This is a genomic window from Gemmobacter denitrificans (assembly GCF_036964905.1).
In the GTDB taxonomy this organism is placed as follows: Bacteria; Pseudomonadota; Alphaproteobacteria; order Rhodobacterales; family Rhodobacteraceae; genus Gemmobacter; species Gemmobacter denitrificans.
Genome location: NZ_JBALHR010000003.1, coordinates 286,157 through 397,525, shown reverse-complemented (window position 1 = coordinate 397,525; position 111,369 = coordinate 286,157). Strand labels below are relative to the sequence as shown.

Below are 111,369 nucleotides of genomic sequence, written 5' to 3'. Positions count from 1 at the left end.
GGTCATTGACCGGGCGGCCATTTCCGTCAGATGGATGCCAACGCTGGTCGATCCGGTAAAGGCCACCACGCGAATGCGGTCCTGCGGGATAAGGTAGCTGGAAATCTCGGCGGGGTGACCAAAGACAAGGTTCAGGACGCCATCAGGCAGACCGGCATCCTGAAAGGCCCGGGCAATATGGATCGCCCCTGCCGGGGTTTCCTCGGCTGCCTTCAGGATGATCGAACAGCCCGAAGCCAGCGCCCCCGCCACCTTGCGCGCGGGCTGACTGAGCGGGAAGTTCCACGGCGCAAAGCCCGCCACAATCCCCGCCGGCTCGCGGATCACGCTGTAGCGGATGCCCGGTGCCGAAGGCACGACATGGCCATAAAGCCGCTGCGCCTCGCCTGCATCCCATTCGAAGAATTCCGCGCCGCGCACGATTTCCATCCGCGACTGGACCAGCGGCTTGCCGTTTTCCATGGTGATCGACGGCGCGATCTGTTCCGCCCGTTCGCGCAGCAGGCTTGCCGCCTTCAGGATGATCTGCGCGCGAACCCGGGGCGCGGTGCGCCGCCAGATGCGAAAGCCCTGATCGGCCGCCTCCAGCGCATCTTCAAGATCGGTCTGACGTGCGACCGGCAGCCGGCCGATTTCCTCTTCGGTGGCGGGGTTCAAGACCGGCAGCGTATCTGCCGCCTTGCGCCAGCGCCCGCCGATGAACAGGTTGAGATCAGGATAGGTCATGCAAGGCCCTTCAGCTTTTCGCCCCGGATGCCGCCATGATCCCGTTAATTTGATTGAATACAATTGAACTCTATGCCTTCAGATATTCCATATGAGAATATCTGGAAACACAACATAGGGTTCGGAAGGTCCGTGGCCACCGTGCATATCAGCGACGACAAACGGGATTGGACGAAGAGGCCAGCCGGTCGCAAGACGCGCGATCAGATCCCCGGCGCAGGGGTGGCGTTGAACCAGTCGATGATCTGCTGGCGTTCCTCGGGTTCCATATAGCTCAGGTTGCCGGGGGGCATCGCATGGGTGATCCCGGCCTGAACATAGATGCGCCGTGCCTCATGCGCGATCTGGTCCGGGGTCTCCAGCATGACGCCCTTGGGGGGCCAGTGCAGCCCTTCCCAACTGGGTTCAGCGGCATGGCACATGGAACAGCGGCCCTGAACGATGCCAGTCACCGCATCAAACCCCGGGGCCGCAGCATAGTGCAGCGCGGCGGGGCCAAGGGCGGCCTGCTCTTGCGGCATCTCGTGCCGGATCGAGGACAGCCAGGCAATGACCAGCATCAGGATCACGGTCACGGCCCATGTCCAGTGCGGGTTGCCCTTGCGGGCATGCTGGGTGTTGAACCAATGCCGGATCGTTACCCCCATCAGAAACACGAGGCTGGCAATGGCCCAGTTATAGGGCGTGGCGAAAGCCAGCGGATAATGGTTGGACAGCATCAGGAAGATGACCGGCAGCGTCAGGTAATTGTTATGCGTGCTGCGCTGTTTGGCGATCTTGCCATATTTCGGGTCGGGCTTGCGGCCTGCCTTGAGATCGGCCACCACGATGCGCTGGTTCGGCATGATGATGAAGAACACATTGGCCGACATGATGGTGGCGGTGAAGGCCCCCAGATGCAGCAGTGCCGCCCGCCCCGAAAAGACCGAGGTGTAGAACAGGCTCATCCCCACCAGCACCACGAACAGCGCCAGCATCACCGCCGTCTGGTTGGCATTCACAAAGACCTTGCAGATGGTGTTATAGGCAATCCATCCAAAGGCGAGCGAGGCAAGCGACAGCCCGATGGCCTGCCAGGGCAGCAGTTCACGCACATTCGGATCGATCAGATAGAACTCGGCGCCCAGATAATAGACCACGACCAGCAGGCAGAAGCCCGAAACCCAGGTCATGTAGCTTTCCCATTTGAACCAGACCAGATGGTCGGGCATCGCCGCCGGGGCCACCAGATATTTCTGGATGTGGTAGAACCCGCCGCCATGCACCTGCCATTCCTCGCCATCGGCACCGGAGGCCAGATTGCGGTCGCGGTGCAGGCCAAGGTCCAGCGCAATGAAATAGAAGCTTGATCCGATCCATGCGATGGCGGTGATCACATGGGTCCAGCGAATGGCGAATTCCAGCCATTCCCCGATCACGGCGAATTCATACATGCGGCGCCCCTTCCTGCTTTGGGCCAAGCCTATACGCGGCCCCGCCTTTCTGTTAATTCAGCAAATGCCGGATCACTTTCAATTGCGAACGGAAAATCGCGGCGGTGGGGGCGCGGCGGACCATGTCCTATGTCAACAACATCAAGATGTTCGTGCGTGTCTATGAATTGGGCAGCATGAGCGCGGCGGCGCGCGATCAACGCACCTCGCCCGCAGTGGCATCGGCCCGAATCTCGGAACTGGAAAAGCATCTGGGGCTGCGGCTGTTCAACCGCACCACGCGCAGCCTGCAGCCCACCGAAAACGGGCGCATCTTCTATGAAGGCGCGCGCAAGGTGCTGGAGGCCATCGACGAGGCCGAGGCGGCGGTGGTGAATGCCACCCAGAACCCGCGCGGCACCATCTTTGTGGCGGCACCGCTGGGCATCGGGCGGCGCTTCATCGCGCCGCATGTGCCTGCCTTCAAGGCACTGTATCCGCAGATCGACCTGCGGTTGCGGCTGTCGGATCGCCATGTCGATGTCACTGCCGAGGGGCTTGATCTGGCTTTCCATCTGGGTCTGCTGGAGGACAGCACGCTGAAGGTCCGGCTGATTGCCGATTGCCCACGCGTCCTGTGTGCCGCGCCCGCCTATATCGCCCGCCGCGGCAATCCGGCGGATGGCGCGGCCCTGGTGGCCGACCGGCATGACTGTCTGAACCTGCGCTTTCCCGGGGCCAAGGAATTTCAGTGGACGTTGCGCACCCCCGACGGCCCGCGCCGGTTTGAAATCAGCGGCCCCTTCGAAAGCGATGATGGCGATGTGCTGACAAGCTGGGCGCTGGAGGGCCATGGTATCGTGATGAAGCCGATCTTCGAAGTGGCCGAATATCTGCGCGATGGCCGGCTGGTGCCCGTGGCGCAGGCCACCCCGCCGCTGGCCACGCAACTGTCCTGTCTCAGCCAGCACCGCCGATTGCGCGATCCGAAGATCCGGCTTTTCGTTGATTTCATCGTGTTGCGCATCAAATCGGAACTGTCGGCGCGGCTTGAGGGGTTAGCCCTTCATCCGGCCTGACGGCTGAAGAACGCGCGGAGGGCAGGATGACGATTGCACCGGAAACCATCTGCGTGGTGGCCAATCCCGGATCGGGGCGCAACAGCCGCGATGCGGCGGCCATCGGGCAGGCCATGCGCGCATTCGGGCCCGCTGCCACCCTGCGGCGTTGGCGCAAGGGCGAAGATCTGGATGAATTCGTGCAGCGCGCCGTGGCGGACGGCTTTTCCACCATTGTTGCCGCAGGGGGCGATGGCACTGTGATGGGCGTGGCCCATGCACTGTTGCACAGCCCCGCCAATCTGGCCGTGCTGCCGCTGGGCACCTTCAACTATTTCGCCCGCGGGCTTGGCCTGCCGCAAGACCCCGAGGGGGCAGCGCGGGCCATTCTGGCCGGGCATCCGCGCAAGGTTTCAGTCGGGTCGGTGAACGGGCAGCTGTTTCTGAACAATGCCTCAGTCGGTCTGTATCCGACGATCCTGCAGGCGCGCGAAGATGTCTATGCCCGCTGGGGCCGGTCGCGGCTGCTTGCGCATTGGTCGGTGCTGCGCACTCTGATCCGGTTCCAGCGCCCCAGCCGTCTGGTTCTGACAGCCGATGGCCTGCGGCAAGAGTTGAAAACCCCGCTGATCTTCGTGGCCCGATCCGCCTATCAGCTGGAACGCTTCGGACTGCAGGGGGCCAAGGCGATCAGCGACGACCAGTTTGCCGTCTTTGTCGCGCGCGGCGGCACGCGCTGGCACCTGTTGAAACTGGCGCTGCGGCTGGCGCTGCGCCGGGTGCAAGCCGGGCAGGATGTCGATGTGATCACGACACGCGATCTGGTGCTGGAAACCGCCAAGCGCCGCCCCAAGGTGGCCTTTGATGGCGAAAAGCGCCGGATGCTGGCACCGCTGACCTTCACCATCCATGACGATGCGCTCAACATCATCGTGCCGGATGAGGCCGACAAGGTCGAGGCATGAGCGTGGCAGGCCGGACCCGGCTGGTCCATCTTTCCGATCTGCATTTCGGCGCAACCGATCCGGCGATGCATGCGCCTTTGGCGGCGGCAGTTCGGGATCTTTCGCCCGATCTGATCGTGGTGTCGGGCGATCTGACCCAACGCGCACGCGCCGTGCAATTTGCGCAGGCCCGAGTCTTTTTGCACAGTCTGGGCGCACCGGTTCTGGCGGTACCGGGCAATCATGACATGCCGCTGCACCGGCCATTGACCCGGCTGCTTTGCCCCTTCCGCGCCTGGGATCGCGGTTGGTCACCTGAACGCGAGCCGGCCTGGCAGAATGATCGGGTTATCGTGGTCGGGATGAATACCGCCGATCCCTTCGCCTGGCGGCGCGGCGTGATCCGGCGGGGGCAATTGAATCGGCTGGGCACACGGCTGGCATCTGCTGGCAACCGTATCAAGGTGGTGGTGATGCATCACCCGCTGGAACACCTGCCGGGCGAAGATCAGCCCCTGATGCGCGGTGCCTCACAGGCCTTGGCGACACTGCCGGGTTTGGGGGCGCAGGTGGTGCTGTCGGGGCATCTGCATGTCAGCCATATCGCGCCCTTCGCCACGGCACCGGGGCTATTGTCACTGCAGGCAGGCACCGCCCTGTCGCATCGGCGGCGGTCGGAGGCCAATGCCTTCAACGTGCTTGATCTGGTGCCGGGCGGGATAACCGCGCAAATCTGGCGCGCGGATGCAAAGGGGCACTTTGGCCCCGCCGCACCCGGGCAGGATTTCGCCCTTGGCTGAGCTTGGTCTGCCCGCGCCCTTTGCTGCCGATCTGGTGCTGCCCGATGCGCCAACCGGGCTGCTGGTAATCGCCTTTTCCTCGATCGGCCACGACCCCAGCCGCATGCCTGCACCGGAGTTTCGCCGCATGGCCATCGGCACGGATCGTGCGGCGCTGTTCTTCCGCGACCAAAGCCGCAGCTGGGCCAGCCATCCCGGTTGGGCCGGGGCATTGCGGCAAGCGGTGGCGGCGGTGCCACAACCGATCAGGCGGATTGTCACGCTGGGCGTTTCGATGGGGGCGGTCAGCGCGCTGCGCGCGGCCGAGGTGCTGCCGGTAGATGCGGTGCTTGCGTTTGGCCCGCAGCATGACCTTCGGAACGAAGCCCGCTGGTCAGACTGGACTGCGGACCAGACGATCCCGCCCTGCCCGCTGCCCGCAGGCCCCTGGATCACGCTGTGCCATGGCATGCAGGATGACGCCGCGCAGGCCATGGCCTTTCCGATGCAAGAACAGGTCGATCACCTGCTGTTTCCCAAGCTCGGCCATTCGACACTGGCTCCGCATCTCAAGACGCATGGGTTGCAGGGCATGGTGGATGCACTGTGCCGGGGGGATCGCCGCCGCCTGCTGGCCATCGCGCAGGCCGCAGGCGGCCAACGCCGTCAGCTTCCGCGATAGGTGGAATAGGCAAAGGGGCTGATCAGCAGCGGCACATGGTAATGCTGCCCGGCATCCGGCACACCGAAGCGGATCGGGATTTCGTCCAGAAACAGCACCTCGCCCGCGCCCTGCCCGGTGGCCCGCAGATAATCCCCCGCACAGAACACCAGTTCATACTGGCCCTCTTTCAGCGCCTCGCCTGCCAGCATGGGCGCATCGGTGCGGCCATCGGCATTGGTGACCGTTTCCGCGATCTTGCGATGGCTTTGCCCGCTGATGCGGTAAAGCATGATCTTCACCCCTGCCGCAGGCTTGCCGCGCGCGGTATCCAGCACATGGGTTGTCAGCCGTCCGCCTGCCATGACCGTTTTCTCCTTGCTGCCATCCGGTGCATCCTGCCCCGAAATCGCCCGGCCTGCGACCGCACAGATGCAGGATAGGTCTTTTCGGGATTATTTGAAAAAACTTTCGTCACGCTCCGCCTAATCTGCCGGTCAAAGAGGTGCTTCATGAACCGTTATCCCCGCGATTTCCGAGGCCATGGGCCGAACCCGCCTGATGCCGCATGGCCGGGCGGGGCGAAGATCGCTGTCTCCATCGTGCTGAACTATGAGGAAGGCGGCGAAAACAACCTGCTGCATGGCGATGCGCAATCGGAGGCATTTCTGTCCGACATCGCAGGGGCCGCGCCTTGGCCGGGCATGCGGCATTGGAACATGGAGTCGATCTACGACTATGGCGCGCGGGCGGGCTTTTGGCGGTTGCATCGGCTGTTCTCGGAAAAGGCGATCCCCGTCACGGTCTATGGCGTGACCTCGGCCTTGGCGCGTAACCCCGAGCAGGTGGCTGCGATGAAGGCGGCGGGATGGGAAATCGCCAGCCATGGCCTGAAATGGGTTGATCACCGCGACATGGACCCGGAGGAGGAGGCGCGGCAAATCGCCGAAAGCTTCCGCCTGCATGAGGAGGTGGTGGGGGAGCCGCCGCGCGGCTGGTACACCGGGCGGTGCAGCATGAACACGGTCCGACTGACGGCAGAGACCCGGCGGCTGGCCTGGATTTCAGACACTTACGACGACGATCTGCCCTATTGGCGCGAGGTGGGCGACCATGACCAGTTGGTCATTCCCTATACGCTGGAAGCCAATGACATGCGCTTTGCCACGGCGCCGGGCTATATCACGGGCGAACAGTTCTATCACTATCTGAAGGACAGTTTTGACGTGCTCTATGCCGAGGGGCAGGCGGGGCGGGCCAAGATGTTTTCCATCGGGTTGCACAACCGCCTGATCGGGCGGCCGGGCAAGGTGGCGGGGCTGATGCGGTTTCTGGACTATGCCCAGGCGCATGAGGGCGTGTGGTTCCCGCGCCGGATCGACATTGCCGAGCATTGGGCCAAAACCCACCCACATCAACGCATTGATCGCCCCTCGCAGATGGCGCGCGACCGTTTCGTGGCCCGTTTTGGCGGCATCTTTGAACACTCTGCATGGATTGCGGAGCGTGCCTTTGATCTGGAGCTTGGCCCCGCGCATGACAGCGCGGCGGGCCTGCACAATGCGCTGTGCCGGATGTTCCGCAGCGCGAGTGAGGCCGAGCGGCTGGCCGTGTTGCGCGCGCACCCGGATCTGGCGGGGAAACTCGCGCAGGCCAAGCGGCTGACCGCCGAAAGCACCGCCGAACAGGCCAGCGCCGCGCTGGATGCGCTGACCGATGCCGAACGCGCGACCTTCGAGCGGCTGAATGCCGAATACGTTGCCAAACATGGCTTCCCCTTCATCATCGCCGTGCGCGACAATACCAAAGACAGCATCCTGTCGGCCTTCCAGACCCGCATCGGCCATGACAGCGCCACCGAATTTGCGACCGCCTGCCGTCAGGTGGAACGGATCGCCGAACTTCGCTTGAAGGACATTCTGCCATGACTGGCTATTTCGCGCCGCAAGGCGGCCTGCCGCCCCAAACCGCCCTGATGACGCAGCGCGCGGTCTTCACCGAGGCCTATGCCTTCATCCCCAAGGGCTGCTTTTCCGATATCGTCACCAGTTACTTGCCGGGATGGGACAAGACCCGGCTTTGGCTGATTGCCCGCCCGATGACCGGTTTTTCCGAGACCTTCAGCCAATATGTGATGGAAGTGGCGCCGGGGGGCGGGTCAGACAGCCCTGACCCGGAAGTGGGGGCCGAGCATTGGCTGTTCTTCACCGGCGGCGTGGCCACGGTGACCATCGGCGGTGTGGCGCATGATCTGGATGCGGGCGGTTATGCCTATATCCCGGCGGGCACGCCGTGGAGCCTGCGCGCCGAAGGGCAGGGGCCTGCGCGCTTCCATTGGCTGCGCAAGCTTTACGAACCCGCGCCGGGCGTATCGAGCCCTGAGCCGATCATCACTTCCGATCAGGCGACCCCGGTGCGCTGGATGCCCGATACGGGTGAACGTTGGGGCACCACCCGTTTCGTGGAGCCGGAGGATGTCCGCCATGATGCCCATGTGAATATCGTCACCTTCAAACCCGGCGGGGTGATCCCCTTCGAGGAAACCCATGTCATGGAGCATGGGCTTTACGTGCTTGAGGGCAAGGCAGTCTACAAGCTCAATCAGGATTGGGTCGAGGTCGAGGCAGGCGATTTCATGTGGCTGCGCGCCTATTGTCCGCAGGCCTGCTACGCCGCCGGGCCGGGGCCGTTCCGCTATCTGCTGTACAAGGATGTGAACCGCCACGCCAAGCTGCGCGGGCCGGGGGCCTTTGGCCGATGAGCGTGATCGCCCCCGAACCCCTGACAGCCGAGGCCTTTGCGCCCTTCGGGGATGTGCTGGAAGCGACGGGCGAGTTTCGCCTGATCAATGCAGGCTTTTGCCAGCGCCATCATGACCGCGCGCGGCTGGATTTCGGGCCGGAGGGGCGGGCGGGGATTTCAATCTTCAAGGCCATTCCCCGCGCGCTGCCCTATGAGTTTGACCTTGTGGAGCGCCACCCGGAGGGCAGCCAGGCCTTCGTGCCAATGAGCGCTGACCCCTTCCTGATCATCGTCGCACCGGATGAGGGCGACCGGCCCGGTCGCCCCCGTGCCTTCCTGTCCGATGGCACGCAAGCCATCAATTTCCATCGCGGCACCTGGCATGGTGTGCTGACGCCGCTGCACGCGCCGGGCCTGTTCGCGGTCATCGACCGCATCGGTCCCACCCCCAATCTGGAAGAGCATCGCTACCCCGAGCCCTTCACGATCCCCCCGGCCTAAGGCCCGGCGGTTCTAACCGGACCGCGACCCTCGGGGGAGGCACGGAGACGGCGCGAAAAAGCAAATCCCCCGCAGGAAAGGGAACGCATGACCACCTCCCCGGTGCACCCGGTAGATGAAATTCTACCGCCTCAGAAACTCTTTACCCTCGGTTTGCAGCATGTGCTGGTGATGTATGCCGGCGCCGTTGCAGTGCCGCTGATCATCGGGCGGGCGCTGAAGCTTGATCCGGCGGATGTGGCCTTCCTCATCTCGGCGGACCTCTTCGTCTGCGGCATTGCCACGCTGATTCAATCACTTGGTGCGACGCAATGGTTTGGCATCAAGCTGCCGGTGATGATGGGGGTGACTTTCGCCGCCGTCGGGCCGATGGTCGCCATGGCCAATGCCCAAGGCGGTGCCGAAGGCGCGCGGGCGATCTTTGGCGCCATCATCGCGGCTGGCGTGATTTCCATGCTGATCGCGCCCTTGATGTCGAAACTGCTGCGGTTCTTTCCGCCGGTTGTCACCGGCACCATCATTCTGGTGATCGGGGTCAGCCTGATGCGGATCGGCATCAACTGGATCTTCGGCAATCCCGTCGGCCCCACCGCCCCGATGATCGTCGATCCGGCTCATGCCGAATGGCTGAAGACCGCAACCGAGGGCGCCGTGGCCGCAGGCTTGCCGCCCGCACCCGAGAAACTCGCTGTCGCGGCGAGCCTGAAAAACCCCGCCTATGCGCCTTTGGGCAATGTCGCCGTCTCGGCCATCGTGCTGGTGTCGATCCTGCTGATTGCGCGCTTTGCCAAAGGCTTCATCGCGAATATCTCGGTGCTGATGGGCATCGTGATCGGCTGCATCGTCGCGATTTCCATCGGCGCGATGAATTTCGACAAGGTGGGCAAGGCCGGATACTTCGCGCTCATCACCCCGTTCCATTTCGGCATGCCGAGTTTCGATCTGGTGATGATCGTGACCATGACTTTGGTCATGATCGTGGTGATGATCGAATCCACCGGCATGTTTCTGGCGCTTGGTGACATGACCGGGAAAGCGGTGGATCAACCCGCCCTTTCGGCGGGCTTGCGCACCGATGGGCTGGGCACGCTGATCGGCGGCATCTTCAACACCTTCCCCTATACGTCCTTCAGCCAGAACGTGGGCTTGGTCGGCGTGACCGGGATCAAGAGCCGTTTCGTCTGCGTGGCAGGCGGGGTAATCCTGATCGTGCTGGGGCTGATCCCCAAGATGGGGGCCTTGGTTGAATCGGTCCCGACCATGGTTCTGGGCGGGGCAGGGCTGGTGATGTTCGGCATGGTGGCTGCAACGGGCATCCGCATTCTGGCGGGCGTCAATTTCACCAGCAATCGCAACAACCTGTTCATCGTGGCGGTCAGCCTAGGCTTCGGGATGATCCCGTTGATCGCGCCGAATTTCAAGCAATGGATGTGGCATGACCTGCATCCGTTGATTGAAAGCGGCATCCTTCTCGCCTCGATTTCTGCCGTGTTGCTCAACGCCTTTTTCAATGGGGCATCTGGCAGCATCGACGATGCGAAGGCTGCAGCCAGCAAGGCTGATCACTGAACACGACACGCTCAGTCGCCCCCGGCCTTGCCGCCGGGGGCGTTTTCATGTTCGGGTAGGCCCATGACCGATGATCCGCTTGGCGAGCTGCTCAGCCACCCCGCCCCCGCCCTGACCGAGGCTGAAAGCCTGAACCTGCTGCACCGCCACTGGGGGTTTGGCGGCGATCTGCTGCGGCTCACCTCGGAACGTGATCTGAACTGGCGCGTCACCGCGCCTGCCGGGCGCTTTGTGCTGAAATTCCCCAATCAGGCCGAAGATCCCGCGATCACCGATTTTCAGACCCGCGCGCTTTTGCATATCGCCGCCCGCGCCCCCGATCTGCCGGTGCCGCGCGTGGTGCCCAGCCTTGATGGGCTGTCCGAGGTCGTGCTGCCCTCGGGCGGGCGGATGCGGCTGCTCAGTTGGGTGGAGGGCAAGCCGCTGCACGAAGCCCTGCCCAGCCCGGTGCTGTGGCAGAGCCTTGGCGCCATGTCAGCCCGGCTGACCCAAGCCTTGGAAGGCTATGAGCACCCGGCAGCCGATCATGTGCTGCAATGGGATGTGAAACAGGCCGCGGGCCTGCGCCCGCTTTTGCCCGATGTAACCGACCCGGAGCTGCGGGCGCGCTGTGCAGGGTGGCTCGATTGGTTTGATGCCAACCGCGCGCGGCTAGATGGCGTGCCGTGGCAGGTGGTTCATGCCGATCTGAACCCCTATAACGTGCTGGTTTCGCCCGATGATCCGGCGCAGGTCAGCGGTGTGCTGGATTTCGGGGATATGGTGCGCACGCCGCGCATTTGCGATCTGGCGGTCGCGGCGGCCTATCATGTGCGCCCCGGCATCGGCGCGGGGCCAGAGGTGCTGGCGGCCATGCGCGCAGGCTGGGAAAGCGTGATGCCCCTGCTGGCGGAGGAGGCCGCGCTGCTGCCCGGCCTCACTGCGCTGCGCATGGTCACCACCATGGCGATTGCGAGCCACCGCGCCGCCCGCTGGCCCGATAACGCCCCCTATATCCTGCGCAATCTGCCCTCGGCCCGGGCGGGTTTGTTGTCTTTCCCATCGCCTCACGAGGTCTGAGCCATGCGCCGCGACACCATGCCCAATGCCTTCCGCCCCGGCGCGGTTGAGCTGCCGCCCGATCAGGCCGCGCTGGTTGCCCGCCGTCAGGCAGCCCTCGGCCCAGCCTATCGCCTGTTCTATGAACGCCCCCTGCATCTGATGCGCGGGGAGGGCGTCTGGCTTTATGATGCCGAGGGCAAGGCCTATTTGGATACCTATAACAACGTGGCGTCCTGCGGCCATTGCCACCCCAAGATCGTGGCCGCCATGGCCGATCAGGCGGCGGTGTTTGCCAGCCATACGCGATACCTGCATGATGGCGTGCTGCGTCTGGCAGAACGGCTGCTTGCTACGCTGCCAAGTGAAATCGGCCATATGATGTTCACCTGCACGGGGTCAGAGGCGAACGACCTCGCCATCCGCATTGCCCGAGCGGCAACGGGCGGCAACGGCATCATCGTGACCGAAAACGCCTATCACGGCGTGACGGCGGCGGTGGCCGAGTTTTCGCCCTCGCTGGGGCCGGGCGTGCCCTTGGGGCCGCATGTGCGGGTGGTCCCCGCGCCGATGGGCCGCGATTTCGGGGCCGATGTGCAGGCGGCGATTGATGACCTCAAGCGCCACGGCATCCAGCCTGCGGTGCTGATCGCGGATACGGTGTTTTCCTCGGATGGGGTGATCGTCGATCCCACCGTGCTGGCCCCTGCCGTTGTGGCAATTCGTGCCGCAGGTGGGCTGTTCATCGCCGATGAGGTGCAGCCCGGTTTTGGCCGCTTGGGCCATGGCATGTGGGGCTTTACCCGCCATGGCGTGGTGCCGGATATGGTCAGCATGGGCAAGCCGATGGGCAATGGCTATCCCCTCGCGGGCCTCGCCCTGCGCCCTGAGGTGATCGCGCGGTTCGGGGCCGAGGCGCGCTATTTCAACACCTTTGGCGGCAATGCGGTGGCAGCGGCGGTGGGCAATGCGGTCCTGGACGTGATCGAGGGTGAAGGCCTGATCGAAAATGCTGCCCGCGTGGGCGCGACCTTTGCAGCGGGCCTGCGCGATCTGGCCAGCCGCCATGCAGCCTTGGGCGAATTGCGGGCCGAGGGGCTGTTTCTGGGGCAAGATATCGTGACTGAAGGCGCCCCAGATGCCGCGCGGGCGGGCCGCATAGTGAATGGGCTGCGCGAGGATGGGGTGCTGATTTCCGCCACCGGACCCAAGGGCCATGTGCTGAAAATCCGCCCACCCCTGACCTTCAGCGCCGAGAATACCGCGATATTCCTGGAAAGGCTGGACCGCGTTCTGGGTAGGATCACCGGCTGACCCCTGCCCGCGCAAAGTGCAGGGCCACGCGCACATGGTCTGCACCGACCTGCAGGGCAAGCCCGACCCCCATCGCCCGGGCCAAAGTGTCAACAATCGACAGGCCTAGGCCAAGGCCGGGCGAGCCCATGCCAGGGACAAAGCGGGCCTCCGGCAGAACCGGGGCCTGCGCGGGATTTTCCACGATCAGCTTCGCATCGGGGGTCAGGCGCAGCTGCACCGTGCCCGTGCCATGCACCAGAGCATTTTCAATCAGATTCCGCAGCAGGATCGCCAGCGCATCTGGATCGGCCGCCACCAGCAGGGTTTCCAGATCGCTGTCATCCAGCCGGATCGGGTGCCGGGCCATGGGGCGCAGGTCATCGCAGACCAGACGCAGCACGCGCAGCAGATCGCAGGGGCCGCGACCAAACCCCAGCCCCGCCTCCAGTCGTGACAGTTGCAGCAGACGGTCAACCCGCCGCGTCAGCCCGTCCAGCAATGCGATTGCGGCGATGGCATCGGGATCGGCAGAGAGCGCAAGCCGGTTGCGTATTCCCGCCAGCGGCGTGCGCAATTCATGCGCGGCATTGGCGATGAAGTCGCGCTCCGCCTGCCTGAGCGCTTCGATCCGGGCCAGATACTGGTTGAAGGACAGCGCGAGCGGGCGCAGTTCACGCGGCAGATCCCCCGCATCGACGGGCGACAGATCATCCGGCCCGCGCCCCGAAACCGCCCCGGCCAATCGGGCCACCGGCGCTGTGGCCCGCGCCACGGTCCGCCGCACGCCCCACAGCAGCAGGGCCGCCAGCGGCAACACCAGAACCAGAAAGGCCGAAGCGGCCTCCAGCATTTCTTCGCGCCGCCATGTGGTCGCATGGGCTGCTTCGATCACCACGCCTTCGGCACTGCGCCGCAAGACACGCCAGCCCGGCACATCGTGAAACCCGTCACGGGACAGGGCTGGCCAGGGAGAGGTATCCTTGGGCGCGTCAATCGGAGTATCGGCGGCGACGCCGGGCGCAAGGATACGCAGCACCCTTTCACCATCCCCTGCGGCCACACCCAGCATCCGCGGGATGTCAGCGCCGCCTCCTGCCCGGCCAGTGGTATCAAGGAACAGGACCGTGGTTTCCACCAGCGCCGACAATTCCTCGTCGAACATCTCGTTCATCTCATGGTCCAGCACCAGCGCTGACACGGCAATGGTGGCCATCCAACCGCCGATCACCAGCCCCAGAACCCGGGTTGTCAACCGTCGCCGCAGCGACCATGGACGCAGATCGGTTGTCATGGCAGAATGTATCCCAATCCACGCCGCGTTTCGATGATGCCCGGCCCCAGTTTGCCGCGCAGGCGCGACACATAGACCTCGACCGCGTTGCCTTCGATGATCGTGTCGAAACTGCCCAGAACCTCTTCCAGCACCGATTTGGGCAAGACACGGCCCCGCGCGCCCAGCAGCGCGTCAAACACGGCCCATTCGCGGGCGGTCAGCCGGATTTCGGCACCATCGCGCCAGATGCGGGCCGCCGCACGATCCACCTCGAAGGGGCCAAGCTGCAAACGGGTAGCCGGCAATCCCTGACCGCGCCGCGCATGCGCGCGGATGCGGGCCGACAGTTCGCCCAGATCGAAGGGCTTCACCACATAATCATCGGCCCCCGCATCCAGCCCGGCAATACGGTCGCTGATCTGGTCGCGCGCCGTGGCGATCAGCATCGGCGTTCGATCGCCTGACCGGCGGCGCGCTTTCAGCAGTTCCAGCCCGGAACGGTCTGGCAGACCCAGATCAAGGATCACGCAGGCATATTCTGCCATGGCCAGCGCCTCTTCCGCCGTGGCGGCGTCGGCGGCATGATCGACCGCATGACCTTCGGCCCGCAGGAACCGCAGGACGGTCCGGGCAAGATCTTCGGTATCTTCCACAAGCAGCAGGCGCATGGCCCGTTGTAGCGGGCAGCGGCGGCAGTGGCGAGAGGTGTGTGATTGGGCAGGCTGTAAGGCTGCTGCAAGGCTGGGCTGCGATCAGCCGGGGCAAGCCTGAACCACGTATTGCCCTGAAAGCCCCCATGACGCCCGAAAACCTGCCCCTTGCTGCCCCTTCTTCGCTGCCGGTCTCGCACGGCTGGTTCACGCATCGCCCCACAATCGGGCAGACAAGCCTGAACCTGATTGTCACCGCCTATATCCTTGCACTGCTGAATTCCGGGTTTTGGCGCAGGGCTGTAGAGATTTTCGGCGAAAGCCCTGCGCAACTGGCGCTGTTCGCACTGGCGATTGCCGCACTGACCATGCTGACGCTGGAATTCTTTGGGCCGGCCCGGTTGCAAAGGCCCATGGCGGCAGTGATGATCATGATGGCGGCTGCGGCGCATTACCATGAACGCGCGCTTGGCATTCTGGTGGACCGCGAGATGGTGCGCAATGTGCTGGAGACAACCTTTACAGAATCGCGCCATCTGCTGACGGCGGGTGCGATGCGGGCCATCGTGCTGACCGGGGTGCTGCCCGCTGCGCTGTTGTTCTGGCCACGTCTGCGGCAGCCCAGCGGCTGGCACCAGCTCTGGCGCTGGCCCCTCGGTGTCGGGTTGGCCTTCGCGGTGCTGGTCGGCAGTCTCTTTGCAGATTTCAAGACCTATTCGGCTGTGCTGCGCGAAAGGGGCGACCTGATGGCCTCGTACCAGCCGGGGGCCACGATCGGGGCATTGGCCCGCTATGCCAAGCAACAATGGAAATCAGGGGATGGGGTGGTGCGGCCCATCGGGACGGACGCGCGGCCCGGCCCCTGGCTGGCCGGAGCGGACAAGCCGGTGTTGCTGGTGCTGTTTGCAGGGGAAACGGCACGGGCGCAGAATTTCGGGCTCAATCCCGGGGCGCGGCAAACCACGCCGGAACTGGCCGCGCGCGATGTCATCAACTTTCCCGATGTATCGTCTTGCGGCACATCGACCGCCGTTTCGTTGCCTTGCATGTTTTCGCCGCTGACACAGGCCGAATATGACCGCGACGATTTTCTGGCGCAGGAAAACCTGCTGGATGTTCTGGTGCGCAGCGGGTTTGACGTGCGCTGGATCGACAATAACACCGGCGATCAGACCATTGCGCGGCGTATCGGTTGGGATCGGGTGGATGCCACATTGGCGCCTGCGGCTTGCGCCGGGGAATGCACCGACGAAATCTTCCTGCCAGTGATTGAACAGACCCTGGCCAGCATCACCCGGAATACCGTTCTGGTGCTGCACATGATCGGCAATCATGGCCCGGCCTATCATCTGCGCTATCCGCCGGAACGCGCGCGGTTCGAACCCGCCTGCGACAGTGCCGAATTTTCGCGCTGCACCACGGAAGCCATCGCAAACGCCTATGACAATGCGCTGCTGGAAACCGATTTCGTTCTGGCCCGCACCATCGACATGCTGGCCGACAGCGACCGGGCACTGACTGCCATGCTGTACCTGTCGGATCATGGGGAATCGCTGGGCGAAAACGGGTTGTATCTGCACGCAGCCCCGATGTTCATGGCCCCCGAAACCCAGACCAAAGTGCCGATGGTAATGTGGCTGGACCCGGAATTTCGGCAAGACATGGGCTTGGATGACGATTGCCTGCGCACAGCCACCACTCGCCCCGCCAGCCATGACAACCTGTTTCACACGGTTCTGGGGCTGCTGGACGTGGCGACTTCGGCCCGCCTGCCTGCGTTGGATCTGGCAGGGGGGTGCCGAAGCACCTCCCCCCGCAGCTAGGCTGCGATCTGGCCGGTGATTGCGTCCAGCTTCTTGGCGCAAAGGAAATCATTCGCGGTGATCCCCCCGGCTTCGTGGCTGGTGAAGGTCACCGTGCACCAGCCCCACCCAAAGGCCAGATCGGGGTGATGGCCCTGCGCCTCTCCCAGCCAGCCCGCCAGATTGGCCATCTGCATCGCCTTGGCAAAATTCCTGAAGCCAAAGCGGCGGGTCAGCGCCGCCCCGTCCAGCCGCCAGTCCGGGTGCAATTCGCCCATCCGGGCTGCGGCGGCCTCGGCAGTCATGGCGCCACCAAAACCGGCACAGGGTTCACAGATCTCGGTCATGGCGCACCTCAGGCAGCAGGTTGTTCAGAGGAATGTTTGGGCACAAAGCGTGGCGCGAACAGCCCCTTGGCACGGGCCGTGGCAATATCGACCATCAGGTCGCGTTCGGCAGCCCGAAACAGATCATCGTAATCTTCCAGCACGAAATAGACCGGCTGGTGAATGTCGATCCGGTAAGGGGTGCGCAGAATGTCGATCACGTCAAATGGGCGGCGTTCAGGTTCGGGGCTTTCGGTTGACCAGATCAATTCGGTCGGGGAGGACGCCAGCCCGGAACCAAGTGCCTTGATCTCCCCTTGCTCTTGCGCCAGGCCGAATTCGACAGAGAACCAGTAAAGCCGGATCAGCCAGGCGTAATCTTCCTTTTGCGCCCGCAGCCCTGCCTGCCCGATAGCCTGCGAGAAATCGGCAAAGCGCGGATCGGTCAGCAAGGGGGTGTGGCCAAAGATTTCGTGAAAGATGTCAGGCTCTTCGATATAGTCGAAATCCTGCCGCGACCGGATGAACGAAGCCGCTGGAAAGCAACGATCAGCCAGCATGGCGAAGAACCGGCCAAAGCCGATCAGGGCCGGAACCGGCTCCACCCGCCAGCCTGTCAGGTCACGCAAGCGGGCAGAAATCTCCGCGCATTGCGGCACCCGGGTTGCAGGCATCTGCAACAGATCCAGCCCGCGCAACCAGGGCTGTGCCATCCGCCGGGCCACATTCGGCCTTTGCCTGGCAAAAAGATCAGCCCAGATGGCATCTTCGTCAGCCGAATAGGCAATTTGGCCCTGCGCATCGGGGATTTTCGCGACATAGGCAGTGGATTTTGGCATGGCGGTTCCTCCCTGTTCAGGAACCAGTTTGGCGCATCTGGCAGAAATATCTTTTCTCATTGCAAAGGAATGCGCATGAATGTGAAACGTCTTACCCAAAGTTGACCAAAAGGCGAAATTTCATGCCTCCACTCGATCTGGATGACTTTGACCGCCGCATCCTGCGCTTGCTGCAGCAGGATGCTACCTTGTCCACGCAGGATCTGGCGCAGGCGGTGGGCCTGTCGCCCTCGCCTTGCTGGCGGCGGGTGCGGCGGATGCAGGAGGCCGGGCTTATTTCCGGTCAGGTGGCGCTGGTCAATCGTGCGGCGCTTGGCCTGTCGGCACTGGCCTATATCCATGTGACCCTGATCGACCATACCGAGGCATCAATCGCGCGGTTCAACGATTTCGTGCAGCGCCATCCGCAGATCGTGGAATGTGCCACCATCACCGGCGCAGATGACTATATGCTGAAGGTCGTGGCCGAAGGCCCCGAGGCGCTGGAACATTTCCTGATGCGCGAAATGCTGGCGCTTGGTCTGGTGCGGTCATCCACCACGCATTTTGCGCTGCGCCAGGTCAAACTGACCACGGCCCTGCCGGTGTGAACCCGGCATAGATTGCATTTCAGGGCGGGTCGGCTTATTTCGGGGCGACCATCACAAGGGGCAAGCCCGCATGAACTGGATCTCGAACTACGTCCGGCCGAAAATCAATTCGCTCTTCTCGCGCCGGGAAGTGCCCGAAAACCTGTGGACGAAGTGCCCCGAATGCGGAACCATGCTGTTCCACCGCGAGCTGGCCGACAATCTGAATGTCTGCACCCATTGTGATCACCATATGGCGATCACGCCGCGCGACCGGTTCAAGGCGCTGTTCGATGGCGGCGTGTTTGTCGAGGTGAAGGTGCCAGAACCTGTCGCCGATCCGCTGCATTTCCGCGACCAGAAGAAATACCCGGAACGGATGAAGGCCGCGCAGAAGGCCACGGGCGAACGGGATGCCATGCTGGTGGCCGAAGGCGAGGTGCTGCGCACCCCGATCATCGCCGTCGGGCAGGATTTCGCCTTCATGGGCGGGTCTATGGGCATGTATGTGGGCAATGCCATCGTGGCCGGGGCCGAAAGGGCCGTAAAGCTGAAACGCCCGTTGGTACTGTTTTCGGCAGCCGGGGGCGCTCGGATGCAAGAGGGCATCCTGTCGCTGATGCAGATGCCCCGGTCCACCGTGGCAATCCAGATGCTGAAAGAGGCAGGCCTGCCCTATGTCGTGGTGCTGACCCATCCCACCACCGGTGGCGTGACCGCCAGCTATGCCATGCTGGGGGATGTGCAGATTGCCGAACCCAATGCGCTGATCTGCTTTGCGGGCCCGCGGGTGATCGAACAGACCATCCGCGAAAAGCTGCCCGAAGGGTTCCAGCGCGCCGAATATCTGCTTGATCACGGCATGCTGGACCGTGTGACCCATCGCAAGAACCTGCGCGATGAACTGGTCACCATCCTGCGCATGCTGACGCATCAGAGCCCCGCTGTGCATGGCGATCTGCCGCAACCGGCCGAGGTCGCAAAGTAAGGTCGGCCCCCGCGCCGAACCTGTCGTAACCGAAAGGGCCGCGCCACCGGGTGCGGCCCTATGCCTGTGAAAGCCCCCGCCAAGGACAACGCCCGATGACCGCCCTGCCCGATCACAGCCGCTCTGACGCCATTCTTGCCCGGATGATGGAATTTCATCCCAAGATCATCGACCTGACGCTGGACCGGGTGCATCGGCTGCTGGCAGCACTTGGTCACCCGGAGCGCAGCCTGCCCCCGGTGATCCATATTGCCGGAACCAATGGCAAGGGTTCGACCCAGGCCATGATCCGCGCCGGGCTTGAGGCGATGGGAAAGCGTGTCCACGCCTATACTTCGCCGCATCTGGCCTGGTTTCATGAACGCATCCGGCTGGCGGGCGACCTGATCAGCGAAGAGGCCCTGACCGCCCTGCTTGATGAATGTGTGGCTGCCAATGGTGGCGAAGAGATCACCTTCTTTGAAATTACCACCTGTGCCGCGCTGCTGGCCTTTGCCCGGACCCCTGCCGATTACACTCTGCTGGAGGTGGGCCTGGGCGGGCGGCTGGATGCCACCAATGTGGTGGATCGTCCGGCGCTGACCATCATCACCCCGGTTTCCATCGACCATCAACAATATCTGGGGGAAACCCTGCCCGAAATCGCGGGCGAAAAGGCAGGGATCATCAAGCGCATGGTCCCCTGCATCATCGGTCCGCAGGCGGCCGAGGGTCTTGCGGTGATCGAGGCGCGTGCCGAACGGCTGGGTGCGCCGGTGCTGGCCTTCGGACAACAGTGGCAGGTTTGGGAAGAACGAGGTCGGCTGATCTATCAGGATGAAAACGGCCTGCTGGATCTTCCGCTGCCCAATCTGCCCGGGCCACATCAGATCCAGAATGCGGGTGCCGCGCTGGCCGCCTTGCGCCATCTGGGTGCGGATGAAGAGACCTGCGAGGCAGCCGTGACCCGCGCCTATTGGCCGGCGAGGATGCAGCGCCTGACCCAAGGCCCGCTGGTCGAAACCGCTGGCCTGGCGGAGCTTTGGCTTGACGGGGGGCACAACCCGGCAGGCGGCGAAGCCTTGGCCGCCACGCTTGCCCGCATGGCCCCGCGTCCGACCCATGCGATCTGCGGCATGCTGAATACCAAGGATGTCAGCGGCTATATGCGGCCTCTGGCCGGGCATCTGGCCAGCCTGCATGCCATTTCGATCCCCGGCGAAAAGAACACCCTTCCTGCAGAGATCACCGCCGAAGCCGCCGCCAGCGTTGGCATTCCCGCCCATATCGCGCCATCGGTCGCCGAAGCAGTGCGCAGCATTGTCGCAGACCAGCCGCACGCCCGCATCCTGATCTGCGGTTCGCTGTATCTGGCGGGCAGTATCTTGCGGGAAAACGGCTAGGACTGGGTCCGCCACAGCCCAGCCTGGCGGCCCCGAAAGTTTCGATGGCGAGTTGTGGCCACGGATTCTCTGCCCCTTCCCGCCTGATCGCATGCGTTTCGCGCAAATACGAAAGTGCTGCGCATTGTCGAAATCTCGATTCCGGTAAGGGTTCGAAAACCTGTGACTGCTAGTCAGACATGGAACGTCTTCATGTCTGCTGCAGAAAGGAACGCCAGATGCCGCGCAGATCAACGTCACTGCGAATCAAGCTGGCACTATCGGCGGCGGCGTTGACCGCCATCGCCATCGTCACAGTGGTTTACTTTGGTATTACCATGATGACGCGCGCCTCGATTGAAGAGGCCGAAGAAAAAGCGCAGGCCCTGATGGGCGAATATGTCGCGATGATCACGCAAGATATGAACCGCGTGACCGAAACCGTCCGCATTGGCAGCGCCTCGGTCGAGGCTGTGTTGGCCAGCGGTCAGCCGAATCGCGACATGCTGGGCAGAATGGTCACCGAAATGCTGAAAACCCGGCCGGATCTGGTCGGAATGACGTTGGCCTTTGAACCCAATTCGCTGGGCGATGAAGCCCTGTCCATCGGCCATCCCTATTCAGACGTAACGGGGCGCTTTGTACCCTATTTCTACTATGGGCCTGACAAGAAGATTAAGGTCGAACTGCTCGACATGCGACCCGAGGCAGGCACGGAATCCTGGTATGACATGCCGCTGCGCGAAGACCGGATGCTGATCACGCCGCCCTACATATATCCTGTCAATGGTGTGGATGTGCTGATGACCACCATCAGTGGTGTCGTGCATCGCAACAAACGCGCCATCGGCATCATGACCTCTGACATCGCCTTGTCGGAACTGTCACAAAGGGTGGGCCAGCTTCGTCCCTTTGGCGAAGGCTATGTTCAGCTTGTCAGTTCTGACGGCCAGTGGATTGCAAATTCCGACCCCGGGCTGCTCGGCAAACCCGTCTCCGCCGAAGACAAGGCTTGGTTGACCCAGCCTGGCCTGCACTATGCAACGATCAATGGCGAAGAGTTCATGGTTCTTGTCGGAACCGCTGAATTCATCGGCGTATCGGAAACATGGCCAGTACTGATGAAGGTACCTAGCGCCACGGTCATGGCTCATGTCACGGAAACCAAGAATCAGGCCATCATGGCTGGTGGGGCCATGTTGCTGGTAACGCTGGTGGTGGTCTGGCTGGGGGCTCAGGTCATTTCGCGCCCCATCGAAGGCATGACTTCGGCAATGAAGCGTTTGGCGAATGGGCAACTCGATACATCCATTCCGCATGCAGGGCGGCGAGATGAGATTGGGGCTATGGCCTCTGCCATGGAAGTTTTCCGCAATAGCGCCGTCGAGGCCAAAAGACTGGAACAAGAAGCCACGGCAATACGTCTGGATCGCGAGGCTGCGGCGAAAGCCGAAGCGGAACGGCAGGCCCGCGTGGTGCGGGAAATCAGCACAGGCCTTGACCGCTTGGCGTCCGGCGACATGACCTATCAGATCGAAAGCCCGCCTCATGATCCTTTCCCGGAAGGGTATGATTCTCTCCGTCTTGCCTTCAATACGGTTGTCACCCGGCTTGCACAGACCATGACGAGAATTTCCGAAGTCGTGCAGCAGGTCAGGGCAGGGGCTGATGAAATCAACATGGCCGCTGGCGAGCTTTCGGGCAGGGCAGAAACCCAGGCTGCAACGCTTGAACAATCGGCAGCTGCACTGAACCAGATGAATGAAAGCCTGCGCGACACGGCGGAACGGGCGCGCGCGGTGGAAGCTGTCAGCGGCCAGAATCGCGAGATCGCATTGGCCAGTGCCACCGTGGTGAACAATGCCGTTGCCGCCATGCGGGGAATCGAGCGTTCGTCCGATCAGATTTCGCGTATTATCGGTGTTATCGATGATATCGCCTTCCAGACCAACCTTCTGGCGCTGAATGCCGGTGTCGAAGCAGCCCGCGCCGGGGATGCAGGCCATGGCTTTGCAGTGGTTGCCTCCGAAGTTCGCAACCTTGCGCAGCGTGCAGCGGAATCCGCACGCGAGGTAAGAGGGCTTATTCAGGAAAGCTCGGCTCAGGTCAAAACCGGATCTGAACTGGTTGGCAAAACCGGCGACAGCCTTGACGTGATCGTCAAGAAAGCCGCTGAAGTGTCCGAACAGATTGCGGCAATCGCCGTGGCCGCAAGGGACCAATCGGTCAGTCTGAACGAAATCAATGTGGGTGTGCGCCAACTGGATCAGGTCACGCAACAGAACGCCGCCATGGCGGAAGAGGCGACCGCCGCCTCGGTGGCATTGCGCCAGCAGGCAGGTGTTCTTGCGGGTGAAATCGGCGCCTTCCAGATGTCAGAACGCGCCTCTGTAACCCAGATGCCGCTTCCTGCCTTCTCTAGCAAACGTGCGAACCCACCGCGCGCACGGATGCAGGCCAAGGACACAGCGACCGCGAGGCAGTACGAAGAGTTCTAGACGGCTGGCCACCCGAAGAGATGGTGAACCACCCCAAATTTCTTGCAGCCTCTGACGGATCGGCAACGTAACGTGAACCAGAAGCCAATCCCTTGGTCTGCGGCATCCGCCCAAACGCCTGCTCAGGTACTGGCATCCGACCGAAGGATTGGTGTCTCGCGCAGGCAGGTGAAGCTGATTTCATGATTGAAGCCCGCCTGTTCACAACAGGCTTGTTGGAAGCCTTCTTTGCGACCCCTTACAGAGGCCCATCGTGGCACATCATGGCCTTCCAGAAAGACTGCCATATCACGATGAATGGGCGGGCGGCTTGTGTTGAAATTGCCAATGACGTCGTTTAGCTCTGCGACATGACCCTATGGCGCCCCGCTTCCAGAATTCGTATCAAGGCTCTTGGCCTGCATTGGCGGGGCAACCGCCTTCTGGCAGCAGAGGTGACGGATGATTCAGGTCATGTGAAAGGTGTGCGCCCGCTTGGTGGTTCTGTGGAGTTCGGCGAAACAGCCGAAACAGCCCTGATCCGCGAATTCCAAGAGGAGCTCGGCATCACTGTCCGGCCTGTCGGACCACCGTTCTTCATGGAAAACCTTTTCTTCCATGAGGGCATGCCGGGACACGAGATTCTGGTGATCTTCGACATCGACGTCCCAGCCGATACCCCAATCCCTGACGGGCGGCTGCGCCTTGCTGAATCAGACGGAAGCATCTTTTTCGCCGATTGGTTTGATCTTGATGCGCTTGATGTACCAGGCGGACTGCCGCTGTTTCCGACCGGCTTGAAAGCCCGGCTGCGTCCAAGGTGATTTTCCATGCGGTTCTGGCACTTGTCCCCTGGGGGTGACGCCGCCGCAGACCCATGCTAGGAAAGGCCCCTGCCCGGACCAGCCCGCCCTGATCCGGTCGAACTTTGCCCGGCCCGTGCGGAGCCCTGCCATGACGAAGAATAGTGAAACCGGCCTGATGCAACGCTGCCGCGATCTGGGTCTGCGCCTGACTGGTCCGCGTCGGGTGATCCTGCAGGTCCTGGCTGCCGCAGATGACCACCCCGATGTCGAGGAACTGCATCGCCGCGTTGTCGCGATCGAGCCGCGCATCAATCTGGCCACCGTCTATCGCACGATGAACACGCTGGCCGAACATGGTCTGATCGAACGGCTCAGCTTCGCCGATGGCCGCGCACGCTATGAAGCAGCCCCGCAAACACACCATGATCATTTCATCAACATCGAAACCGGCGCGGTGATCGAATTCCGCTCGGACGAGATCGAACGGCTGCAGCAGAAGATCGCCCGCGACTTCGGCTTTGATATCGTCAGCCATCGGCTGGATATCTACGTCCGGCCCCGCCGCTGATCAGGCCCCGGACGGGGGATGCACGCGACCCTGTTCATGGGTGCCGAAATAGGTGCCGTAATTGCCCATCCGCGATTCCTCGGCCAGACGCTGCAACATGGATCGCAACGCAGGGTCAGTGACATCGGCCATATCCTGCGGCGAAAGATCGACAAAAGCCCCCTTGGCCGGGCGACCAGCCCGTGCCGGGCAGCGCAGGGCGATATGCTGGGTGCCAAGGCGCGCATCCTCATACACCGCATAAACCGAACCGGGCTCGGCCTCGACCCCCAGTTCGGCAAACAGCCGGATCAGCTTCGCCTGCACCCCATCGCGACCCACCCGCGCCATCGGCACCGAAAGCCCGCCTCGCCCGTCATCAACCAGCAACACAGCATCCCCCACCTGAACAATGGCCGAGACCACGACATCCGGCCCGGCTGGCATCTGGCTCGCAATGGCGGCCGGGGTTACATAGGCCCCCCGATAGTACCCTAGGCCGGGATGGGCGCTGGATTCGAATGCGGCGATCCGGCCCAGCAGGATGGTGTGATCCCCTGCCGGGATCACCTGTTCCATCTGGCAATCGAACCATGCGCAGACCCCTGCAATCAGGGGCGATCCCGTTGGCCCTTGCCGCCAATAGACGTCGGCAAACCGATCCTCTGCCGCGCGGGCGAAAGTTGCCGAAATCTCTTTTTGTGCTTCGGCCAGAATGTTCACCGCAAATGCAGGGGCCGCGCAGAACTGCGCCAGATTGGCCGAACGGTTGGCAATCGACACCAGCAAAAGCGGCGGGTCGAGCGAGACAGAAGAAAAGGAATTTGCAGTAAAGCCCAGCGGCTTACCCTGAACATCCAGCGTGGTGACGACGGTAACCCCCGTCATGAAGCAGCCAAAGGCATCGCGCAATGCGCGCGGATCAAGGATTTGGGTCATGCCGGGGTCTCCTCGGATGCCAGCCAGCGCTGCAAATGTGTGGTCACCGCCTCGGGGGCAGTGAGGTTGACCATATGGCGATGCCCGGGGATCACCACAGCACGTCCATCGGGTGCCATGTCCGCCATGGCGCGGGTCATTTCCGGCGTGGAATTTGCATCGCCATCCCCCGTCAGCACCAGCAATGGACAGCGCAGCGTGCCAAACCTGTCGGCATAGACCGCATCGCCTTCCGCAAAAGCACGATAAGCGGCGGCATAACCCACCGGCGAGACGTCACGAAGCCATGCAGCCACCTGATCGCGCAAGGCCGCCTGTCCTGCATCGAACCAGCGTGCCAGCGTGGCTTCGATCCCGCCCGCCCCTGCTGCAATCTCGGCAGCACGGGCGATCACGGCGGCACGGGCCGCCTCGCTGCGCCGAAAAACTCCATTCAGCAGGGCGACACGGCGAACAAGATCGGGCCATTCCACCGCCAAACCTGCCGCGATCAGCGCCCCCATCGAATGCCCGGCCACCGCAACCGGGCCAAGATCCAGGGCGGCGATCACCTGCGCAGCCCAAGCTACATAATCCGGCAGCCGTGGATCACCCGGCAACAGACTGCTGCCACCATGGCCCGGCATATCCACCGCGATCACGCGATGTCGGGCCGACAGCGCCGCCATCTGCGGCCCCCAGGCTTCGGCCCGCAGGCCAACCCCATGGATCAGCAGCAGGGGCGGGCCTGCCCCGGCCTCCAGCACCCGCGCGGACGCGCCATCAGACAGCGGCAGGATTCGTGACATCATGGCCCAGATCCTTCAGATCCTGATAGCGGTCGCCAATGCGGTGATGCGGGCGCCCTGCTGTCGCGGCCCCCAGTGCCACCACAATCTCATCTGCCCCGGGTGCATCGGGGATCGAGAAATGCACGGTCTGATAATGCGACCGGCGCCCCTCATCATGTTTGTCCATCAGGGGGATCATGACCGGCGTATTGGCGGGGCCGCGCACATTGGTGAAGGCGAGATAGGTCTTTGCCCCCAAGGCCTGCCGGTAATGATTGCCAAAGCGCAGGGTGTGGATCAGCGCATTGGCATGTTCCAACTCGCCATTCAGACCCACCACCGCGGCTTTCCCATAGGCTTCGACAGAGTCGGGTCCGCCTGCGGCTTCCAGGATCATCGCAGTCAGCAGGGCGCCAATCTCGGGCGCGACCGCATGAATTTCGGGCTTCAGGTCTTCGACAAAGCCCCGCCCGGCCCAAGGGTTCTGCAACACCACGGCAGCAGAGATCAGCTTCAGTGGTTTCGGCGCCGCGCGCCCGCCTTCGATCAACGTCGTTTCGACAGTGAGATAGGTCTTGCGAATCTGTGCCGCCATCTGCGCCTCCTGTGTGCTTTCCGTATGGTGGTATACCATCTTATGATATGTCAATATTGACTTGATTTGCCGACCGGCGCCACCTATCCTGTCTGGATGAAACCGACAGACGATATCGACCTGCGCATTGCCCATACCCCCACCACCTTGCGCGGGCTGGCGGTGGACAGGCTGCGGCAAGCAATCATCACCGGGCGGTTTTCCGGCGGCGACAGGCTGGTGGAACGCACGCTCTGCGATCAGCTGGGTGTGTCGCGCTCTGTCGTGCGCGAGGCGATCCGCTATCTGGAGGCCGAGGGGCTGGTGGAATTGCAGGGCCGCAGCGGCCCGATCGTGGCCCGGCTGGATTGGGATCAGGCACGGCAGGTCTATGACATTCGCCGTTTGCTGGAATCCGATGCCGCTGCTGCCTGCGCCCGCCTGGCGGATGCCCCGGTCAAGGCCAGACTGCAGGCGGCGCTGTCACGGCTGGAAGCTGCCTTTGCCGAAGCGGTGCCGGGCACGGTTTATGACGCGACAACAGCATTCTACCAGGTGATTTTCGAAACAGCCGGACATCATGTTGCCTGGGACATCGTGCAGCGCCTGAACAGCCGCATCTCGCGGTTGCGCGCCCTGACGCTGGCCAGCACCGACCGGCGGATTTCTGGCCCCGCGCATATGGCGCGGATATGCAGCGCGATCTGCGCCAATGATCCTGATGCCGCCGCTCACGCAGTCCGCGACCACCTGACCGAAGCTGCGACCATCGCCAAGACCCAACTGGCCGCCAAGCCCTGACTCCCCCGTCGCCAACTTGCCCGGCGGCCCCTTGATGGCCAGTCCGGCCATGGTGAACAGAGTGTCGCATTTGGACATTGCGGCATGTCGCAAATGGGGCAGCATGACGGTGTTCATGGTGCCGCCATCTGGCGGAGAATTGGGAAGCCGGTGCAAGACCGGCGCTGCCCCCGCAACGGTGACGGGAGAGCACGGCGAAGGCCACTGGGGAACCGGTCCCCGGGAAGGCGCCGGGCATGGTCGCAAGGCCGCTCCCTCAGCCCGGAAACCAGCCAGGAACGCCTGTCAAACCGCGATGAAATGCGGGGTTGCGGGTGGGGCCGGATATGGCCTCCACCTCGGGGGCCCGGTTTTGTCGCACCCATGAAACCGGACCCGTGCGGGGAGGCGCGGGCCAAGCGAGGTCGGACATGCCGAGCCAATCAGAAATCCTGGCGCAGATCAGTGCGCGCCGGAAAGACTATTCCCTGTCGCGTGAGCTGTATTGCCATGACGATGTGTTGCAGGCCGATCTGGACCATATCTGGTATCGTGAATGGTTGTTTGCAATTCCGGCCTGCGCCCTGCCCAAGCCCGGCAATTTCGTCACGCTTCAGGTGGGGGCCTATCCGGTCGTCATCACACGGGGCAACGACGGCATGATCCGCGCCTTCCACAACGTCTGCCGCCATCGTGGCCAACGGCTTTGCGCAAAGGACAGCGGGTCGTCACCCAAGCTGGTCTGCCCCTATCATCAATGGACCTATGATCTGGACGGCAAGCTGCTTTACGCCCGCGACATGCAGGACAGCTTTGATCCGGCACAGCACGGGCTTAAAAAGGTTCATTGCGTCGATCTGGCCGGGATGGTGTTCATCTGCCTTGCCGATGTGCCCCCGGCCATTGCCGATCTGGCCAAGACGGCCATGGCCTATCTGGCCCCAGCGGGCCTGAAATCCGCCAGGGTGGCGCTGCGATCCACCATCGTGGAAAAGGGCAACTGGAAACTGGTGATCGAAAACAACCGCGAATGTTATCACTGCGGTGGCTCGCATCCGTCGCTGTGCCGCACCTATTCCGACAATCCGCGCATGACGGCCATGGAAGGCCCCGATGCCGCCAGCCCGGAAATTCTGGCCCATTGGGCGCGCTGCGAAGCGGCGGGCCTGCCCTCGCGCTTTGTCAACCATCCCAGGATGCAATGGCGGCTGGCGCGCATCCCGCTGCTGAACAATGCCGAAAGCTATACCCTGTCTGGCAAGGCAGCGGTGAAGGGCAAACGCATGGGCCAGATGCCCTTCAACGATGCGGGCAGTTTGCTGTTCTTCCACTATCCAAACACCTGGAACCACTTCCTTGCCGATCATGCCATCGTCTTCCGCGTGCTGCCGATCAGCGCCACGGAAACCGAAGTGACAACCTTCTGGCTGGTGCCCGAAGACGCGCAGGACGGCGTGGATTACGATCTGGCCGATCTGACCACCGTCTGGATGAACACCAATGACGAAGACCGGCAGGTGGTCGAGGAAAACCAGAAGGGCATCCTGTCCCCCGCCTATGAACCCGGCCCCTATTCGACCATCCAGGAAGAAGGGGTGATCCAGTTCGTCGATTGGTATTGCGACACCATGTCCGAACGGCTGGCCCCCAAGCCCGCCTTGGCGGCGGAGTAAGACAGATGGGCAAGTTTCGCGCCAACTGGTCTCTGGAGCCGTGGCAGGACCGCGAGATGCTGGAATGTGCCATGGTCGTGCCGGAAAATGATGATACCGCCAGCTTCACCTTCCGCGCGCCTTCGGGCGCATGGTTCGACTATCAGCCGGGGCAGTTTGTCACGCTTGATCTGCCGGTGCCCGGCGGCAATGTGCAGCGCACCTATACGATCAGTTCCAGCCCTTCGCGGCCCTTGTCGATCACGGTAACGGTCAAGGCGCAGTCGGGCAGCATCGGCACACGCTGGATGCTGGATCATCTGAAGCCGGGGATGAAGATCAAGGCCTATGGCCCGAATGGCATCTTCAGCTTTCACCGCCATCCGGCACGGAAATACCTGTTCATCTCGGCCGGTTCCGGCATCACTCCGATGATGTCGATGACCACATGGGCCTGGGATTCAGGCGAAATGCCCGACATCGTGTTTGTTCATGCCGCGCGCCGCCCGTCCGAGATCATCTTCCGCGAAAGGCTGGAGCAATTCGCCAATCGCGTGCCCGGATTGCAGCTGCGCTTTACCGTGGAAGAGGCCGATCCCTTCCGCGTCTGGCCCGGCTACAAGGGGCGGCTGAACCAGATCATGCTGGGCCTGATGGCGCCGGATTATCTGGACCGCGAAGTGTTCTGCTGCGGGCCGGAACCCTTCATGCAGGCGGTGCGCGACATGCTGAACGCGCTTGGCTTCGACATGGCACATTACCATCAGGAAAGCTTTGGCCTTGCCGTGGCGACCGAAGCGGAAAAGCCGGTCCTGGCCGATGTGGTGCCATCCGAGGCCGGGGCCTCGATCACCTTTGCCGCCTCGGGCGTCACCAGCCCCTGCGCCGAAACCGACACCGTGCTGTCAGTGGCGAAACGGTCCGGCCTGAACATCCCCTCGGGCTGCACCTTTGGTCTTTGCGGCACCTGCAAGGTGAAGAAAACCTCAGGCGAGGTGCATATGGTGCATAACGGCGGCATTTCCGACGAAGACGTGGCAGCGGGCTATATCCTTGCCTGCTGTTCGCATCCCATGGGCGCTGTCAGCGTCGAGGTGTGATGCCCACAATCCGGGGCCCGCAAACCGCAAGGTCGGGCCCCGGCATTCACCAACATGGATGGCTTAGGGCTACCCTGCGACTTTGGTCGGATGGATGCCGGGCGACGGCGGCACTAGGCTTTGGCCATGATCCAGCGCCTTGCCCGATTGCTATGCCCTGCCCTGACCACGGGATTTGCCACGGCCTTGGCCGCGCTTGTCACCCTGACCGCCCCGGCAGGGGCCGCGCCGCTGACGCAGGACGAAATCGCGCCGATGATCGTGCCGCCCTATGCCCTGGGCCAACCGGTGAACGATCAGGGCGTCTGGCAGCTTTTGAATTCTGGCGGGGCCGAGGCCGGTTACGTCTTTGAAACCGAACCGCTGGCCCCCCTGCCTGGGTTTTCAGGGGCACCGATCAACATGCTGGTCATGCTGGATCTGGAAGGCCGCTTCATCGATGTGCGGCTGATGTCGCATAACGAGCCGATCTTTGTGTCTGGTCTGGGCGAGGCGCCGTTTCACAAGTTCATGGAACAGTATCAGGGCCTGTCGATCAACACGCCCATGGTGGTGGGGGTGCCCTACGGCGAAACCGGCGGATCAGAGATCACCTACCTGGATGGGGTGACCAAGGCGACCGCTTCGGTCCGCATCGCACATGAAAGCATCCTGGCCGCAACGCTCACAGTCGCGCGCGAAAAGATGAAGGGGTTGCATTCGGCCCCGCCCGCCCGGCCCGATCCGGCCCATGATGAGCCGCTGGATTGGCAGGCTCTGGTCGATCAGGGCATCGCCCGCAATCTGCGGCTGACCAATGCGCAGGTTGATGCGGCCTTTGCAGGCACCGTCTGGGCCGATGACGACCCAGAGGCGGCAGCCGATCCCGACGGCATCTATCTGGATCTCTGGTTGGTGGATATTGGCCCGCCTGCGATTGCCCGCGCTGTGCTGACGGGCGAAAGCTTGCGTGACCTTGATCGGTTCCTGGCTGTATCACCGCAGGATGAACCGCTTCTGGTCATCGATGCCGGGCGGCATGGTCTGGTCAGCGCGGCCTTCGTGCGCAATACCGCGCCCGATCTGCTGGGGGCGGAACAGGACGGGCTTCCGGTCGCGTTACGCGATGCTGATCTCTTGTTCGAAACCCTGCCGGGCGTGCCCGAAGGCACGGCCATGATCCTGCGCGCCGACCGCCGTCTGGGCTTTGATCCGGCACGCGACTGGAACTTGCGGGTGATTGCGGAACGCCAGCATGGCATGTTCCAGCCCGAAACCGGCAGCCATGCCTTTCTGCTGACCCATGTCACGCCCGAACGGTTCTTCCTGCGGCCCGAGGCACCGGCGGCCCCCCTGCCGCCATGGGTTGAGGCGCTGCGTAATCGCGCCGGCGACCTGATCGTTTTGTCCCTGGTCCTTGTCGCGCTGTTCCTTCTGCTTGGTCCGGGCATGAACCGTCTGGCCGGGCTGAAACTGTCCACTCCGTTGCGCCTTGTCACGACCAGAACCGGGCATCTCTATACACCGGTGCGTCTCGGTCTCTTGGCGGCCATGACCGGCTTTGTCGGATTCTGGGGGCAGGGTCAGCTGTCCATCGTCACGCCTCTGGCCACGCTGCGCACCGCGCTGGAAGGCGGCAGTTTCGCCTATCTTCTTTACGACCCCTTCTCGCTGCTGGTCTGGGTAGCGGCAGGTCTGGGGTTCTTTCTGTGGGGGCGTGGGCTGTTCTGTGGTTGGCTCTGCCCGTTCGGCGCGCTGCAGGAATTTGCCCATCATCTGGGCCGCCGTCTGCGCCTGCCCCGGTGGGAGCTGTCGGGCCGTGCAGACAGGATACTGAAATACCTCAAGTATGTTCTGCTGGCCGGGCTGGTTGCCGTGGTCTTCCTCGCCCCGGATCAGATCGACACCGTGGCGGAAATCGAACCCTTCAAGACCGCGATCACCACCCACTTTCAGCGCGAATGGATATTTGTGGCCTATGCTGCGGCATGGCTTGTGCTTGGCATGGTCACTTTCAAGGGGTTTTGTCGCTATGTCTGCCCCTTGGGTGCGCTGATGGCGATTGGCGGCTTGCTACGCGGGCGCGACTGGATCGCCCGGCGGCAGGAATGCGGCAGCCCCTGCCAGTTGTGCAAGGTACGCTGCGCCTACGGGGCCATCAAGCCCAGCGGAAAGATAGAATATTCAGAATGTTTCCAATGCCTTGATTGCGTCACGCTCCATGATGACCCGGCGCAATGCGTGCCGCTGATCCTTGCCGCCCGCGGCAAGGGCCTACGGAAAGAGGCCGCCTGATGCACCGCCGCCGCTTCCTGCAGATCATGGCCGCATCAATGTTTCTGCCCCGCCCGGCAGCAGCCAGCGAATGGCGGGGCCGGGCCTTCGGGGCCGATGTCACGCTCAGCCTGTCGGGCAAAGGCGCAGAGATGGCAGTGCGGAAATTGCCCGCGCTTCTTGCACAGATCGAAGCGGTGTTCAGCCTGTACCAGCCTTCGGAACTGACGGCGCTGAACAGCACCGGCTGTGCCCGTCCCTCAACCTGGATGGCCGAGGCGCTGGCGCTGTGCGACCGGCTGCACCACCTGACCAAAGGGGCCTTTGATCCGACGGTGCAGCCGCTCTGGCAGGCTTTGGCCGCAGGCGAAAACGCCGCATCCGCCCGAAATCTGATCGGCTGGCAGCATGTCCGTCTAGGGCCTGAGGTAACGCTGGGCCAAGGGCAGGCGTTGACGTTGAACGGCATGGCGCAGGGTTTTGCCGCCGATCTGGTGCGCAACTGGCTGGCCACGCAAGGCTTTGAACATGCGCTGGTGCAGATGGGCGAGTATGCGGCACTCGGCGGGCCGTTCCAACTTGGCATCAGCGATCCGGCGGCGGGCCTGCTGGGCCAACGCCAGCTTGCTGCGGGCCGGGCTTTGGCGGCGTCATCCCCACGGGCAACGCTGGTGGGGCGCGCGCCGCATATCCTGCACCCCAAGGGGCACACCCCGCGCTGGTCAACCGTTGCCGTCGAAGCCGACAGCGCCGCCCTGGCCGATGGGCTTTCCACCGCCTTGGTATTTCTGGACCTGCCCGAAATCACCCGGTTGCGCCAGCACCTGCCGCAGCTTGGGCCGGTGACCCTGATCGACGTTCAGGGCGACCTGCGGGTGGTGTGACCGCCGACCGCCCTCCGCGCCTATCGCTGCGGCGGCAGGAAGCTCAGCCCGTATTTTGCATAGGCGGCCTGCAGCCGACCGTCGCCCAAGGCTGCGACAACCGTATCATCCAGCGCATAGGCCAGATCCCGGTGGCTGACATGCACGGCAATACCCAGTGTCCAGCGCGACAAAGCGAAGCCGGGCAAAGGCGGTTCATGCACATTCACGCCCTGCCCCGCGCCGAATTCTAGCTGCGCCAGTGGCCCCATCGCCGCCATGGTTTCCCCCACAGCCAACGCCGCCATGCTGTCCGCCATTGTGCGATGCCGCCGGATCATCGGCCCGATTTGTCCGCCTGGAAACGACGTCAGGTAGAAATCGGCGATCGAGTCGTTTTCCACCGCCACCGTATCGAAACGAAAAAAGGCTGCCACCGGCCCGCCTTCATCGCGCCCACCTGCCGGATTGGGCACTGCATCGGGATAGGCATCCTGACGATAGGCAATGGCGATCTGCTCATCGGCATATTGGCCGGTAAACACCACCTGATCGATCAGGCAGGTGAGCGTGCTGTTATAGGGCACGCGCAGCATCACATTCGCCACCGGCTCTTTCTGCACGCCCCCGCGCCAGATATTGACCATAAGGTCCGTCTGGATGGTCTCGCCCGCCTGCACGAAACGGAATTCAGGGGTAACGCCCAGCCCTTCGGCCAGAATGCGGCCCAGTTCGATATCCACGCCTTTTGGCTCGGCTCCATCCTGCCAGCTATAGGGCGGGAAATCTTCATAGACCGCGATGGTCAAACTGCCACGATCAAGGATTTCATCCAGCGTTTCGCCGATGAATTCGCGCGGGGTATTCTGGGGGCGCTGTTCGGGGGCGATGCCTTCGCAGCGGGCAAAAACGGGCAAGGCGGCAAGGGTGGCCAGCACCCCTGCCGCCAGCGCCGTCAGAAACGGGCGCCGCTGTGTCATGATCAATGCGCCGCTGAAAGCCCGATGGTCAGCGCATCGGCGGCATGTTTCGCGCCTTCGGGCGTACCGTTCAGATGCAAGGCGGCCTGCCGGGCGGCACTGTCGGCCACCGGCGCGCCGGATGCTGTCTTGACCTGCAGGGCAATGGCTTCAAGTTCAGCCTTCAATGCCGCTTCATCCGCACCCCCGGCTGCAAGCGCATCGCGGATCTCGGTCAACCGGGTGACATGGGCATCCAGCGCACCATCTTCGGGGCGGGTTTCGATATAGGTGCGGATCGCCCAACCGGCCTTCTGGCCCAGCACTTCCTCGAAGGCCGGCATCTTGGTGGTGCCATCCTGCGTATAGCCATGGCGGAAACGCTCCACGAACCATTCATCGCCATATTCGGCCGCCTCCAAAAAGCGCAGGTCGGGGGCAAGGCCACCGGACACCACGCCAAGCCCGTGGCAACGCGCGCAGTTCTGGTTATAGCCACTGTCGCCGATCGACACGGCCTTGGCCCAGACCTCATCGCCTGCGGTTGCGGCGCGGTAGGGGTTCTCGATCAGCCATTCCTCGCCCACATCTGGCAGCGCATCGGTATTCACCGGTTGGGGTGCCACATCCCCATGACCGAAGGCCGCCGTGGCGATGAAGGCAAGCCCCAGAAGGGCCGCCGATTGGCGCAGCAAGGGTTTCATATGCGGTTCCTCCCAAATCCTGCCCTGACCATAGGCATGGGGCAAAAATCGCTCCATTCGACTTTGGTCGCGCCCGCCGCAGTGCAGCGCCGTCGCACGCTCATACCTTGGTCGCATTGCCGCAACCGGTGGCTGCGGGCAGCCTGACAGGCAGGGAGAACGCCATGAACCATCTGATCCGAACCACGGGCCTTTGTGCGGCCATGGTGCTGGCTGTTGCCTTGCCTGCAGGCGCCCAGCAGCAGAAACCCGCACTGGCCGTGCCCATGGTCTATCTGCGGCAAGAGGTGCCGCAGCCGCCTGTGCTGTCCAACCTTGATCCGATTCCAGACGATCTGGGGATTGCCGGGGCCGAAGTCGCCCTGAAGGACAACCAAAGCACGGGGGCCTTCATGGGGCAGGATTTCAGCCTGACCGTGATATCCGTGCCGCCCGACGGCGATCTGCCCGCCGCTGCGCGGGATGCCCTGGCACAGGCTCAGCTGGTGCTTCTGGATGGCGAGGCGGCGCATCTGATGGCCGTGACCGATCTGCCCGAAGCCAAGGGGGCACTGTTCTTCAACGTCGCAGCGGGGGATGAGGCCCTGCGTTCGGACGAATGCCGCGCAAACCTGCTGCACACCATTCCCGAAACCGCCGCCCGCACCGATGCGCTGATGCAGGTGCTGGTGGCGCGGCAATGGTCCGATCTGGCGATGATCGTGGGACCGACGGCCAAGGATGGCACCTTTGCCGATCACCTGCGCCGATCCGCCGCCAAATTCGGGTTGGCCATCGCGGGCGAGGTGCCATGGACGTTTGACACTGATCTGCGCGACTCGACCATGGACGAGGTGCCGCGCTTTACCCAGACGCTGCCCGACCACGACGTGCTGCTGGTGGCCGATCCGACAGATGATTTTGGCCGCTATGTGCTGCACAATACCTGGCTGCCGCGCCCGGTTGCGGGCAGCCATGGCCTGCATGCCGAAGGCTGGGCCAGCGTGATCGAGGCCTGGGGCGCGGTTCAACTGCAAAACAGGTTCGAGGCCCATGCCGCCCGCCCGATGCGGGGCGAAGATTACGCGGCCTGGACCGCCATTCGCGCCATTGGCGAGGCCGTGACCCGCACCGGTAGCGCCGATCCTGCGGCCCTGCGCGCCTATATGCTGTCTGACGCCTTCCAACTGGACGGGTTCAAGGGCCGTGCCCTGACCTTTCGGCACTGGAATGGCCAGATGCGCCAACCCATCGCCGTGGTGAATGACCGGGCGCTCGTCACCCTCGCCCCGGTTGCGGGCTTTCTGCATCAGCGCAACGAGACCGACAGCCTTGGGCTGGACGAACCCGAAAGCCGCTGCACCGCCTTCAAGGAGTAACCGATGCGCCTTTTGCTTGCCGCCCTGCTGACCAGCGTGGCCCTGCCTGCCATGGCCGGGGAAATCTGGGTCACCAACGAAAAGGACGATACCGTCAGCGTGATCGATGTCGAAACGCTGGAGGTGGTGAATACCTACCCCACCGGCGAACGCCCGCGCGGCGTGACCTTTTCAAAGGATTTCAGCCGGTTGTACATCTGCGCCAGCGACAGCAACACCGTGCAGGTGATGGACCCGAACACGGGTGAGATCTTGCACGATCTGCCGTCGGGCGAAGACCCGGAGCAGTTCGTTCTCGCCCCCGATGACCGCCACCTGTACATCGCCAATGAGGACGACGCAGTGACCACTGTGGTCGATACCCAAAGCCGTACAGTGGTCGCACAGATCAATGTGGGGATCGAACCCGAAGGCATGGCCGTATCCCCCGATGGCAAGGTGGCAATCACCACATCGGAAACCACCAACATGGCACATTGGATCGATACGGCGACCCAGACGCTGTTTGCCAACACCCTGGTCGATGCCCGTCCACGGCATGCCGAGTTTACCGCCGACGGGGCCGCTCTTTGGGTCAGCTCCGAAATCGGGGGCACCATCACAGTGTTTGAAACCAAGGGCCAGACCGAAATCGGCAAGGTGCGTTTCGCCATCCAGGGCGTCAATCAGGATCTGGTGCAGCCGGTCGGCTTCAAATTCTCGCCCGATGGGGCCAAGGCCTTTGTGGCGCTTGGGCCCGCCAATCATGTCGCTGTCGTGAACACCGCCACCTATGAGGTGGAAAAATTCATCCTCGTCGGGCGGCGCGTCTGGCACATGGCCTATTCCCCCGACCAAAGCCAGTTGTTCACCACCAATGGTGTTTCGGGCGATGTGACGGTGATCGACGTCGCCAGTGAAGAACCCATCAAATCCATCAAGGTCGGCCGCTTCCCCTGGGGCGCGGCCATGCGCCCCTAACCTTAGGAAGTTGCCATGAAAAATCTGCTCCTTACCGCCGTCCTGCTGCTGGCCCCTGTTGCCGCCCAAGCCCAGACTGCGGGCCTGCTGGAACGCGCCAACCGCGTTGAACTGCCGGGGCTGAAGCTGATGTCGGGCGAGCCGGTTTCGGCCGCGCCGCTTAGCCTCAAATCCGGTACATATTACATCATCGAGATCGAATCTGATGGCAGCGCCGAATTGGCACTGGAAGGTGCGGCCTTCTTCCGGGCGATCTGGGTGAACGAGGTGGTGATCAACGATATTGAAATCCGCCCGCTTGGCCTTGATTCCTTCGAATTCGATGACGAAGGCACGATCGAACTGTCCTTCATCGCCATCAAACCGGGCAAATACGCGCTCAGCGTGCCGGGCAGCACCGGTGACAGCCAGCGGGTGGAGATCACCATCGAGTGACTGGCATCGAAATCTCTTGCCTGGGCTACAGCTATGGCGCCAAACGCGCTCTGGACGACCTGAACCTGCAGGTCGCGCCGGGGCAGTTCTGTGCGCTTCTGGGACCAAATGGCGCGGGGAAATCGACGCTGTTTTCGCTGCTGACGCGCCTGTTCGTGGCGCCCGAAGGGCGTATCCTGCTGGCGGGTCTTGATCTGGCCCGCCAACCGCGCGCAGCCATGGCCCGGCTGGGCGTCGTGTTCCAGCAGCCCACGCTGGATCTTGATCTGACGGTGCGCCGCAATCTTCTGTATTTCGCCGCCCTGCACGGGATTGCCGGTCGTGCAGCGGAGGCCCGCGTGACGGCGGCGCTGGACCGCCTTGGCATGGCCGAACGCGCGGGCGAACCGGTGCGGGCGCTGAATGGCGGCCATCGCCGCCGGATGGAGATTGCGCGCGCCCTGATCCACGATCCGGCGGTGCTGCTGCTGGATGAACCGACCGTGGGTCTTGATGCCGCCGCGCGGGTGGCGATCACCGATCATGTGCACGACCTGGCGGCGCAGGGGTTGACCGTGCTTTGGGCCACCCACCTGACCGATGAAATCCGCGATACCGACCGCGTAGCGGTGTTGCATCGCGGGCGGTTGCTGGCCGACAGCACGGCGGCCGATTTGCGCGGGGCACAAAGCCTGCAAACCGCCTTTCTGCGCCTGACAGGGGATGAGCCATGACCCATTGGCTGATTACCTTGCGCGCGATCCTGCACCGTGAGGCGCTGCGCTTCACCGGCCAGCGCGGGCGGTTCATCGCGGCACTGGTGCGGCCCCTTGTCTGGCTGATCGTCTTTGCTGCCGGGTTCCGTGCAGCACTGGGCCTGTCGATCACCCCGCCCTATCAGACCTATATCACCTACGAGACCTATATCGTTCCCGGCCTTCTGGGCATGATCTGCCTGTTCAACGGCATGCAAAGCTCGCTGTCCCTAGTCTATGACCGTGAGATGGGGTCGATGCGGCTGTTGCTGACAGCGCCCCTGCCCCGTTGGTGGCTTTTGCTGTGCAAACTGCTGGCAGGCACGCTGGTTTCGGTGCTGCAATGTCTGGTGTTTCTGGCGATTGCCGTCGCCTGGGGCGTGCGCTTTCCGGTCATGGGTGTTCTGTCCGTCTTGCCCGCGCTGGTGCTGACCGGGTTGATGCTGGGGGCTGTAGGGCTGATGCTGTCTTCGCTGATCCGGCAGTTGGAGAATTTCGCAGGCGTGATGAATTTCGTGATTTTCCCGATGTTCTTCATGTCTTCCGCGCTTTATCCTTTGTGGAAGATGCGCGAGGCCAGCCCGACCCTTGCAACGCTGTGCGGGCTGAACCCCTTCACCCATAGCGTGGAACTGATCCGGTTCTCGCTCTATCTCCAGCCCAACCCCTCCGCCATGGGCTGGGTGCTGCTGGCGACGCTGGCGTTTGGTGCGGCGGCGATGCGCGGCTATGATCCGGCGCGGGGCATGCAGGGCAAGACCCTGAAAGGAGGCTGAGATGAAACTGTTTCTGGCCATGATCCTCTGTGCCGCGCCGCTTGGGGCCACGCCGCTCTGGGCCGAAGACGATGGCGGCACGCTGAACCCCGAAGAGTTGACCATGGGCCGCGTGCTGGAGGATGTCGCACGCGGCAACACGAGCATGACCAATTGTGCCGCTGGTTACCTCATCACCAAATCCGGGCGCCATGCGCAGGCCAGGGCCCTGTTCGAAACCTGCGCCAATGCGGGCTATACCGGTGCCATGACCTGGATGAGCCAGCTGGACAATAATGGCCTTGGTGCGCCGGAAAACCCTGATGCCGCCGCCGAATGGGATCGACGTGCTGCCGATGCCGGCGATCCAGTCGGCCAGTTCAACTATGGTCTGGATCTGATGCGCGGACGCGGCACCGTGCAGGATGAGGAAGCCGGTCGCCGCATGGTCGATGCCGCCGCGGCACAGGGCCTGCCCACGGCGCAGCGCCTGCAACGCTCGGGCTATGATCTGGATGAGGTCACGCCGGATGCCGACAACTGGAAATACGCGCCACTGTTCTGACCTTCTGGAGCAGGCCGATGGCTCTGCCCGCACAGGCCTTCAAGGGCAGGGCCTTTCCTGCTTATCCGCGCGGTTGACCCGGATTCGCAGCGCCCGGATCTGACTGCCGCCGAAGGCGCTTGCATTGCGCAGATCAGAGCCTGTCGAGGGGTATTACGACCAAAGTCGGGGCGAAGGCTTGATCGGCGTCAAGTCGGCCTGGAGCCTGGCATGATCGGATGCAGGCGGACGCGCACCCCCCTTGACGTGAGACCGAAATGACCCCCAATTGCCTGACCCGCACCGCCCTGGCCTGCCTTGCGCTGGCCGCAGCCGCCCCTGCCGCGCAGGCCGAACAGGGGCTGGACGAGGCGATCAAGATCGAAGCCGGAAAAGCCTTTTTCGCATCGGAATGCCAGCGCTGCCACAGCATCGATGCCGACCGCCAAACCTATGGCCCGCCTTTGGAAAATATCATCGGCCGCCCTGCCGGATCGGTCGCGGATTACGCCTATTCGCCGGCACTTGCGAAGGCCGGTTTCACCTGGACGGAAGGGGCGCTGATCGCCTGGATGGAGGATAATCAGGCCTTCGTTCCCGGCACCAGGATGCGCCATGTCGGCATTACCGACCCGGTCGTGCAGGCCTTCATCGTGGCCTGGCTGAAGGACGCGGCGCGCTCCGCGCAATAGGCACGCCTGCCCCCGGCCCCACCCCGATCAGGCGGCGGGCCGGGTATTCTACGACTATTGTGGCATGTTCAAGCGACGCGGGCCGGGCTTAGCATACGGGCCGATGCGACCTGTCGGAGTGCTGTTCCGACGACGCGGACCCGACAAAAAGCACATCCAAAGGGAGGACAGGATGAACCGCTTTACGGCAGCTGCACTTGCTGCAATCTTGCTGACCGCTGCGCCCGGTTGGGCCGCAGTGACCGAAGAGGATCTGGCCAAGGATCAGGCAACACCCGGCGACGTGCTGACCAATGGCATGGGCCGCGACCTGCAACGCTTCAGCCCGATCGCCACGCTGAACAAGGACAATGTAAAGAACCTTGTGCCGGCCTGGGCCTTCAGCTTTGGCGGCGAAAAGCAGCGCGGCCAGGAAACCCAGCCGCTAATCCATGACGGCATGATGTATGTCACCGCATCCTATTCGCGGATGTATGCGGTGGACCTGAAAACCGGCAAGGAAGTCTGGCAATATGACGCCCGCTTGCCCGAAGGCATCCTGCCCTGCTGCGACGTCATCAACCGGGGCGGCGCGATCTATGGCGACAATATCTATTTCGGCACCTTGGATGCCCGTATCGTCGCGCTGAACCTGAAAACCGGCGATGTGGTCTGGAACAAGAAGATTGCCGACTACAAGGAAGGCTATAGCTATACAGCAGCACCGCTGATCGTGAATGGACTGGTCATCACCGGCAATTCGGGTGGCGAGTTCGGGATCGTGGGCACCGTGCAGGCGCGCGATGCGAATACCGGCGATCTGGTCTGGGAACGCCCCGTGATCGAAGGCCACATGGGCACGCTGAATGGCCAGCCCTCGACCATGACCGGCACGCTGAACGCAACCTGGCCCGGCGACCTGTGGAAAACCGGTGGCGGCGCGACCTGGCTGGGCGGCAGCTATGATGCCGATACCAATACGCTGGTCTTCGGCGCGGGCAACCCGGCCCCGTGGAACAGCCACCTGCGCAATGCCGGTACCCCGACCGAAGGCAATACCGGCGACAACCTTTATGCTGCCTCGCGCCTTGGCATCGACCCGGCCACGGGCGAGATCAAGTGGCATTTCCAGACCACCCCCCGCGAAGGCTGGGACTTTGACGGCGTGAACGAAGTCGTGGCCTTTGTGGACAAGGATGGCAACAAGAAGTTCGCCACCGCCGACCGGAACGGGTTCTTCTATGTGCTGAACCGCGAAGACGGCAAGTTCCTGAATGCCTGGCCCTTTGTGAAGGATATCACCTGGGCCAGCGGCATCGATGAAAATGGCCGCCCGATCTTCAACGAGGACAATCGCCCTGGCGATCCGTCCAAGGCCGCCGATGGCGCCAAGGGCGAAATGGTCTTTGCCTCGCCTTCATTCCTGGGCGGCAAGAACTGGATGCCGATGGCCTTCAGCCAGAATACCGGCCTGTTCTACGTTCCGTCGAACGAATGGGGCATGGATATCTGGAACGAGCCGATCAGCTACAAGAAGGGCGCGGCCTATCTGGGTGCCGGCTTCACCATCAAGCCGAATTACGAAGACCATATCGGCAGCCTGAAGGCCATCGATCCGATGACCGGCGAATGGAAGTGGGAATACAAGAACGAGGCCCCGCTTTGGGGCGGCGTGATGACCACGGCAGGGGGTCTTGTGTTCTTCGGAACGCCCGAGGGCGAGTTCATCGCACTGGATGACACCACCGGCGAAAAGCTTTGGTCGTTCCAGACCGGTTCGGGCATCGTGGGCCAGCCGGTCACCTGGGAACAGGATGGCGAACAGTATGTCTCGGTCGTGTCAGGCTGGGGTGGCGCGGTGCCGCTCTGGGGTGGCGAAGTGGCCAAGAAGGTGAACTATCTCAATCAGGGCGGCACCGTCTGGACCTTCCGCCTGCCCAAGCAACTGGCTGCGAACTGATCGCACTTGTGATGATGGAAAGGCGCATCCCCCGGGATGCGCCTTTGCGCTTTTCCGGGCGGAAGGGTTCCCCCGAAAAGGCAAGACCTTCAAGGGCCGGAATGGCCCCTGAAGGTCAGGACATCTTGGCATGTAGGTCGGGCAGGATCAGCCGCTTGCCGCCCCGGCGCGGCGATAGATGAAATCTGCCGCCGGGGCTTCGCCTTCGGTCGCAATGATGCGGTCGATCACAGGGCGATGGGCCGAATGACGGCAGACCGGATCAGCCGCCGCCGCATCCCCGGCAAGGGCAAGGGCCTGACACCGGCAGCCTCCATGATCCAGCTCGCGCCGGGCGCAGCTTTTGCAGGGGTCTTTCATCCAGCCATGGCCCCGGAAGGCATTGAATGCCGCGCCATCATACCAGATGTCTTGCAGGTTGCGGTCCTGAACCCGGTCAAAGACCAGCCCCGGGATCGTCGCCGCGGCATGGCAGGGCAATACCGTGCCATCAGGCGTGACATTCAGGCCGGTTGACCCCCAGCCGCCCATGCAGGCCTTTGGAAAATCGGCATAATAATCCGGCGGAACAAAGTCGATTGCCATGCGGTGGGCATAACGCGGGCGGGCTGCCTCGACCACGGCCTTGGCCGCATCGACCTGCGCGCGTAGGGGCAGCAGGGCTGAACGGTTTGGCAAGGCCCAGCCGTAGAACTGCACGCAGGCCACCTCGATCCGCCGCGCGCCCAGATCGGCGGCAAAGGCCAAGGTTGCCTCCAGATCATCCATATTGTGCCGGTGCATGACCGCATTGACTGTCAGCGGCAGGCCAAGGCGGGCAACTTCACCTGCAATCGCCATCTTGCGATCAAACCCGCCGCGATAGCCGCCGATCCGATCGGCGATGTCGGCGCGGATGCCCTGCAATGACAGTTGCACATGATCCAGCCCGCAATCCACCAGGGCCCGCAGCCGATCTGCCGTCAGGCCAATGCCAGAGGTGATGAGGTTGACATAGAGCCCCGCGTCGCGCGCCCGGCGCACCAGTTCCTCCAGATCGCGGCGCGAGGCAGGTTCGCCCCCCGACAGGTGCAGTTGCAGCACCCCCAGATCGGCGGCCTCGTGAAACACCCGGGCCCATGTGGCGGTATCCAGTTCTGCCTCGCGCGCAATCAGATCAAGCGGGTTGGAGCAATAGGGACAGGCCAACGGGCAGCGATGGGTCAGTTCGGCCAACAGCGCAATGGGCGGGGCCTGGCGCAGGGCGGCATCACGCGGCATGAAGATCCACCAGACGATCAGAGGCAAGGCCCAGCAGAAATTCCCGGCAATCCGCCGCAATCTCATCGACCGGGGCCTGATAGCGGCCGGCCAGCCGTGCGGCAATCAGCGAAATCGGGGCAACCCCATCCACTTCGGCAAGAATGGCCGCGCCAACCTCATCAAGGATCAGCGCCCGTTCCGGCGCAAGCAGGACCATGGAACCGCGCACCCGATCCTGATGCAGCCGGGTGCCACGCGGCAGGACGGGGCGCAGATCACCGGTCATCGTGCTTGCCCTTCGCCCGGTTGCCAGGCACCGGGGGGGATGCGACCTTCGACATAGCCATTCCACAAGGCATCAAGCTGCGCCCAAAGCACATCGGTCTTGAAGGTCAGGGCAGCGATCGCCGCCTCCTGATCGGCGCGCGTGACGGCATGGGTCAGCACCCAATCCAGCGTGAAGCGCACATCCTTGGGCGCTTCGGTCAACCGGTGACGAAAGTAGGACACGGTTTCGGGGTTGGCAAAGCTGTAATGTTCCAGCAGCCCGTCAATCCGCCTTGTATGGATGGCAGGCGCGAACATCTCGGTCAGGCTGGAGGCCATGGCCGCGATCAGCGGCTCATCGCGCACGAACCGCACATAGGCATCCACCGCAAAGCGCGTTGCGGGCATGACACCTGCCCCTGACGCCACATACTCCGGATCAAGCCCGACGCCCTCGGCCAGTTTCAACCAGCGCCGGATACCGCCGCCAGACTCGGGCCCGCCGTCATGATCATCGATGCGCGACCGCCATGCCCGGCGCAGATCGGGGTCGCGGCAGCGCGACATGAAGGCCGCATCCTTCATCGGGATCGAGCTTTGATAGTGCCATCTGTTGATGACCCAGGCCTGCACTTCGGTCATGCTGCACTGCCCGGAATGCAGCCTGTCATGGAACGGATGCTTGTCATGATAGCGCGCATCGCCAATGGCGCGCAGACGGGCTTCGAATTCGGCGCGGGGCAGCGGGGCGTCGATGGCGGGCGGCGTCATGAATGCGGTCATAGCGTGATTTCTAATCCGTCCTGCGCAAGTTCCCAGCCATTGCGCAACAACGCCTGTCGTGCAGGGCTATCCGGCAAAAGGGCTGGATTGGTATTGTTGATATGGATGAACAGTTTGCGCGCGCGCAGTGATGCCAGCCGCTCCATCGACCCATTCGGGCCTGACATGGCGATATGGCCCATCCTTGCCCCCGTCTTCCTGCCGGTGCCCGAGGCCAGCATCTCTTCATCGGTCCAGATCGTGCCATCAAACAGCAGCACATCTGACCTGGCCAAGCGCGCGATCAGCCAATCCGGCACATCCGCACAACCTGGAATGTATTCAACCCTGTGGCCGGCCTTTTCAATGGTGATCCCGATGGTCTGTTCACCCATGGCCTTCAGGTTCAGCGCGGTCTCTGCGCCTTCCAGGTAAAGCGGCACCTTCCCCGGAACGGCGTGGGGTGTCATCACCAGACCGGGCAGCGGTTCAAACGGCTGATCCAGCGTGATCACCTCGGGGCGCACCAGTTCGGGGTCCAGCACGGCGAACACGGAATTGGCTGCCAGCACATCCAGCGTGGCCCGCGTGGCAAACAACCGGAACGGCGATTTTTCCCGAAGCGTCAACAGGCCTGCAATGTGATCCACATCGCCATTGGTCAGGACAACCGCTTTGACAGGGCTGTCGCGCAACCCGGTGGGATGCAGCGCAGGCGTCGCAAAAAGCTGCTGGCGCAGGTCGGGCGAGGCATTCAGCAAGACCCAAGCCAGCCCATCTGCCGATACGGCCAGCGAGGATTGGGTCATGCCCGGGATGCGCCCCTTCCGCGCAGCAGCGCATTGCAGGCATGCACAATTCCATTGGGGCAAGCCACCGCCAGCGCCTGCCCCAAGTACGATCAGTCGCACCTGAACAACCGGATCAGACCCCGGTGTCGGGGCGGCGATCGTCTTCTGACGGGCCGTACATGTTGATTTCCATACCGCAGGCAATCGCCTTGGCAGTGGGTTTCTTCCAAGCCATCATTTCCTCCCTAACTTTGGGGGCCATTCCCCAATAAGCCACAGTAGGAAAACCGTCCGAGACGGCCAATTGAACTTTGGTATTGCGACCTGCCAATCCGGCCGCACGGGGCCGCTCGCGCCCCGCCCATATCCATCCCCATACCCGGTCTGTGGCCCGGTTGATCCGGGCAAAGGCATCGGGGTTGCAGCCCATACGATCTGTCAGGCCCGCGACACTCAACCCATGAGTGACGACACCGCCACCCTCGCCACCAAGGGCTTTGCGGGCAGCCAATCCGACCTGGGCAGCCACGATAACTCGTATGACTGAGTCAACTTCGCGACAAATCCGGCTTTGGTCTTCACACAAAATTAGGAGCCGCGCCCTTAACTGGCCAAAGCCACATGCCACAAGGTAGCACAGTAAATGTTCTGGAACTCGAAGACACAGCCAAGTCATCAAACCAACGTCCAGACCAACAGCGCAAGCGTGGAGCTGGCAGAGGTGTACCGTTCCGTCATCGACAAATCCCAAGCCACGATCGAATTCGATCCCGATGGCAAGGTGGTCACGGCCAACGCGAACTTCCTGCGCGTAATGGGGTATTCCCTGAACGAAATCGTGGGAAAGCACCACCATATCTTCGTGCCATCAGAACAGGTCAATACCAAGGAATATCAGGATTTCTGGGCTGATCTGCGTTCGGGCAAATCCTTCTCGAACCAGTTCCGGCGCATCGCAAAATCCGGGGCAAGCGTGTGGATTCAGGCGACCTATGCCCCCTATATCGCGGCGGATGGCAAGGTGACGAAGGTCATCAAGATTGCCACCGACATCACGGAACGCCAAAAGGGAATCGATCTGATTTCCGTGGCGCTGGATCGTTTGAGCCAGGGCGACCTGACACATCGCGTCGGCCATTGTGGCACAGCCGACATGGCTTTGTTGGCAAAGGCGTTCAATGGGGCGGTCGAAGGGCTGAACACGGCCCTCGCCACAGTGGGAAAGGTGTCGCAATCCGTTGAGAATGCCGCTGAAGAGTTGAAGCAATCTTCGACCGACCTGTCGCGCCGTACCGAATCTCAGGCAGCTGCCCTGGCCGAGACTGCCGCTGCAATTGCAACGCTAAGCTCGAACCTGAAAGGAACCGCAGGGGTTGCGACCCAGATGGAAGCCGCGGCCAACGCGGCCGCCAATACGGCAGAAAATGGCGGCAAGGTGGTCAGCAGCGCGATTGGCGCCATGTCCGACATCGAAAGCTCATCCAAGCAGATCGCCCAGATCATCTCGGTGATCAATGACATCGCGTTCCAGACCAACCTGCTGGCCCTGAATGCTGGCGTCGAAGCAGCGCGGGCTGGGGATGCCGGGCGCGGTTTCGCTGTTGTCGCCTCCGAAGTCCGCGCGCTGGCGCAGCGCTCTGCGGCTGCGGCAAGTGAAATCCGGGGGCTGATCGCCGAAAGTTCACGGCTGGTGTCCGAAGGGGTTGGCCTGGTCGGCGAAGCCGGGAAAGAACTGAACAAGATCATCGCAGGAGTTGCCAAGATCCATTCGGGCATATCGGAGATTGCACGGGTGACATCGGAACAGTCGGTTTCACTGGGTGAAATCAACACAAGCGTGGCGCATCTAGATACGGTGACCCAGCGCAATGCGGCGATGGTCGAAGAATCGACGGCGACCAGCTCCCTGCTCGCCGACGATGCGCGCAACCTTTCGCGCCAAGTTTCGGGCTTCAAGACAACCGGTAGCGCCCAAAGAATGGGCGGTGATTCGAACCCGCATCTGCGGATGGCAGGATAACCTGGCTCTGCGTTTAGGATTGTGCTGCGCTTGCGATGCCACCGTATTGGGGCCACCGCACTGCAGGTCTGATGCCGTCACACACTTTACGTCAGCCCGTCCGGTCTGGGGGATCGTATCTGCCGGCCAGAGTCATCATGTTGAACGCGTCATTTGTGGCCGCCTCTGAGCAAGCTTGGCACCGATGACAACCATCCAGACAAGAACCCTTCCCGTTTCGGCCTTGGGGTAAGTAGAAGTCCGCATCTGGCATACCAGATGCGGACCAAGACGATTGCATGAGCGCATATGCAAGAAACTGCGCGCGCTTATTTGCCATATCGCGCAGTTTCCGGAGCTACCTGCCGCTCTCAGACCGCCTTGCCCGCGAAATCGGTCGCGGAATGGCGGTTGGGTACCTGTTCTTCTTCGGGCCCCCAATTCTTGTTGACCATCCTGCCACGTTTGACTGCCGGGCGGGCATCGATCCTTTCGGCCCAGGCCACGACATTGCGGTAGGATTTCACATCAAGAAATTCTGCCGCATTATAGGCCCGCCCGAGCACAAGGCCACCGTACCAAGGCCAGATCGCCATATCGGCTATCGAATAATCATCACCGGCAATAAAGGGCACCTCGGCCAGACGGCGATCCAGCACATCCAATTGGCGCTTGGTCTCCATCGCATAGCGGTTGATCGGGTATTCGTATTTCTCCGGCGCATAGGCGTAGAAATGGCCAAAGCCACCGCCCAGAAACGGGGCCGAACCCATCTGCCACATCAGCCAGTTCAACACTTCGGTACGGGCCGGGCCGGATTTGGGCAGAAAAGCCCCAAACTTCTCAGCAAGATGGATCAGGATCGACCCGCTTTCGAACAGCCGGACCGGGGTTTCGCCCGAATGATCCATCATCGCCGGGATCTTGGAATTCGGGTTCACCGCCACAAAACCCGATCCGAACTGATCGCCGGAAATCTGGATCAGCCATGCGTCGTAATCGGCCAGAAGCCCGGCTTCGACCAGTTCCTCCAGCATGATGGTGACCTTCTGCCCATTGGGCGTGGCCAGAGAATACAGCTGCAGGTCGTGCTGGCCGCGCGGCAATTCGGCCTCATGCGTGGCCCCGGCAATCGGGCGGTTGGTCGAGGCGAACTTGCCGCCATTATCCTTGTCCCAGGTCCAGACTTTGGGCGGGGTATAGGTCGGGTCAGTCATCGGATGCTCCCTGTTCACTGATCTGCAAGCTATGCCGTGCGGGGTGCGGTCACAAGTTGGCAGGCCTACACTTGTCTGTGCGCCTGCGGCCCCCACATCTGTGCAAAGCTGCAAAGGAGTGACCATGCGCTGCCCTGTGGACAATGAAACCCTGGTGATGATGGATCGTCAGGGAATCGAGATCGATTATTGCCCCAAATGCCGTGGTATCTGGCTGGACCGGGGCGAGTTGGACAAGATCATCGAACGCAGCGCCGCCGTGCCGGTGGTGCCGCAGCCGATGGTGGCACCGGTTCAACCGCAGATGCCCCCGCCGCAGCCCCAGCATTACATGCCAGAACCGCCACGGGGCGGCTATCGGCGCGACCATGATGACGATGACGACGATTATCGCAGGGGCTACAAACCCAAGAAGCGCAAAAGCCTGCTGGGCGAGATCTTCGATTTCTGATCTGCACCCCGGTTTCGGTCTTGCCCCGCCGTGCCTGCCGGGTGCAGCCTGAAGGCAGGTTGCAACGGGGGTATCATGCGGCGGGGCGAACGGAACCTGATCACCGATGTCGCAGGGCTGCGTGTGGGTCATGCCCATGACGCAGACCTGCGGTCTGGCTGTACGGTGCTGCTGGCCGATCAGCCCTTTACGGCTGCAGTCAGCATCATGGGCGGCGCCCCCGGCACGCGGGAAACCGATCTGCTGGCGCCCGACAGGCTGGTGCAACAGGTTGATGCGATCACGCTGTCGGGCGGGTCGGCCTTTGGGCTGGATGCGGCTTCCGGCGTCGCAGACGGGTTGCGCGCGATGGGGCGGGGGTTCGCAGTCGGGCATCAGCGCGTGCCCATCGTGCCCGGGGCAATTGTCTTTGATCTGCTGAATGGCGGCGACAAGGGCTGGCAGCGCAATCCCTATTCCAATCTGGGGCTGGCCGCGCTGCAGGCGGCTGCGCCTGATTTCGCGCTTGGCACAGCCGGCGCAGGCTATGGCGCGGCAACAGGTTGGCTGAAGGGCGGGCTTGGGTCGGCCTCGGCAGTGCTGGACAGCGGGATTACCGTTGCCGCGCTGGTCGTGGTCAATGCGCTCGGGTCGGTCACAGTGGGCAATGGGCCGCATTTCTGGGCCGCCCCGTGGGAGATGGAGGCCGAATTCGGCGGGTTGGGTCTGCCCGCCAGCTTCCCCCCCGCCGCCGATTCGCTGCCGATGAAGCAGCAGGGCGAGGCGACTACCATCGCCATTGTCGCAACCGATGCGGCACTGACACAGGCCGAAGCGCTGCGCGTCGCCACTGCGGCGCAAGACGGGATGGCCCGGGCCATCGTGCCATCGCATACGTTGCTGGATGGCGATCTGGTCTTTGCGGCCGCAACCGGGGCCCGCCCGATGGCCGAACCGATCCGAGACCTGTATCAGATCGGTCATGCCGCAGCGGCCTGCCTGTCGCGCGCCATTGCCCGCGCAGTTCATGAAGCGCGCCCCATGCCCGGCGATCTGCAACCCTGCTGGCAAGGGCTTTTCGGCTGATCTGCACAAAACCTGCACGACCGCTGCGCCGGGGCTGCACAGCACCTGCGGCATCCCTGTCCTGTCAACAACAGGAGACTGGCGATGCCACAGGATTGGATCAGCACCGGAATACCCAATGCCATCCTGCGGGATGGCTGGTGGCTGGATGACCAGCCGCCCGAAACCACCCCGGAAACGCCCCCCGCGCGCCGTCCGGGGCGGCGGGCGCTTTGGTCGGCCGCAGGGCTGGTGATCCTCGCCGATGCGCTGTTCTGGCAACACGAAGCCGGGCTGTCGCTGGTGCTGTTCGGGGCCACGATCTTTGCGGCCGCCGCCCTGTGCCGGGGCCGTCGCGACGGGGTGCTGGCACCGGCGATCCTGCTGGGGATCAGCTTCCTGCCGGTGGTCGAACACCTGCAGGTGCTGTCGCTGCTGTTCTGGATGGCCGGTCTTCTGGTGGCGCTTGGCTGGCTGGCATTTGGAAGTCAGGGCGCAGCGGCGGGTGCGCGCAGCCTGCTGGCAAGATCACCGATCGCCGGTCTGGCACTGCTCGAGGCCGAATTCCGCGCCGCCCGAACCGCAGGCGCCACCTGGAAATCCGGCCAGATCTTGCGGGGCTGGGCGCTCCCCATCGGGGGTGGGCTGCTGCTGCTGGGGCTTTTGGCCGAGGCGAATCCAGTTCTGGAACGCTGGCTGGGCGAGGCTCTCGCCAGCCCGGACCCAAGCCTTGCAATGCGCGGGATGTTCTGGGCCGGGTCGGGCCTGATTCTGCTACCCCTGCTGCTGCCCCCTGCGCCCCGACCGCAAAACCGGACCATCTTCGCCGCCCCACGCGGCATTTTCGGGGTCAACGCCGCTTCGGTCAGCCGGGCGTTGGTATTGTTCAATCTGATCCTCGCCGTGCAGACCGCGATGGATGCCGCCTTTCTCTGGACCGGGGCCGAATTGCCCCCCGGCACCAGCCATGCCGCATATGCCCATCGTGGCGCCTATCCGCTGTTGGTGACTGCGCTTCTGGCCGGGGCCTTTGCCCTGGCAGCGCGGCCCTGGACCGACGAACACCGCGGGCTGCGCCTGCTGCTTCTGCTGTGGCTGGTGCAGAACATGGCATTGGTCGGATCGGCCCTGCTGCGGCTGGATCTCTATGTCGATGCCTTTGGCGTGACCTATCTGCGCGCCCATGCCGCGATCTGGATGGCGCTGGTTGCAGCCGGGCTCGGGCTGACACTGGCCCAGATTGCCTTGCGGCGCGACAATGGTTGGCTGCTGCACCGGGCTGCGGCACTTGGGATCGTCACGTTGTATCTGTGCTGCTTTATCAACTTCGCCGATCTGATCGTGCGCGAAACCCTGCGACGCGGTGCCCCGATCGATAGCTATTATCTGTGCGAAACCCTTGGCCCGACAGCTGCGGCAGCGCTGATGGATGCACGGATCGGATGCCGGATCGACCCGCCTGAAACGCAGGACTGGCGCGATTGGGGCTTTCGCGATTGGCGCGTGCGCCGCTATGTGAAGGCATTGGAGGATGGGCTGCATGAAAATCCTGATCGTGGACGATGACCCCCGGCTGCGCGAAGTGCTGACCATCGCCTTCGACCGGGCAGGTTTTGCCACGATCACCGCCGCCGATGGCCGCAGCGCACTGATCCATGCCCAACGCGAAGCGCCCGATCTGGTGGTGCTGGATATCGGTCTGCCCGAGATGGACGGGCTGGAAGTGTGTCGCCGCCTGCGCGCCCTCTCTCAGATACCGATCCTGTTTCTGAGCGCCCGCGATGAAGAGATCGACCGTATTCTGGGGCTGGAACTGGGGGCCGATGACTATGTAACCAAACCCTTCAGCCCGCGCGAAGTGGTGGCCCGCACCCGCGCCATCCTGAAACGCGCGCAGGGCAGCGCATCTTCCCTGCTGGTGCGGGGGCGGCTGCAACTTGATCCCGGGCGGCATGACTGTCGGTTCGGCGAAATCGTGATTGCCCTCACCGCCACGGAGATGACGCTGTTGGCACGGTTGATGCAGTCGGGCGGGCAGGTGGTCACGCGTGGGCAGTTGGTTACGGCGATCTGGGGGGCGGGCAGCCCGGTGGCCGACCGCACGCTGGACAGCCATATCCGCAACCTGCGTCGCAAACTGACCGAGGCCGGGGCTGCGGATGCCGTTGAAACCCTGCATGGCGTCGGGTTGCGGATCGGGCCATGCACATGACAGCGGCAGGCAAATGGCGCCCGCCACTCTGGCTCGTGCTGGGGGGCGCGCTGGCCGTGACACTAGCGCTTTCTTATGCCGGGCTGGTAGCCCTGCGCTATCTGGGCCCAGAGATCGGCTTTCGCCGCGCAGCGCTACTGCTTGGGGCCGGAATTGCGCTGGCCACGCTGGTGCTGGCGCTGTTGCTGGCCCGGCTGCTCTTGCGTCCGATCACCGCCCTTGCACAAGCAGCTCGCGCCATCCGCCATGGCGCGCCCCCTGCCCCGCTGGACCATTACGGCACCCAGGAACTGCGCGCCCTTGGGGCAAGCGTGCTGGACATGGGCCGCGTGCTGCAGAACCGCGAAGCCACGATCCGCAGCTTTACCGATCATGTCACGCATGAGCTGAAAACCCCGGTCAGCGCCATTGCCGCCGCAGCCGAATTGCTGGCCGAAGGCGATCTGGCCCCGGAAGACCGGCGACTGCTGGACCAGATCAGCGGGGCGAACCGGCAGATGCAGGCCCAACTGGCCGCCTTGCGCGCCGTGGCCGCCGCGCGTGAACCCGCATTTCAGGGTCAGACCGATCTGGACAGCATGGCCCCTGCCCTGCGCGCCGCCCATCCGGGGCTGGCGCTGCAGATCGCGGGGGGCACTGTTGCATTGCCTTTATCCGCTGCAGGGCTACGGGTGGTGCTGGATCAGCTTTTGGGCAATGCCGCCCGCCACGGGGCCGGCACGGTGCGCCTGACAGCAACGCCGGGGCGGTTGGTGGTGACGGATGATGGTCCCGGCGTTTCACCTGGCAACCGCGACCGCATCTTTGCGCCCTTCTTCACCACCGCCCGCGATACGGGGGGCACTGGCATGGGCCTGACCATCGCGCGCAATGTGATGCAGGCCCATGGGGGCGAGATCAGCTTGCTGCCCGATGGCCCCGGGGCAAGCTTCGATCTGCGCTTTCCAGACTGATCGCCCGAGGCTGCGTGCCCGACCGGCAACCTACCAGCGCTTCAGCGCATCCTCGTCACTTTCCTTGGCCGCCACCCATGCAGCCCCCGAAGAACCGATTTCCTTCTTCCAGAACGGGGCGCGGGATTTCAGATAATCCATCAGGAATTCGGCTGCGGCAAAAGCATCGGCCCTGTGGGGTGCGGCAGTGGCCACCATCATGATCGGCTCTTGCGCCGCCAGCCTGCCATGGCGGTGGATGACCAGCACATCCTCCAGCCCCCAGCGGGCACGGGCCTCTTCCATCATTGTAGTGATGGCGCGTTCGGTCATGCCGGGGTAATGTTCGATCTCCATCGCCGACAGATCGCCCCCATTGTCCCGCACCAACCCGGTGAAGGTTACGGCTGCACCCGCATGCGCAAGACCGGCCAGAAAGCGGTTGGTCTCGGCTCCGGTGTCAAAGGCCCCGCTCTGAACCTGCAAGCGCATGGCTCAGCCCCCGGTCATCGGCGGGAAGAAGGCCACTTCACGCACGCCAGCCAAGGGGGCTGCGAAATCGGCCAGTTCCTGATCCAGTGCCACCCGCAACCCCTGCAGGTTCTCAAAGGCCAGCGCATGGCCTTCGGACCGGGCGGCAAGTTCGGTCACCAGATCGGCCACGGTTGCCGCCTGCGTTTCCAGCTGTTCGCGCGGGGCGCCAACGCGTTCCCGCAACCAGGCAAAATACAGCACGTCGATCATTCTAGTGATCCTTCAGGAAGGGCAGGGATTTGCGGAAGTAATCCCAGCCAGTCAGGAAGGTCAGCGCCGCAGCGATCCAGATCAAGACCAGCCCGGCATTGGTGGCAAAGGTCGCACAATCGCGCTTGCCACAGGTGCGGATCGGATCGGCCAGCCCCTGGGCCACCGCATCGGCATATTGTTCGGGGGTCATGCCCTGCATGGCAATACCCTCCAGATATTCAAGCCCGGTGCCCAGAAACAGCACCGCAATCGCCACCATTTGCGCGGTCGTCTTCCACTTGGCCAGCCGGGTGACCTTCAGAAGCCCGGCCTTGTCCCCCAGAAATTCGCGCAGACCCGAAACGAAAACCTCGCGAAACAGGATCACCGTCGCGGGCAGGATCAGCCAGGGGTTCATGCCGGAATAGCCGGTGATGACCATGATGGCGATCACCACCATCGCCTTGTCGGCAATCGGGTCAAGCATGGCGCCGAACTTAGATTCCTGCTTCCACAGCCGCGCCAGATAGCCATCGAACCAATCGGTGATCGCAGCACAGATGAACAGCGTGAGCGCGAACCAGTCCGCCCATGGCCGGTGAAAATACAGAAACATCACCGCAACGCCGGGCGCGGCAAGCAGGCGCAGAACCGTCAGGATATTGGGCAGCGTCCATCTCATGCGCCAAGTCGTAGCGGATGGCTGGCGCGGGGGGAAGGGGGTCATATGCGGATGGCGCCCGCCTGCAAGCATGGCTTTACACATCGGGCGTCGCGCGCTAGGTCAACCGCCTTTCACCCGGAGGATCAGGATGCACAGTTGCGGGATCGATTTCGGCACCTCGAACTCCACCCTTGGCATCGCCGATGCCCAGGGCGCACGACTGATCACGCTGGAAGGGGATGAAAACACCCTGCCATCCGCTGTGTTCTGGCCCGAGGATGAGCCACCGATCTTCGGCCGGGCCGCCATCGCCGCCTATCTGGACCATGAAGCGGGGCGCCTGATGCGCGGGCTGAAATCCACGCTGGGGTCAGGCCTGATCGAAGACCGCACCCGGATCGGCAACCGTAGCGTGACCTTCCGCGAGGTGCTGGGCCGATATCTTTCCCATCTGCGGGCCGCAGCGCCCGAAGCCCGCGCCGTGGTGATGGGCCGCCCGGTGCATTTCGTGGACAATGACCCCGAGGCCGATGCGCGGGCAGAATCCGTGCTGGCTGGCATGGCCCGTGATCTGGGTTTTGCCGAGGTGGGGTTCCAATATGAACCCATTGCCGCCGGCCTGGCGCATGAAGCCGGGCTGACGGATGAGGAACTGGTGCTGATCGTTGATATTGGCGGCGGCACCTCGGATGTATCGCTGATCCGTCTTGGGCCGGAACGCGCCCGCGCCGCGGATCGCGCTGGCGATATCTTGGGCAATGACGGGATCCGGCTGGGCGGCACCGATTTCGACCGCGCGCTCAGCCTGGCCGAAGCGATGCCGCATCTGGGGTTTGGTGCGGCGACCAAGGGCGGCACCGGCACGATGCCCCGGCATTACTTTCTTGATCTGGCCACATGGCACCGGATCAATGCGCTCTACACCCGGCAAGTTGAATCCGATCTCAAGGCCCTGCGCCATGAAATCGACCGCCCTGATCTGCTGGACCGGCTGGCCCGGCTGGTGGCCGAGCGCAACGGGCATGCTCTGGCGATTGAGGTCGAACGGGTCAAGATCGCGCTGTCGGGCAGCGAAGCCGCGCGGCTGATGCTGGGCCCGCTCTGCGGCGCCCCCAATCCGATGGTCCGGCGTGACGGGTTCGAAACGGCTCTGGCCCCCGGGCTTGCCCGACTGCAGGCGCTGATTTCCGGCGTTCTGACCCAAGGCGCCGTGAAGGCCGATGCCGTCGGCTCGGTCTTCCTGACCGGTGGCTCCAGCCGCTTGCCCGCGCTGCGCACCCTTGTCACCCGAATGCTGCCCGATGCGCAACAACATCGCGGAGATGATTTCGGCGCTGTTGGTCTGGGCCTTGCGCTGGATGCCCGCCGCCGTTTCGGCTGACCGCGCCTTCATCTTGGCCCAGATTTTCCGGCCGGAGCCACCGGCCCGCCGTCAGCCGGGCCAGACACATGGCTTGCGCCCGGGGGCACTCGGGCGCACAATCAGATCAAGCGGCAACGGGGCGGCGGATCAGGCCAGCCGCATCCAGAACAAGCGGGCGCAATCCGGCCCCGCCTGCATCGATCAGCTCGAACAGCTGGCGGCGCATCCGGGGCTCCCAGAAATCGTTGATGTGATTGGCCAGCCCGGCCACGCCTTCGGCATGGGGCTTGCTTTCCATGAACCGGGCGATCTGGTTGGCCATGGTGATGAGTTTGGTCTGCCAGCTGGCGTCATGCGACATGGGCGGCCTCTTGGGGGGCAATGCGGTGGGGATGGGTGAAAATCTCGAACCGGTCAGGCCGGGCAAGCGCGATCAGGGTCAGCCCCGCCTGATCGGCCAGGGTAACGGCAGCGGCGGTCGGGGCAGACACGGCGATCAGCACCGGAAAGCCCGCCGCGCAGGCCTTCTGCACCATATCGACCGAGGTGCGGCAGGTCAGCACCAATGCCGCAGCATGCAGCGGCGCGGTCGCGCCGATCAGCTTGTCCAGCGCATTGTGGCGGCCCACATCCTCGCGCGCGGCAATGATACCGCCATCGGCCCAAAGCGCCGCGCAATGGGCTGCGCGGGTGATGTCATGCAACGGTTGATGGGCCTCCAGATCGGCCATGGCCGCCATGACCTGCGCAGGCGACATGGCGAAATCCGACCGGGGCACCGGGCGCGGGCTGCGCATCGCCTCGTCCAGGCTGTCGATCCCGCACAGCCCGCAACCCACCGGCCCGGCCATGCTACGCCGCCGCTTGGCCTGCCGGTCGGCGGCAGGATCGGCCAACCATATCTGCAGATCAATGCCGCGCGGGGTTTCGACTGCGGTGATGCTGTCGATCTCGTCCAGCGCGGCAATGCCCTCGGTCAGGGTGAACCCTTTGGCAAAATCCTCCAGATCGGACGGCGTCGCCATCATCACCGCATGGGTCGATCCATTGTAGGACAGCGCCACCGCCACTTCCTCGGGCAGGTCACGGCTGCCGGGGCGCAAGGCCCCCGCCGTGAAGGCCAGACGCGGAAGCGGGCGGTGGCTGTCCATCATTCGGCCGCCGCGATCCGCCGCGACAGCGTGGCCTGCGCAGCATATTCTTCCTGCCATTCCGACGGGCCGTTCGACGGGCTGACCTGCACCGCTGTCACCTTGTATTCCGGGCAATTCGTCGCCCAGTCCGAGAAATCGGTGGTGATGACATTGGCCTGCGTCACCGGATGGTGAAAGGTGGTATAGACGACACCGGGCGACACCTTGTCGGTGATCGTGGCGCGCAGCGTGGTCTCGCCCGACCGGCTGGCCAGACGGACCCAATCCCCTTCGTGGATGCCACGGTTTTCGGCATCATGCGGGTGGATTTCCAGCACGTCTTCCGGGTGCCAGACCACGTTTTCGGTGCGCCGTGTCTGCGCGCCGACGTTATACTGGCTCAGGATACGCCCGGTGGTCAGCAGCAGCGGGAAGCGCGGTCCGGTCTTTTCATCGGTTGCCACATATTCGGTGCGGATGAACTTGCCCTTGCCGCGCACGAACCCGTCGATATGCATCAGCGGCGTGCCTTCGGGGGCCTTTTCGTTGCAGGGCCACTGCACCGATCCCATGGTTTCGATCTTTTCGTAATCGACCCCGGCAAAGCTCGGTGTGGTCATGGCAATTTCGGCCATGATCTGTGACGGGTGGGTATAGGTCCAGTCGGCCCCCATGGCGCGGGCGAACATCTGGGTCACTTCCCAATCGGCATAGCCCTGCTTCGGTGCCATCACCTTGCGCACCATGTTGATGCGGCGTTCTGCATTGGTGAAGGTGCCGTCCTTTTCCAGGAAGGACGATCCAGGGAAGAAGACATGGGCATAGTTCGCGGTTTCGTTCAGGAACAGGTCATGCACGATCACGCATTCCATCGCCGCCAGACCCGCCGCAACATGCTTGGTATCGGGGTCGGATTGCAGGATGTCCTCACCCTGGCAATACAGGCCCTTGAAGCTGCCTTCGACCGCCGCATCCAGCATGTTGGGGATACGCAGACCGGGTTCGGGGTCGATGGTCACGCCCCAGGCCTGTTCATAGATCGCGCGCACGTCGGCGTTCTTCACATGGCGATAGCCCGGCAATTCATGCGGGAATGACCCCATGTCGCAGCTGCCCTGCACGTTGTTCTGGCCGCGCAGCGGGTTCACGCCCACGCCGGGGCGACCGATATTGCCGGTCAGCATGGCAAGGTTGGCGATGCCGATCACGGTGGTCGAACCTTGGCTGTGTTCGGTCACACCCAGCCCGTAATAGATCGCCGCATTGCCGCCGGTGGCATAAAGCCGGGCCGCACCGCGGATTTCTTCGGCCGGAACGCCGGTCAGCAGTGACACCGCCTCGGGGCTGTGCTTCGCATCGCTGATGAATTCGGCATAATCCTGGAATTCATCCCAATCGCAGCGGCTGCGGATGAAGTCCTCGTTGTACAGCTTTTCGGTCACGATGACATGGGCCAGCGCGGAGACGATAGCCACGTTCGTTCCCGGCGTCAGGGCCAGATGGTGCATGGCGCGGTAATGTGGCCCTTCCACCGTTTCGGTACGGCGCGGGTCGATGACGATCAGCTTGGCACCCTGCCGCAGCCGCTTCTTCATCCGGCTGGCAAAGACCGGATGGCCGGCATGGGGGTTGGCGCCGATCACCATGATGACATCCGCCGCCTCGACCGAGTCGAAGTCCTGCGTACCGGCCGAGGTGCCGAAGGTCTGGCCCAGACCATAGCCGGTGGGCGAATGGCAGACACGGGCGCAGGTATCGGTGTTGTTGTTGCGAAACACCGCACGGGTCAGCTTTTGCACCAGATAGGCTTCTTCATTGGTGCAGCGGCTGGAAGTGATCACGCCGACCGACTGGCGGCCATACTTCTCCTGAATGGCCTTCATCCGGTTCGCCGCGAATTCCATCGCCTCGGCCCAGCTGACTTCACGCCATGGGTCGTTGATCGTGTCACGGATCATCGGATTCAGGATGCGGTCCTTGTGGCTCGCATAGCCATAGGCAAAGCGCCCCTTCACGCAGCTATGGCCCCGGTTCGATTTCGAATGTTTGTAGGGCACCATGCGCACCAGTTCGTCGCCGCGCATTTCGGCCTTGAACTGGCAGCCCACGCCGCAATAGGCGCAGGTCGTCACGATGCTGCGATCGGGCGTGCCGATGTCGATCACCGACTTTTCGGTCAGCGTCGCGGTCGGGCAGGCCTGCACGCAGGCCCCGCAAGACACGCAATCCGATGCCAGCGCATTGTCGGATTTCGCCCCGAATGACACCCGGCTGTCAAAGCCCCGGCCTTCGATCGTCAGCGCAAAGGTGCCCTGAACCTCTTCGCAGGCCCGCACACAGCGCGAGCAGACAATGCACTTGCTGGGATCATAGCTGAAATAGGGGTTGCTGTCGTCTTTGGGCAACCATTGCGGATTGGCCTCGCCGCTGGTGTTACGGGCGCGAAAATGGGTGTCCACCGCGTCGTAGCGCACATCGCGCAGGCCCACGGCCCCGGCCATGTCCTGCAATTCGCAATCGCCATTGGCCGCACAGGTCAGGCAATCCAGCGGATGGTCCGAGATGTAAAGCTCCATCACCCCGCGGCGGAGCTGTTTCAGCTTGCCGGTCTGGGTCTGCACCTTGATGCCCGGGGCAACCGGCGTGGTGCAGGAGGCCGGGGTACCATTGCGCCCTTCGATTTCCACCAGACAGAGCCGGCACGACCCGAAGGCATCCAGACTGTCGGTCGCACACAGCTTGGGCACCGAAATGCCGATCTCGGCGGCGGCGCGCATGATGCTTGTGCCCTCGGGCACCGTGACCTCGAACCCGTCGATGGTCAGCGTCACCATGGTTTTCGATTTCGAGGCTTTCGTGCCGAAATCGCGGTCGGGGATGATGAAGTCTTTCATTCGGCGGCCTCTTTGGCGTTGGCGGCGAAGTCGTCGGGGAAATGGGTCAGGGCAGACATCACGGGATAGGGCGTGAAGCCCCCAAGCGCGCAGAGCGAGCCGGATTTCATCGTCTCGCACAGGTCGGTCAGCAGCGGCACGGCACTTGCATCGCCCTTGCCGATCCTATCGATGGTTTCCATGCCGCGCACGGCGCCGATGCGGCAGGGGGTGCATTTGCCACAGGATTCGATGGCGCAGAACTCCATGGCAAAGCGCGCCATGGACAGCATGTCGGCGCTGTCGTCGAACACGGTCAGACCGGCATGGCCGATCAGCCCGCCCTTGCCCGCGAAATCCTCATAGCCAAAGGGCGTATCGAACAGCGCGCGTGGGAAATAGGCCCCTAGCGGCCCGCCCACCTGCACCGCCTTGACCGGGCGGCCCGTGGCGGTGCCACCGGCAATCTTGTCCACGATCTCGCCCAGCGTCAGGCCAAAGGCGATTTCGTACAAGCCGCCATGCTTCACATTGCCCGCGATCTGCAGCGGAATGGTGCCACGCGACCGGCCCAGCCCGAAATCGGCATAGAACTGGGCCCCGCGTTCAAAGATGACCGGGACAGATGCCAGCGAAATGACATTGTTCACCACCGTCGGCTTGCCCATGAAACCTTCCAGCGCGGGCAGCGGCGGCTTGGCGCGCACCGTGCCGCGCTTGCCTTCAAGGCTGTTCAGCAGGCTGGTTTCTTCACCGCAAACATAGGCGCCCGCTCCGACGCGCACCTCCATGTCGAAGGCGCGGCCTGATCCAAGGATAGAGGCCCCCAACAGGCCCTCGCGCCGGGCGATGGCGATGGCGGCAGACATGACTTCGATCGCATCGGGATATTCGGACCGGATATAGACATATCCCTTGGTCGCGCCGCAGCCGATGCCCGCAATTGCCATGCCTTCGATCAGCGTGAAGGGGTCGCCCTCCATGAGCATCCGGTCGGCAAAGGTGGCGCTGTCGCCCTCATCCGCGTTGCAAACGATGTATTTCTGATCGGCCTTGGCGTCGGAAACGGTTTTCCATTTGATGCCGGTCGGGAACCCCGCGCCACCGCGCCCGCGCAAGCCCGATGCCGTCACCTCGGCCACGATCTCGGCCTGCGACAGCGACAGCGCGCGTTCCAGCCCCTTCAACCCGTGATGCGCCTTGTAATCGTCCAGCGACAGCGGGTCGATGACGCCGACACGGGCAAAGGTCAGCCGGGTCTGCGCCCGCATCCAGGGCAGATCTTCCGTCCGGCCAAGCGCCAGCGGACCCCCGTCGAAAATCTGCGCAACTGCACCTGGCACCATGGGGCCAAAGGCCATGCGGCCCTGATCGGTCACCACTTCGACCAGCGGTTCCAGCCAGACCATCCCGCGCGATCCGTTGCGGATGATCGTGACCGCCTGACCACGGCGATCTGCCTCGGCGCGGATGGCGGCAACCACCTCTTCGGCACCAAGCGCCTTGGCCGCTGCGTCACGGGGAACATAGATCGTCAGCATCAGCGCACCTCTTCCAGCAAGGCATCGAACCGCGCCTCATCGACCCGGCCCACCAGACGGCCATCGACCATGGCGGCGGGCGCGCAGGCGCACAGGCCCAGACAGAACACCGGTTCCAGCGTCACGGCCCCATCCAGCGTGGTTTCGTGCCATTCGATCCCCAGACGGTGCTGCGCATGGGCGGCCACCCGATCCGCGCCCATGGACTGGCACGATTCGGCCCGGCACAGCTTGACCACATGCTTGCCTGCGGGCTGTTCGCGGAAGTCGTGATAAAAGCTCATCACGCCATGCACCTCGGCCTTGGACAGCGACAGGTGCTGCGCGATCACCGGCAGCGCGGCCTGCGGCACATGGCCGAAATCGGCCTGAATGGCATGAAGGATCGGCAGAAGCGGCCCTTCCATCCCGTGATGCGCGATGATGATTTCATTCACCCGCGCGATGATGGCGGCATCGTCCTGCATGGCTGACCTCTGGCAAGGCAAAGTTGGCTTTTACCCAAGGTGACGCGGGGTTGATTGAAATTCAATAATGGAAAGTCGTCAGTTGATAGATAAAACCTATCAACCCTTCACCTCGGCCGCCCGCCGCGCCGTTTCCAACAGGGCCGCGATCAGCGGGGTCGGCGGATCGCGATGCGGCGCCACAAGGCCGACCAGATGTTCGGCCTCGGGATTCACGATCGGGATGGCGCGCAATCCACCCGACGCCGCGAAAAGATCGGCCAGTTTCTTGGGCAGGATCGACAGCCAGCGGCCCGTCATCACATGGGCCAGCAGGGTGATGGTGGAATTGGATTCGACCCCGGGGCTGACCCGCACCCCGGCCTCGGCCAGATGCTGCGTCACGATACGGCGGTTCTGCATGTCGGGCGTCAGTAGACACAGGGGCAGATCGGCCAATTCAGCCCAGGTCACCCGGTCGCGATTTGCCAGCGGGCTGCCGGTCGCACAAAGCAGGCGGTAGAACTCGGTGTAAAGCGGCACCTGCGCCACCCGGCCCAGGGGTTCATTGTCCAGATAGGTGATGCCCGCATCCAGATCGAGCCGTTCAAGCCCGGTCAGAATCTCGGCACTGGTGCGCGACAGGATCGTGACACCCACATTCGGATGGCGATGTGTGAAGGGTGCGGTCAGGCTGGCCACCATGGGCAAGGCGGTCGGAATGACGCCGATGCGCAGATTGCCTGCAAGGCCCTGTTTCAGGCTGCGCATCTCGTCGCGCAATGCCCGGGTGTCGGCTACGATGCGGCGGGCGCGATCCAGCACCCGCTGGCCTTCGGGGGTCAGGCCCTGAAACCGCGATCCGCGAAAAACCAGTTGCACACCAAGCTGATCTTCCAGTTGCTTGATGGCCGATGACAGAGTGGGCTGGGTCACGCGGCAAACTTCGGCAGCACGTCCGAAATGGCCCTCATTGGCCAGCGCGATGAACATTTCCAGCTTGTCGATCATGGGGCAGTCTTGGCAGGTCATCGCCAGCCACGCAAGGCGGATGGATCGCCGATCCTTATATGCGCCATCGGCCTTGCTTGCCTGCCCGCCGACCCTTACATCCTTGGGCATGACATTCCGCATCCCCTTTGTGAAAAAGCCGCCGGTCGTGCCGGTGATCCGCCTGCAGGGCGCCATCGGCAGTGGCGGGCGCTTCAGCGCCGGGCTGAACGATGCCGCCCTTGCCCCCCTGATCGAGCGGGCCTTCAGGATGAAGCCCACGGCCCTTGCGCTGGTGATCAACTCGCCCGGGGGCTCGGCGGTGCAATCCAGCCTGATCGCCGCCCGCATCCGCCGTCTGGCCGATGAAAAGGGCGTCAAGGTTCATGCCTTCGTCGAAGATGTTGCCGCATCTGGCGGCTATTGGCTGGCCTGCGCGGCGGATGAAATCTGGGTGGATGACAGTTCGATTGTCGGTTCCATCGGGGTGATCTTTGCCGGTTTCGGTTTTCACGACCTGATGCAGCGGCAGGGGATCGAACGGCGGGTCGTTACCGCCGGGCGGTCCAAATCGCTGGCCGATCCCTTCCTGCCTGCCAAACCGGAAGACGAGGCCAGGCTGCGTGCCTTGCAAGAACCGATCCACAAGGCGTTTATCGCCCATGTGCAGGCCCGGCGCGGCGCCCGGCTGGATGCAGCGGCGGACCTGTTCAATGCCGATGTCTGGGTGGGGCAGCAAGCTGTCGATCTGGGGCTGGCCGATGGGGTGGCCCATCTGGTGCCCAAGATGAAGGCCCTGCATGGCGACAAGGTGAAGCTGGTGCCGATGGGGGCAAAGCGCGGGTTGATGCAACGGCTGACGGGCGCGGCGGTCGATGGCACCCTGGCCGCGATCGAGGATCGCGCAGCCTTTGCCCGGTTCGGGCTGTAACCGGATGCTTGTCAAGATCATCCTGATCTTTCTGGCGGCCATGGCAGGGCTTGGGATGATCTTCAAGGTTCGGGTCGGAAATGCCGCTCGCAGACTTGTGAAGGCGCAAACCTGCCCTAAATGCGGACGGCACAGGATCGGCAAGGGGCCCTGCCCCTGCGGCGCGAACAAGGGATAGTACGGTGGGAATGGATCTTCTCTATGTGGCGGCGGGGCTTGTCCTGCTCGTCTTGGGTGGCGATGGGCTGGTGAAAGGTGCTGTCGCGCTGGCCTTGAAACTGGGGATTCCCGCACTGATCGTGGGTCTGACCGTTGTTGCCTTTGGCACATCCGCACCCGAGCTGCTGGTTTCCGTCAATGCCGCGCTGAACGGGCAGGCCGGGATCGCGCTTGGCAATGTCGTCGGATCGAACATCGCCAATATCCTGCTGATCCTCGGTCTGCCCGCGCTGATCGCCACCATTCACACAAGCCGGATTGATACCCGGCGCGGCTATGTCGTGATGCTGGCCACTGCCGTGTTGTTCGTGGTGCTGAGCCAGTTCGGCCCGATCACCTGGTGGCACGGCCTGATCCTGCTTGCCTGCCTTGCCCTTTCGATCTGGGACAATATCCGTCAGGCCCGCGCGCATCGTGATGCCCAGCCCGATGATCTGCCGGCAGACGATCACATGCCGGTCTGGCAGATTGCCGGCTTCATCATCGGCGGCCTGATTGGCCTGGGCTTCGGTGCATCCTTCCTTGTGGAAGGTGCATCAAATATTGCCCGCGCAATGGGCGTTTCAGAAACCGTGATCGGCCTGACCCTTGTCGCCATCGGCACGTCGCTGCCCGAGTTGGTGACCAGCGTCATGGCGGCCTTCCGCAAACAGGCCGATGTGGCGATCGGCAATGTGATCGGATCGAACATCTTCAACATCCTTTGTATTCTGGGCATCACCGCGACCATCGCCCCGATGGAGGTTCCGGCCCAAATCCTCAGCTTTGACAACTGGGTCATGCTGGCTGTCTCGTTGCTTCTGGTGCCCTTCGTTTTCTTCAAACAGGATATTGGCAAGCTCGCCGGGATCGGCCTGGTTGGGGCCTATATCGCCTATACCTTGTCGCTGGTGTCGTGATGCGGGCGCTGGTTACCGGGGCGGGCAAGCGGCTGGGGCAGGCCATGGCGGTCTATCTGGCAGGGCGCGGCTATGATGTGGCCGTGCATTACGCTGGTTCGGCAGCGGGTGCTGCGGAAACCGTGGCACAGGTTCAGGCGCTTGGCCGCGGCGCCGTCGCGCTGCAGGCCGATCTGCTGGTCGAATCTGAAACCGAAAGCCTGTTCCCCCGTGCGACCGAAGCCTTGGGCGGCCCTTTCACCGTTCTGGTAAACAACGCCTCGATCTTTGAATATGATACCCTGACCAGCGCCACCCGGCAAAGCTGGGATCGACATATGGAAAGCAACCTGCGCGCGCCCTTCGTGCTGACGCAGGCCTTTGCCGCGCAAGCCCCCGAGACCGGGCGCGACGGGCGCGGTGAACCAGTTGCCACCGGGTTGGTGGTGAACCTGATCGACCAGCGCGTCCGCAAGCTGACGCCGGAATTCATGACCTATACGCTGGCAAAAATGGGGCTTTGGGCGCTGACACAGACGGCCGCGCAAGCGCTGGCCCCGCGCATCAGGGTAAATGCCATCGGTCCCGGCCCTACCCTGCAAGGGGGGCGACAAAGCCTTGACCACTTTACCCGACAGCGCGCGAACACCGTTTTGGGGCGTGGATCGAACCCCGAGGATATCGTGGCGGCGCTTGGATATTTCCTTGATGCGCCGGGGGTTACCGGGCAACTATTGTGCGTGGATGGCGGGCAGCATCTGGGCTGGAAAACCCCCGACGTTCTGGGGGTTGAGTGACCTTCGGGAAGGTGACCGCGACGAGTTGTCCACTTTTCGCACTGCGTTTACGAAAACGTCAAGAAAGTCTTGATTTTTCAGGTGCTTGCCAATTGTGCAATTTCTTTTCTTTCAGAATCAATGCATTATAAATCTGCACAAAAATTAGGCAGCGCAACGAAACCAGCCAAAAACAAGGAAAATCTGCCGGGTTCCAGATTTTCTCCGCATAGTTATCCACAGAAACTGGGGAAAGCTTTCCTCTTGCCCCCGCCCCGGTATCATTGCAGCCAAGGGGCGGGAATCGATGCAGCCGGGATGAGGGATTTTCGTGCAGGATGATGCGCTGCCAGCGCCGGGAAAAACCGGGCATGAGGTCATTCAGGACTATCTCAAGACGCTGGACGGATCGCCCGGCGTCTATCGCATGCTGAACGCTGCGAACGAGGTGCTCTATGTCGGCAAGGCCCGTAATCTGAAGGCGCGTGTGTCGAATTATGCGCGCCCTTCGGGCCATTCCGGGCGCATCGCGCGGATGATCTCGGAAACCGCCAGCATGATGTTCCTGACAACCCGCACCGAGGTGGAAGCGCTGCTCCTGGAACAGAACCTCATCAAGCAGTTGAAGCCGCGCTACAACGTGCTGATGCGGGACGACAAGTCCTTTCCCAATATCCTGATCCCCACGGGCCACCCCTTCCCGATGATCCGCAAGCATCGCGGAAAACGATCGGACAAGGGCCGCTACTTTGGACCCTTCGCCAGCGCGGGCGCGGTGAACCGCACGCTGAACCAGTTGCAACGGGTCTTTCTGCTGCGCACCTGTTCCGACACGATGTATGCCGGGCGCAGTCGGCCTTGCCTGCTGTATCAGATCAAGCGTTGTGCCGGGCCCTGTGTCGGCAAGATATCCGAAGCCGATTATGCCGCGCTGGTGGACGATGCCAGCCGGTTTCTGGAAGGCAAATCCACCAGCGTTCAGGCCGATCTGGCAAAGGCCATGGCCGAGGCGGCCGAGGCGATGGAATATGAACGCGCCGCAGCCCTTCGCGACCGGATCAAGGCGCTGACCGCCGTGCAGACAGCGCAAGGGATCAACCCGCGTGGCGTGGCCGAGGCAGATGTGGTCGCGCTGCATCTGGACGGCGGGCAGGCCTGTGTGCAGGTGTTCTTCATCCGCGGCAATCAAAGCTGGGGCAACAAGGATTTCTATCCCAAGACCGGCGCGGGCGCGGAAGAGGCGGAAATCCTCGAAGCCTTCCTCGCGCAATTCTATGATGAGAAAGAGCCGCCCCGCCTGATCCTGCTGTCGCATCCGGTGGAAAACGAGGATCTGGTCACGGAACTTCTGTCGGATCGTGCAGGCCGCAAGGTGGAACTGGCCGTGCCGCAGCGGGGCGAAAAGGCCGAGCTGGTCGAAAACGCCCATCGTAACGCCCGCGAAAGCCTGGCCCGGCGCATGGCCGAAAGCTCCACCCAGAACAAATTGCTGCAAGGTTTGGCCGAAGCCTTCGATCTGGAGGCCCCGCCGAAACGGATCGAGGTCTATGACAACTCGCACATTCAGGGCGCGCATGCCGTTGGCGGCATGATCGTGGCGGGGGCCGAAGGGTTCCTGAAAAGCCAGTACCGCAAGTTCAACATCAAGGGCGAGGCGGGGGCGCAGGGCGATGATTTCGGCATGATGAAAGAGGTGCTGACGCGCCGCTTCGAACGGTTTCTGAAGGAAGACCCCGAACGCAAGACCGAACTATGGCCCGACCTGCTGCTGATCGACGGTGGCGCCGGGCAGGTGTCCGCCGTAGCCGAGATCATGGCAGAACTGGGCATTGATGATCTGCCTTTCATCGGCGTGGCCAAAGGGGTGGATCGGGACCATGGCAAGGAAGAATTCCACCGCCCCGGCGAGCCCCCCTTTGCCCTGCAACGTAACGACCCGGTCCTGTATTTTGTGCAGCGCCTGCGCGACGAAGCCCATAGATGGGCCATCGGCGCGCATCGGGCCAAGCGCGCCAAGGCCACCACAGCCACACCGCTGGACGAAGTGCCGGGGGTAGGAGCAACCCGGAAACGGGCGCTGCTGGCGCATTTCGGCAGCGCCAAGGCCGTAGCCCGCGCGGCAGTCGAGGATCTGATGGCCGTCAACGGGATTTCCGCAGCGATGGCCCAGCAAATCCACGATTTTTTCCATGACAGGGGATGACAGATACACCGACCAGCGCCTCGGATCTGGATATCCTTCCTTGGCATTGGCGTAGGCCGGGCAGCAAACAGCCCGATTTATGTGCGCTGTTGTGATCCACACTGTCAGAAACTTTGGCGCATGCGTTTCAAAGTCGTCCGACTGTCCTTTCGATCACCGCGTCTGACAGGCGCAGACCAATGGATCGTCGGGGCCCAGCACCGTGGCCGCCCCGGCCAGACGGTCCATTTTCTGCGCCAGCGCCAAATCCAGCGCCGAAAGCCCGTCACAATCATGGGTGACCAGCGTCACATCCACGATATTGTAGACATTGCGCCATTCCGGGTGGTGATTGGCCTTTTCACAGGCCAGCGCGACGCGGGACATGAATCCCCAGGCATCCGAGAAGCTGCGAAATTTCCAGACCTTGCGGATCGCATCGCGGTCAGCCAGCACCTGCCAGCCAGTTGCGGTCAGCGCGGGCAGCGCGTCTTGCCGCTCTGCCCCGGTCAGGCGCGCGGCGGTCATGGTTTGGGCCCCAACAGGGCATCATCGGCCGCCTTGGCGCGCAGGGCGGCCGGGCGCGCGGTGATCCGCGCGGCATAATCCGCCAGCACCGGATCGGCGGGCAGGGTGCCGAATTGCAGGCCCCAGCTGATCTGCGATCCGACGTAAACATCAACCGCAGTGAATTGCGATCCAAGGAAATAGGGCTGCCCCGCCAGATGGCCGGACAGTGTGGCCACCACCTTTTCCAGCGATCCATAGCCGACCATGCCGCGCCGTTCGGCAGGCACAACCACCTGCAATGCAGCATTGGTCACCGCCGCTTCCAGCGGCCCGGCCCCAAAGAACATCCAGCGATAGAACCCGGCGCGATCTTCGGGCATCAGCCCGGCTTCGGGGAAAGCATCGGCCAGATAGGTGCAGATTGCCGCGCCTTCGGTGACCACGCGGTCGCCATGGGTCAGCGCGGGTACCTTGCCCATCGGGTTGATGGCCAGATAGGCCGGTTCCTTCATCGTGGTGGCATAATCCAGCACCACCACCTCATAGGGCTGGCCGGTTTCTTCCAGCATCCAGCGGGCAATCCGCCCACGCGACATCGGGTTGGTGTAAAGCGTCAGTCGGTTCATGGCGGCACCTCTTTTGGGCAGGGTTGCATGATTGCGTCGGCTTGACCAGCCACAGGTCATTCGGCCCCGTCTTGCGGGCCGGGGCCACGGCGGAAGGGGCCGTAGGCGGTCATCACTTCGATCTCTTCGCCTACAGCTGCGGCCTCACGTTGCAGGAAATCCCTGACAGCAGCCCGAAACCCCGGATCGGCGATCCAATGCATCGAATGGGTGGCCACCGGCAGATAGCCGCGCGCCAGTTTGTGTTCGCCCTGTGCCCCCGCCTCGACCCGGGGCAGGCCGTGGGCGATGGCCCAGTCGATCGCGCGGTGATAGCACAGTTCGAAATGCAGGCAGGCGTAATCCTCGATGCAGCCCCAGTAGCGGCCATAAACACAATCGCGCCCGATGAAATTCAGCGCCCCCGCCACGGGCCGGTCTCCATCGCAGGCCAGAAACAGCAGCACATCATCGCGCATGTCGCGTTGCAGCGCGTCAAAGAAGGCGCGGGTCAGATAGGGCTGCCCCCATTTGCGCGCGCCGGTATCCTGATAGAAGGCCCAGAAGGCCTGCCAGTGTTCGGGGCGCAGGGCATCGCCGGTCAGGGTCTGGATGGTCAGCCCATGGCCATTGGCGATTTCACGCTCCCGCCGCAGCGCCTTGCGCTTGCGCGAAGCCAGCGTGGCCAGAAAATCCTCGTAACAGCCATAACCCTGATTGTGCCAATGAAACTGTTGGCTGATCCGGGGCATCAGGCCAAGCGTCGGGGCTTCTGCCGCCTCGTCTTCGGTGCAGAAGGTGATGTGCAGCGATGACAGACGGTTGCCGGCCGCGATCTGGCACAGCGCCTGCACCAGCCCGGCGCGGCCTTCGGCTTCATGCCCAGGCCGGGTCAGAAGACGGCGGCCCGTCACCGGGGTAAAGGGCACCGCCACCTGCAGCTTGGGGTAATAGCGTCCGCCTGCGCGGCCATAGGCCTCGGCCCAGCCGTGATCAAAGATGTATTCCCCCTGACTGTGGGATTTCAGGTAAAGCGGGGCGGCGGCAATCAGGTGCCCGGCGCGGTGCAGCAGCAGAGGCCGCGCTGTCCAGCCGGTGCCCGGCCCGACCGAGCCCGAGGTTTCCAGTGCGGCCAGAAACCGATGGGTCAGAAACGGGTCAGCGGGCCGCCCACCCCCCGGATTGGCCAGCGCATCCCAATCGGCAGGGGCCACATCCAGAATGCTTTCGGCCAGTGTTGCTTCATCAGGGGCGGCTTCGGTCACGGGGGCCTCGTATCGGCGACAGGGGACGCGCGGGCGATTGCGCCAAAGCTGGCCGGGGCTGGGCGAAAGTCAAGGCAATGCCCTGCCCCTTCCTGCTGCGGCGCAGTCAGGGGCGTGCCGCCAGATAGCCTTCGAAAGTCACGTTCTGGGCATAGCGCCGCGCTTCGGCCTCGGCCTCGGGGCTGCGGATCGTCCAGCACAGGATGGCGGCCCCCTGCGCCTTCAGTTCGGCCACGCGCGGGCGGGCGAGGTCTTTGGCCTCATGGCTGATGAAACAGGCCCCGACCCGGTCGTAATCGGGGATCGCCCGCAGATGATCGCAGATCGCAGGCGGCAGTGGTGCATAGCCTTCGTAATCATAGGCCCCGGTGGTCAGCCCACGCGGCAGGCCGGGGCACAGCCGGGACAGTTCGGCCACGCTGTCGGGATTGAACGACATCAGGGCCACCGGCCCGGCATAGCCCGCCAGCGCGGTGGCCGTCGCCTGTTCCAGCGGGCCAATGCAGCCCCCCGGGGTCAGCGTCTGGTCCTTCACCTCGATCAGCAGCGGCACCTGCCCGGCGACAAGCTGCAGCACCTGCGCCAGCGTGGGAATGCCGTCCTCGGCATCGGTCAGCCGGATCGCGCCAAGATCATCGGCGCTGTGATCCTTGACCCAGCCAGTCGCCCCGGTCAGCCGGTCCAGCCGTTCATCGTGAAAGACCATGGCAACGCCATCGGCAGAAAGCTGCAGGTCAATTTCGATGCCATAGCCCGCCGCCACTGCCGCACGAATGGCGCCGGGGCTGTTTTCGGGCCGCCCTGCCGCGCGATCATGCAGCGCCCGATGCGCAATCGGCAGATGCAGGAATGCGGGGGGCAGGGCGGGGTTCTGCATCAGGCGATCTCGAAAATCGCGTCGATTTCCACGGCGACGCCCAGTGGCAGCGAAGGCGCGGAAACTGCCGCGCGGGCATGGCGCCCGGCATCGCCCAAAACGGCAACCATCAGGTCCGATGCGCCGTTGATCACCTTGGGCTGATCCACGAAGTCGGGGGTAGAATTGACAAATCCCACCAGCTTCACCAGCCGGGTGACCCGGCCAAGATCGCCGCCACAGGCCTTCTTGGCCTGCGCCAGCAGCGAAATCGCGCAGCGGCGGGCCGCTTCGGCGCCCTGCTCCACCGTCATGTCGGCCCCCAGCTTGCCCTTGATCGGGCCGTTTTCATCGGCGCTGATCTGGCCGGACACATGCACCAGATTTCCGGTGATGACATAGCCCACATAATTGGCCACCGGGTTCGGCGGCTCGGGCAAGGTGATACCGAGTTCGGCAAGACGGGCGTCGATGGACATGGGGCCTCCTGTTGCTTTGCGCCAAAGGCTAGCCGCAAGCGAAAGGGGCGGCAAGGCCGCCCCCGACGCAATCCGGCATCTGCGCATCAATCTTCGCGGAAGGCGCGGTTGAAGTAATCGGTAAAGGGTTTCAGCAGATAGGCCATCGGCGAGCGGTCTTCGGTCTTGATGAAGGCCTCGACCGGCATCCCCGGCAGCAAAACCAGATCCTTGAGCTTTTCCCGTTCGCCCGGTTCCAGCACGATTTCCGCGCGATAATAGCTCATCTGTGTGGCCTGATCCTGCAGCGCATCCGCCGATACCACCGATACCCGGCCCAGAAGTTCCGGCGTCGTGCGGGAATTGAAGGCCGAAAACATCAGCTTGGCCGGCTGGCCCGGATAGACCTGATCAATGTGCAAGGGCGAGACCTGCGCCGCGATCACCAGCGGGCGATCCTGCGGGATCAGATACAGCACCGGATCGGCAGGGCGCAGCACCGCGCGCGGGGTGGTGACCTGCAGGCCCAGCACGATGCCGGACACCGGCGCGCGGATTTCCAGCCGCGAGATGCGCTCGATCAGGGCGCGGCGGCGTTCCGCCAGTTCCAGTTCCTGAAAGCCGATGTCGCGCAGCTGGGTATTGGCCTCTTCCCGGCGCGTGGCGGCAAGCCGAAGGATTTCCAGCTCGATTTCCGAAATGCTTTCCTCGGCCTGCGCGCGCGAGGCCGCGAGTTCGCCCACCTGCCCCAGCATCCGCGCCTCTTCGCGCCGCAGTGCCAGCACGCGGCTGGATTGGGCGAGCCCCTTGTCCAGCAAAGCCTGCTGATCGGCCAGTTCTTCCTGAATGAGCGCAAGCTGGCTTTTCAACGCATCGGCCTGCGCCGTGATGCCATTGATCTGGCTGTTGACCTGTGCCCTGCGTTCGCCCAACTGCTGGGTCTGTTTCGCCAGCGTGTCGGCCCGCGCATCGAACAGATGCACCTGCCCCTGCATCTGTTCCACCACGTCGGGCCGGTCTTTCGACACCGCGATCAACTCGTCAGAAAAGGTGATCTCGGTCGCGTCATCCCGCTCGGCGCTCAGCCGGGCGCGGCGGGCCATCAGTTCGTAAAGCTGGCTTTCGACAATGGCCAGTTCGGGCTGCAGCACCGATCCATCCAGTTTCAGCAGCAGATCGCCTGCCTTCACAGTATCGCCTTCCTGTACGGCAATCGCTTCGACCACACCGCCATCAGGATGCTGCACCACCTGCCGGTGGCTTTCCACTTCGATCTGGCCAGAGGCGATCACCGCCCCCGCGATATTGCTGGATACGGCCCAGACGCCAAAGCCGCCGACCAGCACGGCAAGCGTCAGCAGCCCGGCGATGACCTGCCGCCGGGCCGACCATTCGGGCCGCGCAGGGCCGCCCGGCGCTGCCCCCATTGCCATGCCAGCCGGAAATCCGGCAGGCAGGCCTGCAGGTGTTGCCGCCACTGGTGGTGCAGCCGGGGCCGGTTTGCGATCCACCGCCGTTTCGGCCGCCTTGGCCGGTACGGTTGCCCCTTTTTCCGCGCTGGAATTGGCTTCGGTCATGTCACGCCTCCGGGGCCGGTATTCTTCACAATTTCGGTGTGGTTCTTCACCATCTCGCGCAGCACCTGATCGCGCGGGCCAAAGGCGCGGCGGGTGCCGTCCTCCATCACCATCAACAGATCACATTCCTGAATGGCGGCAGGACGGTGCGCCATGATGAGAATGGCGCAGCCTGCCGCCTTCATCTGCTTGATCGCCTCGTTCAGCGCCATCGACCCTTCGTTGTCGAGGTTCGAGTTCGGCTCGTCCAGCACCATGATGACCGGATCGCCATACATGGCGCGCGCCAGCCCGATGCGCTGGATCTGCCCGCCCGACAAACGCCCGCCCAAGGCCGAAACCCGGGTGTCATAGCCTTCGGGCAGCTTGACGATCATGTCATGCGCGGCAGCCTTCTTGGCGGCCTCCACCACCTTCAAACCGTCGGGCGTGCCCTTCAGGCGGGCGATGTTCTCGGCAATCGTGCCTTCGAACAGCGTCACACGCTGCGGCAGATAGCCCACATAACTGCCCAGAACATCCGGGTCATATTGATCAAGCGAAGCCCCATCCAGCCGCACCTTGCCGCCCGCCGGGCGCCACGACCCGATCAGCGCCCGTGCCAGCGTCGATTTGCCCGATCCCGACGGCCCGATCACGCCAAGTGCCTGCCCGGGGGCCAGCACGAAATTCACCATGCGCAGCGTGGCATAGGCCTCGCCCGGGGGCACCACGGTCAGGTTTTGCGCCTCCAGATGGGCCTTTGGGCGGGGCAATTGGGTGCGCGCTTGTTCCTGCGGCACACGAGTCAGCAGTTCTGCCAGACGATACCAGCCCTCCTGCGCGCGCTGCACCACCGACCATTGGCCCACGGCCATTTCGATCGGGGCCAGCGCCCGGCCCATCAGGATCGACCCGGCAATCATCGCCCCGGGTGACAATTCACCTTTCAGCACCAGCAGCGCCGCCAGACCCAGCATGGCCGATTGCAGGAACTGGCGGAATGTCTTGGTCAGCGTGGAATAGCTGCCGCCCAGATCCGCAGCCGACATGGTTTCCCGCAGCGCCACGGTCCGTGCCCGCTGCCAGCGGTCAAAGCCCGCCTGTTGCATACCCAAAGCCTGCACGACCTCGGCCTCGGCCTTCAGATTGTCGGCAATGCGATCCGCCGCGATCGAGGCACTGTTGGCCTTCTGCATCGGCTGTTTGGTGACACGCTGGTTCATGATGGTGACCACCACCAGAATGATTCCGCCGATCACCGACAGCCAGCCCATCCAAGGATGGAAGATGAACACCGCCAGAATGAACAGCGGCGTCCAGGGAATATCGAACACAGCCAGCAAAACGGGCGAGGCCAGAAACCGTTGCACCGATTCCAGATCGCGCTGCGCCGCCGTTGCGGCAGGATCGGAAGGGGCCACCTGCATCCGCTTCAGCGCCGCTTCGAATACCCGACGCTCCAGACGTGCCTGAAAGGCCGCACCAACCCGCGCCATGATGCGCCCGCGGACATGGTCCAGCACGCCCATCACCAGAAACAGGAAGATCAGCAGCAGCGTCAGTGCCAGAAGTGTGGCCTCTGACCGGCTGCCCAGCACCCGGTCATAAACCTGCAGCATGTAAAGCGGGCCGGTGAACAGCAGCAGGTTGAAGAATACGCTGAACAGAAAGACGACCAGCAGCAGCCCGTTCGCCTCTCGTCGGGCGGCCCGCAATTCCGCAAGCCCGGGGGTCACATTCAACCCCGTCTCGTTCCTGCTCATCCTGTGCCACTCCTTCCGAACAAATCCGCGTGAACCACGCCCTATCGTGAATGTGGCGTCACAAGGAAGCCACGCTTTGCAATTGTCAACGCCATTCAACCGGCTTATCCCTTGCCTTCCGGCACGGGACACTATGGTTAGCCCGCAATCGCGGGGCACGGTAGGCAGATCGAAATGCGTTTTTCACCAAGTTTTGCAATGTTGCACAAAAAAGGCACTTTGGGCGTGATTGTTTCGCTTCTGGTGTCGGCCTGTGCCGCCCCTCAGCCTGCCGCCGCCCCGTATGACCCTTACGAGGGCACGAACCGCGCGATGCACGCTGTCAATCGCGGGATCGACCGTGCCTTGGTGCGCCCGACGTCCAAGGTGTATGGCTTTGCGCTGCCCAAACCAGCCAAGCTGGGTATTTCGAATTTCGCCGGCAATCTCGATCTGCCGGGCGATGTCGTGAATGGCATCCTGCAGGGCGATGGCGAGGCGGCGGCCAACAATACCCTGCGCTTTGCGCTGAACAGCACCCTGGGGCTTGCCGGTCTGTTCGATCCGGCCAGCGCCCTGGGTCTGACCCATGACAAGACCGATTTTGGCGAAACCCTTCATGTCTGGGGGATGGCAGAGGGGCCTTACGTCGAACTACCGGGCCTTGGCCCCTCGACCGTGCGCGACACGCTGGGCACGGTGGTGGACATTGCGGCCAATCCGGTCAGCCTGATCCTGCCAACCCCGGAAAAATACTATGCCACGGCAACCAAGGTCGGCTCCCGGCTCGGGGATCGCGACCGTTTTGCAGAAACCATAGATTCGGTGTTGTATGATTCCGCCGATAGCTACGCGCAGGCGCGCCTGCTCTATCTGCAGAATCGCCGGTTCGAGCTTGGCCAGACTTCGGCGGATACCGCCGCCAGTGACGATTTCATCGACCCTTATGCGGAGTGATGTGAGATGACCCAATTCAGCCGCCGCGCCTTTGGCGCATCCTTCATGGCCGGTGCGGCCCTGTCCATGCTGCCGCAAAGCGCTGCCGCGCTTGATCTGGCGTCGGCCCGGGCGCTGATCGACCGGGCAATCGGCGATGTGAACAGCGTGATCAATTCCGGCAAATCGGAACAGGCGATGTATGGCGACTTTGAACGCATCTTCGCCAAATACGCCGATGTTGCGGCGATTGCCCGGTCGGCCCTTGGTCCTGCTGCCCGCTCGGCTTCGCCCGCGCAGATGAAGGCCTTTACCAAGGCCTATCAGACCTATGTCAGCCGCAAATACGGACGCCGCTTCCGTGAATTCATTGGCGGCAAGATTGAGGTGGTCGATGCCAAGCCGCTGAAAAGCTATTTCGAGGTGATCTCGGTGGCGAAACTGCAGGGCGAAGCGCCGTTCGATCTGCGCTGGCATGTGTCGAACAAGTCTGGCCGTGATCTGTTCTTCAACATCATCATCGAAGGCGTGAACATGCTCGCCTCGGAGCGCGAAGAAATCGGTAACCTGCTGAAAAAGCAGAAGGGCGATATCGATGCGCTGATTGGCGCGCTGGCCACGGCCTGAACAATTCGCCCGCCCTGCAAACAGGGCGGGCCACGTCAGGGATCAGCGCAGGCTGTCCTCAACCCTGAACCCATCCGGAATCCCATCGCGCCCCTCCAGCATCAGATCGGCCATCACGGCGGCCACGCCGGGGGCCATGCCAAAGCCGATCTTGAACCCGCCATTGGCGATGAAATGCCCGGGCCGCCCCGGCCAGCCGCCCAGAATCGGCGCGCGGCTCCGGGCGCGGGGGCGGATGCCTGCCCAGCGTTCGACCACCGGCGCTTCGGTCAGCGCAGGCACCAGCGCGCGGGCGCTGTCGATCAATGCCTCAAGCTGATCATCCACGGCATCGGCAGTCGCCCAAGTGTTTTCGCTGGTCGATCCCACCGCCACCGTGCCATCGGCATGGGGCACCAGATGCAGCCCACCCGCGTAAAGCTGGGGTTGATCTGCCACTGCCAGTTGGAACGCCGCTGCCTGCCCCTTGACCCCCGATCCGACCGGACGGCCCAGGGCCAACCCGAGTTCGGTCAGCCCCTGCCAGCCGGTCGCATGCAGAACCAGCCCGTGATCCGGGGCATCGCGCCCCTCGATCACTTCGGCCCCCAAGGCGCGCAGCGCCGCCACCAGCGATGCCGCCGCCTGACGCGGTGACAACCGGGCCGACAAGGTGTCGTGGATCAGAACCCCCGTGGGACTTGCGGGCTCCCATGCAGCCCCGGAGGCGGGCACCACCCGCCAGACTGCCGCGCCCCGCCACAATTCGCCGGCCGATCCGGCCCGCCTTTCGGCCTGCGCCACGGCCGCCGCATCGGCCAGCGGCTGTAACCGGCCCGACCGGGCATAGCCCGGATCGTGCCCGCCTGCGGCTGCAACGCCAGCCCAGAACGCCTCTGCCGCCAGCAGGCTTTCCAGTTGGAACTGTTTCTTCGGGTTCCAGTTTTCCGGCATGTGTGGTGACAATGCGCCAACCAACCCGCCCGTGGCCCCGGCAGCCACTCCGGCGGGATCAATCAAGCGCAACCGCGCGCCGCGCCGGGCCAGTTCATAGGCGCAGGCCAGACCGAAGATGCCGCCACCCCGCACCGTGATCTCGGGAACCGTCATATCCTGCCTTGCCATTTCCGCGTCCTTTCCCCAGTGTCGCGCCGAATTCAAAGGACAAAACCCATGCCATCCGATCCCGGGGCCGAGCTTGATTGGCGCGACGGCGTGATACCCGTCTCGACCCGGTTTGACGACCCTTACTTCAGCCTGAATGACGGGCTGGCCGAAACACGCCACGTCTTTCTGCAGGGCAACCGGCTGGCCGATCGGCTCTGCGACGGGTTCCATGTGGCGGAACTGGGCTTCGGCACCGGGCTCAATCTGCTTGCGCTGCATCTGCTGTGGTCCGGGCTGCGCCGCCCTGGCACCCTGCGTTTCACCAGTTTCGAAGCCTTCCCGATGACCGCCGACGATATGGACCGCGCGCTGCGGCATTTCCCCGAGGCCCATGCCGCAGCCACCCCGATGCTGGACCAATGGTCCCGCCCCGATGAAGGCCTTTGCCGGATCGAGCTGCCCGGCCTTTCGGCACGGATCATCCTTGGCGATGCCCGTACCACCCTGCCACTTTGGCAGGGCCGCGCTGACGCCTGGTTTCTGGATGGCTTTTCCCCCGCCAAGAACCCCGAGCTTTGGGCGGCAGACCTGATGGCCGAGGTCGCCGCCCATACCGCCCCCGGTGGCAGCTTTGCCACCTACACCGCCGCAGGCCATGTGCGCCGCGCGCTGGAGACGGCAGGTTTCGCTGTCACCCGCGCGCCCGGCCACGGACGCAAGCGCCACATGAGCACGGGAACCCTGCGGGGCTTGGCATGACAGAACAGAATACCCGCCGGGGCATCGCCCTGATGATTGCCGCCGTTTTTGTCTTTGCCCTGCAAGACGGGTTTTCACGCCATCTGGCCGGGGCCTATTCGGTGCTGATGATCGTGATGATCCGGTATTGGGCCTATGCGGGGTTTGTGACCCTGCAGGCCGCGCGCCGCCCCGAGGGGTTCCGCGCCGCAATCCGAACGGCCCACCCCGTGCTGCAACTGGCGCGCGCCGCCCTGCTGGTGGGCGAGATCTGTGTCATCGTCTGGGGCTACACGCTGATCGGGCTGATCGAAAGCCATGCGGTCTTTGCCATCTGCCCCTTGCTGATCGCGGGCCTGTCCGGGCCCGTGCTGGGCGAAAAGGTGGGCTGGAAGCGCTGGTTGGCCATCGGCATCGGCATGGCGGGGGTCATGGTCATCCTGCGCCCGGGATCGGGGGTCTTCACGCTTGCTGCGCTGTTGCCGCTTGCGGCGGCGCTGATGTTCGCGCTTTACAGCCTGCTGACCCGCCTGACCTCGCGCCGCGACAGCAGCTTTGTGAACCTGTTCTGGTCGGGCATCCTTGGCGCGGGCATGATGACAGCCCTTGGCCTGCCATTGTGGGAACCGATGACCGGCACCGACTGGGTGCTGACTGTGGTCTATGCCGCGCTGGCGACCTTTGGCCATTGGCTGCTGATCCGCTGCTATGCCACGGCCGAGGCCAGCGCGGTTCAGCCCTTTGCCTATCTGCAGATCGGCTTTGTCAGCGTCATCGGTATTCTGGTCTATGGCGAAACACTGCGCCCCGAGGTCGTGATCGGCACGATCATCATCGTGGCGGCAGGCTTGTGGATGCTCTGGCAGGCCCGATCTGAACAAAGCCCGACCCTGCAGAGCCGCACGACATGACCCGCGCCCCCCAGAATACCGGGCTGGGCATCCTGCTGATGTCGGCCACCTCATTTGTCTTTGCAGTGCAGGATGGCATCTCGCGCCACCTGGCCGGCGAATACAATGTGCTGATGGTGGTGATGATCCGCTTCTGGTTCTTTGCCGCCTTTGCGCTCGCCCTTTCGGCGCGGCAGCCCGGCGGGATCGTGGGGCAGCTGCGTTCGCGCTTCCCGATGCTGCAACTGGCGCGCGGGCTGATCCTGATTGTCGAAATCTGCCTCATGGTCCTGGCCTTCGTGAAACTGGGCCTGATTGCCAGCCATGCGGTGTTTGTCAGCTATCCGCTGATCATTGCCGCTTTGTCCGGGCCAATTCTGGGCGAAAAGGTTGGTTGGCGGCGTTGGTCGGCCATTGGTGTGGGCTTTGTTGGCGTTCTCATCATCCTGCAGCCTGGCACGGCAGTCTTTTCGCCCTGGGCGGCACTGCCACTGCTCTGCGCGGTGATGTTTGCGCTGTATGGCCTGCTGACACGCTATGTCGCGCAGGGCGATGCGACCGGAACCAGCTTTCTCTGGACTGGCCTTGTGGCCGCAATCGCCATCACCGGGCCGGGCCTGTGGTATTGGGAGCCGGTCAGTGCGACCGACTGGCTTTGGATGGGCGCGCTTTGCCTGACCGGGATCACATCGCATTACATGATGATCAAGGCCTATGAGGTGGCAGAGGCTGGCGATATTCAGCCCTTCGCGCTGTTGCAACTGGTGTTCATCGCGCTGATGGGCCTGACACTGTTTGGCGAAACGCTGGCCCCCAATGTGGTGATCGGCGCGGCACTGGTCATGGCGGCGGCGCTTTTCACCCTGTGGCGCGCCCGGGTGGTGGCCCGCCGAGGCAAATCCTGAACAGCCGCCCCCGCCAGAACCGGCCCGGGCGAAAGCCGGCCCCTGTGGCGCAAAGCTGACAGGACGGATAACTTGCAACTCACATCTGACTTTAATTCCGCCATTCTGATCTGGATCAAGCGTCAGTCAGGCGGAATGGCCTATGCAGACCCGGCCAAGGCATATGCGTGACCAAATGCAACCTTTGACCAAAACCGTTCCAGGCGGGCTGACAAGCACCCAAATCTGCCTGCAAATTCCTGCGACGGAAACGCTGCGCCATGGCGTTTGTCTGGCGCCAAGCCGAGAGTATCCATGACAGACCCAGCCAAGCCTGACCTGCCGCTCGAACTGCCCCTGTCGCCGGATCGGGCCGCACCCGGACGCCGCTGGTTTCGCAAACGCTATTTGCTGGTGTTTCTGATCCCTGTCTTCCTGTTTTCGGGCGCAGTTCTGGGGATGTATTTCCAGCCGCCAGGCCTGCAGAAATTCTATGCCCTTACTGGGCTGCAGCCGGGCGGCGGGTCTGACACGCCCATCGCGATTCCGCCCGACATCGACCTGCCCCCCAAGATGGCCGCAACCATGTTGCCCACCGATGTCGTCGGGCTTGCGCGGCTGATGCCGCGGGGGGATGTGTCGGTCGTGGCAGCGCCCTTCGGTGCCGGGGATGCGCGCGTGGCCGAGGTGCTGGTGGCGATTGGCGACCGAGTTGAAAAGGGCACTGTTCTGGCGCGACTGGACAACCGGGTTGCGCTGGACAGCGCCGTCCTGATGGCCGAGGCCGCCCTGGCTGTGCGCGAGGCGACCCTGATGCAAATTCGCGCCACGGTTCAGGCCAGCCGGGATGAGGCGCAGGCCGCATTGGATCAGGCCATCGCAAATGCGACCGAGGCCGAAGCCACGCTGGCGCGGACCGAAGCCCTGTTTGATCGCAAGATCGCCACCGAAGCCACGCTGGATTCGGTCAGAACTGCCGCCGAGGGGGCGCGGCTTGCGGTGATCCGGGCGCAAGCTACCCTGACGCGCTATGCCGCCCTTGCGCTGGATGAACAACCCGATGTCATCGTGGCACGCCGCAATCTGGAGGCAGCGGAGGCCGATCTTCAGCGCGCCAAACTGGATCTCGCGCGATCCGAGGTTGTCGCACCGATTTCGGGCACAATACTGGATATTCACGCGACGCCGGGCCAGCGGCCACCGGCCGAGGGGATCATGGAAATGGGCGATACCAGCCAGATGATGGCCGAGGTGGAGATCTGGCAGGATCGGATCACCGCCTTGCGCACCGGTCAGGCGGTGGAATTGGCCGCGACCGCGCTTGGCCACTCGTTGCGGGGCAAGGTTGACAGCATCGGGCTGATGGTTGGGCGGCAGGGTCTGATTTCGGATGATGCCGCCGAAAACAAGGATGCCCGGGTGATCCGGGTTCTGGTGGCACTGGATGCGCCCTCGTCCGATCTGGCCTCCCGCTTCACCAATCTCGAGGCGATTGCGCGGATCGACACCAAGGCCGCACCATGATCCGGATCCTTCATGCGCTGTTCGGGCGGTTGCCGATCGGCTGGTTGCAACTGACGCATAACCGCCCCCGCTTTGCGGCCGCACTGGCCGGTGTGGCCTTCGCCAATGTGCTGGTCTTTGTGCAACTGGGCATCATGAACTCGATGGCGGCTGCGACCTATCGGCCCTACAAACTGTTTCAGGCCGATGTGATGATTTCGGCAGAAGACGCCAATTCCCTGACGGATGGCGGAAATGTTGCGCGGCAATGGCTGTTGCAAGCGATGGCCGACCCGGATGTGACCGACGGGATGGGGCTGTTTCTTGCCAATGCGGCATGGGACCGGGGGGCGAAGGACATCAGCCTCACCACCTTTGGCATCGATCCGGCCAAGCCCGGATTTCTGGCGACCGAAATTACCGCCGAAATCAACTTCCTGAAGGTCAAGGATGCGGCACTGCTGGACCGGCTGGCCCGGGGATTGAACAGGGATGAGGCGGCGGCAGTGCGCCCGCAATCGCCGCTGACATTTGAAACACAGGGCCGCACCATCACGGCCTATACCACTTTTGCCGGTGGCGGAGGTTTCAGCGGCGATGGCTACATGCTGGTGTCCGACCAGACCTTTCTGTCATTGTTCCCGGCCCGCAGATCGGCGGCCCCGGACCATATTCTTCTGTCGCTGCGCCCCGGCGCCGAGCCTGAGGCCGTGATCCGGCGGCTGAAAGTCTTGATCTCTGATCCCGGTCTGCGCATCCGCAGCTATTCCGATGCGGCGGCCGAGGATCTGCGCTATCAGCAGACCAAACGCCCCACCGGCATCATCTTCGGTTTCGGGGTGCTGATCGGTGTGCTGGTCGGAATCGTGATCGTTTATCAGGTGCTGTCCACCGATGTGTCAGACCATCTGCGGGAATATGCCACCTTCAAGGCCATGGGCTATGCGCCCGGGTTCTTTCTTGGAATTGTCCTGGAGGAGGCGCTGGTTCTGGGCCTCATGGGTTTCATCCCCGGGCTGACCCTTGGCAGCTTGATCCTGAAACTGATGGGGATGATGACCAATCTGCCCTTGGCCATGACCTTTTCCATGGCCTTTTCGGTGTTTGTGGGCACGGTGGTCTTTTCGGCCCTGTCCGGGGCGATCGCCACCCGCCGATTGGCTGCCGCCGATCCGGCCGATCTGTTCTGAGGGCAAGATGGAGCACGACACCATTGTCGAAATCCACAGCCTGAACCACTGGTTCGGCAAGGGCGAGGCCAGCAGACAGGCGCTGTTCGATGTGAACCTGACTTTGAAACGTGGCAGTCTGACCGTGCTCATGGGGCCGTCAGGATCGGGCAAGACCACATTGCTGACGCTGATCGGATGCCTCCGGTCGGTTCAGGATGGTTCGGTGCGGCTTCTGGGGCAGGAGCTGAACGGCGCAACCGATGCGCATCTGACCGCCCTGCGGCGGCGGCTCGGGTTCATCTTTCAGGCACATAACCTGCACGAAAGCCTGACTGCTGCCCAGAACGTGATGATGGGGGTGCAGGTGCAGGGCAAGGTGGCGAACCGGCTGGCAAACCAGGCCGCAACCCATGTGCTTGGCCTTGTCGGTTTGTCGGATCGGGTCAACTATCTGCCCGCCAATCTGTCAGGCGGGCAGAAGCAGCGGGTGGCTGTCGCGCGCGCGCTGGTTGCCAACCCTGCTTTGGTTCTGGCAGACGAGCCGACGGCCGCATTGGACAAGGACAGTGCGGCAGATGTGGTGGAATTGCTGAAGCGCATGGGCAAGGCGCGTGCCACCACGACCTTGCTGGTCACCCATGACAACCGGATCCTTGACGCCGCCGACCGCATCCTGACGCTGGAAGACGGTCGCATCATCCGCGTCGAGGAAAGGGCGAAATAGGGGCGGCGCCGCTGCGCCCCCCCTTTGTCCCGTCAATGCGCCATCAGCTTGTCCAGCGCATCCGGCTTTCCATGAATGGCCAGCTTGTCAACGATGGTTTCAGACGCTTCGTTCATACCGATGATCTCGACCCCGACCCCGGCACGCCGGAATTTCAGCACGACCATATCCAGCGCCTGAACTGATGAAATATCCCAGATATGGGCATGGCTGACATCAATATTCACCTTGTCCAATGCCTCGCGGAAGTCGAACGCCGCCGCGAAATCCTCGACCGAGCCGTAGAATAGCTGCCCGATGATCCGATAGGTCCGTACACGTCCATCCGGCGACAGCGTCGATGTGACGGCAAACAGTTGCGCGATCTTGCTGGCGAAGAAGATGCCCGACAACAACACCCCGACCAGAACGCCGATGGCAAGGTTATGGGTATAGACCACGGAGACCACCGTCGCGATCATCACGGCAGAGGATGACCGCGGGTGACGGGTCAGGTTTCGGATGGAGGCCCAGGAAAAAGTGCCGATCGACACCATGATCATGACTGCGACCAACGCAGGCATCGGGATCTGCGCAACCCATTCCCCCAGAAAGACCACCAGTACCAGAAGCACCGCGCCCGCCGTAAAGGCCGACAGCCTGCCCCGCCCGCCCGATTTCACATTGATCATGCTTTGCCCGATCATCGCGCAACCAGCCATACCGCCGATGAATCCGGTCGCGGTGTTGGCAATCCCCTGACCGATACATTCCTGATTACGGTCGGATTTCGTGTCAGTCAGTTCATCCACAAGGTTCTGGGTCATCAGGCTTTCCAAAAGGCCGACGACAGCGATGGCCATGGAATAGGGCAGAATGATGAACAGGGTTTCCAGCGTGAACGGCACATCGGGGATCAGGAAAACCGGCAATGTATCGGGCAATGCCCCCATGTCACCCACCGTGCGCACATCCCAGCCGAAGGTCAGCGTCAGGGCTGTCAGAACCAGGATGGCGACCAAGGGGGATGGGACGGCCTTGGTGACATAAGGCAGCAGATAGATGATGCTGAGGCTGGCCCCGACCAGAACATAGGTCAGTCCGTTGACCAGCCGGGGATCAAGCTCGGGCAGCTGGGCAAGGAAGATCAGGATGGCCAGCGCGTTTACAAACCCGGTCATCACGGATTTCGACACATAGCGCATGACGAAGCCAAGCTTCAGAAGGCCCATGGCGATCTGGATCAGCCCGGTCAGAACCGTGGCGGCCAGCAGATATTGCAGCCCGTGATCGCGCACCAGGGTGACCATCAGCACAGCCGTCGCGGCGGTCGCAGCGGAAATCATGCCGGGCCGCCCGCCGACAAACGCGATCAGCACGGCGATGGAAAAGCTGGCATAAAGCCCCACTTTGGGGTCAACGCCCGCAATAATGGAAAAGGCAATCGCCTCGGGGATCAAAGCCAAGGCAACGACAAGCCCAGCCAGCAGATCGGCACGGATATTGCCAAACCACTGGGCTCGGTAAGCATCGAATGAATTCATTTCTGGGTATCCTTATTGGCGCGATGCTGGATGATCGCGCCAAGATTTGATCCGGCTATCGGTTCAGGTGGTCCGGCGGATTGGCGGCCGGAAGAGCCACCCGGGGGTCGCACCCGGGTCCATGTTCGCTGCTGCCTGCAATAGGGGCAAAGACCCGCCTTGCCAAGCCGGACGGCAAAATCGGATTATACGTCACCGTCAGCCCGACACAGTGTTCAGGGTAGGCGAACTTTCAGGCTCACCCTGCCGGCAAGATCATTCCGCAGCATGACGGAACTGCGCTTTTCCGGGTTCTATCGCAAAGCGCGACAGGCTGTTGAGAAGCTGGTCGGCCTGATGCCGCAACTGCTGCACAGATGATGACGTGTCCTGCGACATCGCGGCATTCCGCTGGGTGACCTGATCCAGCATGCTGACGCCCGAATTGATTTCGGCCATGCTGCGCGCCTGTTCCCCTGAAGAATGGGCAATGGATGCAACCAGATTGCTGATCGTCGAGATCTGCACCGCAAAGCCCGACATGGTTTCACCGGCTTTTCTGACCAGTTTCACCCCATTGTCGACCTGCACGGCACTGGTATCGATCAACCCCTTGATCTGTTGTGCCGCCGCCGATGACCGTTGGGCCAGAGTGCGCACTTCGGCGGCGACGACCGAGAAGCCCCGACCTGAATCTCCGGCCCGTGCCGCCTCGACGCTCGCGTTCAGCGCAAGAAGATTGGTCTGGAAGGCGATATCCTCGATCATGGAGATGATCTGGGCAATCTCACTCGCCCCGGCTTCGACCATGGTCATCGCGTCGACAGCGCCGCGCACGATTTCTTCGCATTGTCTTGCGCGATCTTCGGTGTCGCGCACAACAACTGCTGCGCTATCGGCATTCGATGCGGACGATTGAACAGCAGAGACAATCTCGGCAATCGAGGCCGCCGTCTCTTCCAGCGTCGCGGCCTGCCCCTCTGAACGCTGGGCCAGTTCCTCGGCAGAGGCCGCCAGCTTTTCGGTGCCATTCACCATCTCATTCGCGGTGCGCAGGGCTTGAAGGATGATCTCGGTCAACGCCTTGAGCACACTGTTGTAGTCGTGCCGCAAAGGTTCATAGGCGGCGGGGAACACGCGATCCAGGTGCTTGGTGAGATCCTGGCGGGCCAGTGCCCCCAAGGCATCGCGCAACCCTGCAACAACCTGGTTTTGTTCCTCCAGATCGGCGATCCTGCGGCTTTGTTCTTCACGCCGTGCGGCCTCGTGCTGCTGTGCCTCGTGCAGCTTGAGCCGCAGATTGTCGATCTGTCGGGCCATGAAACCCAGATCATCCTGCCGGTCGGTCCCTTCCACACGTTGGTCATAATTCCCCTGCGCCACGTGATCGAGAGTGGCCCCAAGCGCGCGCATCGGTCGTGACAGGCTAACCTGCAGGACCCATCCACTGATGCCCAGCATGGCGATGAAAATCCCGCCCGCTATCACCCAGTTCAACACATCTCCGTCATGCGCGATGGCCAACGCCTCTTGTGTTGACCAGAGGGTAGAAATACCGCCAACGCGGTTTTTGCCATCGGGAGAGGACACCTTCATCGTGGTGATGAACTCGCCCGATGGCAGTGGTTCGGTCACCGCCGAAGTGGCTTGCCGGGCGGCTTCGGTCACAGTTCCCACCGCAGCATCCGGCGCCTCGCCCGCCGTTACCATCACGGCACCGTCCGGCCCCGTGACCACAACCAGCCGCAAATCGGGGCCAGCCATTTCGCGCAATTGATCGACAAATTGCTGAATGGCCTTGGCATCCCCGAAACGCAGCGCGCCAGCGGAACGATAGCTCAGCCCCGCCAACGACGTTTCGGCAAACCGGATGGACGATGTTCGGGTGATGGTATCGGTGGAACGATACCCAAGGGCGATATTCGCAATGCAGACAATAGCTGTCGCGAGGCCGATCAGAAATGTGACTTTCTGGTTCAGGGAAGCCCTGCGGAACAGGGCAGCAAGCCCGGTCAGAGGGGCAGCCGCTACATCGTTTTTCATGGTTCGCCCTTGCCTTCGTTCACATCAAGGATTCGGCATCGACCCCAACCGTCACTGCACCAATCGGCTGACCCGTCGCAGGATCAACCACAGTGAAGGAAATCTGGGCCTGATAGCGCCCTGTGGATTCGTCGTTCTCAACCTCGGAATAGTGCACAACCCCGGCGCCTTTTCCGAAGGTTTCAGAGAATTTGGCTTCATCGCCCTGCCACATGTCCGACGTGACGGCAGAGGCGGCGACGTTCAGGCCCTTTGCATCCATCACGAAGATTTCGGTGATACGTCCACCCGACTGTTCGACAAATCCCCGCAGGAAATCGGATGTGGCATTGCTGATCACGGGTGTGATGGTCGGCGTGCTTGCAGTCCCGACCTCGGCCCGCCAGGCGGTATCAAGCGCATCGATCGCGGCTTGATCCAGTCCGCCGTTTTGCGCGTTTTGCGCGGTAATCGCGGCAGCAAGGGTCGCATCCGTCGCCAGAGCCGAGAGGGTTTCGGCGTAGTAGCTTTCAAGAGCGGGCTGGAAGTCCTGCGCGGCGCTGGCCGAGGCCACAAAGACAGCGCCCATGCAGGAGAGTACGGTCAGTAGATTTCGGGACATGAAGCGGATCCTTTGCACAAGGGGGCCGAATCACACCGCCCCACAAGGTTTCACGGTGGACCTGTGAACTTGCCGCGCGGTTAACATCTGCTCTCACAAGTGGATTGTGCCGCTTTGCACCCTGCGCCCACACCCCAAAAGCAGAGAGACCACACCAACAAACACCCATAGGGAATGGCGCGCTGGCCATTCCCATGAAACCCCGCTTGTTCGGCCAGTCCGTCAGACCGCAAACCACACAGGTCGCAAAGGTCAGCGAAACACCGTCATGATCGCGTCGAGAGGCTTCTTGCGCTTGGCCACGGCCGGCACCGTGGCATGATCGGCAGGCCAACCCACCGGCAGGATCATCACGGCCTTTTCCGATTCCGGTCGGCCACACATTTCCGGCAAGAATTTCATCGGATTGGGCGTATGTTCCAGACAGACAAGCCCGGCATGATGCAGGGCCGTAATCAACATGCCGGTGGCAATTCCCACGCTTTCGGGGACATAGTAGTTCTTGTAGCGCGCACCGTCCTCGGTCATGCCATATCGCTGCGCGAACACCACGATCAGCCAAGGCGCATCGGTCAGGTGGGGTTTTGACACACCGGTTCCGATCGGCTCCAGCGCGGCCAACCATTCATCCCCTGCCCCACCGGCATAGAAGGCGCGTTCCTCCTCTTCGGCCGCAGCACGGATGCGTGCCTTCATCGCCGGATCGGCAATGGCCGCGAAATGCCATGGCTGGTGATTGGCGCCCGACGGCGCCGTGCCTGCTGCGGCGATACAGGCAGCGATCACCGCTTCGGGAACCGGCCTCGGGTCATAATCCCGCACCGAATGACGGCGGCGCATATAGGCCAGAAATCGCTCGGCCTCGGCCACAGCCTGATCGTCGGGCATTTGCACCCGGTCTGGCAGCGGCAATGGCTGATAGCTCACCTCACCCTTGCGATACATGAACCCTCCTCCCTCCGGTGCGGGATCAACCGCCCCCGATCAGGGCCCCCGCCGCAAAGACCAAAGCACCACCCAGCACAACCTGCAAGGCTGCCCGCAGGAACGGAGTTTCCATATAGCGGTTCTGGATCCAGGCAATCGCCCAGAGTTCGACGAACACGATCACCATGGCGATGGTCGTCGCCGTCCAGAATTCGGGGATAAGATAGGGCAGCGCGTGGCCCATGCCGCCCAATGTGGTCATCACGCCCGAAGCGAGGCCCCGCTTCCACGGGCTGCCCCGGCCAGAAAGAACCCCGTCGTCATGTGCGGCTTCGGTAAAGCCCATGGAGATCCCCGCCCCCACACTGGCCGCCGTACCGACAAGGAAGGTCGTCCAGGTGTCCTGTGTCGCAAAAGCCGTGGCAAAAATCGGCGCGAGGGTGGAAACCGATCCGTCCATCAACCCGGCCAATCCGGGCTGAACCCAGGTCAGCACGAATTGGCGATGTGCGGCGCGGTCTTCCTCGGCGGTGGCCTCTTCGGGCAGCGCAGCCTGCAGCCCCTCGGCCTTGCGCTGGTGTCCGCCTTCTGCTGCGGCCAGATCGCCCAAAAGCTTGCGGGTCGCGGCATCCTGCGTGGCCTGCGCCGCGCGCAGATAAAACGCCTCGGCCTGTGCTTCCATCCCCGCAGCTTCGGACCGGATCGCGTCAAGGCTTAGTGTCTGTTGCAGCCAGACCGGTCGGCGCGCGTAGTATCCGGCCACATGTTCGCGGCGGATCAACGGGATCACATCGCCAAACCGGGCGCGATGCAGATCAATCAGGCGCTGGCGGTGGGTATCTTCTTCTTCGGCCATGGCATCGAAAACCGCTGCCGTCGCGGAGTAATCGGCCCGCAGACGCTGAGCAAAGCTGCGGTAGATGCGGGCGTCATCCTCTTCGGAGGAAATCGCCAAGGCCAGAACATCCTGCTCTGACAGATCGGAAAAGCGGCGGCGTTGGGAGAGCGCAGAGAACATGGGGCACCTTTTTAGAATACTTCTAATCTATCCACCCGCTGCGAAAAGGCAACCACGACAAAATGAACTATTCAGTTCAGAATCACTTGCAAACTGAACCGTTCGGTTCAATATTGATTCTGAACTGAACGGTTCAGTCATGGAGTTTGCGATGAAACTGCTTCCTGCCCTGCTGCTCGCCCTTATCCCGGTCATGGCCCCGGGCCTTGCCAGCGCCCAAGGCGCACCCTTTGTGCTGCCGGACCTGAGCTTCCCCGAAGACCCTGCACCGGTTTCGCGCGGCTGCATTGATCCGTCGGGCACCAGTCCCTGCCCAGACCCGGCCAAGTGACGCAGCGCAAGGCGACTTGTCGGGCCGGGGCGGGCTGGGTTAGTGTTCCGGGCATGACCCGCAACCCAGCCCCCCCTTACGAACCTGCCCATTCCCAAAGCGGGGCGCGGCAGGGTGCAGACGAGGCCATCCGCAAGGGCCGCAAGGTTCAGCAAGTGCTGACGGGTGCGCGGGCGATCTTTCTGGCACGCGGATTCGAAGGGGCTTCGGTTGATGACATCGCGCGCGAAGCGGGGGTCAGCAAGGCCACGCTGTACAGCTATTTCCCCGACAAACGGCTGCTGTTCATGGAAGTGGCCAAGGCCGAATGCCGCCGCCAGGCCGAAGAAGCGGTGCAGTTGATCGACCAATCCGCCCCGGCCCGAGTTGTGCTGACCGAGGCCGCACGGCGGCTGGTCGCCTTTCTCACCTCAGATTTCGCCAATCGGGTGTTTCGTATCTGCGTCGCCGAAGCGGACCGGTTCCCGGAACTGGGCCATGAATTCTATCATTCCGGCCCCATTCTGGTGCGGGAGCGGCTGGTTGAATATCTGTCAAAGGCCGTCGCGCGCGGCGAGCTGGTGATTGATGATCTGACCTTTGCTGCCGATCAATTCGCGGCCCTGTGCAAGGTCACCCTGCATGAACAGGTGATTTTCGGCGTCAGCGCCTGCTGCCCGCCCGCCGATGCCGACAAGGTCGTCCGGGGCGCGGTAGAGATGTTCCTCGCCCGGTATGCAGTCCCCGCGCGCGACTGACCTGCATCGCTTGCTGCCCATCCTTTCGCCTCGCAGGCGTTCGCACGCCTGTCCGAAGCTTGCCGCAAACCGAGGGCTGAATTAAGCTGGACACACTCTACCCTGAAAGGTGTCCGCTTGCTCGTTCCTGCCCCATTTGTATCTGACGCTGCCCATTGGCTGTCCGAAGGACGCAAGCTCAAATCCGAAGCCCGGTTCATCGAATCCGCGCAGGCCTTTGCCCGGGCCGCTGCGCTGGCGCCAGACGGGCGGGGCCAATTGCATCAAGGGCTTGCCCTGCGCGATGCCGGACAGGTTGACACGGCGCTGACTGTGCTTGCAGCCTATTGCCAATCCCATCCGAACGATCCTGACGGGTGGTCCATGCTGGGCACGTTGTTCAAGCGCGAAGGCCGCTGGGCCGAAGCTGTCCCGCCGTTGCGGCAATCGGTTGCCCTGCGCGAAGATGCACCGACGCGCAACGCATTGGTCACGTCGCTCTGGCGCTGCGGCGCGATGGCCGAGGCGCAGATCGAAGGGCTGCGCAATCTGCAGCAGAAGGACCGGCGCGCCATGGAGAGCTTTGCAACAACCCCATGGGCCGGGCAGACCCTGCGCCCCTGGGGACGCAGCTTTGATCCCGATCGGCGCAGCCGAAACATCATAGCCTTTTCCTTGTGGGGCGACCGGCCGGAATATGTGACCGGCGCGATCATCAATGCCCAGATCGCGCCGCATCTCTATGTCGGCTGGACAGCGCGCTTCTATTGCGACACTTCCGTCCCGGCCGATGCCCGCGAGGCCCTGAGCGCACATGGCGCGCAGGTCATTCTGATGGATCGCCCCGACGATGCCCGGCTGCGCCCGATGTGGCGGTTTCTGGCCTCGGATGATCCGGGGGTGAATGTCTTTCTCTGCCGTGATGCAGACAGCCGCCTGAATGCCAAGGAGCTTTTGGCGGTGCAGGACTGGCTGTTCTCGCGCAAGCGCTTTCACGTCATGCGCGACCACCTTTACCATATGGAACTGATGCTGGCGGGCATGTGGGGCGGGGTGGCTGGCGTTCTTCCCGATATCCGCACCACGCTGGCCGCAGCACCGCGCTATTTTGACAACCGCTTTGCCGATCAGGCCTTTCTGGCCGATATGGTCTGGCCTTTGATCCGCCCGGATGCCTGCATCCACGACACCCATTACCGCTTTCCCGACGCGGGCCCGTTTCCCCCGGGCTATGACCTGCCGGGGCAGATTCATGTGGGCGGCGGGGTGAAATCCATGCCGCATTGGTCGCGCTATGTCGGGCGGCGTGACAGCTAGCGCGGGTTACGACCGGTCGCGCGCCAGCAACTGACCACCCGGTCCGGGCTTTACCTCGAACCGGCTGGTAATCTTGCGGATCAGATCGGACAGTTTCGCGCTGCCATAGGTGCGGGTGTCGAAATCCGGGTTGGCCTGCGTGATATATTGGCCGACCTGCCCCAGGGAATACCATTCACCTTCGGGGTCGATGGCGCGCATGGCAGCGGCAATCAGCGGAATGGCATTTTGCGGCGGTTCCTTTTCGCGCCGACCGGCAGGTTTCGCTTCAGCCGGTTGTCCCGGCTTTGCGGGTTCCGCCGGGGCTTCCTCGGTCTCGTCAGATCCAAGGTTTTCCACATAGATGAACCGCTTGCAGGCCATGCGAAAGGCCTCGGGCGTCTTCTTTTCGCCGATGCCATAGACATCCAGCCCCTGTTCGCGGATGCGCGCGGCCAGACGGGTGAAATCGCTGTCGGAACTGACCAGCACGAAACCGTCAAACAGGCCGGAATGCAGGAAATCCATGGCGGCGATCACCAGACCGATATCCGAGGCATTCTTGCCCTTGGTATTCGAAAATTGCTGATCCGCCACCAGACCCAGTGCCGCCACCTTGCGCGCCCACCCCCCCAGCCGTTGTGCCGACCAGTCACCATAGATGCGGCGCACCGAAGCCTCGCCCAGGCTGGCAATTTCTTCAAAGATCGCGTCGGCATAGCTTGCAGGCACATTGTCGGCATCAATCAGGACGCAAAGGCGGGGGGTGCGGGGTTCGGCCATGGCAAAGCTCTTGTTGTTGTTCTTCAGGATATTGTTTCAGGTTTGCCCCGGTGCGGAAAGAGGCTTTCGCCAAAAGCGGCACAAAGGTCGCGTTGGGGCGATCCAGCGGCGTGGCACTGTGCCACCAAGGGGGCTAGGCAGGGGGAAACATGCGCAGCGGGCAGGGAACATTGGCGGGGGTCGGGCTCATGCTGGCGGCCATGGCAATCCTGCCTTTTCTGGATGTGGTGGCCAAGGTTCTGGGCCAGCAGGGCGTTCCGATCCTGCAGATCGTCTGGGCGCGCATGGTCATGGGCACAGTGATGACGCTGCCCTTCGCATTGGCCGAAGGCGGGCCGCGTCGGCTCTGGCCTGACCGGCCCGCGCTGCACGCGTTGCGGGCGGGGTTCCTGATCGCCGCGACCTTCTGTTTCTTCTTCGCACTGAAATTCCTGCCCATTGCCGATGCGCTGGCCATCTTTTTCGTGCAGCCCCTGGTGGTCACGGCATTGTCGCCCCTGATACTGGGCGAAACTGTCGGGCGGCGACGCTGGAGTGCTGTTGCTGTGGGCTTTGTCGGCACGCTCATCATCATTCGCCCCGGATTTCAAAGTTTCAATCCTGGCATGGCGCTAGCGCTGGCCTCGGGCACCGCGCTTGCGCTCTACATGCTGTTGACGCGGCGGATGGCGGGGCGTGACAGTGCCATGGTCACCACCTTCCAGACCAGCCTGATCGGCACTGTGATAGTCAGCGCCGGGGTCTGGGCTGTTTGGCTCTGGCCCAGCCCTGCACAATGGGCACTGTTCGTGGCGCTTGGGCTGATTGCCACCCTGGGTCATTTCCTGATCGTCATGGCCTATGACCGCGCCGAAGCCAGCCTGCTCGCCCCGCTGGCCTATACCGAGATGGTCATGGCTGTCGCGGTCGGCTGGTGGTTCTTCGGTGATTTTCCCGATGGCTGGACCTTTGCAGGTGTTGCGGTTCTGATTGGGTGCGCGCTGTATATTTCTGCCCGGGAACGCCAGAAAACGAATAAACCACAGGTTTAAAGTCGCCGAAATATGTCTGGTTAGGCCAGCGCGCCCGTTGACGTTGGGTGAGCTGCACGTCAGCCTGCCCGCGCGAACAGATTGAACCGGTAAAGGAAGAAGCCCATGCGCGCGGCGCGGGTCAGGGCCTATGGTGGGCCCGAGGTGATTGAGATTGTCGAAATGCCCGACCCCCAGCCCGGGCCCGGCCAGATTGCCGTCAAGGTGATTGCCAGCACACTCAGCGCCGCCGATCTGCGTATTCGCGCGGGTCGCTTTCCGCCGGGCCTTGGCCTGTTGGCCCGGCTGGCATTGGGGTGGAACAGGCCACGCCATGCCGTGCTGGGCCATGATCTTTGCGGCCGTGTCATCGCCTGTGGCCCGGGCGTCACCCGCTTTGCACCCGGCGACGAGGTGGTGGCCATGACCGGGCTTCGGGCCGGGGCCCATGCGGAGATTTGTGTTCTGCAGGCTGAGGGTGCCGTGATCCCACGCCCGACACAGCTCAGCCCGGCCGAGGCGGCGGCGCTTGGGTTTGGCGGCACGACGGCGCTGCATTTCCTGCGGGACAGGGCGCAACTGCAGGTCGGCGAACAGCTGCTGGTGATGGGTGCCGCCGGAGCCGTGGGCTCTGCGGCGGTGCAGATCGGGCGCGCGCTTGGCGCCGAGGTGACCGGGCTTGTTCGCAGACATCAGGCGGAAATCATGGCACGGCTGGAGACCGGGATGCTGGAGGCGGAAGGCTTCGATGCTCGCGCGCCGGGGCGTCAATGGGATGTGATCCTTGACACCACCGGCACCGCCACACTGCGCAACATGGCAGCAGCCCTTGCGCCCGATGGGCGGTTGGCGGCATTGGCAGCAGGTCTGCCAGACATGCTGTCGGGGCTGGGAAATCCGCTGCGGCGGCGCAAGATCCTGACCGGCCCCGCCCCGGAACGCAGATCAGATCTGGCTGAGCTTGCCCGCCTTGCTGCAGAAGGCCGCTTCCGTCCGGTGGTCGATACGGCCATACCCTTCCACCGGATCCACGAAGCGCATGCCTTTGCAGAAGCCGGGCGCAAGCGCGGCAATCTGGTGATCGGCTTTCTCTGATATGGCGCGGCCCGCGCGCCTTTTCATTCTGTGCCGCATCGCCTATCTTCTGCCCCAGAAGGACGACCTTCAAGAACAGATTGCCTGCGGGACGGCCCGCCGTAGCCAACCGGAGCTTGTCTCATGCGTACCTTCCGCGATCGTTTGCGCCATGCGCTGCTGTTCGAAATCCTTGGTCTGTTGATCATCACGCCACTTGCGGCCCTGCTGCTGGATATGCCGATGGCACATCTGGGTGTGGTGACTGCAGGCAGTGCCCTTCTGGCCGTGATCTGGACCTATCTGTACAATTGGGGCTTTGACCGGACCTTGCTGGCCGCGCGGGGAAAGACCGACAAGACCTTCGTGATGCGCATCGGCCATGCGGTGCTGTTCGAAATCGGGCTGCTGGCGGTCTTGATGCCCTTCATCGCATGGTGGTTGCAGGTCGGCCTGTGGGAGGCTTTTCTGCTCGATCTCGGGTTTGCGCTGTTCTACATGGTCTATGCGCTGGCCTTCAACTGGGCCTATGATCATCTCTTTCCACCGCCGCCCATTCCACCCTCGGCTGTTCCGCCACAAGTGTGATCGCAAGGCCCGCACCGCATCCCACATGGGGGATGTGCGGCAAAACCGCTGGCCCCATCGGCGCGCTTGCGTTAAGCGCAGGCGCAAGTGAATCGCCTGTCTGGATGGGGCCCAAGATGACGCAGAAGAACGGACTGACCTATGCCGATGCGGGCGTGGACATCGATGCGGGCAACCGCCTTGTGGACCGGATCAAGCCTGCTGCCAAACGCACCAACCGGTCCGGCACCGTTTCGGGGCTCGGCGGGTTCGGGGCGCTGTTCGATCTGAAGGCCGCCGGCTACAACGACCCGATCCTTGTGGGGGCCACCGACGGCGTGGGCACCAAACTGCGCATCGCCATCGATACCGGCAATGTGGACACGATCGGCATCGACCTTGTCGCCATGTGCGTGAACGATCTGGTTTGCCAGGGCGCGGAACCGCTGTTCTTTCTGGACTACTTTGCAACCGGCAAGCTTGATGTCGATCAGGCCACCCGCATCATCGAAGGCATCGCCGAAGGCTGCGTGCAATCGGGCTGCGCGCTGATCGGCGGCGAGACGGCAGAAATGCCCGGCATGTATCACAAGGGCGACTTCGACCTTGCAGGCTTTGCCGTGGGCGCGATGGAACGCGGCAGCGATCTGCCGTCGGGCGTGGTGGCGGGCGATGTGTTGCTGGGGCTGGCCTCCAACGGGGTACATTCCAACGGCTACAGCTTTGTCCGCAAGGTGGTGGAGCTTTCGGGGCTGGGCTGGGATGCGCCCTGCCCGTTTGGGGAAGGCAATCTGGGTGCGGCGCTGCTGGCCCCGACCCGGCTTTATGTAAAACAGGCGCTGGCTGCAGTGCGCGCGGGGGGCGTGCATGCGCTGGCCCATATCACCGGGGGTGGCCTGACCGAAAACCCGCCGCGTGTGCTGCCCGAAGGCCTAGCTTGCGAAATCGACCTATCTGCCTGGGCCCTGCCGCCGGTCTTCCGCTGGCTGGCGGAAACGGCGGGGATGACGGAACCCGAACTGCTGAAAACCTTCAACTGCGGCATCGGCATGATCGTCACCGTGGCGGCTGACCGCGCCGACGCGATCGAAGCCCTGCTGCGCAGCGAAGGCGAAACCGTCACGCGTCTGGGCCGCGTGGTCGAAGGCGAAGGTGTCATCTATACGGGCCGCCTGCTGTGAAACGCATCGCCATCCTGATTTCGGGGGGTGGCTCCAACATGCTGGCGCTGGTCCGGTCGATGACCGGTGACCACCCGGCGCGGCCCGTGCTGGTCGCCAGCAATGATCCGCAGGCGGACGGTCTGGTGAAGGCGTGCGACCTGGGCGTGCCCACTGCGGCGGTGGACCATCGCCCCTTTGGCCGTGACCGTGCGGCCTTCGAGGCGGAGCTTTTGCGCCACATCGCGGCGGCCAATCCCGATATCCTGTGCCTTGCGGGCTTCATGCGGGTGCTGACACCGGATTTCGTTGCCCGCTTCGAAGGGCGGATGCTGAACATTCACCCATCGCTTTTGCCGAAATATCCCGGCCTGCACACCCATCAGCGCGCGCTGGAAGCCGGCGATACCGAGGCGGGCTGCACGGTGCATGAGGTAACGGCCATTCTGGACGACGGGCCAATCCTCGGGCAGGCGCGGGTGCCGGTCTTGCCGGGTGATACGTCAGACAGCTTGGCCGCGCGGGTATTGGTGCAGGAACACCACCTCTACCCTGCAGTGCTGCGCCGTTATGCCGGCGGGGATCGCTCCCCGGTCTTGCTCTAGCGCCGTCAGCCCTGCGTATCGCGTAACCGCCGGATGCGATCCTTGTCCAGCGTGAGAGGGGCGCCGGTCGCGTCATAGGCGTGTTTCAAGGTAAAGGCCTGCGGGCTGGGGCCGTGGTCATGCAGGTGTTCATGCCGATGCACCCCTTCGGCCCATGTCGGATAGGCCGGACCTTCGTGCCACCACAGCACCAGCGGCGGCCATTGCGGTTTGACAAACCATTCCCGTCCGCGCCGGAACGCAGCCGCGTGCAGCCCATGATAGGTGAAGGCAAACAGCGATTCCGGATCGGCCCAAAGCGACAAGGTCGCCGGGGACCAGCCGTCACCGCGTTCCTGGTAAAAGCGCGGATAGACCTCGGGGCCCCAGGAGCTTCCATCAAGATCAGAGGCATAGCCTGATCGCGCGATCAGACCGGGGGCCTGATCGACTGCCTGCAGCACGGGATCGTTCAATGCATGAAAGCCGTCATTCGCCGGATCTTCCGCAGGGGCAATGAACATCCCGAAGGTGTAAAGAGCCAAAGGCATTTCCCCCTCCAACCGGCAATGGTCCTGCCGCAAGCATGGATCACCCCATGATTGCGGTCAACACCCGCAAATCTGCCAGCAGGATCAGGCCAGATGGGGGCGGAAGGTCGCGACCACCTGTTCATAAACGGCGCGTTTGAAGGGCACGATGGAGGCTATCATCTCATCCGCCCGGGTCCATTGCCAGCGGTCGAATTCCGGGTGTTCGGTGGCAATGTTCACCTGCGCGTCAGAGCCCAGATAGCGGAACAGGAACCATTTCTGCTTTTGCCCTCGATACTTGCCGCCCCAGACCTTGCCCAGCAATTCGGGCGGCAGGTCATACGTCACCCAGTCCTCGGTCTTGGCGATGAATTCTACCAGGTCCTCGGTCACACCGGTTTCTTCCCACAATTCGCGCAGTGCGGCCTTGCGGGGCTTTTCGCCGTCATCAATGCCCCCTTGCGGCATCTGCCAGGCAGGGGTGCTGCTGTCCTTGCGGTTGCCGGTGAAGATCAACCCGTCACGGTTGACAAGCACAACCCCCACGCAGGGGCGATAGGGCAGTTCGGCGGGGTCAATGGTCATTGCGTTTGATCGGGGCCGGTCGCCCGGCCCCCCTTTGCGTTATTCTTGCGGTTTGATGGCGATGGCCGACGCGCCTTTCAGGATATCCACCGCATAGGCCAGCTGATAATCCTCGTCGCGCAGCTTTGCCGCTTCGGCGGCCTTTTCCTGTTCTTCCTGATACTGGCGCTTTTCATCCTCGGTCATGCTGTCATTCGACAGGATGCCGCGCAGATCGGCCTCGCTGCGGGCCTTGGCTTCCGCCTCCAGCGCCGCCGCTTCGGTGCCCTGTTCGCCCTCTTTCTTGACCGGCTGGTTCACCACGATATCGGGCGAAATGCCCAGCGCCTGGATCGACCGGCCCGACGGCGTGTAATACCGTGCCGTGGTCAGCCGCATGGCCCCTTCACCGCGCAGCGGGATCACCGATTGCACCGATCCCTTGCCAAAGCTCTTGGTGCCCACCACGATGGCGCGGCGATGATCCTGCAGGGCACCCGCGACGATTTCCGACGCCGAGGCCGAACCGCCATTGATCAGCACCACGATCGGCTTGCCACCGATCAGATCGCCTTCGGCCGCGTTGAAGCGTTCACCATCCTGCGGGTTGCGGCCACGGGTCGAAACGATCTCGCCCTTCTCCAGGAAGCCATCCGATACCGCGATGGCCTGATTGAGCAGGCCGCCCGGATTGTTGCGCAGATCAAGCACCAGACCGGAAACCTTGTCGGCCCCGCCCAGTTCCTCAACCGCCTTTTTCAACTCGGTTTCCACCCCCGGGAAGGTCTGGTCATTGAAGGTGGTGATCCGCAATACCACGGCATTGCCCACCACCCGGCCCTTGACGGCTGTCAGCTTGATCGTGTCGCGGATGATGGACACGTCGAAGGGTTCTTCCACCCCTTCGCGGACCACGGTGATGATGATTTCCGACCCCACTTCGCCGCGCATCTTGTCCACGGCATCATCCAGGGTCAGGCCCAGTACGCTTTCGCCATTCACATGGGTGATGAAATCGCCCGCAAGGATACCAGCCTTGTCGGCGGGCGTATCATCCATCGGCGAGACGACCTTGATAAAGCCCTGTTCCTGCGTCACCTCGATGCCAAGACCGCCAAATTCGCCCTTGGTCTGCACCTGCATGTCGTCAAAGTCTTCGGGCGGCAAATAGCTGGAATGCGGGTCGAGTGAGGTGAGCATGCCGTTGATCGCCGCTTCGATCAGCTTCTTGCTTTCAACCTCTTCGACATACTGGCCGCGGATGCGTTCGAAGATGTCGCCGAACAGATCCAGCTGTTCATAGACCGAACTGGTCTTGGCCGCCTCCTGCGCGATGAGCGGGCCGGCCAGCTGGGTGGTCAGCACGGCGCCTGCCACGGTGCCGCACAGGGCGGCCATCACGAATTTCTTCATCGCCAAGATCTTCTATCCTTCTTCAAGGCACCTGTTGGGCCTCTGCCAACGGCGCGGTCGCCGCAAACCATGGCATGGGATCGACGGGTTCGCCGCCCTGCCGCAATTCCACATAGAGCGTTTCGGTATCCCGCGCACCGCCGCCATCCTGCGCCGAGACCAGAAATTCGTCCATCCCCGGTTCGCCTCCGCCCATCAGGCCAAGCGGTGCGCCGCCGGCGATGACCTCGCCCACCTCGCCATAGACCGTATCAAGCCCGGCGAGAATGAGAAGATAGCCTGCACCGGGTTCAAGGATGATCACGTTTCCGAAATCAAGCAGCGGGCCGCGATAGCGGATCGTGCCGGGCCAGGGTGCCGTGACCAGCGCCCGTTTGCGGGTGGCCAGCGCCATGCCGGGGCGGCGGATGCCTGCACCATCGGCCTCATCCGGGCGGCGCAGCAGCGTGCCCAGAACCGGCAGCGGCAATTGACCATGCGCAAAGCCGAAATCCTGCATCCCCTCGGATTCGGTTTCGTTCAGGGCCAGACCTGCCGCAAAGGCATCCAGCGTATCGGCGCTTTCCAGCAGGCCCTTCAGCACCTCGGGATCTTCGGTAAAGCGCTTGGGCAGTTGCGTGCGATCCGATATCGCCTGGCTGAGCGCGGTGCGCGCCTCTTGCGCCGCGCGCAGACCGTCGGCCAACGTTCTGCCCGCCGCAACCTGCAGCGCACGCAGATCACGCACTTCGGTCAGTTCGGCACGCAAGGCCTCGGCCTCGGCCTGCAGGGCGGGCGTGACATCGGCGATCATCATGCCTGATCGCACGGTTCCCAGCGGCCCCGATGGGTGCAGCAGCAGCATCGGCGCTGGATCGGATTCAATGCGCCCCAGCACCGCCACAAGCTGCGCTACCCGGTCGCGTTTGGCTTCGAACTGCATCAGCAGGGTCGCCTCGCGGATCGACGCCTGCCGCAGGCTTTCGCGCAGTGCCCCCAGCCCCTGTTCATACGCCGAAATGGTGCGGGTCAGAGCCTGCACCCGGTCGCGCGCCGCGCGGGCCTGATCCAGTTCAGCCACCGCCGCCTGAAGATTGGCTGCAGCCGCCTGCGCCTGTTCAGCCACCGTCACAGCCTGGGCCGCGCCCGGCAGGGCGAAACACAGCAGGGCAGCAAGGATGGCAGCGCGGCGGCAGATCATGCGATAAGGCTTTTTCCGGTCATTTCCGCAGGCTGGGGCAAACCCATCAATTCCAGAACGGTGGGGGCCAGATCGGCCAGCCGCCCGCCCGCGCGCAGCTTCGCGCCCTTGGGCCCGCCCACAAGGATCACCGGCACCAGATTGGTGGTATGGGCCGTGTGCGGCCCGCCGGTTTCGGGATCGACCATCACTTCGCAATTGCCATGATCCGCCGTCACGATCATTGCCCCGCCGACGCGATCCAGCGCCGCGAGTGCCTGACCCAGCCCGTCATCCACCGCCTCGCACGCCTTGATTGCCGCTTCAAGGCTGCCGGTATGGCCCACCATATCGGGATTGGCAAAGTTGACCACGATCAGATCGTAGCCCTTGTCGATCGCGCCAACCAGTTGCGCTGCGACCTCGGGTTCGCTCATTTCCGGCTGCAGGTCATAGGTCGCGACCTTGGGCGACAGCGGCATGAAACGATCCTCGCCCGCCGAAGGGGTTTCCTTGCCGCCATTCAGGAAAAAGGTGACATGCGGGTATTTCTCGGTCTCGGCCAGCCGGAACTGGCTGCGGCCATGGCTGGCGACCCATTCGCCCAGCGTATTCACCAATTCCTGCTTGGGGTAACAGGTGGTCATGAAGCCGTTATGGGTCGTCGAATAATCCACCATCCCCAGCAGCGCCGCCCATTCGGGCCGGGCGCTGGCATCAAATCCGGCAAAGCCCGGCTCGCCCAGTGCGGACAGGATTTCACGCGCCCTGTCGGCACGGAAGTTCAGACAGAACACACCGTCGCCAGCGCGCGCACCGGCATAGGCACCGATGACGGTAGGGGCGATGAATTCGTCGGTTTCGCCGCGCTGATAGGCCTTGTCCACGGCCTCTGCCGGGGTTTCGGCCTGTTCGCCACGCGCGCTGATCATGGCATCAAAGGCCCGGCTGACCCGATCCCAGCGGTTGTCACGGTCCATGGCCCAGTAGCGGCCAATCACCGTGCCTACGCGGGCACCTGCGGGCAGGCCCGCCATCAGATCAGCCACAAAGCCCGCCGCGCTGGAGGGCGGAACATCGCGCCCGTCGGTGATCGCATGCAGCACTACCGGAACACCGGCCCCGGCAATCACCCGGCACGCCGCCAGCACATGCTGGATATGCCCATGCACCCCGCCATCCGACACCACCCCCATCAGATGCGCAGTACCACCCGTACGTTGCAGCGTGGCGATGAAGTCGGTCAGAGCCGGGTTACGGTCAAAACTGCCCTCTTCGATGGCCAGGTCGATCTGGCCCAGATCCATCGCCACCACTCGGCCTGCGCCGATATTGGTATGGCCCACCTCGGAATTGCCCATCTGCCCGCGCGGCAACCCCACATCGGGTCCATGGGTGATCAGCAATTCATGTGGGCAATCACGCCATATCCGGTCAAAATTGGGGGTATGGGCCAGGGCGGGGGCATTGGCCTCGCGCTCTTCACGATGGCCCCAGCCGTCCAGAATACACAGGATCACGGGTTTCGGAGGGGTCATGGCGCGGCCTTTCCTTGCTTTGCAGGGGTTTTATGCCGGGCCGGGGCGCCTTGCAACCGGGCGCTGCGGCCTGGCCTTGGGCAGCGCCGTCAGCCTTCCTGCTTCTTCGCCTCGGCGGCGGCCTTCAACCGGGCCAGCAGGGCCGCCTTGTCAGCCTTGGCGTCAAACGGGGTTTTCGCCGTGCCACGTTCGTTATGTTCCAGATGCTTGGGGGCCTTCTTCGACGGCTTGCCCGGTTTGGATGCGCTATAGTCCATCAGATGATCCTTCTAGCCCGCAGATCAGGCCCGGTGATAGGGTGTGCCCGCCAGAATGGCCGCAGCACGATAAAGTTGCTCGGCCAGCATGACGCGAACCAGCATATGAGGCCAGACCATCCGCCCGAAGCTGATGGAAAAATCAGCCCGCGCCCGAAGGCCCGGCGCGATACCGTCCGCCCCGCCAATGACAAAGGCCAGATCCTGCCGCCCGCCATCGCGCCAGCGCGCCAGATGTTCCGCAAATTCCGGCGACGACAGCACCCGCCCGCGTTCGTCCAGCGTGACCAGCATCGCGCCCGACGGCAGCGCGCGGTCAAGCAGGGCAGCCTCGGCTTCCATGCCGCCGCCCTTGCGGTCTTCGACCTCATGTTCCGAAAAGGGGCCAAGCGCCAAGGCCCGGCCTGTGCGGTCGAACCGCGTGACATAATCGTCAATCAGGTCGCGCTCGGGGCCGGTACGCAACCGGCCCACGGCACAAAGATGCACCCGCATCAGGCCTTGCTGGCCGCAGGCCGCTGCTGATCGGCGGGCAGCCACATCTTTTCAAGCTGATAGAATTCGCGGACTTCCGGGCGGAAGACATGCACGATGACATCTGCCGTGTCGATCAGCACCCAATCGCCGGTTTCCTTGCCTTCCACCTTGCACAGACGGCCGAAGTCCTGCTTCAGCCGATCCATCAGCTTTTCGGAAATGGCGGCGACCTGCCGGGTCGAACGGCCCGAACAGATGACCATGTAATCGGCCATGTCGGACCGGCCGCGCAGATCGATCTGCACGATGTCTTCGGCCTTGTCATCTTCAAGCGAGGCAATGATGCGGGCAAGCAGGGTTTCGCTGGGCGGATCGGCGTCGATCGCGCGCACTGCCCGAGGGCCGACAGGAAGCCCGGTCGTAGGATCAGAATGAGACAGGACAACGTCCTCCAGATAACGCGCCAATCGCCCCGGCGCCGGGGTCATCACGGTTCAAGGTAACACCTGCGGCGCCGCGACTCAATGCGCGGCCCCGTCAAGACAAGGGGTGGCGCTTACACGCTTTGCCGCAGCGGGGCAAGGTGACGGCGTGTTTCAGGGGCAGGGCTGCAACGCCGCCATGCCCGAAGGCCCGATCAGCTGCGCGATTGGCATGGGCGGGACCAGCGGCAGAAAGTCGCTCCCCTTCGCAAGACGGATCATCACCGCACCTTCGGCATCGGGCGCCAGCGGCCCCGCAGACAGGCAGGCATCGAGGCCGATCCCGAGCGCGCCCTCTCCCGCGCCGCCCTGCGGCCAGGCGGCGACGGCAGACTGGACGGCGCGCATCCGCGCCACGCCTTCGGCCGGAAGCGCAAACGCCACGGCCTGCCCCCCGTCCGGCGCTGCAATCTCGGGCGACGGACGCGAGACAAGCGTAAAGCTCTCAGCCAGATTGTGGGCATCCCGTGCCGCCGACATCTCGAGCCGGGTCCCACCGGGACGAGGCATCAAGCCGGGCGGCAAGATTAGCGCAACCTCAATGGATGCCGGGTCAACCGTTAGCGGATCCAGTGTCTTCATTTGCATCAGCGCGCTTGGCGACAGGCTGGAGCAGGCAGCAAGAACACAGGGAAGCAGATGGGCAACGCGCATGGCGATTCTCCTTTTGACAGCATATTTTTATTGCATTACAATAAATTAATAATGAGAAGGAGAAAGATATGTTGACGCAATTTCCCCCTCGCATTGGCCGGCTGCTATGGGCCTTGCGCCTGCTGGTGACCGTGCTTATCCCGGCTTTGCCGCTGCTGGTCGCGGTCTGGGCCTGGCAAGGTGCGACGTCGCCCGAGTGGATGGGCGGAGCTTGGCCTATGCTGCCCGCAGGCACGGCGCTGACCGGGACGAAATCGACCATCGTGCTGGCTTTGGGCGCGCTGTCGCTAGGGCCAATGATCTGGGTCTTGTGGCAGATGCGCGGACTGTTCGGGCTTTATGCGGCTGGCGCGGCACTGAGCGATGCCGCCGCCGCCCATATCCGCCGCGCCGGGGCTGGGCTTGCGGCACTGGCGCTGGTGCAGGCGCTGCTGATGCCGCTGCAAACATTGGCTCTTACATGGGACAACGGCCCGGGCGAGCGGAGTATCGCCTTGGCGATCACGTCGGAAATGCTGTGGCTGGCACTGTCGGGGGGCTTGCTGGTGGTGATCGGCTGGGCCATGTCCGAGGCAGCGCGACAGGCAGAGGAGAACCGGGGTTTTGTCTGACAATGAACCCGCAACCAGAGTGGACATCATTGTGCGGCTGGATGTGGTGCTGGCGCGGCGCAAGATGCGATCGCGTGAACTGGCAGAAAGAATTGGCATCACCGAGGCGAATCTGAGCCTTCTGAAATCTGGCAAGGTCAAGGGCATCCGGTTCGAGACGCTGGCGGCCATCTGCGCTGTGCTGGAATGTCAGCCGGGCGATCTGCTGGAGGCTGTCCCGCAAGCCAGATAGCCTGCGGGACAGCTCGCATTCGCGCGTGGTGGCTTGCCTTGATCGGGGATTCGGGCGTATGAAACAGGCCATGAGCGGGTTCATCTACTTCAACATCACCGATCACGCGCGGCTTCCGGCCCGGTTCTTCGGCATGACCCGCACGGTGCTTGCCCGGCTTTGATGCCGCATCCGGCCTTTTCTGCGAAGGCGCCCTTCCCCCATCCCACAGCTATCCCATTGATGAAGGTGAGAGCCATGACCGCTCCGCGTACGCTTTACGACAAGATCTGGGACGACCATGTTGTCCATCAGGCCGATGACGGCACCTGCCTGCTCTATATCGACCGGCATCTGGTGCATGAAGTCACCAGCCCTCAGGCCTTTGAAGGCCTGCGCATGACGGGCCGCAAGGTGCGTGCCCCTGAAAAGACCATTGCCGTGCCGGACCATAACGTCCCCACCACGCTGGACCGCGTGTCGGGCGTGATCGCGAACGAGGAATCGCGCATCCAGGTCGAGGCGCTGGACAAGAACGCCCGCGATTTCGGCGTGCATTACTATCCGGTGTCGGATGTCCGTCAGGGCATCGTGCATATCGTGGGCCCGGAACAGGGCTGGACGCTGCCGGGCATGACCGTGGTCTGTGGCGACAGCCACACCGCCACGCACGGCGCGTTTGGTGCGCTGGCCCATGGCATCGGCACGTCTGAGGTTGAGCATGTTCTGGCGACGCAAACGCTGATCCAGAAGAAATCCAAGAACATGAAGGTGGAAATCACCGGCAGCCTGCGTCCCGGTGTGACTGCGAAAGACATCACCATGGCCGTGATCGGTGCCACCGGCACCGCAGGCGGCACCGGCTATGTCATCGAATATTGTGGTCAGGCGATCCGCGAACTTTCGATGGAAGGCCGCATGACCGTCTGCAACATGGCCATCGAAGGCGGCGCCCGCGCGGGTCTGATCGCCCCCGATGAAAAGACCTTTGCCTATTGCATGGGTCGCCCGCATGCACCGAAGGGCGCCAAGTGGGAAGCTGCGCTGGCCTATTGGAAAACGCTCTTCACCGATGATGGCGCGCATTTCGACAAGGTGGTGACGATCAAGGGCGAAGACATCGCCCCGCTGGTCACCTGGGGCACCTCGCCCGAAGACGTGCTGCCGATCACTGCAACTGTGCCTTCGCCCGCCGATTTCACTGGCGGCAAGGTCGAGGCGGTCGCCCGCGCGCTGGACTATATGGGCCTGACTGCCGGGCAGAAGTTGACCGATGTGAAGATCGACACCGTGTTCATCGGGTCTTGCACCAATGGCCGGATCGAAGACCTGCGCGCCGCTGCGGCAGTGCTGAAAGGCAAGAAAGTCGCCCCGGGAATGCGGGCCATGGTGGTGCCGGGTTCGGGCCTCGTGCGCGCGCAGGCCGAAGAAGAAGGTCTGGCACAGATCTTCATCGATGCGGGCTTTGAATGGCGTCTGGCGGGCTGCTCCATGTGCCTTGCGATGAACCCTGACCAGCTGGCCCCGGGCGAACGCTGCGCCTCGACCTCGAACCGCAATTTCGAAGGCCGCCAGGGCTACAAGGGCCGCACCCATCTGATGAGCCCGGCCATGGCCGCCGCCGCCGCGATCACCGGTCACCTGACCGATGTGCGCGAACTGATGGCCGAAACCGCATAAGGACCGGAACGAATGGAAAAGTTCACCAAACTGACCGGCATCGCGGCGCCCATGCCGCTGGTCAATATCGACACCGACATGATCATCCCCAAGCAGTTCCTGAAGACCATTCAGCGGTCAGGCCTGGGCAAGAACCTGTTCGATGAAATGCGCTATGATCGCGAAGGCAACGAGATTGCCGATTTCGTGCTGAACCAGCCGGCCTATCGCAAGGCTGAAATACTGGTGGCAGGCGACAATTTCGGCTGCGGCTCGTCGCGCGAACATGCGCCCTGGGCCCTGCTGGATTTCGGCATCCGCTGCGTGATTTCCACCAGCTTTGCCGATATCTTCTTCAACAACTGCTTCAAGAACGGCATTCTGCCGATCGTCCTGCCGCAAGACGCCATTGATGTGCTGATGGAAGACGCGCGCAAGGGCGGCAATGCCCGGATGACGGTCGATCTGGAAAGCCAGACCGTCAGCACGTCGGATGGGGTCAGCTTCGGCTTTGACGTCGATCCCTTCCGCAAGCATTGCCTGATGAACGGCCTTGATGATATCGGCCTGACGCTGGAAAAGGTCGCCAGCATCGACGCATTCGAAACCAAGGCAGCCACGCAGCGCCCCTGGCTCTGATCCGTCTGCGCAAGATACAAGATTTGGGGCCACTTGCTGCCACAGGCACAAGTGGCCCTTTTTTCATCGTTTTCTTGATGCAATCTGGCGACACCCTGACCAAGGAAACGCCATATTAACCATGTGTTATCGATCTGATCGTTGCGTTGCGAGACGAAAGAAGGCACAAATTGGGCAAGATTGAGGCAGTCCGCCACAATGTGCGGAACATGATCGGAGCAAGGACGCGGCAAAGCACCGCTTCCATCCGGGGCGAGAAAGGCAGGGAAGTGGTGTCACGGCTGGCAGGGGCCGCGTTGCGTGCATTTTTGGTGATGGTGCTGGTCGCCACGCCTTCAGTGCTGTTGCCCGGGGCAGGGTCTGATGGCAAGCAGATGGTGGCGCTGATCGCGCTGTTTGCTGGTGCCTTGACCTTTGCCGAATACAAGACCCCCTATCCCGGGCTGGTAGAATTCCGCGATGCCCCGCCCTTCAACCGGGTGCGCTTTCTGATCCTGTTCTTCACGGTTTTTGCCCTGACCGTCATCAGCAAGGCCAGCATAGAGCCGACAACCCTGTCCACCCTTGTCAGCGCGCTTGGGCTGCTCATCGGTCATGCGCTGGATTTCCCCTATTCGCCGGTGCGGCTGGCCACCCTCATGATGGCGGATGGCGCATCGGAACTGCAGGTCATCGCGGTGCGCACGGCGGCGGGCATGGCCTATACCATCTCTGCCATCGGGCTTGCGATCTTCGTGTTGCTGCTGAAGTTGAAAAGCTGGCCCTCCACCACCGGGGCCTTCAATGTCTGGGTCAACCTGCCCACTTTCGATCCGACAGCCGGTGGCGATGTGGTCAGCAGGCTGGAACGGGATGCCCGCATCAACATCGCCTTTGGCTTCCTGCTGCCCTTCCTTATTCCCGCCGTGGTCAAGATCGGATCGACCGGGTTCGAGCCGCTAACGCTGACCACCCCGCAAACCCTGATCTGGACGATGACCGCATGGGCCTTCCTTCCGGCAAGCCTGTTCATGCGCGGGATTGCCATGGGCAAGATCGCCGCGATGATCCGCGACAAGCGCCGCCTGGCGGGCGAACTGGCGGGCGAAGGCTATCTTACGGCCTGATCGCCGCGCTGTTTGCCGCACCCGTCGGGGCCGAGCCCCTGCGCTTTGCAACATGGCACGCCGATCTGACGCGCAAGGGCCCGGGGCTGCTGCTGGAAGATATCCTGCAAGGCGATGCACAGGTCGATGCGGCGGTGCAGGTGATCGTGGCGCTGGATGCCGATGTGCTGCTGCTGACTGGCGTTGATTTCGACATGGCCGCGGCGGCGCTGATGGCGCTGGCCGACCGGCTTGCAGCGAATGGGGCGGGTTATCCCTATCGGCTGGCCGCGCCTCCCAATGCCGGGATGCCGACCGGTTTTGATCTGGACCGCAATGGAAAGCTGGGCGAGGCCCGCGATGCCATGGGCTATGGCCGTTTTCACGGTCAGGGCGGAATGGCGCTGCTGTCCCGCCTGCCGCTGGGCGATCTGGTCGATCATTCCGGCTTTCCATGGGCCGATCTGCCCGCCGCCGATCTGCCGCCCGACATGACGGGGCTGGAACGGTTGGGGCTGCGGCTGTCCAGCACCGGGCATTGGCAAGTGCCGGTGCTTATGCCAGAGGGCGGGGCGATCACGGTGCTGGCCTGGTCGGCAACGCCGCCGGTCTTTGACGGGCCGGAAGACCGCAACGGACGGCGCAATCACGATGAAACCGCCTTCTGGCTGCGCCTGCTGGATGGCGCCCTGCCCGCGCCCGCCCCAGAGCCCCCCTTCATCCTGATGGGCGAGGCCGGGCTTGATCCGCAAGATGGCGAAGGCCGCCCGGGCGCATTGCGTGCCCTGCTGGGCGACCCGCGCCTGCAAGACCCGGCCCCACGCGGCGAACATGGCAGGGTGGAACCCACCCACAAGGGCGACCCGGCGCTGGATACGGCATTTTATCCCAAAGGGCCCGGTGGGCTGCGGGTGGATTATGTCCTGCCATCGGCCGATCTGCGGGTGACCGAGGCCGGTGTCTTGTGGCCCGCAGCCACCGACCCGCTGATTGCAGCCCTGCAATCCGCCTCGCGCCACTATCCGGTCTGGGTGGATATTGCTCTTCCCGCCCCATGATCTGCGCATTTCCCCCAAGCCTGCTTGACCCTGTGGCGCGCAACCGCTAGGCCAGCCACGATCCATCTGCAGCCCAAGGGAGCCCCGATCGTGGCCAATCCTTCCATCCTCATCCTTGCCGGCGACGGCATCGGCCCCGAAGTCATGGCCGAGGTGAAAAAGATCATCGGTTGGTATGACGCCAAGCGCGGCATCGCCTTTGACGTCAGCGAAGATCTGGTCGGCGGCTGCGCCTATGACAAGCACGGCACGCCGCTGCATGATGACACCATGGCCAAGGCGCAAGCGGTGGATTGCGTGCTGCTGGGTGCCGTGGGCGGCCCGCAATATGACAATCTGGATTTCAGCGTGAAGCCTGAGCGGGGCCTGCTTCGCCTGCGCAAGGAGATGGACCTCTTCTCCAACCTGCGCCCGGCCCAATGCTTTGACGCGCTGGCCGATTTCTCCTCGCTCAAGAAAGAGGTCGTCGCCGGTCTGGATATCATGATCGTGCGCGAACTGACCTCCGGCGTCTATTTCGGCGAACCCCGCGGCATCTTCACCGAAGGCAATGAGCGTGTGGGCATCAACACCCAACGCTATACCGAATCCGAGATCGCCCGTGTCGCGCGGTCGGCCTTTGAACTGGCCCGCAAGCGCGGCAACAAGGTCTGCTCGATGGAGAAGGCCAATGTGATGGAATCCGGCATCCTGTGGCGTCAGGTCGTGCAGGAAGTGCATGACAAGGAATACCCGGATGTCGCGCTGTCGCATATGTATGCCGATGCGGGCGCCATGCAGCTCTGCCGCTGGCCCAAGCAGTTTGACGTCATCGTGACCGACAACCTGTTCGGCGACCTGCTGTCGGATGCTGCCGCCATGCTGACCGGCTCGCTCGGCATGCTGCCCTCCGCCTCGCTCGGCGCGCCGATGGCGAATGGCCGCCCGAAAGCCCTCTATGAGCCCGTCCACGGCTCCGCCCCCGATATCGCGGGCCAGGGCAAGGCCAACCCCATCGCCTGCGTGCTCAGCTTCGCCATGGCGCTGCGCTACAGCTTCGATCTGGGTGCCGAAGCCACCCGTCTGGAAAAAGCGGTCGAGAAAGTCCTCGCCGATGGCGTCCGCACCGCCGACCTGATGGGCCCCGAGGGTGGCACCCCGGTTTCGACCTCCGCCATGGGCGATGCCATCATCGCCGCGCTGGACGCGAGCCTGTAAGAGCTATGGGCCGAGCGGGCGATCCCCGCTCGGCCCTCTCGTGGCAGGAATGACGCCACCAAGGCTTGCAAGATGGACGTGGTTTTCCGACAAATCCCACGGGCCATTCAAGGTCGCGGATTATCTACAGTTGAGCCCAGTGCGGACAATCAGACTACCCGCTCGCGTCTTCTTGGTAGGGTTGGTAATCCTCAAACTCCCATGCCAAATTGCGTGAGAGACGTTGAGCCAACGTCGGCCAATCACCAGCGGCTTGGTCTCCGACCCATTTCTCGACGGCAGATCGAATGGTCTCTTCATCAAATGTATTGGCAAAGAGGTAGTGCCTGCCAAACTGCGGAGCAGGTTCGACATACTCGTGCGTTGGATCTTCGCGCCACGTTTTCAGGACGTTGTCTGCAAACCATGATGGCGAGCACACCGTCGCTTGGAAGATATCACCCGCGTCACCTTCGCTAGGGCCGATTGTGATGTCCAAAAGAGCGCAGAAATACTCCCGGTTCTCGGGCCAATAGGCTTCACCGTGTGTACCTTGGATGTCTAGGCTCATCACTCTGGCCTTCATTCCGGATTCTCCTTGCAACCGCGACGCTCAATCCAACTTTGCCTCAGCAGGCTTAGACAGGCAACGACCGCTTCGTCCGCAATGAT

Annotated in this window: 116 protein-coding genes, 1 riboswitch and 1 other annotated feature (1 of these 118 running past the window's edge); of the genes, 64 read left to right on the top strand and 52 right to left on the bottom strand. The window is 63.1% G+C overall.

What is annotated here, in order from left to right; genetic code table 11:
• On the bottom strand, positions 1–726 hold the 5' end (the start) of the coding sequence (locus V6590_RS07670; protein ID WP_335421536.1) for an NAD-dependent succinate-semialdehyde dehydrogenase. The gene continues 738 nt to the left of window position 1, outside the view; 726 of the gene's 1,464 nt are visible here — the first part of the coding sequence; the start codon lies at positions 724–726; its stop codon lies off the left edge, out of view.
• A gap of 203 nt (positions 727–929) precedes the next feature.
• Complete coding sequence (locus V6590_RS07665) at positions 930–2,159, bottom strand: urate hydroxylase PuuD (protein WP_335421535.1); 1,230 nt, start codon at positions 2,157–2,159, stop codon at positions 930–932.
• A 122-nt stretch (positions 2,160–2,281) separates the two neighbouring features.
• On the opposite strand from V6590_RS07665, the gene V6590_RS07660 reads away from it, so the two are divergent.
• Genes V6590_RS07660 through V6590_RS07645 form a run of 4 tightly spaced genes read left to right on the top strand, consistent with a single transcriptional unit; the run spans position 2,282 to position 5,601 of the window.
• Complete coding sequence (locus tag V6590_RS07660; RefSeq protein WP_335421533.1) at positions 2,282–3,217, top strand: LysR family transcriptional regulator; 936 nt, start codon at positions 2,282–2,284, stop codon at positions 3,215–3,217.
• 26 nt (positions 3,218–3,243) lie between these two features.
• On the top strand, positions 3,244–4,161 hold the full coding sequence (locus V6590_RS07655) for a diacylglycerol/lipid kinase family protein (protein ID WP_335421531.1): 918 nt from the start codon (positions 3,244–3,246) through the stop codon (positions 4,159–4,161).
• On the top strand, positions 4,158–4,940 hold the full coding sequence (locus V6590_RS07650; protein WP_335421529.1) for a metallophosphoesterase family protein: 783 nt from the start codon (positions 4,158–4,160) through the stop codon (positions 4,938–4,940). The genes V6590_RS07655 and V6590_RS07650 overlap by 4 nt, the downstream gene beginning before the upstream one ends.
• Positions 4,933–5,601 (top strand): hypothetical protein, encoded by a 669-nt coding sequence (locus V6590_RS07645; RefSeq protein WP_335421528.1) that lies wholly within the window; start codon positions 4,933–4,935, stop codon positions 5,599–5,601. The genes V6590_RS07650 and V6590_RS07645 overlap by 8 nt, the downstream gene beginning before the upstream one ends.
• Here V6590_RS07645 and uraH read toward each other — a convergent pair.
• Positions 5,586–5,945, bottom strand: coding sequence for a hydroxyisourate hydrolase (gene uraH / locus V6590_RS07640; protein WP_335421525.1), 360 nt, complete (start codon positions 5,943–5,945; stop codon positions 5,586–5,588). The two genes, V6590_RS07645 and uraH, sit on opposite strands and share 16 nt — an antisense overlap.
• A 147-nt stretch (positions 5,946–6,092) precedes the next feature.
• On the opposite strand from uraH, the gene puuE reads away from it, so the two are divergent.
• The 6 genes from puuE to V6590_RS07610 all read left to right on the top strand — a co-directional run bounded on the left by puuE (position 6,093) and on the right by V6590_RS07610 (position 12,744).
• Complete coding sequence (gene puuE / locus V6590_RS07635) at positions 6,093–7,508, top strand: allantoinase PuuE (protein WP_335421523.1); 1,416 nt, start codon at positions 6,093–6,095, stop codon at positions 7,506–7,508.
• Positions 7,505–8,341, top strand: a complete 837-nt coding sequence (locus V6590_RS07630) for a bifunctional allantoicase/(S)-ureidoglycine aminohydrolase (protein ID WP_335421521.1) — start codon at positions 7,505–7,507, stop codon at positions 8,339–8,341. The genes puuE and V6590_RS07630 overlap by 4 nt, the downstream gene beginning before the upstream one ends.
• Positions 8,338–8,823 (top strand): ureidoglycolate lyase, encoded by a 486-nt coding sequence (locus tag V6590_RS07625; protein WP_335421519.1) that lies wholly within the window; start codon positions 8,338–8,340, stop codon positions 8,821–8,823. Before V6590_RS07630 ends, V6590_RS07625 begins: the two co-directional genes overlap by 4 nt.
• An 87-nt stretch (positions 8,824–8,910) precedes the next feature.
• Positions 8,911–10,392 (top strand): nucleobase:cation symporter-2 family protein, encoded by a 1,482-nt coding sequence (locus V6590_RS07620; protein WP_335421517.1) that lies wholly within the window; start codon positions 8,911–8,913, stop codon positions 10,390–10,392.
• A 63-nt stretch (positions 10,393–10,455) separates the two neighbouring features.
• The gene (locus V6590_RS07615) at positions 10,456–11,451 is read left to right on the top strand and encodes a phosphotransferase (protein ID WP_335421516.1); all 996 of its coding nucleotides are present in this window, start codon (positions 10,456–10,458) and stop codon (positions 11,449–11,451) included.
• Positions 11,452–11,454: 3 nt separating this feature from the next.
• Positions 11,455–12,744 carry an aspartate aminotransferase family protein gene (locus tag V6590_RS07610; protein WP_335421514.1) on the top strand — a complete coding sequence of 430 codons (1,290 nt, stop codon included), beginning with the start codon at positions 11,455–11,457 and terminating at the stop codon, positions 12,742–12,744.
• Here the strand turns inward: V6590_RS07610 and V6590_RS07605 are convergent.
• Both V6590_RS07605 and V6590_RS07600 read right to left on the bottom strand, forming a co-directional pair.
• Complete coding sequence (locus V6590_RS07605) at positions 12,734–14,017, bottom strand: sensor histidine kinase (protein WP_335421512.1); 1,284 nt, start codon at positions 14,015–14,017, stop codon at positions 12,734–12,736. The two genes, V6590_RS07610 and V6590_RS07605, sit on opposite strands and share 11 nt — an antisense overlap.
• The gene (locus V6590_RS07600) at positions 14,014–14,667 is read right to left on the bottom strand and encodes a response regulator transcription factor (RefSeq protein ID WP_335421510.1); all 654 of its coding nucleotides are present in this window, start codon (positions 14,665–14,667) and stop codon (positions 14,014–14,016) included. Before V6590_RS07600 ends, V6590_RS07605 begins: the two co-directional genes overlap by 4 nt.
• Positions 14,668–14,795: 128 nt before the next feature.
• Here V6590_RS07600 and V6590_RS07595 point away from each other — a divergent pair, with 128 nt between their 5' ends.
• Entirely contained in the window at positions 14,796–16,472 is a 1,677-nt protein-coding gene (locus tag V6590_RS07595; protein WP_335421508.1) for a phosphoethanolamine transferase, read from the top strand.
• Here V6590_RS07595 and V6590_RS07590 read toward each other — a convergent pair.
• Together V6590_RS07590 and phhA are read right to left on the bottom strand one after the other, a co-directional pair.
• Positions 16,469–16,798: a 4a-hydroxytetrahydrobiopterin dehydratase gene (locus tag V6590_RS07590; RefSeq protein ID WP_335421506.1), complete on the bottom strand. Its 330-nt coding sequence runs from the start codon at positions 16,796–16,798 to the stop codon at positions 16,469–16,471. The two genes, V6590_RS07595 and V6590_RS07590, sit on opposite strands and share 4 nt — an antisense overlap.
• Before the next feature lie 8 nt (positions 16,799–16,806).
• Complete coding sequence (gene phhA / locus V6590_RS07585) at positions 16,807–17,616, bottom strand: phenylalanine 4-monooxygenase (protein WP_335421504.1); 810 nt, start codon at positions 17,614–17,616, stop codon at positions 16,807–16,809.
• A gap of 122 nt (positions 17,617–17,738) precedes the next feature.
• Here phhA and V6590_RS07580 point away from each other — a divergent pair, with 122 nt between their 5' ends.
• The 6 genes from V6590_RS07580 to V6590_RS07555 all read left to right on the top strand — a co-directional run bounded on the left by V6590_RS07580 (position 17,739) and on the right by V6590_RS07555 (position 24,385).
• Positions 17,739–18,206, top strand: a complete 468-nt coding sequence (locus V6590_RS07580; RefSeq protein ID WP_335421502.1) for an Lrp/AsnC family transcriptional regulator — start codon at positions 17,739–17,741, stop codon at positions 18,204–18,206.
• A gap of 70 nt (positions 18,207–18,276) precedes the next feature.
• Positions 18,277–19,173 carry an acetyl-CoA carboxylase, carboxyltransferase subunit beta gene (accD, locus tag V6590_RS07575; RefSeq protein WP_335421500.1) on the top strand — a complete coding sequence of 299 codons (897 nt, stop codon included), beginning with the start codon at positions 18,277–18,279 and terminating at the stop codon, positions 19,171–19,173.
• A 95-nt stretch (positions 19,174–19,268) separates the two neighbouring features.
• Complete coding sequence (locus V6590_RS07570; RefSeq protein WP_335421499.1) at positions 19,269–20,555, top strand: bifunctional folylpolyglutamate synthase/dihydrofolate synthase; 1,287 nt, start codon at positions 19,269–19,271, stop codon at positions 20,553–20,555.
• Positions 20,556–20,773: 218 nt separating this feature from the next.
• The gene (locus V6590_RS07565; RefSeq protein ID WP_335421497.1) at positions 20,774–23,032 is read left to right on the top strand and encodes a methyl-accepting chemotaxis protein; all 2,259 of its coding nucleotides are present in this window, start codon (positions 20,774–20,776) and stop codon (positions 23,030–23,032) included.
• Positions 23,033–23,382: 350 nt separating this feature from the next.
• Positions 23,383–23,835, top strand: coding sequence for an NUDIX hydrolase (locus tag V6590_RS07560; RefSeq protein WP_335421495.1), 453 nt, complete (start codon positions 23,383–23,385; stop codon positions 23,833–23,835).
• 130 nt (positions 23,836–23,965) lie between these two features.
• Positions 23,966–24,385: a Fur family transcriptional regulator gene (locus V6590_RS07555; protein ID WP_335421493.1), complete on the top strand. Its 420-nt coding sequence runs from the start codon at positions 23,966–23,968 to the stop codon at positions 24,383–24,385.
• On the opposite strand, the gene V6590_RS07550 is transcribed toward V6590_RS07555, so the two are convergent.
• Genes V6590_RS07550 through V6590_RS07540 form a run of 3 tightly spaced genes read right to left on the bottom strand, consistent with a single transcriptional unit; the run spans position 24,386 to position 26,668 of the window.
• Positions 24,386–25,303: a flavin reductase family protein gene (locus V6590_RS07550; protein WP_335421491.1), complete on the bottom strand. Its 918-nt coding sequence runs from the start codon at positions 25,301–25,303 to the stop codon at positions 24,386–24,388.
• Entirely contained in the window at positions 25,300–26,094 is a 795-nt protein-coding gene (locus tag V6590_RS07545) for an alpha/beta fold hydrolase (protein WP_335421490.1), read from the bottom strand. Before V6590_RS07545 ends, V6590_RS07550 begins: the two co-directional genes overlap by 4 nt.
• Positions 26,066–26,668: an amino acid synthesis family protein gene (locus V6590_RS07540; protein ID WP_335421488.1), complete on the bottom strand. Its 603-nt coding sequence runs from the start codon at positions 26,666–26,668 to the stop codon at positions 26,066–26,068. Before V6590_RS07540 ends, V6590_RS07545 begins: the two co-directional genes overlap by 29 nt.
• A gap of 96 nt (positions 26,669–26,764) precedes the next feature.
• Between V6590_RS07540 and V6590_RS07535 the strand changes: the two genes are divergently transcribed.
• The 5 genes from V6590_RS07535 (at position 26,765) to V6590_RS07515 (ending at position 33,316) form a co-directional block, all read left to right on the top strand.
• A complete protein-coding gene (locus V6590_RS07535) occupies positions 26,765–27,448 on the top strand; it encodes a GntR family transcriptional regulator (RefSeq protein WP_335421487.1) in 684 nt (227 codons plus the stop codon).
• A 99-nt stretch (positions 27,449–27,547) separates the two neighbouring features.
• A riboswitch (cobalamin riboswitch) is annotated at positions 27,548–27,739 on the top strand.
• Positions 27,740–27,858: 119 nt separating this feature from the next.
• On the top strand, positions 27,859–29,100 hold the full coding sequence (locus V6590_RS07530) for an aromatic ring-hydroxylating oxygenase subunit alpha (protein WP_335421485.1): 1,242 nt from the start codon (positions 27,859–27,861) through the stop codon (positions 29,098–29,100).
• A 5-nt stretch (positions 29,101–29,105) separates the two neighbouring features.
• Positions 29,106–30,179 carry an FAD-binding oxidoreductase gene (locus V6590_RS07525; RefSeq protein ID WP_335421483.1) on the top strand — a complete coding sequence of 358 codons (1,074 nt, stop codon included), beginning with the start codon at positions 29,106–29,108 and terminating at the stop codon, positions 30,177–30,179.
• A 126-nt stretch (positions 30,180–30,305) separates the two neighbouring features.
• On the top strand, positions 30,306–32,453 hold the full coding sequence (locus tag V6590_RS07520) for a 4Fe-4S binding protein (RefSeq protein WP_335421481.1): 2,148 nt from the start codon (positions 30,306–30,308) through the stop codon (positions 32,451–32,453).
• Complete coding sequence (locus V6590_RS07515) at positions 32,453–33,316, top strand: FAD:protein FMN transferase (RefSeq protein ID WP_335421479.1); 864 nt, start codon at positions 32,453–32,455, stop codon at positions 33,314–33,316. Before V6590_RS07520 ends, V6590_RS07515 begins: the two co-directional genes overlap by 1 nt.
• Before the next feature lie 20 nt (positions 33,317–33,336).
• On the opposite strand, the gene V6590_RS07510 is transcribed toward V6590_RS07515, so the two are convergent.
• On the bottom strand, positions 33,337–34,275 hold the full coding sequence (locus tag V6590_RS07510; protein ID WP_335421477.1) for a transporter substrate-binding domain-containing protein: 939 nt from the start codon (positions 34,273–34,275) through the stop codon (positions 33,337–33,339).
• 2 nt (positions 34,276–34,277) lie between these two features.
• The gene (pedF, locus tag V6590_RS07505) at positions 34,278–34,958 is read right to left on the bottom strand and encodes a cytochrome c-550 PedF (protein WP_335421476.1); all 681 of its coding nucleotides are present in this window, start codon (positions 34,956–34,958) and stop codon (positions 34,278–34,280) included.
• 164 nt (positions 34,959–35,122) lie between these two features.
• On the opposite strand from pedF, the gene V6590_RS07500 reads away from it, so the two are divergent.
• The 8 genes from V6590_RS07500 (at position 35,123) to V6590_RS07465 (ending at position 42,375) form a co-directional block, all read left to right on the top strand.
• A complete protein-coding gene (locus V6590_RS07500) occupies positions 35,123–36,316 on the top strand; it encodes an ABC transporter substrate-binding protein (RefSeq protein WP_335421474.1) in 1,194 nt (397 codons plus the stop codon).
• Positions 36,317–36,319: 3 nt separating this feature from the next.
• The gene (locus V6590_RS07495; protein WP_335421472.1) at positions 36,320–37,276 is read left to right on the top strand and encodes a YVTN family beta-propeller repeat protein; all 957 of its coding nucleotides are present in this window, start codon (positions 36,320–36,322) and stop codon (positions 37,274–37,276) included.
• Between the two features lie 15 nt (positions 37,277–37,291).
• A complete protein-coding gene (locus V6590_RS07490; protein WP_335421470.1) occupies positions 37,292–37,711 on the top strand; it encodes a cupredoxin domain-containing protein in 420 nt (139 codons plus the stop codon).
• Positions 37,708–38,424, top strand: a complete 717-nt coding sequence (locus V6590_RS07485) for an ABC transporter ATP-binding protein (RefSeq protein ID WP_335421468.1) — start codon at positions 37,708–37,710, stop codon at positions 38,422–38,424. The genes V6590_RS07490 and V6590_RS07485 overlap by 4 nt, the downstream gene beginning before the upstream one ends.
• Positions 38,421–39,221, top strand: a complete 801-nt coding sequence (locus V6590_RS07480; protein WP_335421466.1) for an ABC transporter permease — start codon at positions 38,421–38,423, stop codon at positions 39,219–39,221. Before V6590_RS07485 ends, V6590_RS07480 begins: the two co-directional genes overlap by 4 nt.
• Before the next feature lies 1 nt (position 39,222).
• On the top strand, positions 39,223–39,765 hold the full coding sequence (locus V6590_RS07475) for a tetratricopeptide repeat protein (RefSeq protein ID WP_335421464.1): 543 nt from the start codon (positions 39,223–39,225) through the stop codon (positions 39,763–39,765).
• 257 nt (positions 39,766–40,022) lie between these two features.
• Positions 40,023–40,436 (top strand): c-type cytochrome, encoded by a 414-nt coding sequence (locus V6590_RS07470; RefSeq protein WP_335421462.1) that lies wholly within the window; start codon positions 40,023–40,025, stop codon positions 40,434–40,436.
• 172 nt (positions 40,437–40,608) lie between these two features.
• Positions 40,609–42,375, top strand: a complete 1,767-nt coding sequence (locus tag V6590_RS07465) for a PQQ-dependent methanol/ethanol family dehydrogenase (RefSeq protein ID WP_335421460.1) — start codon at positions 40,609–40,611, stop codon at positions 42,373–42,375.
• A 147-nt stretch (positions 42,376–42,522) separates the two neighbouring features.
• On the opposite strand, the gene pqqE is transcribed toward V6590_RS07465, so the two are convergent.
• The 5 genes from pqqE to pqqA are packed head-to-tail and all read right to left on the bottom strand — an operon-like array spanning position 42,523 to position 45,672.
• Complete coding sequence (gene pqqE / locus V6590_RS07460; RefSeq protein WP_335421733.1) at positions 42,523–43,635, bottom strand: pyrroloquinoline quinone biosynthesis protein PqqE; 1,113 nt, start codon at positions 43,633–43,635, stop codon at positions 42,523–42,525.
• Entirely contained in the window at positions 43,625–43,903 is a 279-nt protein-coding gene (pqqD, locus tag V6590_RS07455) for a pyrroloquinoline quinone biosynthesis peptide chaperone PqqD (RefSeq protein WP_335421458.1), read from the bottom strand. Before pqqD ends, pqqE begins: the two co-directional genes overlap by 11 nt.
• Entirely contained in the window at positions 43,900–44,667 is a 768-nt protein-coding gene (gene pqqC / locus V6590_RS07450; RefSeq protein WP_335421456.1) for a pyrroloquinoline-quinone synthase PqqC, read from the bottom strand. The genes pqqD and pqqC overlap by 4 nt, the downstream gene beginning before the upstream one ends.
• A complete protein-coding gene (gene pqqB / locus V6590_RS07445) occupies positions 44,664–45,557 on the bottom strand; it encodes a pyrroloquinoline quinone biosynthesis protein PqqB (protein ID WP_335421454.1) in 894 nt (297 codons plus the stop codon). Before pqqB ends, pqqC begins: the two co-directional genes overlap by 4 nt.
• Before the next feature lie 13 nt (positions 45,558–45,570).
• A complete protein-coding gene (pqqA, locus tag V6590_RS07440) occupies positions 45,571–45,672 on the bottom strand; it encodes a pyrroloquinoline quinone precursor peptide PqqA (RefSeq protein WP_335421731.1) in 102 nt (33 codons plus the stop codon).
• 408 nt (positions 45,673–46,080) lie between these two features.
• On the opposite strand from pqqA, the gene V6590_RS07435 reads away from it, so the two are divergent.
• A complete protein-coding gene (locus V6590_RS07435) occupies positions 46,081–47,457 on the top strand; it encodes a methyl-accepting chemotaxis protein (RefSeq protein WP_335421452.1) in 1,377 nt (458 codons plus the stop codon).
• A 350-nt stretch (positions 47,458–47,807) separates the two neighbouring features.
• Here the strand turns inward: V6590_RS07435 and yghU are convergent, their stop codons facing one another.
• Positions 47,808–48,653 (bottom strand): glutathione-dependent disulfide-bond oxidoreductase, encoded by an 846-nt coding sequence (yghU, locus tag V6590_RS07430; RefSeq protein ID WP_335421450.1) that lies wholly within the window; start codon positions 48,651–48,653, stop codon positions 47,808–47,810.
• A 124-nt stretch (positions 48,654–48,777) separates the two neighbouring features.
• Here yghU and V6590_RS07425 point away from each other — a divergent pair, with 124 nt between their 5' ends.
• From V6590_RS07425 to V6590_RS07405, 5 genes are all read left to right on the top strand, one after another.
• Positions 48,778–49,104 (top strand): TFIIB-type zinc ribbon-containing protein, encoded by a 327-nt coding sequence (locus V6590_RS07425; protein WP_335421448.1) that lies wholly within the window; start codon positions 48,778–48,780, stop codon positions 49,102–49,104.
• 75 nt (positions 49,105–49,179) lie between these two features.
• Positions 49,180–50,169, top strand: coding sequence for a P1 family peptidase (locus tag V6590_RS07420; RefSeq protein WP_335421446.1), 990 nt, complete (start codon positions 49,180–49,182; stop codon positions 50,167–50,169).
• 84 nt (positions 50,170–50,253) lie between these two features.
• Positions 50,254–51,714 carry a DUF4153 domain-containing protein gene (locus V6590_RS07415; RefSeq protein ID WP_335421444.1) on the top strand — a complete coding sequence of 487 codons (1,461 nt, stop codon included), beginning with the start codon at positions 50,254–50,256 and terminating at the stop codon, positions 51,712–51,714.
• A complete protein-coding gene (locus V6590_RS07410) occupies positions 51,689–52,360 on the top strand; it encodes a response regulator transcription factor (protein WP_335421443.1) in 672 nt (223 codons plus the stop codon). The genes V6590_RS07415 and V6590_RS07410 overlap by 26 nt, the downstream gene beginning before the upstream one ends.
• A complete protein-coding gene (locus V6590_RS07405; protein ID WP_335421441.1) occupies positions 52,351–53,313 on the top strand; it encodes a sensor histidine kinase in 963 nt (320 codons plus the stop codon). Before V6590_RS07410 ends, V6590_RS07405 begins: the two co-directional genes overlap by 10 nt.
• A gap of 30 nt (positions 53,314–53,343) precedes the next feature.
• Here V6590_RS07405 and V6590_RS07400 read toward each other — a convergent pair whose 3' ends face one another.
• The 3 genes from V6590_RS07400 to pgsA are packed head-to-tail and all read right to left on the bottom strand — an operon-like array spanning position 53,344 to position 54,700.
• Positions 53,344–53,784, bottom strand: coding sequence for a molybdenum cofactor biosynthesis protein MoaE (locus V6590_RS07400; RefSeq protein ID WP_335421439.1), 441 nt, complete (start codon positions 53,782–53,784; stop codon positions 53,344–53,346).
• A gap of 3 nt (positions 53,785–53,787) precedes the next feature.
• Entirely contained in the window at positions 53,788–54,036 is a 249-nt protein-coding gene (moaD, locus tag V6590_RS07395; RefSeq protein ID WP_335421438.1) for a molybdopterin converting factor subunit 1, read from the bottom strand.
• A gap of 1 nt (position 54,037) precedes the next feature.
• Positions 54,038–54,700 carry a CDP-diacylglycerol--glycerol-3-phosphate 3-phosphatidyltransferase gene (pgsA, locus tag V6590_RS07390; RefSeq protein ID WP_335421436.1) on the bottom strand — a complete coding sequence of 221 codons (663 nt, stop codon included), beginning with the start codon at positions 54,698–54,700 and terminating at the stop codon, positions 54,038–54,040.
• Positions 54,701–54,830: 130 nt separating this feature from the next.
• Here pgsA and V6590_RS07385 point away from each other — a divergent pair, with 130 nt between their 5' ends.
• Positions 54,831–56,063 carry an Hsp70 family protein gene (locus tag V6590_RS07385; protein WP_335421434.1) on the top strand — a complete coding sequence of 411 codons (1,233 nt, stop codon included), beginning with the start codon at positions 54,831–54,833 and terminating at the stop codon, positions 56,061–56,063.
• A 106-nt stretch (positions 56,064–56,169) separates the two neighbouring features.
• On the opposite strand, the gene V6590_RS07380 is transcribed toward V6590_RS07385, so the two are convergent.
• The 6 genes from V6590_RS07380 to V6590_RS07355 all read right to left on the bottom strand — a co-directional run bounded on the left by V6590_RS07380 (position 56,170) and on the right by V6590_RS07355 (position 63,049).
• A complete protein-coding gene (locus V6590_RS07380; RefSeq protein WP_335421432.1) occupies positions 56,170–56,406 on the bottom strand; it encodes a formate dehydrogenase subunit delta in 237 nt (78 codons plus the stop codon).
• Positions 56,396–57,199, bottom strand: coding sequence for a formate dehydrogenase accessory sulfurtransferase FdhD (gene fdhD, locus V6590_RS07375; RefSeq protein ID WP_335421431.1), 804 nt, complete (start codon positions 57,197–57,199; stop codon positions 56,396–56,398). The genes V6590_RS07380 and fdhD overlap by 11 nt, the downstream gene beginning before the upstream one ends.
• Entirely contained in the window at positions 57,196–60,072 is a 2,877-nt protein-coding gene (gene fdhF / locus V6590_RS07370; RefSeq protein WP_335421429.1) for a formate dehydrogenase subunit alpha, read from the bottom strand. The genes fdhD and fdhF overlap by 4 nt, the downstream gene beginning before the upstream one ends.
• Positions 60,069–61,589, bottom strand: a complete 1,521-nt coding sequence (locus V6590_RS07365) for a formate dehydrogenase beta subunit (protein ID WP_335421728.1) — start codon at positions 61,587–61,589, stop codon at positions 60,069–60,071. The genes fdhF and V6590_RS07365 overlap by 4 nt, the downstream gene beginning before the upstream one ends.
• A gap of 2 nt (positions 61,590–61,591) precedes the next feature.
• Positions 61,592–62,059, bottom strand: a complete 468-nt coding sequence (locus tag V6590_RS07360; RefSeq protein ID WP_335421428.1) for a formate dehydrogenase subunit gamma — start codon at positions 62,057–62,059, stop codon at positions 61,592–61,594.
• 99 nt (positions 62,060–62,158) lie between these two features.
• Complete coding sequence (locus V6590_RS07355) at positions 62,159–63,049, bottom strand: LysR family transcriptional regulator (RefSeq protein ID WP_335421426.1); 891 nt, start codon at positions 63,047–63,049, stop codon at positions 62,159–62,161.
• Positions 63,050–63,158: 109 nt separating this feature from the next.
• Between V6590_RS07355 and V6590_RS07350 the strand changes: the two genes are divergently transcribed.
• From V6590_RS07350 to V6590_RS07340, 3 genes are all read left to right on the top strand, one after another.
• Complete coding sequence (locus tag V6590_RS07350; protein ID WP_335421424.1) at positions 63,159–63,959, top strand: S49 family peptidase; 801 nt, start codon at positions 63,159–63,161, stop codon at positions 63,957–63,959.
• Positions 63,960–64,147: 188 nt separating this feature from the next.
• Positions 64,148–65,077 carry a calcium/sodium antiporter gene (locus tag V6590_RS07345; RefSeq protein WP_335421422.1) on the top strand — a complete coding sequence of 310 codons (930 nt, stop codon included), beginning with the start codon at positions 64,148–64,150 and terminating at the stop codon, positions 65,075–65,077.
• Positions 65,077–65,853 (top strand): SDR family oxidoreductase, encoded by a 777-nt coding sequence (locus tag V6590_RS07340; RefSeq protein ID WP_335421421.1) that lies wholly within the window; start codon positions 65,077–65,079, stop codon positions 65,851–65,853. Before V6590_RS07345 ends, V6590_RS07340 begins: the two co-directional genes overlap by 1 nt.
• A gap of 58 nt (positions 65,854–65,911) precedes the next feature.
• On the opposite strand, the gene V6590_RS07335 is transcribed toward V6590_RS07340, so the two are convergent.
• Positions 65,912–66,205, bottom strand: a complete 294-nt coding sequence (locus tag V6590_RS07335; RefSeq protein WP_335421419.1) for a hypothetical protein — start codon at positions 66,203–66,205, stop codon at positions 65,912–65,914.
• Here V6590_RS07335 and uvrC point away from each other — a divergent pair.
• On the top strand, positions 66,164–68,035 hold the full coding sequence (gene uvrC, locus V6590_RS07330) for an excinuclease ABC subunit UvrC (RefSeq protein WP_335421417.1): 1,872 nt from the start codon (positions 66,164–66,166) through the stop codon (positions 68,033–68,035). The genes V6590_RS07335 and uvrC overlap by 42 nt on opposite strands.
• 153 nt (positions 68,036–68,188) lie before the next feature.
• Here uvrC and V6590_RS07325 read toward each other — a convergent pair whose 3' ends face one another.
• The 7 genes from V6590_RS07325 to V6590_RS07295 all read right to left on the bottom strand — a co-directional run bounded on the left by V6590_RS07325 (position 68,189) and on the right by V6590_RS07295 (position 75,030).
• A complete protein-coding gene (locus tag V6590_RS07325) occupies positions 68,189–68,542 on the bottom strand; it encodes a 4a-hydroxytetrahydrobiopterin dehydratase (RefSeq protein WP_335421415.1) in 354 nt (117 codons plus the stop codon).
• The gene (locus tag V6590_RS07320) at positions 68,539–69,150 is read right to left on the bottom strand and encodes a glutathione S-transferase family protein (RefSeq protein ID WP_335421413.1); all 612 of its coding nucleotides are present in this window, start codon (positions 69,148–69,150) and stop codon (positions 68,539–68,541) included. Before V6590_RS07320 ends, V6590_RS07325 begins: the two co-directional genes overlap by 4 nt.
• A gap of 56 nt (positions 69,151–69,206) precedes the next feature.
• Positions 69,207–70,394: a GNAT family N-acetyltransferase gene (locus tag V6590_RS07315; protein ID WP_335421411.1), complete on the bottom strand. Its 1,188-nt coding sequence runs from the start codon at positions 70,392–70,394 to the stop codon at positions 69,207–69,209.
• Between the two features lie 106 nt (positions 70,395–70,500).
• Positions 70,501–71,271 carry a glycerophosphodiester phosphodiesterase family protein gene (locus V6590_RS07310; RefSeq protein WP_335421410.1) on the bottom strand — a complete coding sequence of 257 codons (771 nt, stop codon included), beginning with the start codon at positions 71,269–71,271 and terminating at the stop codon, positions 70,501–70,503.
• Entirely contained in the window at positions 71,271–71,729 is a 459-nt protein-coding gene (locus V6590_RS07305) for a RidA family protein (protein ID WP_335421408.1), read from the bottom strand. The genes V6590_RS07310 and V6590_RS07305 overlap by 1 nt, the downstream gene beginning before the upstream one ends.
• Positions 71,730–71,815: 86 nt before the next feature.
• The gene (locus V6590_RS07300; protein WP_335421726.1) at positions 71,816–73,135 is read right to left on the bottom strand and encodes an HlyD family type I secretion periplasmic adaptor subunit; all 1,320 of its coding nucleotides are present in this window, start codon (positions 73,133–73,135) and stop codon (positions 71,816–71,818) included.
• Between the two features lie 146 nt (positions 73,136–73,281).
• Positions 73,282–75,030 (bottom strand): type I secretion system permease/ATPase, encoded by a 1,749-nt coding sequence (locus tag V6590_RS07295; protein ID WP_335421406.1) that lies wholly within the window; start codon positions 75,028–75,030, stop codon positions 73,282–73,284.
• Positions 75,031–75,228: 198 nt separating this feature from the next.
• On the opposite strand from V6590_RS07295, the gene V6590_RS07290 reads away from it, so the two are divergent.
• Both V6590_RS07290 and V6590_RS07285 read left to right on the top strand, forming a co-directional pair.
• Entirely contained in the window at positions 75,229–75,966 is a 738-nt protein-coding gene (locus tag V6590_RS07290; protein ID WP_335421403.1) for an MlaA family lipoprotein, read from the top strand.
• A gap of 6 nt (positions 75,967–75,972) precedes the next feature.
• A complete protein-coding gene (locus tag V6590_RS07285) occupies positions 75,973–76,572 on the top strand; it encodes an MlaC/ttg2D family ABC transporter substrate-binding protein (RefSeq protein WP_335421401.1) in 600 nt (199 codons plus the stop codon).
• 42 nt (positions 76,573–76,614) lie between these two features.
• Here the strand turns inward: V6590_RS07285 and V6590_RS07280 are convergent, their stop codons facing one another.
• Positions 76,615–77,676 (bottom strand): NAD(P)/FAD-dependent oxidoreductase, encoded by a 1,062-nt coding sequence (locus tag V6590_RS07280; RefSeq protein ID WP_434063236.1) that lies wholly within the window; start codon positions 77,674–77,676, stop codon positions 76,615–76,617.
• Positions 77,677–77,724: 48 nt separating this feature from the next.
• On the opposite strand from V6590_RS07280, the gene mnmC2 reads away from it, so the two are divergent.
• The 6 genes from mnmC2 to V6590_RS07250 all read left to right on the top strand — a co-directional run bounded on the left by mnmC2 (position 77,725) and on the right by V6590_RS07250 (position 83,569).
• Complete coding sequence (gene mnmC2 / locus V6590_RS07275) at positions 77,725–78,417, top strand: tRNA (5-methylaminomethyl-2-thiouridine)(34)-methyltransferase MnmC2 (protein ID WP_335421399.1); 693 nt, start codon at positions 77,725–77,727, stop codon at positions 78,415–78,417.
• Positions 78,414–79,307: a DMT family transporter gene (locus tag V6590_RS07270; RefSeq protein WP_335421398.1), complete on the top strand. Its 894-nt coding sequence runs from the start codon at positions 78,414–78,416 to the stop codon at positions 79,305–79,307. Before mnmC2 ends, V6590_RS07270 begins: the two co-directional genes overlap by 4 nt.
• A complete protein-coding gene (locus tag V6590_RS07265; protein ID WP_335421396.1) occupies positions 79,304–80,191 on the top strand; it encodes a DMT family transporter in 888 nt (295 codons plus the stop codon). Before V6590_RS07270 ends, V6590_RS07265 begins: the two co-directional genes overlap by 4 nt.
• 294 nt (positions 80,192–80,485) lie before the next feature.
• Complete coding sequence (locus V6590_RS07260; RefSeq protein WP_335421394.1) at positions 80,486–81,694, top strand: HlyD family efflux transporter periplasmic adaptor subunit; 1,209 nt, start codon at positions 80,486–80,488, stop codon at positions 81,692–81,694.
• Positions 81,691–82,863 carry an FtsX-like permease family protein gene (locus tag V6590_RS07255; RefSeq protein ID WP_335421392.1) on the top strand — a complete coding sequence of 391 codons (1,173 nt, stop codon included), beginning with the start codon at positions 81,691–81,693 and terminating at the stop codon, positions 82,861–82,863. Before V6590_RS07260 ends, V6590_RS07255 begins: the two co-directional genes overlap by 4 nt.
• 7 nt (positions 82,864–82,870) lie before the next feature.
• Positions 82,871–83,569 (top strand): ATP-binding cassette domain-containing protein, encoded by a 699-nt coding sequence (locus tag V6590_RS07250; RefSeq protein WP_335421389.1) that lies wholly within the window; start codon positions 82,871–82,873, stop codon positions 83,567–83,569.
• 32 nt (positions 83,570–83,601) lie between these two features.
• On the opposite strand, the gene V6590_RS07245 is transcribed toward V6590_RS07250, so the two are convergent.
• The 5 genes from V6590_RS07245 to mbfA all read right to left on the bottom strand — a co-directional run bounded on the left by V6590_RS07245 (position 83,602) and on the right by mbfA (position 89,660).
• Positions 83,602–85,092 (bottom strand): SulP family inorganic anion transporter, encoded by a 1,491-nt coding sequence (locus tag V6590_RS07245; protein ID WP_335421386.1) that lies wholly within the window; start codon positions 85,090–85,092, stop codon positions 83,602–83,604.
• A gap of 66 nt (positions 85,093–85,158) precedes the next feature.
• Positions 85,159–85,216: a sequence feature (sul1 is cis-regulatory element that is thought to sense ions involved in sulfur or methionine metabolism; They are found in Alphaproteobacteria), on the bottom strand.
• A gap of 131 nt (positions 85,217–85,347) precedes the next feature.
• Positions 85,348–87,114, bottom strand: coding sequence for a methyl-accepting chemotaxis protein (locus V6590_RS07240; RefSeq protein WP_335421384.1), 1,767 nt, complete (start codon positions 87,112–87,114; stop codon positions 85,348–85,350).
• Between the two features lie 19 nt (positions 87,115–87,133).
• Positions 87,134–87,715 carry a hypothetical protein gene (locus V6590_RS07235; RefSeq protein WP_335421382.1) on the bottom strand — a complete coding sequence of 194 codons (582 nt, stop codon included), beginning with the start codon at positions 87,713–87,715 and terminating at the stop codon, positions 87,134–87,136.
• A 252-nt stretch (positions 87,716–87,967) separates the two neighbouring features.
• On the bottom strand, positions 87,968–88,660 hold the full coding sequence (locus tag V6590_RS07230; RefSeq protein ID WP_335421380.1) for a nitroreductase family protein: 693 nt from the start codon (positions 88,658–88,660) through the stop codon (positions 87,968–87,970).
• 25 nt (positions 88,661–88,685) lie between these two features.
• Entirely contained in the window at positions 88,686–89,660 is a 975-nt protein-coding gene (mbfA, locus tag V6590_RS07225) for an iron exporter MbfA (protein ID WP_335421377.1), read from the bottom strand.
• Positions 89,661–89,811: 151 nt separating this feature from the next.
• On the opposite strand from mbfA, the gene V6590_RS07220 reads away from it, so the two are divergent.
• From V6590_RS07220 to V6590_RS07210, 3 genes are all read left to right on the top strand, one after another.
• On the top strand, positions 89,812–89,991 hold the full coding sequence (locus tag V6590_RS07220) for a hypothetical protein (RefSeq protein WP_335421375.1): 180 nt from the start codon (positions 89,812–89,814) through the stop codon (positions 89,989–89,991).
• A 53-nt stretch (positions 89,992–90,044) separates the two neighbouring features.
• Positions 90,045–90,728: a TetR/AcrR family transcriptional regulator gene (locus V6590_RS07215; protein ID WP_335421373.1), complete on the top strand. Its 684-nt coding sequence runs from the start codon at positions 90,045–90,047 to the stop codon at positions 90,726–90,728.
• A 117-nt stretch (positions 90,729–90,845) separates the two neighbouring features.
• A complete protein-coding gene (locus V6590_RS07210; RefSeq protein WP_335421371.1) occupies positions 90,846–92,024 on the top strand; it encodes a tetratricopeptide repeat protein in 1,179 nt (392 codons plus the stop codon).
• Positions 92,025–92,030: 6 nt separating this feature from the next.
• Here V6590_RS07210 and V6590_RS07205 read toward each other — a convergent pair whose 3' ends face one another.
• The gene (locus tag V6590_RS07205) at positions 92,031–92,786 is read right to left on the bottom strand and encodes an NYN domain-containing protein (protein WP_335421369.1); all 756 of its coding nucleotides are present in this window, start codon (positions 92,784–92,786) and stop codon (positions 92,031–92,033) included.
• 149 nt (positions 92,787–92,935) lie between these two features.
• Here V6590_RS07205 and V6590_RS07200 point away from each other — a divergent pair, with 149 nt between their 5' ends.
• The 5 genes from V6590_RS07200 to purN all read left to right on the top strand — a co-directional run bounded on the left by V6590_RS07200 (position 92,936) and on the right by purN (position 97,202).
• Positions 92,936–93,817, top strand: a complete 882-nt coding sequence (locus V6590_RS07200) for a DMT family transporter (protein WP_335421368.1) — start codon at positions 92,936–92,938, stop codon at positions 93,815–93,817.
• A gap of 105 nt (positions 93,818–93,922) precedes the next feature.
• Positions 93,923–94,891 (top strand): quinone oxidoreductase family protein, encoded by a 969-nt coding sequence (locus V6590_RS07195; RefSeq protein ID WP_335421366.1) that lies wholly within the window; start codon positions 93,923–93,925, stop codon positions 94,889–94,891.
• 123 nt (positions 94,892–95,014) lie between these two features.
• Entirely contained in the window at positions 95,015–95,458 is a 444-nt protein-coding gene (locus V6590_RS07190) for a PACE efflux transporter (RefSeq protein ID WP_335421364.1), read from the top strand.
• A 116-nt stretch (positions 95,459–95,574) separates the two neighbouring features.
• Complete coding sequence (purM, locus tag V6590_RS07185) at positions 95,575–96,618, top strand: phosphoribosylformylglycinamidine cyclo-ligase (protein WP_335421362.1); 1,044 nt, start codon at positions 95,575–95,577, stop codon at positions 96,616–96,618.
• A complete protein-coding gene (gene purN / locus V6590_RS07180) occupies positions 96,615–97,202 on the top strand; it encodes a phosphoribosylglycinamide formyltransferase (protein ID WP_335421360.1) in 588 nt (195 codons plus the stop codon). Before purM ends, purN begins: the two co-directional genes overlap by 4 nt.
• 5 nt (positions 97,203–97,207) lie before the next feature.
• On the opposite strand, the gene V6590_RS07175 is transcribed toward purN, so the two are convergent.
• The 9 genes from V6590_RS07175 to V6590_RS07135 form a co-directional block, all read right to left on the bottom strand.
• On the bottom strand, positions 97,208–97,732 hold the full coding sequence (locus V6590_RS07175; RefSeq protein WP_335421358.1) for a DUF3291 domain-containing protein: 525 nt from the start codon (positions 97,730–97,732) through the stop codon (positions 97,208–97,210).
• A gap of 84 nt (positions 97,733–97,816) precedes the next feature.
• Positions 97,817–98,299: an RNA pyrophosphohydrolase gene (locus V6590_RS07170; RefSeq protein WP_335421356.1), complete on the bottom strand. Its 483-nt coding sequence runs from the start codon at positions 98,297–98,299 to the stop codon at positions 97,817–97,819.
• A gap of 39 nt (positions 98,300–98,338) precedes the next feature.
• Positions 98,339–99,691: a S41 family peptidase gene (locus tag V6590_RS07165; RefSeq protein WP_335421354.1), complete on the bottom strand. Its 1,353-nt coding sequence runs from the start codon at positions 99,689–99,691 to the stop codon at positions 98,339–98,341.
• Positions 99,692–99,713: 22 nt separating this feature from the next.
• A complete protein-coding gene (locus V6590_RS07160) occupies positions 99,714–100,871 on the bottom strand; it encodes a murein hydrolase activator EnvC family protein (protein WP_335421352.1) in 1,158 nt (385 codons plus the stop codon).
• On the bottom strand, positions 100,868–102,388 hold the full coding sequence (gene gpmI / locus V6590_RS07155) for a 2,3-bisphosphoglycerate-independent phosphoglycerate mutase (RefSeq protein ID WP_335421350.1): 1,521 nt from the start codon (positions 102,386–102,388) through the stop codon (positions 100,868–100,870). The genes V6590_RS07160 and gpmI overlap by 4 nt, the downstream gene beginning before the upstream one ends.
• An 89-nt stretch (positions 102,389–102,477) precedes the next feature.
• Positions 102,478–102,645: a hypothetical protein gene (locus V6590_RS07150; RefSeq protein WP_335421348.1), complete on the bottom strand. Its 168-nt coding sequence runs from the start codon at positions 102,643–102,645 to the stop codon at positions 102,478–102,480.
• 24 nt (positions 102,646–102,669) lie between these two features.
• Positions 102,670–103,140 (bottom strand): 23S rRNA (pseudouridine(1915)-N(3))-methyltransferase RlmH, encoded by a 471-nt coding sequence (gene rlmH / locus V6590_RS07145; RefSeq protein ID WP_335421346.1) that lies wholly within the window; start codon positions 103,138–103,140, stop codon positions 102,670–102,672.
• On the bottom strand, positions 103,140–103,514 hold the full coding sequence (gene rsfS, locus V6590_RS07140; RefSeq protein ID WP_491546696.1) for a ribosome silencing factor: 375 nt from the start codon (positions 103,512–103,514) through the stop codon (positions 103,140–103,142). Before rsfS ends, rlmH begins: the two co-directional genes overlap by 1 nt.
• Positions 103,515–103,718: 204 nt before the next feature.
• The gene (locus V6590_RS07135; RefSeq protein ID WP_335421345.1) at positions 103,719–104,114 is read right to left on the bottom strand and encodes a hypothetical protein; all 396 of its coding nucleotides are present in this window, start codon (positions 104,112–104,114) and stop codon (positions 103,719–103,721) included.
• Positions 104,115–104,326: 212 nt separating this feature from the next.
• Between V6590_RS07135 and V6590_RS07130 the strand changes: the two genes are divergently transcribed.
• The 7 genes from V6590_RS07130 (at position 104,327) to leuB (ending at position 110,718) form a co-directional block, all read left to right on the top strand.
• Positions 104,327–104,869 carry a DUF2975 domain-containing protein gene (locus V6590_RS07130; protein WP_335421343.1) on the top strand — a complete coding sequence of 181 codons (543 nt, stop codon included), beginning with the start codon at positions 104,327–104,329 and terminating at the stop codon, positions 104,867–104,869.
• 19 nt (positions 104,870–104,888) lie between these two features.
• A complete protein-coding gene (locus V6590_RS07125) occupies positions 104,889–105,101 on the top strand; it encodes a helix-turn-helix domain-containing protein (protein ID WP_335421341.1) in 213 nt (70 codons plus the stop codon).
• Positions 105,102–105,338: 237 nt separating this feature from the next.
• Positions 105,339–106,760: a 3-isopropylmalate dehydratase large subunit gene (gene leuC, locus V6590_RS07120; RefSeq protein WP_335421339.1), complete on the top strand. Its 1,422-nt coding sequence runs from the start codon at positions 105,339–105,341 to the stop codon at positions 106,758–106,760.
• A gap of 12 nt (positions 106,761–106,772) precedes the next feature.
• Positions 106,773–107,378, top strand: a complete 606-nt coding sequence (gene leuD / locus V6590_RS07115) for a 3-isopropylmalate dehydratase small subunit (protein WP_335421337.1) — start codon at positions 106,773–106,775, stop codon at positions 107,376–107,378.
• Between the two features lie 209 nt (positions 107,379–107,587).
• The gene (locus V6590_RS07110) at positions 107,588–108,484 is read left to right on the top strand and encodes a hypothetical protein (protein WP_335421336.1); all 897 of its coding nucleotides are present in this window, start codon (positions 107,588–107,590) and stop codon (positions 108,482–108,484) included.
• 89 nt (positions 108,485–108,573) lie between these two features.
• On the top strand, positions 108,574–109,521 hold the full coding sequence (locus V6590_RS07105; protein ID WP_335421721.1) for an endonuclease/exonuclease/phosphatase family protein: 948 nt from the start codon (positions 108,574–108,576) through the stop codon (positions 109,519–109,521).
• A 90-nt stretch (positions 109,522–109,611) separates the two neighbouring features.
• On the top strand, positions 109,612–110,718 hold the full coding sequence (gene leuB, locus V6590_RS07100; protein ID WP_335421334.1) for a 3-isopropylmalate dehydrogenase: 1,107 nt from the start codon (positions 109,612–109,614) through the stop codon (positions 110,716–110,718).
• Positions 110,719–110,872: 154 nt separating this feature from the next.
• On the opposite strand, the gene V6590_RS07095 is transcribed toward leuB, so the two are convergent.
• Positions 110,873–111,283 carry an Imm8 family immunity protein gene (locus V6590_RS07095; RefSeq protein ID WP_335421332.1) on the bottom strand — a complete coding sequence of 137 codons (411 nt, stop codon included), beginning with the start codon at positions 111,281–111,283 and terminating at the stop codon, positions 110,873–110,875.
• Between the last annotated feature and the right edge of the window lie 86 nt (positions 111,284–111,369).

Excerpts from the sequence above, each read along its gene's own strand:
- V6590_RS07550 (WP_335421491.1), bottom strand. The coding sequence starts at position 25,303 with ATGACCCAAATCCTTGATCCGCGCGCATTGCGCGATGCCTTTGGCTGC.
- fdhD (WP_335421431.1), bottom strand. The coding sequence starts at position 57,199 with ATGATGGACAGCCACCGCCCGCTTCCGCGTCTGGCCTTCACGGCGGGG.
- V6590_RS07405 (WP_335421441.1), top strand. The coding sequence starts at position 52,351 with ATGCACATGACAGCGGCAGGCAAATGGCGCCCGCCACTCTGGCTCGTG.
- V6590_RS07385 (WP_335421434.1), top strand. The coding sequence starts at position 54,831 with ATGCACAGTTGCGGGATCGATTTCGGCACCTCGAACTCCACCCTTGGC.
- V6590_RS07630 (WP_335421521.1), top strand. The coding sequence starts at position 7,505 with ATGACTGGCTATTTCGCGCCGCAAGGCGGCCTGCCGCCCCAAACCGCC.
- V6590_RS07320 (WP_335421413.1), bottom strand. The coding sequence starts at position 69,150 with ATGAACCGACTGACGCTTTACACCAACCCGATGTCGCGTGGGCGGATT.
- V6590_RS07475 (WP_335421464.1), top strand. The coding sequence starts at position 39,223 with ATGAAACTGTTTCTGGCCATGATCCTCTGTGCCGCGCCGCTTGGGGCC.
- V6590_RS07245 (WP_335421386.1), bottom strand. The coding sequence starts at position 85,092 with ATGAATTCATTCGATGCTTACCGAGCCCAGTGGTTTGGCAATATCCGT.
- V6590_RS07215 (WP_335421373.1), top strand. The coding sequence starts at position 90,045 with ATGACCCGCAACCCAGCCCCCCCTTACGAACCTGCCCATTCCCAAAGC.
- V6590_RS07345 (WP_335421422.1), top strand. The coding sequence starts at position 64,148 with ATGGATCTTCTCTATGTGGCGGCGGGGCTTGTCCTGCTCGTCTTGGGT.
- V6590_RS07530 (WP_335421485.1), top strand. The coding sequence starts at position 27,859 with ATGCCGAGCCAATCAGAAATCCTGGCGCAGATCAGTGCGCGCCGGAAA.
- V6590_RS07400 (WP_335421439.1), bottom strand. The coding sequence starts at position 53,784 with ATGCGCTTGCAGGTTCAGAGCGGGGCCTTTGACACCGGAGCCGAGACC.
- puuE (WP_335421523.1), top strand. The coding sequence starts at position 6,093 with ATGAACCGTTATCCCCGCGATTTCCGAGGCCATGGGCCGAACCCGCCT.
- V6590_RS07490 (WP_335421470.1), top strand. The coding sequence starts at position 37,292 with ATGAAAAATCTGCTCCTTACCGCCGTCCTGCTGCTGGCCCCTGTTGCC.
- V6590_RS07130 (WP_335421343.1), top strand. The coding sequence starts at position 104,327 with ATGTTGACGCAATTTCCCCCTCGCATTGGCCGGCTGCTATGGGCCTTG.
- V6590_RS07310 (WP_335421410.1), bottom strand. The coding sequence starts at position 71,271 with ATGCAGAACCCCGCCCTGCCCCCCGCATTCCTGCATCTGCCGATTGCG.
- V6590_RS07350 (WP_335421424.1), top strand. The coding sequence starts at position 63,159 with ATGACATTCCGCATCCCCTTTGTGAAAAAGCCGCCGGTCGTGCCGGTG.
- V6590_RS07265 (WP_335421396.1), top strand. The coding sequence starts at position 79,304 with ATGACCCGCGCCCCCCAGAATACCGGGCTGGGCATCCTGCTGATGTCG.
- pqqA (WP_335421731.1), bottom strand. The coding sequence starts at position 45,672 with ATGGCTTGGAAGAAACCCACTGCCAAGGCGATTGCCTGCGGTATGGAA.
- V6590_RS07510 (WP_335421477.1), bottom strand. The coding sequence starts at position 34,275 with ATGACACAGCGGCGCCCGTTTCTGACGGCGCTGGCGGCAGGGGTGCTG.
- V6590_RS07570 (WP_335421499.1), top strand. The coding sequence starts at position 19,269 with ATGACCGCCCTGCCCGATCACAGCCGCTCTGACGCCATTCTTGCCCGG.
- V6590_RS07655 (WP_335421531.1), top strand. The coding sequence starts at position 3,244 with ATGACGATTGCACCGGAAACCATCTGCGTGGTGGCCAATCCCGGATCG.
- V6590_RS07615 (WP_335421516.1), top strand. The coding sequence starts at position 10,456 with ATGACCGATGATCCGCTTGGCGAGCTGCTCAGCCACCCCGCCCCCGCC.
- fdhF (WP_335421429.1), bottom strand. The coding sequence starts at position 60,072 with ATGAAAGACTTCATCATCCCCGACCGCGATTTCGGCACGAAAGCCTCG.
- V6590_RS07355 (WP_335421426.1), bottom strand. The coding sequence starts at position 63,049 with ATGATCGACAAGCTGGAAATGTTCATCGCGCTGGCCAATGAGGGCCAT.
- V6590_RS07325 (WP_335421415.1), bottom strand. The coding sequence starts at position 68,542 with ATGACCGCCGCGCGCCTGACCGGGGCAGAGCGGCAAGACGCGCTGCCC.
- V6590_RS07545 (WP_335421490.1), bottom strand. The coding sequence starts at position 26,094 with ATGATGTCACGAATCCTGCCGCTGTCTGATGGCGCGTCCGCGCGGGTG.
- V6590_RS07590 (WP_335421506.1), bottom strand. The coding sequence starts at position 16,798 with ATGACCGAGATCTGTGAACCCTGTGCCGGTTTTGGTGGCGCCATGACT.
- phhA (WP_335421504.1), bottom strand. The coding sequence starts at position 17,616 with ATGCCAAAATCCACTGCCTATGTCGCGAAAATCCCCGATGCGCAGGGC.
- V6590_RS07270 (WP_335421398.1), top strand. The coding sequence starts at position 78,414 with ATGACAGAACAGAATACCCGCCGGGGCATCGCCCTGATGATTGCCGCC.
- V6590_RS07305 (WP_335421408.1), bottom strand. The coding sequence starts at position 71,729 with ATGTCCATCGACGCCCGTCTTGCCGAACTCGGTATCACCTTGCCCGAG.
- V6590_RS07250 (WP_335421389.1), top strand. The coding sequence starts at position 82,871 with ATGGAGCACGACACCATTGTCGAAATCCACAGCCTGAACCACTGGTTC.
- V6590_RS07560 (WP_335421495.1), top strand. The coding sequence starts at position 23,383 with ATGACCCTATGGCGCCCCGCTTCCAGAATTCGTATCAAGGCTCTTGGC.
- yghU (WP_335421450.1), bottom strand. The coding sequence starts at position 48,653 with ATGACTGACCCGACCTATACCCCGCCCAAAGTCTGGACCTGGGACAAG.
- V6590_RS07470 (WP_335421462.1), top strand. The coding sequence starts at position 40,023 with ATGACCCCCAATTGCCTGACCCGCACCGCCCTGGCCTGCCTTGCGCTG.
- V6590_RS07170 (WP_335421356.1), bottom strand. The coding sequence starts at position 98,299 with ATGACCATTGACCCCGCCGAACTGCCCTATCGCCCCTGCGTGGGGGTT.
- V6590_RS07665 (WP_335421535.1), bottom strand. The coding sequence starts at position 2,159 with ATGTATGAATTCGCCGTGATCGGGGAATGGCTGGAATTCGCCATTCGC.
- V6590_RS07495 (WP_335421472.1), top strand. The coding sequence starts at position 36,320 with ATGCGCCTTTTGCTTGCCGCCCTGCTGACCAGCGTGGCCCTGCCTGCC.
- V6590_RS07285 (WP_335421401.1), top strand. The coding sequence starts at position 75,973 with ATGACCCAATTCAGCCGCCGCGCCTTTGGCGCATCCTTCATGGCCGGT.
- V6590_RS07435 (WP_335421452.1), top strand. The coding sequence starts at position 46,081 with ATGTTCTGGAACTCGAAGACACAGCCAAGTCATCAAACCAACGTCCAG.
- uraH (WP_335421525.1), bottom strand. The coding sequence starts at position 5,945 with ATGGCAGGCGGACGGCTGACAACCCATGTGCTGGATACCGCGCGCGGC.
- V6590_RS07660 (WP_335421533.1), top strand. The coding sequence starts at position 2,282 with ATGTCCTATGTCAACAACATCAAGATGTTCGTGCGTGTCTATGAATTG.
- gpmI (WP_335421350.1), bottom strand. The coding sequence starts at position 102,388 with ATGACCCCTCCGAAACCCGTGATCCTGTGTATTCTGGACGGCTGGGGC.
- V6590_RS07240 (WP_335421384.1), bottom strand. The coding sequence starts at position 87,114 with ATGAAAAACGATGTAGCGGCTGCCCCTCTGACCGGGCTTGCTGCCCTG.
- V6590_RS07565 (WP_335421497.1), top strand. The coding sequence starts at position 20,774 with ATGCCGCGCAGATCAACGTCACTGCGAATCAAGCTGGCACTATCGGCG.
- V6590_RS07580 (WP_335421502.1), top strand. The coding sequence starts at position 17,739 with ATGCCTCCACTCGATCTGGATGACTTTGACCGCCGCATCCTGCGCTTG.
- moaD (WP_335421438.1), bottom strand. The coding sequence starts at position 54,036 with ATGATCGACGTGCTGTATTTTGCCTGGTTGCGGGAACGCGTTGGCGCC.
- V6590_RS07300 (WP_335421726.1), bottom strand. The coding sequence starts at position 73,135 with ATGGGGGCAGCGCCGGGCGGCCCTGCGCGGCCCGAATGGTCGGCCCGG.
- pqqC (WP_335421456.1), bottom strand. The coding sequence starts at position 44,667 with ATGACCGCATTCATGACGCCGCCCGCCATCGACGCCCCGCTGCCCCGC.
- V6590_RS07150 (WP_335421348.1), bottom strand. The coding sequence starts at position 102,645 with ATGGACTATAGCGCATCCAAACCGGGCAAGCCGTCGAAGAAGGCCCCC.
- V6590_RS07160 (WP_335421352.1), bottom strand. The coding sequence starts at position 100,871 with ATGATCTGCCGCCGCGCTGCCATCCTTGCTGCCCTGCTGTGTTTCGCC.
- mnmC2 (WP_335421399.1), top strand. The coding sequence starts at position 77,725 with ATGCCATCCGATCCCGGGGCCGAGCTTGATTGGCGCGACGGCGTGATA.
- V6590_RS07410 (WP_335421443.1), top strand. The coding sequence starts at position 51,689 with ATGAAAATCCTGATCGTGGACGATGACCCCCGGCTGCGCGAAGTGCTG.
- V6590_RS07360 (WP_335421428.1), bottom strand. The coding sequence starts at position 62,059 with ATGCAGGACGATGCCGCCATCATCGCGCGGGTGAATGAAATCATCATC.
- V6590_RS07165 (WP_335421354.1), bottom strand. The coding sequence starts at position 99,691 with ATGAAGAAATTCGTGATGGCCGCCCTGTGCGGCACCGTGGCAGGCGCC.
- V6590_RS07500 (WP_335421474.1), top strand. The coding sequence starts at position 35,123 with ATGAACCATCTGATCCGAACCACGGGCCTTTGTGCGGCCATGGTGCTG.
- accD (WP_335421500.1), top strand. The coding sequence starts at position 18,277 with ATGAACTGGATCTCGAACTACGTCCGGCCGAAAATCAATTCGCTCTTC.
- leuC (WP_335421339.1), top strand. The coding sequence starts at position 105,339 with ATGACCGCTCCGCGTACGCTTTACGACAAGATCTGGGACGACCATGTT.
- V6590_RS07280 (WP_434063236.1), bottom strand. The coding sequence starts at position 77,676 with ATGGCAAGGCAGGATATGACGGTTCCCGAGATCACGGTGCGGGGTGGC.
- V6590_RS07480 (WP_335421466.1), top strand. The coding sequence starts at position 38,421 with ATGACCCATTGGCTGATTACCTTGCGCGCGATCCTGCACCGTGAGGCG.
- V6590_RS07425 (WP_335421448.1), top strand. The coding sequence starts at position 48,778 with ATGCGCTGCCCTGTGGACAATGAAACCCTGGTGATGATGGATCGTCAG.
- pedF (WP_335421476.1), bottom strand. The coding sequence starts at position 34,958 with ATGAAACCCTTGCTGCGCCAATCGGCGGCCCTTCTGGGGCTTGCCTTC.
- mbfA (WP_335421377.1), bottom strand. The coding sequence starts at position 89,660 with ATGTTCTCTGCGCTCTCCCAACGCCGCCGCTTTTCCGATCTGTCAGAG.
- V6590_RS07340 (WP_335421421.1), top strand. The coding sequence starts at position 65,077 with ATGCGGGCGCTGGTTACCGGGGCGGGCAAGCGGCTGGGGCAGGCCATG.
- V6590_RS07220 (WP_335421375.1), top strand. The coding sequence starts at position 89,812 with ATGAAACTGCTTCCTGCCCTGCTGCTCGCCCTTATCCCGGTCATGGCC.
- V6590_RS07555 (WP_335421493.1), top strand. The coding sequence starts at position 23,966 with ATGACGAAGAATAGTGAAACCGGCCTGATGCAACGCTGCCGCGATCTG.
- V6590_RS07380 (WP_335421432.1), bottom strand. The coding sequence starts at position 56,406 with ATGTCGCATGACGCCAGCTGGCAGACCAAACTCATCACCATGGCCAAC.
- V6590_RS07295 (WP_335421406.1), bottom strand. The coding sequence starts at position 75,030 with ATGAGCAGGAACGAGACGGGGTTGAATGTGACCCCCGGGCTTGCGGAA.
- V6590_RS07110 (WP_335421336.1), top strand. The coding sequence starts at position 107,588 with ATGATCGGAGCAAGGACGCGGCAAAGCACCGCTTCCATCCGGGGCGAG.
- pgsA (WP_335421436.1), bottom strand. The coding sequence starts at position 54,700 with ATGAGATGGACGCTGCCCAATATCCTGACGGTTCTGCGCCTGCTTGCC.
- V6590_RS07605 (WP_335421512.1), bottom strand. The coding sequence starts at position 14,017 with ATGACAACCGATCTGCGTCCATGGTCGCTGCGGCGACGGTTGACAACC.
- V6590_RS07620 (WP_335421517.1), top strand. The coding sequence starts at position 8,911 with ATGACCACCTCCCCGGTGCACCCGGTAGATGAAATTCTACCGCCTCAG.
- V6590_RS07525 (WP_335421483.1), top strand. The coding sequence starts at position 29,106 with ATGGGCAAGTTTCGCGCCAACTGGTCTCTGGAGCCGTGGCAGGACCGC.
- V6590_RS07190 (WP_335421364.1), top strand. The coding sequence starts at position 95,015 with ATGCGTACCTTCCGCGATCGTTTGCGCCATGCGCTGCTGTTCGAAATC.
- leuD (WP_335421337.1), top strand. The coding sequence starts at position 106,773 with ATGGAAAAGTTCACCAAACTGACCGGCATCGCGGCGCCCATGCCGCTG.
- V6590_RS07420 (WP_335421446.1), top strand. The coding sequence starts at position 49,180 with ATGCGGCGGGGCGAACGGAACCTGATCACCGATGTCGCAGGGCTGCGT.
- V6590_RS07205 (WP_335421369.1), bottom strand. The coding sequence starts at position 92,786 with ATGGCCGAACCCCGCACCCCCCGCCTTTGCGTCCTGATTGATGCCGAC.
- V6590_RS07515 (WP_335421479.1), top strand. The coding sequence starts at position 32,453 with ATGCACCGCCGCCGCTTCCTGCAGATCATGGCCGCATCAATGTTTCTG.
- pqqE (WP_335421733.1), bottom strand. The coding sequence starts at position 43,635 with ATGCCGCGTGATGCCGCCCTGCGCCAGGCCCCGCCCATTGCGCTGTTG.
- V6590_RS07135 (WP_335421345.1), bottom strand. The coding sequence starts at position 104,114 with ATGCCTCGTCCCGGTGGGACCCGGCTCGAGATGTCGGCGGCACGGGAT.
- V6590_RS07465 (WP_335421460.1), top strand. The coding sequence starts at position 40,609 with ATGAACCGCTTTACGGCAGCTGCACTTGCTGCAATCTTGCTGACCGCT.
- V6590_RS07540 (WP_335421488.1), bottom strand. The coding sequence starts at position 26,668 with ATGGCGGCACAGATTCGCAAGACCTATCTCACTGTCGAAACGACGTTG.
- purM (WP_335421362.1), top strand. The coding sequence starts at position 95,575 with ATGACGCAGAAGAACGGACTGACCTATGCCGATGCGGGCGTGGACATC.
- V6590_RS07600 (WP_335421510.1), bottom strand. The coding sequence starts at position 14,667 with ATGCGCCTGCTGCTTGTGGAAGATACCGAAGATCTTGCCCGGACCGTC.
- V6590_RS07535 (WP_335421487.1), top strand. The coding sequence starts at position 26,765 with ATGAAACCGACAGACGATATCGACCTGCGCATTGCCCATACCCCCACC.
- V6590_RS07415 (WP_335421444.1), top strand. The coding sequence starts at position 50,254 with ATGCCACAGGATTGGATCAGCACCGGAATACCCAATGCCATCCTGCGG.
- V6590_RS07200 (WP_335421368.1), top strand. The coding sequence starts at position 92,936 with ATGCGCAGCGGGCAGGGAACATTGGCGGGGGTCGGGCTCATGCTGGCG.
- V6590_RS07290 (WP_335421403.1), top strand. The coding sequence starts at position 75,229 with ATGTTGCACAAAAAAGGCACTTTGGGCGTGATTGTTTCGCTTCTGGTG.
- pqqD (WP_335421458.1), bottom strand. The coding sequence starts at position 43,903 with ATGACCGGTGATCTGCGCCCCGTCCTGCCGCGTGGCACCCGGCTGCAT.
- V6590_RS07195 (WP_335421366.1), top strand. The coding sequence starts at position 93,923 with ATGCGCGCGGCGCGGGTCAGGGCCTATGGTGGGCCCGAGGTGATTGAG.
- V6590_RS07235 (WP_335421382.1), bottom strand. The coding sequence starts at position 87,715 with ATGTCCCGAAATCTACTGACCGTACTCTCCTGCATGGGCGCTGTCTTT.
- rlmH (WP_335421346.1), bottom strand. The coding sequence starts at position 103,140 with ATGCGGGTGCATCTTTGTGCCGTGGGCCGGTTGCGTACCGGCCCCGAG.
- V6590_RS07095 (WP_335421332.1), bottom strand. The coding sequence starts at position 111,283 with ATGAAGGCCAGAGTGATGAGCCTAGACATCCAAGGTACACACGGTGAA.
- V6590_RS07650 (WP_335421529.1), top strand. The coding sequence starts at position 4,158 with ATGAGCGTGGCAGGCCGGACCCGGCTGGTCCATCTTTCCGATCTGCAT.
- V6590_RS07230 (WP_335421380.1), bottom strand. The coding sequence starts at position 88,660 with ATGTATCGCAAGGGTGAGGTGAGCTATCAGCCATTGCCGCTGCCAGAC.
- V6590_RS07260 (WP_335421394.1), top strand. The coding sequence starts at position 80,486 with ATGACAGACCCAGCCAAGCCTGACCTGCCGCTCGAACTGCCCCTGTCG.
- V6590_RS07610 (WP_335421514.1), top strand. The coding sequence starts at position 11,455 with ATGCGCCGCGACACCATGCCCAATGCCTTCCGCCCCGGCGCGGTTGAG.
- V6590_RS07255 (WP_335421392.1), top strand. The coding sequence starts at position 81,691 with ATGATCCGGATCCTTCATGCGCTGTTCGGGCGGTTGCCGATCGGCTGG.
- V6590_RS07625 (WP_335421519.1), top strand. The coding sequence starts at position 8,338 with ATGAGCGTGATCGCCCCCGAACCCCTGACAGCCGAGGCCTTTGCGCCC.
- V6590_RS07175 (WP_335421358.1), bottom strand. The coding sequence starts at position 97,732 with ATGCCTTTGGCTCTTTACACCTTCGGGATGTTCATTGCCCCTGCGGAA.
- V6590_RS07335 (WP_335421419.1), bottom strand. The coding sequence starts at position 66,205 with ATGCCCGGTTTTTCCCGGCGCTGGCAGCGCATCATCCTGCACGAAAAT.
- V6590_RS07595 (WP_335421508.1), top strand. The coding sequence starts at position 14,796 with ATGACGCCCGAAAACCTGCCCCTTGCTGCCCCTTCTTCGCTGCCGGTC.
- V6590_RS07520 (WP_335421481.1), top strand. The coding sequence starts at position 30,306 with ATGATCCAGCGCCTTGCCCGATTGCTATGCCCTGCCCTGACCACGGGA.